Origin of the sequence: Paracoccus aminovorans (genome assembly GCF_001546115.1) — a bacterium.
Taxonomy (GTDB): Bacteria; Pseudomonadota; Alphaproteobacteria; order Rhodobacterales; family Rhodobacteraceae; genus Paracoccus; species Paracoccus aminovorans_B.
Map to the genome: position 1 here is coordinate 214,955 of NZ_KQ955210.1, position 107,863 is coordinate 322,817.

The window sequence follows — 107,863 nt, forward strand, 5'->3', positions numbered from 1 at the left end:
CCAACGTACGTTTTTGGAATAAACGCACGAACGGTCAATGAGACCTTTACATCATCAGCCAAAGCCTGACTACACAGGCCAATACATAACCCAAGCAAGGCAAGGCGCAATGCAGCCACTCGAAACGCTACTCGCCCGTCTCGATTATTGACGTGTTGTCTAGATTGCCCGTAGTTGAAACATCAGCATTGTCAAAATCAATGCTGATCCCGCCCGGAACCGAAGTCACTGTACCAGCGTCAGCCCCAGGCATCGTGAGCGTGCTATCGGGATAAACGAACATTTCAGCATTCTCTGTTCCACTTGGTGCCGGGCAGATGTAGGTCCCATCTGTTGCGGTGTAACAGTCCTGTGCTGAAGCGATGTGCGGGATAGTTACAACGGCAGCCATCAAAAGCGCTCTCATCTTGAACCTTTTCCTGTTGTCTCCTTCGCTACGAAGCGAGTTTAGCACGAATCTGTGATTCGTTTTCAGAGTTCAGATGGTTTTTCTGGTGTATGCCATTCACTGCCTGCCTCCTCCTCAGAGCATTGTGGTGAGAGCTAAATTATTGTTTTCTATTAACAATCGGAGCCATCGATGCAGGGCATGAGCGAGCGCCAGTACGCCGCGCATGTCGGGCTGTCGCGGGGCGCGATCCAGAAGGCGAAGACCGCCGAGCGGCTGGTGCTCTATCCCGACGGCAGCATCAACGCGGCCGCCAGCGATGCCAGGCGGGCGGAAACCACGGACCCCTCGAAGACCCGCAAGCCGCCCGAACCGAAGCTGAAGCCCGTTCCCGAGGCGGCGGTGGCGGCCGTCGGCGACACGCTCCGCGAACAGGGGCTGGCAGTCCCCGCCGTCGGCGGCGGCACGACCTTTCTGCAGGCGAAGACGGCGAACGAGGTGCTGAAGGCGCAGGAACGGCGCATCCGGCTTCAGAAGCTGAAGGGGGAATTGATAGAGCGGGCGCGCGCGCTGTCGCTGGTGTTCCGGCTGGCGCGGGAGGAGCGGGACGCGTGGGTGAACTGGCCTGCGCGCGCGGCGGCGCTGATGGCGGCGGAACTGGGCGTCGAGCCAGCCGTGATGCAGAAGGTCCTTGAGAAACATGTCCGTGCCCACCTCGACGAGCTTGCCGAGGTCCGGCCCGACGTCCGATGATGATAAGGCCCTGACCGACTTCGATGGCGCGGGCGAGATCCTGCGCGCCTGGGGCAACGGGCTCCGGCCAGACCCCGACCTGACCGTCTCGGAATGGGCGGACCGGCACCGGATGCTGTCGGGCCGCGCCTCGGCCGAACCGGGGCGGTACCGGACGGTGCGCACGCCTTACATGCGCGAGATCATGGACCGGCTGTCGCCGGGCGATCCCATGCAGCGGATCGTGTTCATGAAGGCGGCGCAGGTCGGCGCGACCGAGGCCGGGAACAACTGGATCGGGTTCGCCATCCACCAGGCGCCGGGGCCGATGCTGGCGGTCCAGCCGACAGTGGAACTGGCCAAGCGCAACTCGCGCCAGCGGATCGACCCGCTGATCGACGAGAGCCCCGACCTGCGGGAGCGGGTCAAACCGGCCCGGTCCCGCGACGCGGGCAACACGATGCTGTCGAAGGAGTTCGCGGGCGGCATCCTGATCATGACGGGGGCGAACTCGGCGGTCGGGCTGCGCTCGACCCCGGCGCGGTACATCTTCCTCGACGAGGTCGACGCCTATCCCGCCTCGGCCGACGAGGAAGGCGATCCGGTCACGCTGGCGGAAGCGCGGTCGCTGACCTTCGCCCATCGGCGCAAGGTCTTCCTGGTCTCGACCCCGACGATCCGGGGGTTGAGCCGGATCGAGCGGGAGTTCGAGGCGTCCGACCAGCGCCGGTTCTTCGTGCCGTGCCCGCACTGTGGCCATGTGCAGTGGCTGAAGTTCGACCGGCTGCGGTGGCAGAAGGGTCGTCCGGAGACGGCCGAGTATCACTGCGAAGGCTGCGACGCGGCAATCGCGGAGCACCACAAGACGGCGATGCTGGAGGGCGGCGAATGGCGGGCGACCGCCACGGCCGCCGATCCGACCACGGTCGGGTATCACCTCTCGGCGCTCTATTCGCCGATCGGCTGGCTGAGCTGGGAGCGGATCGTGCGGGCATGGGACGCGGCACAGGGGTCGGACGAGGCGATCAAGGCGTTCCGCAACACCATCCTCGGCGAGACATGGGTCGAGACCGGGGAAGCCCCGGACTGGCAGCGGCTCTACGACCGGCGCGAGCGCTGGACGTCCGGCACGGTGCCAGCGGGCGGGTTGTTCCTGACCGCCGGGGCCGATGTGCAGAAGGACAGGATCGAGGTCGATGTCTGGGCCTGGGGCCGCGGGCTCGAAAGCTGGCTGGTCGATCACGTGGTGATCGAAGGCGGGCCGGACCGGCATGACGCTTGGTCGGAACTGACCGCGCTCCTGGACCGGTCCTGGCCGCACAAACGCGGCGCGCATCTTCGCATCGCCCGGCTTGCCATCGACACCGGCTACGAGGCTCCGGCAGTCTATTCTTGGTCGCGGGCGCAAGGGTTTGGGCAGGTGTCGCCGGTGAAAGGCGTCGAGGGGTTCAACCGTTCGAGCCCGGTATCGGGGCCGACATTTGTCGATGCGACCGAGGGCGGCAAACGTCTGCGGCGCGGGGCGCGTCTCTGGACCGTGGCGGTGTCGACCTTCAAGGCCGAGACCTATCGCTTCCTGCGGCTGGAGCGCCCGACCGAGGAAGACATGTCTGAGGGGGCGGCGTTTCCACCGGGATCGGTGCATCTGCCGCATTGGGTCGAGAATGAATGGCTGAAGCAGTTCGTGGCAGAACAGCTGGTGACGGTGCGCACCAAGCGCGGCTTCGCCCGGCTGGAATGGCAGAAGCTGCGCGAACGCAACGAGGCGCTGGATTGCCGGGTCTATGCCCGCGCCGCCGCCTGGATCGCGGGCGCGGATCGCTGGACCGACGAGAAATGGCGCGACCTCGAGGATCAGCTCGGGGCGGCGCCAACGGAAATCGATAGTGCGGGGCGGGTCAATCGGCCGCAAGCCGCACCCCAGGGAAAACGGCAGTCGGACTGGCTTGGCCGACGCGGAGGATGGTTCTGAGATGGCAGACTGGACGGAAACCGAGCTTTCGGCGCTGCGCCGGGCCTATGCCAGCGGCACGACGCGGGTCAGCTATGACGGCAAATCGGTGGACTATGGTTCGGCCGAGGATCTGCTGGGCCGCATCCGGACCATCGAACGCGCCATCGCGGGCACGGCGCGGCCGCTGCCTGTGGCCGGGTTGGCGGGCTTCTCCCGCGGGGATCGCTGATGCCCGCGAACTGGATGGACCATGCCATCGCCTCCGTCGCCCCGCGCATGGCGGCCCGGCGCGTGCTGGCGCGGCAGGCCTTCGAGACCCTGACGCGCGGCTATGAAGGGGCGTCGAAGGGGCGGCGCACGGACGGGTGGCGCGCGCCGGGATCCTCTGCGGACACTGAGATCGGCGTGGCCGGGGCTCTTTTGCGCGACCGGATGCGCGATCTGGTGCGCAACAACCCGCATGCGGCCAAGGCCGTGGCGGTGCTTGTGAACAACATCGTCGGTTCGGGCATCATGCCCCGGGCCGCCAGTGGCGATGACAAGCTGGACCGCAAGGTCGACGCCCTGTTCGAACGCTGGACGGCGGATTGCGATGCCGATGGCCAGCTCGATTTCTACGGGCTGCAGACGCTGATCTGCCGCGAAATGGTCGAGGCAGGCGAGGTGCTGGTCCGTCGCAGGTTGCGCCGGTCGTCGGATGGCCTGCCGGTGCCGCTGCAATTGCAGGTGCTGGAGGCCGACTTCCTCGACGCCACGAAATCCGGCGCCATCGGCGCGGGACGGCTGGTGCAGGGGATCGAGTTCGATCCGCTCGGCAAGCGCCGGGCCTACTGGCTCCATGCCGAACATCCGGGCGACGCCTACGGGGCCTTGAAGAACGGCCTGCAGAGCCGCCCGATCCCGGCGGCCGAGATTGCCCATGTCTACGAGAAGCAGCGCACGCAGGCGCGCGGGGTTCCCTGGGGCGCGCCGGTGATCCGCAGCTTGCGCGATCTCGACGATTACGAGGTCGCGGAACTGGTCCGCAAGAAGACCGAGGCCTGCGTCACCGCCATCGTCTTCGGCGATGACGAGGCGCAGCAGGGCATCGCGCCCTCGGTGGTCGACGCCGATGGCAACCGGGTCGAGCAGTTCGAGCCGGGGCTGATCGCCTATGCCCGCGGCGGCAAGGAAATCCGCTTCAACCAGCCCTCGGCGACGGGCGGCTACGGCGAATACAAGCGCGCGAGCCTGCACACGATCTCGGCAGGCTTCCGCGTGCCCTACGAGCTGCTGACGGGGGACCTGTCCCAAGTGAACTACTCCTCGATCCGGGCGGGTCTCGTGGAGTTCCGCCGCCAGATCGACGCCGTCCAATGGCAGCTGTTCATCCCGATGTTCTGCGCCCCGGTGTGGCGGTGGTTCACGGAAGCCGCATGGGCGGCGGGGCAGATCCCGTCGCCGATCGTGCCTGTGGAATGGTCGCCGCCGAAGTTCGAGGCGGTCGATCCGCAGAAGGACGCGATGGCGAACCTGCTGTCCATCCGCTCGGGCACCATGACGCTGGCCGAGGTGATCGCCCGGCAGGGCCGCAACCCCGACGCCGTGCTGGCCGAGATCGCGGCGACCAACGCCAAGCTCGACGCGCTGGGGTTGGTCCTCGACAGCGACCCTCGCCGCGTCACCAAGACCGGCAGCGCACAATCCAAAGACGGGGCCAGCGATCCGGCGAACGATCCGGCCGCCGACGAACCAGACGCCGACGACCCGACCGCCGACGCGGATACAGACCCGGCGCAGGCCGACCAACAGGACTGACCTTCATGGACACGATGATCGAACTGCCGGCCATGCGCCGGTCGGCGGAGCTTGCGCCGAACACGGCCGATGCCGACAACCGCACCGTCGAGGTGGTCTGGTCGGCCGGGGCTCGCGTCCGCCGTGCCACCTTCTTCGGCGAGCCTTATGACGAGGAACTCAGCCTCGACCCGGCCCATGTCCGGCTCGACCGGCTGAACGCGGGCGCGCCGTTCCTGAAGGTGCACGAGCTCGACACGCTCGACGCGGTGATCGGCTCGGTCGTGCCGGGCTCGGCCCGGATCGAGAACGGTCGCGGCATCGCCTTGGTCCGGATCAGCGAGCGTGCCGATGTCGAGCCGATCTGGCGCGACATCCAGGCGGGGCACATCCGCGCCGTCTCCATCGGCTACCAGGTCCACCGGTTTGATATCTCGAAGCCTGATGGCGCCCGCGAGCTCTGGCGCGCGGTGGACTGGACGCCCTTCGAGGTCTCCGCCGTCGCGGTCGGAGCCGACCCAGCAGCGGGCTTCCGCGCCCAGCACCCCCTTCACGACTGCGTCCTCCACCGCCGGGACGCCCCTTCCACCACGAAAGGACCGATCCCGATGACGGACACGACCCAGACCCCGGCGAGCGACGCCGCAACCCCCGCCAACACCCAGCCGACCGCGCCGGTCGAAACCGAGGACACCCCCATGACCGAGCCGAAACCGGCTGCGCCCGACCCGAAGGTCGCGGCCAGCGAGACGCGCAGCCAGAAGACGCAGGTAACTCCCGCGCCCGATACCGAAGTGGTCGCCACCCGCGCCCGCGAGGCCGAGCGCGACCGCGTCTCCACCATTTACGATCTGGCCGGGCGGCTGAACCTCGAGCGCGGCTTCGCCGAGGATCTGGTCAAGCGCGGCGTCAGCATCGACGAGTCCCGCCGACTGATCCTCGACCAGGTCGCCGCGAAATCCGACGAGACCCGGAACTTCCCCCATGTCTCCGTCCCGCTCGGCGGCCGAGACGAGTGCATCACCCGCCGTGACGCGGTGGCGAACGCACTGCTGCACCGCTACAGCCCAACGCTGTTCCAGCTCGAGGACGCCGCGCGCCAGTATCGCGGCATGACGCTGCTGGAGCTCGCCCGCGAAAGCCTCGGCAATGCCGGGGTCAACACGCGCGGCCTGTCGCGTGACGAGGTGGCGACGCGCGCGCTGCACTCGACCTCGGACTTCCCCGAGATCCTGTCGGCCGTCACCAACAAGACGCTGCGGCAGGCCTACGAGGCCTATCCCCGCACCTTCATGCTGTTCTGTCGCCAGGTGCTGGCGACCGACTTCAAGGCGATGCATCGCGTCCAGCTCGGCGAAGCCCCGCAGCTGCTCGAGGTCGGCGAAAGCGGCGAGTTCAAGCGCGGCACGCTGGGCGAGAGCAAGGAGAGCTACAAGGTCAAGACCTATGGCCGGGTGGTCGCCATCACCCGTCAGACGCTGATCAACGACGATCTCGACGCCTTCACCCGCATCCCGGCGATGTACGGCAACTCCATCGCCCAGCTGGAGTCGGACGTGGTCTGGGGCATCATCACCGCCAACCCGGCGATGGCCGACGGCAATGCGCTCTTCCACACCACCCACAAGAACCTGGCAGGCACCGGCGCGGCGCTCGATGTCAGCAGCGTCGGAGCGGCGCGCGCGGCGATGGCCAAGCAGACCGGCCTCGACAAGAAGACGGTGCTGAACGTCCGGCCTGCCTTCCTGATCGTGCCGGCCTCACTGGAACTGAAAGCCGAACAGCTGGTGGCCCAGAACCTCGTGCCCGCCGCGACGTCCAGCGTGGTGCCGCAGTCGATCAGGACGCTGGCGCCGATCAGCGAGCCCCGGCTCGACGCCGCCAGCGAGACCGCCTGGTATCTGGCGGCCAGCCCGAACCAGATCGACACCATCGAGTACGCCTATCTCGAGGGCCAGCAGGGCGCCTATATCGAGACGCGCAACGGCTTCGACGTCGACGGGGTCGAGATCAAGTGCCGCCTCGACTTCGGAGCCAAGGCCATCGACTGGCGCGGCCTCTACAAGAACCCGGGCGCGTAAGGCGCGCTTCCTGAACCCTGACACACGGGCGGTCCTGACGGGCCGCCCTTCGTCTTTCCACGAGGATCCCCATCATGAAAACCTACGTCCAGCCCGGCAACACCATCACCCTGACCGCGCCCTATGCCGTCGCCTCCGGCGATGGCCTGCTCGTCGGCTCCATCTTCGGCATCGCCGCGGGTGCCGCCGCCATTGGCGAGCCCGTCGAGACCGCGCTCGTCGGCGTGTTCGACATCACCAAGGTCGGCTCCCAGGCGTGGACGGTTGGCGCCAAGGTCTATTGGGACGACACCAACAAGCGCACCACGACCGTCGCGACCGACAACACCCTCATCGGCGCGGCCGTCGAGGCGGTGGCGAGCGGCGCCGGCGACACCATCGGCCGGGTGCGCCTGAACGCGACGTTCTGATGTCGGCCTTCGCCGCCGCCATCGGCGCGCTCTTCGCCGATCCGAACATCGGCCGGGACGCGGTCTACATCGCCGACGGCGGTACACCCGTGCTGGTGCGTGCCGTCGCCCGTCGCGCCGACGCGGTCACCGACTTCGGCGACGCGCGGCTCTGGTCCGAAACCACCCGGATCGACCTGCGCGTGGCCGAGGTGGCGAACCCGCGTCCCGGCGACCGCATCGAGATCGACGGCGACGCCTTCCTCATACAGGGCGAGCCGGTCCGCGACCGCGAGCGGCTGGTCTGGACCGTCGACCTGAGGCCCGCGTGAAACTGAAGCTCGACATCGATCCCGACATCGTCGCGATGATGGCGGCCGAGGTCGCGGCGGGTGAACGGGCCGTCACCGCCGCCATTCGCGAGGCCGGGACTGGGCTGAAGACGGCGTGGCGGTTGCAGATCACCGGCGCGGGGCTTGGTACACGGCTCGCCAACTCGATCCGGAGCCAGAACTTCCCGAGGTCGGGCGAGAGCCTTGAGGCTGCGGCGCTGGTCTGGTCGAAGGCGCCGGTAATCGTCGGTGCGCATGACACCGGGCCGCTGATCCGATCGAAGAACGGGTTCTGGCTGGCGATCCCGCTGCCCGCGGCGGGCAAATCCCTGCGCGGCGGCCGGATCACCCCCGGTGAATGGGAGCGGCGACGCGGCCTCCGCCTGCGTTTCGTCTATCGCCGGACGGGCCCCAGCCTGCTGGTCGCCGAGGGGCGGCTGAACACGAAAGGCCAGGCGGTGGTGTCGCGGTCGAAGACCGGGCGCGGAAAGGTCACTGCGCCGATCTTCCTGCTGGTGCCGCAGGTCAAGCTGCCGAAGCGGCTGGATCTGGCGCGGGATGCAGACCGGGCGTTGGACAGCGTGCCGGGGCTGATCGTGGCGAACTGGGTGGGGGGTAGGTTGTGATCGCATCGATGCGCAATCTTGCTCGGCAGCCACGAAACCGACGGCTCGGGTTACCCCGCGCAGCACGACAGCTTCGCGACATCCTTGTCGAAGGTCTGCGCGGCGAGCTTCAGCCCCTCTACCGTGGTCAGATAGGGGAAGATCGTCTCGCCGAGCGCCTTTGTCGTCATGCCGAACTTGAGCGCCATGGCGAGCGTCTGGACACTGTCGGCTCCCTCCGGCGCCATGATCACGCCGCCCAGGAGGCGGTCGGTCGCCCGGTCCGCGACGAGCTTGATCAGGCCGCGCGTGTCGCGGGCGGCGAGCGCGCGGGGCACGTTGTCGAGCGTCAGCACACTGGTCTTGACGTCATGACCCGCGGCGCGCGCCTGCGCCTCGGTCAGCCCGACGCCGGCGACCTGCGGATCGGTGAACACCACCCACGGCATCGCGGCGTTGTCGTAGCGCTCCGCCCCGCCCAGAACGGCGTTGCGGGACGCGAGCTTGGCGCCATAGGCGGCCATGTAGACGAACTGGTCGCGGTCGGTCACATCGCCCGCCGCGAAGATGCCGGCCTTCGTGGTCTGCATGTCGTCGCCCACCCGGATCGCGCCACGCGCGTCGGTCTCGACGCCCATCTCCGCGAGGCCCAGCCCCTCGGTGTTGGCTGCGCGTCCCGTCGTCAGGACGAGGCGGTCGGCCGTCAGATCGCGGTCTGCGCCGTCCACCGTCACCGTCAGGACCGCACGGGCCCCGTCGCGCCGTGCGGCGTCGTAGGTCGCGCCATCGACAACCGCGACGCCCTCGGCGCGCAGCGTCTCCGTCAGCGCCCGGGACACCTCCGGCTCTGTGCGCGGCAGCAGGCGCGAGCGGCAGACAATGGTGACGCGGGTGCCCATCCGCGCCATCATCTGCGCCAGCTCCACGCCGATGTAGCCGCCGCCGAGGAAGATCAGGCTTTCGGGCAACCGGTCCAGCTCCAGCAGCGACGTGCTGTCGAGCGTTGGTGCGTCCTGGATCCCAGGGATGTCGGGCACGGCGGGTCGGCCACCGGTCGCGACGATCACCTTGGGAGCCGTGATCCTGCGCCCGCCGACCTCGACCCCGCCGAGGACGAGACGCGCCGGACCCTCGTCGAGATAGGTCACACCGCCGTAGCCCGGCAGCAGATCGGCGTACTTCTTCTGGCGCAGTGTCGCGACAAGATCGTCCTTGGCCGCAATCAGCGCCGACCAGTCGGCGACCTGCGCCTCGCTGTTCAGGCCCGGGAACCGATGTGCTGTCTGCGCACCGTGCAGGGCTTCCGCGGCCCGGATCATCGTCTTGGAGGGCACACAGCCCACGTTCACGCAGGTCCCGCCGATGGTGCCATGGCCGATCAGCGCGACGCGCTTGCCTCCCTCGGCGGCGGTGATCGCGGCCGAGAACCCGGCCGATCCGGCGCCGATCACGGCAAGGTCGAAATCGCCCTTGGGCGCGCAGCAATCGTCTTTCATCAAGTCATCCATCCGTTCGAGTGGTCTGGCGCCGCTGCCGTCTCCAGACCGCGTACACGGTCAGCGCGACGAAAAAGGCGAGCGCGGGCAGCAGAACGTAGTCGAGCCAACCCAGCCAGGCCGACAGGCCCACGGCACCCAGAAGCACCACCAGCACCGGAGTGAAGCAGCAGAGCGCCGCGATGACGGTGCCGACGATCCCTGTCGCGATCAGCTTGCGGTCGGACTGCTCGGTCATCTCGTCAGCCCGCGACACGCGCCGGGTAGCCTGCATTGGCCGACGCGGTCGCGATGGCGTCGGCGCTCGTCGCGGCGGTGTCGAAGATCACCGTGGCGGTGCGGGCATCGAAGTCGATCTCGACGGCGCGCACGCCCGCGACGCCCTCCATCGCACGCTTCACGGTGACTGGGCAGAGCGCGCAGGTCATGTTGTCCACCGCGAAGGTGACGGTCTGCTCGGCGGCGACGGTCTGCGCGGCAACAGGGATGGCGGTGATCGGCACAACGGCGGTCAGGCCGAACAAGGCGAGTGCAAGGATCTTCTTCATGTGGATGTCCTTTCGGGGTCAGTAGAGAAGCGGGGCCCACCAGTCGATGGTGAGGGCTGCGAGAACGAGGATCAGGGAGGCCCAGAGAGCCGACTTGGTGATGCGCGCCGATGCTGGCCTTGCGCAGTAGGAACCGGGTTCGCAGACGGTTGGCTTGCGGAAATAGACCTGCCAGAAACCCGCCGCGATGAAGCCGAGCGCGATCACGGCGAAGATCGGCTTGTAAGGCTCCAGAGCCGTCAGGTTGCCGATCCAGGCGCCCGAGATGCCGAGAGTCAGAAGCACCAGCGGCCCGATGCAGCAGGCCGAGGCGAGAAAGGCGCCCACCACACCGCCCGCCGCGAGCCAGCCCTTTCGGGCGGGGCGATCCGCGCCCGTGCTGTCCGTTCTGTCGTCTGTCAGCGCCATGTCGCGCACCTCTCGTCTGTGATTGACGATGGGTGTAGGGTCTGTAGCAACTACAGGCTCAAGAGGAAACTTGCCCATGACCGATCACGAGCGCGAGAGCGGCTTCACACGCGGCGACCTGGCCCGGGCGACCGGCTGCAACATCGAGACGATCCGCTATTACGAGAAGACCGGCCTGCTGCCCGACCCGCCCCGCACGGACGCCGGCTACCGGGTCTATTCCGCCGCACACGCCACACGCCTCCGCTTCATCCTGCGCGCCCGCGAACTCGGGTTCTCGATGGAGGACATCCGCGGGCTGATGGGGCTCGGCGACGGCGCCGCGCCGACCTGCGCCGAGGTCAAGGAACGGACGGAGCGGCACCTTGCCGATGTCCGCGCGAGGATCGCGGATCTTCGGCGTATCGAATCCGTCCTCGCTACAACTGCATCCAGGTGTTCGGGCGCCGAAGTCCCCGATTGTCCGGTGCTCGACGCGATTTCCAACTCGGCCGACCCATGACACCTCGCGAAACCATCCTCGTCGCGCTGCACGCGCGGCTCTCGGCGCTGCCCGCCACCGCTCTGCGCGGGGACGTGCTGCCCGAGCGCATGCCGGTCGAGGGCCTGATGATCCTGCGCGATGGCGAACCAGGTGCGCCCGAAGTCACGCTGTCGCCACTGTGCTATCACTACCAGCACCGCGCCGAGATCGAGGCGGTCGTGCAGGGCACCACCCGTGACGCCGCCTTTGACACCCTCTGCGCCAGCATCGGTGCCGCGCTCGCCGCAGATCGCACGCTGGGCGGCCTCTGCGACTGGATCGAGGCGGAAGCGCCGCGCCCAGTTGATCTTCCGGTCGAGGGTGCCACCAGCCTGAAGGCGGCGGTGATCCCCGTCGTCCTGCACTATTCCACGGCCGATCCGCTGGCCTGACCCCTCACACGACAGGAGAACACGATGGCACGAGCCCATGGGGCGCGGGCGCAGATGGCGCTTGCGTTCGAGACCGTCTATGGCACCGCGCCCGCCTCGGGCTATCGGACGGTGCCCTTCGCCAGCACCACACTCGGCTCCGAACAGCCGCTGATCGCCTCGGAACTGCTGGGCCAGGGGCGCGACCCGTTGGCCCCGATCAAGGACGCGGTCACGGCCGATGGCGACGTGGTTGTGCCGATCGACGTCGAAAACTTCGGCCTCTGGCTGAAGGCGGCCTTCGGGCAGCCCACGACCACCGGCACCACGCCCAAGACCCACACCTTCCAGTCGGGGAACTGGACCCTGCCGAGCATGGCCATCGAGACGGCCATGCCCGAGGTGCCGCGCTATGCGATGTATACCGGCTGCGTCTGCGACCAACTGTCGTGGCAAATGGCGCGGTCCGGTCTGCTGACCGCCACCGCCCGATTGGTGGCACAGGGCGAAAACGTCGCTGCCACCACGGCCGCTGGCACGCCGACCGCTTTGGCGCTGCAGCGCTTCGGGCACTTCAACGGGGCGATCACGCGCAACGGCACACCGCTCGGCAATGTCATCTCGGCCGAGATCACCTATTCCAACGGCCTCGACCGGATCGAGACCATCCGCTCGGACGGGCGCATCGAGGGCGCCGACCCCGGGATGGCCGCCCTGACCGGCCGGGTGGAGGTGCGTTTCGCCGACACTGCGCTGATCACGCAGGCCATCGACGGCACGCCTTGCGAACTTGTCTTCGCCTGGAGCCTCGGTGCCAACGCCAGCTTCACCTTCACCGCACACGCCGTCTACCTGCCGCGACCTCGGATCGAGATCCCGGGCCCGCAGGGCATCCAGGCGACCTTCGACTGGCAGGCGGCCAAGGCCACAAGCCCCGCCCGCATGTGCACCGCCGTCCTCGTCAACACCGTCGCAACCTACTGAGAAGGCCTGCCATGCTGACCCTCGACCTCACGAACGCGCCGCAGTGGTGCGACCTCATCCCCGGCGTGCGTGTGAAGCTCCGCCCGCTGACCACGGCCCTGATGGTCTCGGCGCGGGGAGATCCCCCGATTGCCGACCTGCCCGAGGGGGCCGCGACCGAGGAAGCCGCGCTCGCCATGGCCAAGGCGCTGGCGCGGCGCGCGATCCTCGCATGGGAAGGGATCGGCGACGCCGATGGCAATCCCATCGAGCCAAGCCCCGAGGCCATCGACGCGCTTCTCGACCTCTGGCCCGCCTTCGAGGCGTTCCAGAGCCACTACGTTGCGAAGGCGCTGCTGCTGTACGCGGAAAAAAACGGCTCTGCGCCCTTGCCGACTGGTCCTTCGGTGGGGGCGAAGGCTACTGCACGGCCTGCGCAGGACCCTGTCCCGACTGCCCCGCGCGGCTGAACCGGCCGCTGACGCTGGAGGGCGCGCAGGTCTGGGACCTCGCGCAGCGGCTTGGCGGGCAGATGCGGGTCATCCCCGGCGCGGTGATCGGCTGGGACTTGGGCGCGGCGCTGGCCTTGGGCGCGGCCCTCGGCATCTCCTTGCCCGCCATCGCCGAACTGCTGCCCGCCATTGAGGCGGTGATGGTCCGCCGCGTCAACGAACAGATCGCGGCCAACCGCGGCTGACCCTATCTGGAGCCCAATCCCATGGCCGAGAAACGCGTCTCCGTACGGCTCGCCGCCGTGGGCGGCCGCCAGGTGCGCGCCGAACTGGAGGGTGTCGGCGAGGCCGGGGCGAAGGGCCTCGGCCGTCTCTCGCGCGAGATGGAACTGGCGAATACGCGGCTGGCCGCCTTTGCACGCCGGGCGGGCCTGGCGCTCGGGGCCGCCGCGGCCGCTGCCACAGCCTCGCTCGGCCTGATCGTGAGGTCTACCGCCGAGAGTGCCGCCCAGATCCGGCAGTTCGCGCAGGTCGCCAATGCGACGCCGGAGGCGCTGCAGCGCTGGTCGGCTGGGGCGCGGACAGTGGGCATCGAACAGGAGAAGCTGACTGATATCCTGAAGGACGTGAACGACCGGGTCGGAGATTTCCTGCAGACCGGCGGCGGGCCGATGGCGGACTTCTTCGAGAATGTGGCCCCGCGTGTGGGTGTGACGGCCGACCAGTTCGCCCGCCTTTCTGGCCCCGAGGCGTTGCAGCTTTACGTCGACACGCTGGAACGCGCGGGTCTGAGCCAGCAGGAAATGACCTTCTATCTGGAGGCGATGGCATCGGACGCCACGCGCCTGCTGCCGCTTCTGCGGAACGGCGGGGCGGAGATGGCCCGACTTGGGGATCAGGCATCCGACCTCGGCGCGGTGCTGGATGGCGATGCGCTGGAAGCCCTGCGCCGCACGCAACTGGCACTGGGAACCGTATCCCTCGTGTTCGACGGCCTGCGCAACCGGATCGCCGTGGCTGTCGCTCCGACCATCGAGGCGCTGGCCAATGCCTTCGTGGCGCTCGCCTCCGATGGCGGGATCTTGCGCTCGGCTATCGACGGACTGATCGGCAACCTTGGAAGGCTGGCGTCGTATGCCGCAACCTTCGCCGCTGTCATGAGCGGGCGCTGGGTCGCGGGAATGGCTGCCGCAGCCCTATCCGTGCGCGGTCTTGCGACAGCCTTGGTCTTCCTGCGTGGCGCCCTGATCCGAACCGGCATCGGCGCTCTGATCGTCGGCGCAGGCGAGCTGGTCTTTCAGTTCTCGCAACTCGTCGCCCGGGTCGGCAGCGTGGGCGAAGCCTTCCGGCTGCTCGGCGATCTGGCCCGCGAAGTCTGGTCGCTCATCGGCCTGTCGCTGGACGCGGCGCTGGCGCGCATGGCGGCCGGATGGGAGGGGCTGAAAGCGGCCGGACTGTCGGCCCTCGAGGGCACCATCGCGGGCGTCGTCAGCTTCGGCGACCGGACGGCCGCGATCTTCCAGGGGGCCTATGACGCGGCGGTCGCGATCTGGGGCAGTCTGCCGGGCGCCATCGGAGACTTCGCGTTTCAGGCCGCGAACGGGCTGATCTCGGGCGTCGAGGCGATGCTGAACGGCGTCGTCACGCGCATCAACAGCTTCATCGAGACGCTGAACGCGGCCCTCGCGCTGCTGCCCGAATGGGCGACCGGCGAAGGTGGCGTGCGGATCGGCATCCTCGATCCGGTTGAACTCGGCCGCATCGGCAATCCGTTCGAGGGGGCTGCAACGGCTGCAGGGGCTGCGGCGGCAGATGCCTTCTCGGCCGCGTTGTCGCGGACCTACCTCGAGCCACCCGATCTCAGGCTCGGGGCCATGGCTGAGGATGCCCGCGCCCGGGCCGACGGCTATCGCGAGGCGGCCGGGATGCTGGCTGATGCCGCAGAGCGGCCGCTCGCCAGCTGGCAGGCGCTGAAGGATACCGTCACCGGCACGGGGGCCGAAGCCGAGACCGCGCTCGCCGATGCCGCCGCTTCGGCCGATGCTGTCAAGGCAGGGCTTAACGACACGGCCACCGCGGCCGATGGCGCTGGCGGCGCTGCACGCGACGCGGGGGCGGCTGCAGCCCAAGGCGCGGACACGGCCCTCACCGGCTGGCAGGCCGTCACCGCCGCCCTCTCCGACTATGCCGCCAAGGCGCGAGACATCGGCGGGGATATCGGCAGCGCGCTGGTCGGGGCGTTTCAGAGCGCCGAGAACGCTATCGGCGACTTCGTGAAGACCGGCAAACTCGACTTCCGAGATCTGGTCACCTCGATGATCGCCGACCTCGCCAAACTGGCAGCGCGGCGCTTCATCCTCGGCCCCATCGCAAACGCGCTTTCCGGCGCGCTGGGCGGCGCGGGTGGCATCTTCGCGAACATCCTGCATTCGGGCGGCGTGGTCGGCGCCCCCGGTCCCGGCCGGATGGTCCCGGCACTGGCCTTCGCCAGTGCGCCGCGGATGCACGACGGGGGCTGGGCCGGGCTGCGGCCGGATGAGGTGCCCGCGATCCTGCAGCGCGGGGAGCGGGTGCTCTCTCGGCGCGAGGCGGCTGGCTACGGCCAGGCGGGTGGTTCGACCGTCAACGTCACGATCAACGCCCGCGACGCCGAGAGCTTCCGCCAGTCCCGCACGCAGGTCGCAAGCGACATCGCCCGCGCCGTGTCGCTGGGTCGGCGCGGCATGTGAGGATCAGCCATGGCATTTCACGAGGTCCGGTTTCCGGACAACATCAGCCGCGGAGCACGCGGCGGTCCCGAACGGCGCACCCAGATCGTCGAACTGGCAAGCGGGGCCGAGGAGCGCAACGCCAGCTGGACCAACTCGCGCCGCCGCTACGACGTCGCCTATGGCATCCGCCGCGCCGACGATCTGGCGGCGGTCGTCGCCTTTTTCGAGGCAAGGAATGGCCGCCTCCACGGCTTCCGCTTCAAGGACTGGGGCGATCACAAATCCTGTCTGCCCTCCGGGACACCCGCACCGACCGATCAGGTGATTGCCACCGGCGACGGCGCGACGACGACATTCCAACTGGTGAAGCGCTATACCTCGGGCGCGCAGTCCTGGTCGCGCGCCATCACCAAGCCCGTCGCCGGGACGGTGACAATCGCCCTGAATGGCACGCCGCAAGCCTCTGGATGGTCGGTTTCCACGACTTCCGGTCTCATCACCTTCACCACAGCTCCGGCCGCGGGCGTCGCCATCACTGCGGGCTTCGAGTTCGATGTCCCGGTCCGCTTCGACACCGACGCGCTCGACGTGACGCTCGACCTCGAGCGGCTGGGCTCGATCACCTCCATCCCGCTTCTGGAGATCCGACGATGAATGACGAGACCGGATTTCTGGCGGCGGCGCTGAAGGAACTGCTCGCCTCCACGGCGGTGATCCTCGCCGCCTGGGGCGCGCTCGGCGGCGCGACCAACGCGTTGACCACGAAGATGCGGCTGCGTGACGCGCTGCGCCATATCCTGCTCGGCGGGCTGATCGCGGCCGGGATGGGCACTCTCGATGGCGATCATCACTCGCTGGCTCAGCCTGCCGCCCGAGGCGATCCCGGCCGGGGGCGCGGCCGGATCGGCCGCCTATCTGGTCGGTGTCTTCGGTCCCGCCTTCATCGAGGTGCTGCTCGCCCGTCTGCGCCATGCCGGGAAAGGTGATGGCGATGCATGACCTTCTGCGCCTCGCGCGCTCCCTGCGCTGCTACCCGGCCGATCCCGGCCAGGCTTTCCGCCACCGGCTGGGCGTCGGCATCGCCATCGCCGTTCTGATCCTGATCCTCTCGCTTCTGGGGTAATTTCCATGCAGATGACCGACCGGGGCCTGCTGGCCCTCGTCCGGCACGAAGGCATCGTGCCCGGACCCTACACGGATGTGAAACAGGTCTGGACCTTCGGCATCGGCCACACGGCTGCCGCCGGGGCACCCGATCCCGCCACGATGCCGCGCGGCATGCCTGCCGATCTCGATGCCGGGATCCGCGAGGCGTTCCGGGTCTTCCGGGCCGACCTCGCGCGGTATGAGGCCGCCGTCCTGCGCGCCGTGAAGGTGCCGCTCGAGCCGCACGAGTTCGATGCGCTGGTCTCGTTTCACTACAACACGGGCGGCATCGCCAAGGCGGCGCTGACCCGGCACCTGAACGCGGGCGACCGGGCAGCTGCGGCAACAGCCTTCATGGGTTGGCTCAAACCCGCCGCGATCAGCCCGCGCCGCGAGGCCGAGCGCGATCTCTTCGCAACGGGCCGCTATCCCGTCGGCACCATACCCGTCTGGTCGGTGGATCGCAGCGGACGCGTCGATTTCTCGCGACCGATCCGGCGTCTGACCGAGGACGAGGCGCTGGCGCTGCTGCGCCCCGCAAGCGTGCCGGTGCCGACGCAAACCATTGTCGCTCCGTCTTGGTGGCGGAGGCTGTTGGACCATTTCAAAGGAAAGGCAACATCATGAACTGGACCCTTGCACGTGGCCTCGTCTATCTGGCCTGCCTTGCCGCCTCCGGCCTCGCTCTGGCCGGGCTGGCGGATTTCGACCTCGCAACCGGCACGCTCGATATTCGCCCCTTCAATATCTATGCCCTGACCGGCGCGACCGGTGGTGTCGTGTCTTCGCTGCTGGCGTCCGTGGCCCTCCTGCGCGGTTGGGGGCGGAAGTGAAATCCCTTCCGCCCGCGCTGCAAGCCCATCTCGACGAAGGCGCCACCACTCTGGCCTGGTGCTGGCGCATCACCCGCGCCGATGGCGTGACCTTCGGTTTCACAGACCATGACCGGACCCTGTCGTTCGACGGGACAGAGTTCGAACCGGAAAGCGGACTGACAGCCTCCGAAGTCCGATCCGGCTCGGACCTCTCCGTGGATGCGCAGGACGCCCAAGGCGTGCTGTCCTCCGACCGGATCACCGAGACCGATATCCTCGACGGGCGCTGGGACAACGCGGCTGTCGAGGTCTGGCGCGTGAACTGGTCGGCCCCTTCGCAGCGCGTGCTTCTGCGGCGCGGGGCCATCGGCCAGATCCGGCGTGGGAGGCTCGCCTTCGTGGCGGAGGTCCGGTCACTGGCCCATGTCCTCGGCCAGACCGTAGGGCGAACGTTTCAGGCGAGTTGCGACGCCGCGCTGGGCGATGCGCGCTGCGGCGTGAACACCGATGCCCCGGCCTTCAAGGGCACCGGCGCGGTGATCGACGTGCTGCGGGATCGGGCCTTCACCGCTTCCGGCCTCGGCGCCTTCGCGGCGGGCTGGTTCGCCTTCGGGCTGGTCGAATGGACCAGCGGCGCGAATGCCGGACGGCGGATCGAGGTGCTGTCGCACGACCTGGTCGACGGCGTGGCGATCCTGACCCTGCTGGAGGCACCAGTGCGACCGATCACGGCGACGGATACCTTCGTGGTCCGGGCGGGTTGCGACAAGCGGATCGCGACCTGCGGGACGAAGTTCGCCAATGTCGCCAACTTTCGCGGCTTTCCGCACATCCCGGGCCAAGATGCCGTGCTGCGCTACGCCACCAAGGATGGCGGCCATGAGGGGGCGGTGCTGTGACCCTATCACACCGGACCGCTGATCCCGTTCTTGTCATCGCCGTCGCGCGGTCATGGCTCGGCACACCCTATCACGACCAGGCCAGTTTGCGCGGGGTCGGCTGCGACTGCCTCGGCCTCGCGCGCGGTGTCTGGCGCGAGGTGGTCGGGCCGGAGCCATTTCCGATCCCGCCATATAGCCGCGATTGGGGCGAGACCGGGCCGCGCGAGGTGTTGGCCGATGGGGCGCGGGCGATGATGCCCGAGATCGCACCGGCCGATGCGCCACCCGGCGCACTGGTCCTGTTCCGGATAGTGCCCCGCGCCATCGCCAAGCATGTCGGGATCCTGACTGGCCCCGACACCTTCCTCCACGCCTATGAACGCCTCGGCGTGATCGAGGAAGCGATGACACCGACTTGGCGGCGGCGCATCGCCTTCGCCTTCCTGTTCCCCGCACGCTGAGATTTTCCCATGGCCACGCTCGTCCTCGGCGCCGTCGGTTCCGCCATCGGCGGAGCCTTTGGCGGCGCGATCCTCGGCTTTTCCGGGGCCGCCATCGGTGGCTTCATCGGCTCGACCATCGGTTCGGTGGTCGACAGCTGGATCGTGTCCTCGCTGGCCCCCGCGCAGAAGATCGAGGGCCAGCGCCTCGACAGCCTGCGCATCACCTCGGCCACCGAAGGCGCGATCATCCCGCGCCTGTATGGGCGCATGCGGATCGGCGGCAACATCGTCTGGGCCACCGATTTCCGCGAGGAGACGAAGACCACGACGCAAGGCGGCGGCAAGGGCGGTAGTGGCGGCAAGGTCCGGACCACCGAGTATCTCTACTACGCGTCCTTCGCCGTGGCGCTCTGCGAAGGCCCGATCACCGGCATCGGCCGCATCTGGGCCGACGGCAAGCCGCTCGACATGACCGGCATCACCTGGCGCTGGTATCCAGGCGACGAGGCGCAGGGGCCTGACCCGTTCATCGCCGCCAGGATGGGTGCCGCCAACACCCCCGCCTATCGCGGCACGGCCTATGTGGTCTTCGAGGAACTGCCGCTGGCGACCTACGGCAACCGCCTGCCGCAACTGTCGTTCGAGGTGTTCCGGCCGCTGGCAGATCCCGACACGGCCGAGGGGCTGGTGAAGGCCGTCACCATGATCCCCGCCTCGGGCGAGTTCACCTATGCGACCGAAGCGGTCCGCAAGACCGTGGGCGCCACGACCACAGTCTTAGGCCAGACCACCGGCGGCACCACCTCGGCCGAGAACCTGAACGCGCTGCCGGATGAGGCCGACATCGTCGTGGCCCTCGATCGGCTGCAAGCCATGGCCCCGGCCGTCGAGAGCGTCAGCCTTGTCGTCGCCTGGTTCGGCAACGATCTGCGCGCGGGGAACTGCACGATCAAGCCGGGCGTCGAGGTGACGACCAAGGTCACCAGCCCGAAGGTCTGGACGGTCAACGGCGTGGCGCGGGCGAACGCGCATCTGGTCAGTCGTGACGCCGAGGATCGTCCGGTCTACGGCGGCACCCCTTCGGACTTCGCGGTGGTGCAGGCCATCCAGGAGATGAAGGCGCGCGGGTTGCGGGTCACCTTCTATCCGTTCCTGCTGCTTGACGTGCCGCCCGGCAACACCAAGCCCAATCCTTACAGCGCCAATGCCGCTGCCTTGGGCCAGCCGACATTCCCCTGGCGGGGGCGGATCACCTGTTCCCCGGCTGCGGGTTTTGCAGGGTCGGTGGACAAGACCGCCGCAGCCGCCACGCAGGTATCAGCCCTGTTCGGCACAGCGGCGCCCGCGAACTTCAGCGTGTCAGGCACCCATGTCAGCTGGACCGGGCCGGTCGGGGAATGGTCGCTGCGCCGGATGATCCTGCACTACGCGCATCTCTGCAAAGCGGCCGGGGGCGTCGATGCCTTCCTGATCGGTTCAGAGATGCCCGGCCTCACCACCATCCGCTCCAGCGCCAGCGCCTATCCTGCCGTCACCGCCTTCAAGGCACTGGCGGCGGATGTGAAGGCGGTCCTCGGAGCGGGCACCAAGGTCGGCTATGCCTCCGACTGGTCGGAGTATTTCGGCCACCAGCCGGGCGACGGCAGTGGCGACGTCCATTTCCACCTCGACCCGCTCTGGTCGGACGCCAACATCGATTTCATCGGCATCGACAACTACATGCCGCTGTCGGACTGGCGCGACGGGTTTGATCATGCCGATGCCCTAGAGGGCTGGTCCGCGATCCATGATCGCGGCTATCTGCAGGCCAACATCGCGGGCGGCGAGGGCTTCGACTGGTTCTACGCCAGCGCCGCCGACCGGTCGGCCCAGCTCCGCACCCCGATCACCGATGGCAGCGCGGGCAAACCGTGGGTCTTCCGTTACAAGGACCTGCGCGCCTGGTGGTCGAACCCGCATTTCAACCGGCCGGGCGGCGTCGATTGCGGCACACCGACGGCATGGGTGCCGCAATCGAAGCCCGTCTGGTTCACCGAACTGGGTTGCCCGGCCATCGATCGGGGCACGAACCAGCCGAACGTGTTCTTCGACCCGAAGTCGTCCGAGAGCTTCACGCCGTATTTCTCCCGCGGCTGGCGCGACGATGCGATCCAGCGCGTCTATCTCGAAGCCAGCTATCTCTGGTGGGGCCAAGGGGCGAACAACCCGACGTCGTCCGTCTACGGTGGCCGGATGGTCCATGTTCCGGAATGCGCCGCCTGGACCTGGGATGCGCGACCCTATCCGTTCTTCCCCGAACTGACCGGCGTCTGGACGGACGGGCCGAACTGGCGGCTGGGTCACTGGCTGACCGGACGGCTCGGCGCGGTGTCGCTGGCGGCCCTCGTGCGCCACCTCTGCCTGCGTGCCGGGCTTGCGGAGAACCTCATCGACGTCTCGGGCCTCTGGGGCGCGGTCGAAGGCTATGTCATCGGCGCGCTGGAAAGCCCCCGTGCGTCGATTTCCACGCTGGCCCGGCATTTCGGCTTCGACGCCATCGAGACCGAGGGCGTGATCCGCTTCGTCATGCGCGGCCGCGCCTCGGTCGCCACCCTGGCCATCGACGATCTGGTCGCCAGCCGTGAGGGCGAAGCCTTCGAACTGACCCGTGGTCAGGAGACCGAACTGCCGCAAGCCCTGAAGTGGCAGGTCGCACGCGCCGACGAAGATTACGATGCGGCGCTGGTCGAGGCGCGGCGCATCACGGTCGACACGACCCGCATCGCTTCCGAGTCCTTCCCGATGGCCATCCCGCCCGAGGAAGCCGAACGCCGTTGCCGCCGTGCGCTGATGGAAGCCTGGATCGGCCGGGAAAGTGCCACCTTCCGCCTTCCGCCCTCGCGGCTCGCTCTCGATCCCGCCGACGTGATCCGGCTGGCGCATGACGGCCGGGAGGTCGAGTTCCGCCTCGTCTCCGTCGCCGATGCCGAAGCGCGCGGGATCGAGGCCGTCCGGCAGGACCGCGCCGCCTACGATCTGCCGCCCGGTGATCCGCGACCGGCCTCGCTTTCGAGCCCCGTCGTCTTCGGCACGCCAGAGGTGGTGATGCTGGACCTGCCGCAGATTTCGGAAGATCAGCCCGCGCATCGCCCCTTGATCGCCGCGCATGCCAGCCCCTGGCCGGGCGAGATCGCGGTCTTCCGCAGCGCATCCACCGACGGGTTCGCGTTGCTGACCATCTTCGGCAGTCGCGCGCGGATCGGCAGGCTGGCCTTCGACTTCTTTCCGGGGCCGACCTCGCGCTTTGATCTCGGCAACGCGCTGGTCGTCGATCTGCTGTCCGGGACGCTGGAAAGCGTAACGGACGTTGCCCTGTTCGGCGGGGCCAATGCGCTTGCGGTCGAGAGTGCCGCTGGCCAGTGGGAGATCGTCCAGGCGGGCGCGGTCGAACTGATCGCGCCCGGCCGCTATCGCCTGACCCGCCTCCTGCGCGGCCAGCGCGGGACGGAACATGCGATGGGCAACCCGGCCCCGGCAGGAGCGCGGGTTGTGGTCCTGGACGCCACGCTGGCCTCGCTGCCCGTCGCCGAGGCTGACCTTGGCTTGCCTTGGAACTGGCGGGTCGGCTCGGCCGCGCGTTCTGTCAGTGACGCAAGCTATGCCGCGCTGGGCTTCACCCCCACTGGCCGGGGGCTTGTTCCCTTCGCCCCGGTCCATGTCGAGCAGCCATGGCGGACAGCACGCAACCCGGGCGATCTGACCATCCGTTGGACGCGGCGGTCCCGGGCGCTCGCCGCCGACAGCTGGGCCGGGCTGGAGGTGCCGCTGGCCGAGGAACTCGAAGCCTACGAGTTGGAGATCCTCGACGGCGCATCCGTGAAGCGGGTGCTGAGCACCGCCACAACCAGCGCAGTCTACACGGCCGCCCAGCAGACCGCCGATTGGGGCGGGCCGCTCGGCCCCGGCGACGGCCTCACCGTACGCATCTACCAGCTCTCCGCCCTCGTGGGACGGGGTGCGCCGAAAACCGTCACACTCACGTTCTGAAGGCCATCCCATGTCCGACGCCACGACCCATCTCCTGCTGCCCTACATCCTGGCGGCGCAGGCCCAGAAGCATGTCACCCACAACGAGGCGCTGCGGATCCTCGACGGGCTCGTCCAGCTCTCGGTGCTCGACCGGGATCTGACGGCACCGCCCGGTTCGCCCGCCGATGGCGACCGCTACATCGTCGCCTCGGGCGCGTCTGGCGACTGGGCGGGCTGGGATCTGAACGTCGTGCTCTGGACGGACGGCGCCTGGCTGCGCCTGCCGCCCCGGACCGGTTGGCGGGCGTGGGTCGAGGATGAAGGCTTGCTGCTGGTCTATGACGGCGCGGGCTGGATCGGGACCACGCCCGCGGCGTGGCAGAACATGGCGCTGCTCGGGCTGGGCACGACCGCAGATGCATCGAACCCGTTCTCGGCCAAGCTGAACGCCGCGCTCTGGACGGCGAAGACCGTGGCCGAGGGTGGGACCGGCAATCTGTTCTATACCATGAACAAGGAGGCGGCAGGCGATGATCTCGGCCTTACGCTGCAGACCGGCTTTTCTACCCGCGCGCTGGTAGGCCTCTTCGGCTCCGACCGCTTCCGCCTCGCGGTCTCCGCCGACGGCAGCACCTTCTTCGACGGGCTGAGCGTCGACAACGCCACCGGCATCGTCGATCAGCCCCAGCTGCCCCGCTTCAAGGCCTGGACCAACTATGACAATTACGTCGGCGTCGGGACCTGGACGAAGATCGGCCTGAACAACACCGACTATAACGATCAGGGCGCCTTCGATGCCGCGAACAACCACTTCGTCGCGCCGGTGGATGGCACCTACCTCTTCGGCGCGACGCTCCTCTACAAGATCAACGCCAGCGCCACGGCCCGAATGCGCGGTCGGCTCGTGCTGAACGGCACGACCGAAATTCGCGGCTCCCTCGGCGAAATCTCCGCCACCCATGTCTCGCTCGGCACCGCCATCTGGCTGCAGACCATGGTCCCGCTCAACGCGGGCAATACCGTCGAGCTGCAGGGGTATTTCCGGGTGGCGGACGGCTACTTCGCCGCTGACCACACGTCCTTCTGGGGCTGCAAGGTCGGCTGAGCGGCGGAAGGAGGATCCGATGACACCACCCCGATCCGACGGCTTCGTGCGGATGCCCGACGCCGAGTTCGAGGCGATCCTGACGCGGGCGGCCGAGGAAGGCGCGAAGCGTGCGCTGGCCGATGTCGGCCTCGACGGCGACGAGGCCGCGCTCGACATCCGCGATCTGCGCTCGCTGGTCGACTGCATCCGGCTGGTCCGCCGCACCGCGATGCAGACCGCCGTCCGCATGATCACCACCGGCGTCATGCTGGCGCTGCTCGCGGGTATAGCGATCAAGCTGAAGATCTTCGGCGGCGGCCCGTAGCCGCTCAACACCCCCGTTCACCAGCCCAACCGCACCCGCCCTCGAGGCGGTTTTTTTTCGTTTCGGAGGACCCTCATGACCACGACCTTCCACCGCCATTGGCGTGATGTGCCGGAGAGCGCCTGGCGCTGGCCGAATTTCTCGCCCGCCGAGATTGCATGCCGGGGCACCGGCAAGCTGCTCGTGAACGAAACCGCGCTCGACAAGCTGCAGGCGCTGCGCGACCGGCTGGGCAAGCCGCTGATCGTCCGCTCCGCCTACCGCAGCCCAGAGCACAACCGTGCCGTGGGGGGCGCGGGCCGGTCGAAGCATCTCGACGGCGCCGCCTTCGACATCGCCATGGCGAACCACGATCCGGTGGCCTTCGAGGCTGCGGCGCGCGAGGTCGGATTCCTCGGCTTCGGCTTCTACCCGCGATCGGGGTTCATCCATGTCGATCTCGGGCCCGCGCGGCAGTGGGGCGAGCGGTTCCCGGTCCGGGCGACGGCATTTGCAGCCGAGACGCCGCCCGCGCGCGAGGTGCTGGCTGACAGCCGCACCATGAAGGGCGGCGGGGCAGCCGGTGTGGCGACGCTGGGCGCGGCGGGCGTCGAGGTGGCGCAGCAGGTGCTGGCCGAGACCCAGACCGCGATCTTGCCGCTTGTGCCGTATCTCGACACGTTGCGTTGGGTATTCATCGCCGTGGCGCTTGGCGGCATCGCGGTCACGATCTACGCGCGTCTCGATGACTGGCGCCGAGGGCAGCGGTGATGGCCCCGCTCCTGATCGGGTTCGCCGCCAGCCCATGGATGCGGGCCGCTTTGCGCTACGGCGCCATCATCCTCGCCCTGCTCCTGTTCCTGCTTTCGCTTCGGCGGTCCGGCGAGCGAGCGGGACGCCTCGCTGAACGCCTTCAGACCACGGAGAAAGCCAATGATGTCCAACGCCAGATGCTCGAGGCGACGGCTCGTCGTCCTAGGTCTCGCGACGAGCTTGCTGAGCGGCTGCGCAACGGTCGGTTCTGAGCCCGGCATCGCGACCGTCTGCCCGCCCGTGGTAGAGTACAGCCGCGAGTTCCAGGCGCGCGCAGCCGAGGAGCTCGCGCGGCTGCCGCACGGGTCGGCCATCGCCGAGATGCTGAGCGACTACGCCGTGATCCGGGATCAGGTCCGTATGTGTTCTCGCCCCTGATCAAGAGCCGAATTGGAGCCTCAAGGTCAGGCAGCAGCGTAGCTGGTAAAGACCTCGTTCGATCCGTCGCGCCGGATCAGAAACACGTCGTAGGCCTCGCGCTGGCTTTCCGGTCCCATCCCGGGCGAGCCGTAGGGCATGCCTGGCACTGCGAGGCCGACCGCGTCGGGGCGTTCCAGCAGGAGACGGCGAATGTCGGCAACAGGGACGTGACCCTCGATAATGTAACCATCCACACGACCCGTATGGCAGGAGACCATCTCCTGCGGGATGCCGTTGTCCAGCTTGTAGCGCATCAGAAGCGTCCCGGCGCTCGCCTCGGTCGTGACGGCGAAGCCGTCGTTCTCGAGGATCTCGATCCAGGCCGAGCAGCAGCCGCAGTTGGGGTCCTTCATCACGTGGATCGCCGGACCGGCGCCTTGCGCCAGAGCCCTCAAGGGCGACGCAGCCGCCAGCGCAGCTGTACCGATCAGGAGCTTGCGGCGGGAAAACATGTCTTGGGTCATCTGATGTTCCTTTCGAGGTTGGATGTGTGGGCTGGCAGATCAGAGGTCGACCCGCCTGAGCCGCAGGGCGTTGGTGATCACCGAGACCGACGACAGGCTCATCGCCGCCGCCGCGATCATCGGCGAGAGCAGAAGTCCGGTGACAGGGTAAAGCAGCCCGGCGGCGATGGGGACGCCAAGCGCGTTGTAGGCGAAGGCGAAGAACAGGTTCTGCTTGATGTTCCGCAGGGTGGCGCGGGCGAGCTTGCGCGCCCGCACGATGCCCATCAGGTCGCCGCCCAGCAGGGTGATGCCTGCGCTTTCCATCGCAACATCGGCCCCGGTGCCCATGGCGATGCCGACATCGGCGGCGGCGAGCGCGGGGGCGTCGTTCACCCCGTCGCCCGCCATGGCGATCTTGTGGCCGTCGCGGCGCAACTGGTCGATCAGGTCCTTCTTGGCCTCGGGCAGGATGCCTGCGCGCACCTCGTCGATGCCGAGCTTGCCCGCCACCGCCTGCGCCGTGCGTTCGTTGTCGCCCGTCGCCATGATCACCCTTAGCCCTTGGGCATGAAGTTCCCGAATGGCCTGCGCGGTACTCTCCTTGATCGGGTCGGCGACCGCCACGATGCCGACGAGCGCGCCGTCAAGCGCGACGAACATCGCCGTCTTGCCCTCGGCGCGCAGGGTGTCGGCCTTTGACTCGGCCTGCGCGGTGTCGAGCCCCATCTCCCGCATCATCGCCGCGTTGCCTAGCGCCACCGCGCGCCCACCGACCCGGCCCTGTACGCCCTTGCCAGTGACGGCGTCGAAGTCCGTGGCCTCCTGACGCGGCGCACCCTGCGCCTCGGCTCCCTCGACAATCGCCTCAGCCAGCGGGTGTTCCGAGCCACGCTCCAGCGCTGCGGCCAGCGACAACAGGTCGGTCTCGGTGACGTCCCCGAGCGCAACCGTATCGGTCAGCTTCGGCTTGCCCATGGTCAGCGTGCCGGTCTTGTCGACGATGAGCGTATCGACTCCTGCCATTCGCTCCAGCGCCTCGGCGTCCTTGATCAGCACGCCCGCCTGTGCGCCGCGCCCCGCCGCCGTGGTGATGGAGATCGGTGTCGCCAGCCCCAGCGCGCAGGGGCAGGCGATGATGAGGACCGACACGGCCGAGGCGATTGCGAAGACCAGCGCGGGCTCCGGGCCGAAGATCAGCCAGACCACGAAGGCGACGATGGCGATGACCACCACCGTCGGCACGAATATCGCCGACACCCGGTCGGCCAGCCCCTGGATCGGCGCGCGGGACCGCCGCGCGTTCGACACCATCGCCACGATCTGCGCCAGCACGGTATCGGACCCGACCTTGCCTGCCTCCATGACCAGAGAGCCGTTCTTGTTGATCGTGGCGCCCGTCACCTCATCCCCCGGCCCCTTTTCCACCGGCATTGACTCGCCGGTCAGCATGCTTTCGTCCAGCGACGAGCGGCCCTCGATCACCGTGCCGTCGACCGGAATGGCGTCGCCGGGACGGACCCGCAGCCGGTCGCCCTCCATGATGTTCTCCAGCGGCGCATCGTATTCAGTGCCGTCCGGCAGGATGCGCCGCGCGGTCTTCGGCGCCAGATCCAGAAGCGCGCGGATCGCATCCCCGGTGCGTTCTCGCGCTCGGAGTTCCAGCACCTGGCCCACGAAGACCAACGCGACGATCACCACCGCCGCCTCGAAATAGGTGCCGACGCCGTGGCCCATCCGGTACTGTTCCGGAAACACCCCCGGCAGGAACGTCGCGACGAGCGAGTAAAGGTAGGCCGCCGCCACGCCGATGCTGATCAGCGTCCACATGTTTGGGCTGCGGTTCACAATGGAGTCCCAGCCGCGCCGGAAGAAAGGCAAGGCGGCCCAGAGGATGATCGGCGTTGCCAGCACGAACTCGAGATAACTTGCGGTCTGATGCCCGATCCAGTCGCGCACTGGCAGCGCGACCAGTTCACCCATCGTCAGGATGATGAGCGGCACCGCCGCCGCCGCCGAAATCCACATCCGACGCGTGAAGTCGGTCAGCTCCTCGCTGGGCTCATCCGACGGCACCATCGGTTCCAGCGCCATGCCGCAGATCGGGCAGGACCCCGGCGCATCGCGGACGATCTCGGGATGCATCGGACAGGTGTACTGGACGTTGGCCGGAGCAGCCTTCTTCTGTCCGGCGGCCCGGCCCGAGGCGTAGAACCACGGATCCGCCTTGAACTTCGACTGGCATTTCTCCGAACAGAAATGAAAGGTCTCTCCCTGGAACTCGGCGTGACGCCCGTCCGGCTTGACCGCGACCGTCATCCCGCAGACCGGGTCCTTTGCGGTATTCGCCCCCGCCGGAATGTCGGGCGCCGCGTGATGGTGATCGTGCTCCATAGTCTGCCAGCCTTTCGATCTCTTGTTTCAGCTTGCCGCTTCCAGCCGTTGGAAGCTCAAGCTCTTTTCAATGGTGGTCGTGAGCGCCTTCCAGGGCGGGATTCCGTGCGAGGAAGATTCCGACGAACAGGAACACCAGCGCCATGCCGATCGCACCCAGGACGACGATCAAGGGGTCGGACTGCCATTTCATCGCGGCGAAGGCGGCCAGCACCACGGCATCAAGTGCGATTGCCGTCAGCAACACCCAGCCCCGAGCGCCGATTTCTTCGCGCAGATGCCGGAACACGCCGAAATGGATGATCATGTCCATCACCAGATAGAAGAAGGCCCCGAGCGAGGCGATGCGGCTGAGGTCGAAGAAGACCGTCAGGAAGCCTGCGATCACGACGGTGTAGACGAGTGTGTGGTCCTTGATCGTGCCTGGCATCCCGAAATGGCTGTGCGGGATCATCTTCATGTCCGTCAGCATCGCCAGCATCCGCGAGACGGCAAACACGCTGGCGATCAGGCCCGAGGCAGTTGCCACCAGCGCAAGCGCCACCGTCAGGTAGAAGCCGGTTTGCCCGAGGGCTGGTTGGGCCGCTTCAGCCAGCGCGTAGTCCTTCGCCGCCACGATGCGATCGAGCGGCAGGCTGGAGCCGACCGCGAATGCGACCAGCAGGTAGACGACGACGCAGATGGCGATGGACAGGACTATGGCCCGGCCCACGTTCCGATGCGGATTGGTCACCTCGGCGCCGCTGTTGGTGATGGTCGTGAACCCCTTGAAGGCGAGAATGGACAGCGCGACCGACGCCACGAACCCACCCGCACGAAAATCTCCGCCCGACGCTTCGAACGAAATGCCGCTGGCCCACAGACCGGCCGCCCCGAACAGCGCAATGCCGCCCACCTTGAGAATGGCCATGATAATGGACAGCAGCCCGACCGACCGGTTGCCAGAGACGTTCACGAGATAGGCGAAGACGATCAGCCCCACGCCGAGGACCGGCACGAGAATGCTGTCCGGATCGCCGCCGAAGGCTCGCAGGGTGTAGGTTCCGAAGGTGCGAGCGACGAGGCTTTCGTTGATGACCATCGACAGCGCCATCAGGAGAGCTGCGCCCGCCGCGACCGTCGTCGGTCCGTAGGCTTTCTTCAGGATCATCCCGATGCCGCCCGCAGACGGGTATGCGTTCGACATCTTGATATAGGTGTAGGCGCTGAAGGCGGTCACGATGGCGCCGACCACGAACGAGAGCGGGAAGAGAGGCCCGGCGAGTTCGGCGATCTGGCCGGTCAGCGCGAAGATGCCCGCGCCGATCATCACGCCGGTGCCCATGGCTACCGCACCGGAAAGGGTGATGCTGTTCTTCTGGTACTCGCTTCCGGTCATGGATTTCCCTTTTCAGGCTTTTGCCGCATGGCTACCCAAAGCAGTGGCAGGCCCGTCAAGAGGCCGAGGCCAAGTACTGCCCATGTCGCCCGGCCCAGATCTCCGCTCACCGCCTCGCCGCCGAAATGGGCCAGCAGGAAGCTTGCCGGAATGATCCCCGCCAGTGTTGCCAAGGCGAAACGCCAGGCGTGCAATCGGCTCAGTCCGGCCGCGTAGCTGATCATGTCGAAGGACACGAAGGGCATCAGGCGGCTGGCAAGAACCGTCGCCGTCAACGCGTTCTGCGAGCCGAGCAGCCCGGCATCGACGCGGTCCCCGAACACCCGCCGCAGGACGTCATGCCCCAGAACCCGTGCGAGACCGAAGGCGATCAGCGCCCCGAGCTCGGCGCCGATGACGACCTGCACGGTCCCCCAGAGATGTCCGCAGGCCGCTCCGGCCGCCAGTGCGATGGGTGCACTCGGGATTGGGCTGGCCACGACCGCGATGGTCATAAGCGTGACGATCAGGACCGGCCCCCAGAGACCCGCACGCGCCACCAGCGTTTCCAGACGCTCGGGCTCCAGGAGGCTGCGCGCCTCGGCGAACACCGAAGGCGCGAACTGCCAGACAGCGAGCAGTCCGATGCCGAGGATCGCAAGGCCCGCGAGAATGGTGACGCGCAGGCTCATCTCAGACCGCCGCGACGGCCTTCGCCAGGAGGTCGCGCACCTCGCCCGCCACGGCCGTCAGTTCGGCGTTCTCAATCGCCTGCATCGACGCCACAGGATCGATGGCACTGACTTCCACGCCACCGTCGACCTCGCGCAGGATGACGTTGCATGGCAGCATCGCACCGACGCGCGGTTCGATCCCGATGGCCTGATGCGCCATCTTGGGGTTGCAGGCGCCGAGGATGCGGTAGGCGGGCATCTCGACATCTAGCTTCTTCTTCATCGTCGCCTTGACGTCGATCTCGGTCAGGATGCCGAAGCCGTGGTCGGTGAGGGCCTTCCGCGCGCGAGCGTCGACGTCGTCGATACCGGCGTCGGGGAACATTCGATTGATCGTGTAGGTCATTGCCAACTCCTTTTTTCTATTTCCGAAGATACTTGATCAGCGCTGCTATGGCCAAAACCAGCAGCACGAGGATCAGCAGGCCGAAGAGCCAGCCAAACCCCATTCCGAAACCCATTCCGGGGCCCATGTCGTTCCAGTTCATCATCTCATCCTCCTGATTTTTACCCGCAGGGTGCGTCTTTTGGCCGGCCCTCACGACAACATGGGGCAGGACAGACCAGGATCGGTGCCGGGCGGGGCGCCATGTCCGGACGACCCGCTGGGATCAGACGGACGCCGTGACCGCGAATTCGGTCATCATCCCCGTCGTAAGGTGCGGCATGTGGTGGCAATGCAGCATCCATCGGGCGGCCTCACCGACATCGAGGGCGACATCGACCATCGACATCGGTGGCACGTGAACCGTGTCGCGTAGTGCACCGGCGACCCGACGCCCGTTCAGCCCGACGACCTGGAACACATGGCCGTGCAGATGCATCGGGTGCGCCATCATCGACATGTTGTGGAACGACAGCACGACCCGCTCACCGCTGCGTGCGGTGATCGGCTGGTGCTGGCCCCAGACTGCCCCGTTTATCGTCCAGACGTACGGCTGCATCGAACCGCCCAGCATCAGCATCTGGCTGCGGTCCACGGGTCGATCCGGCAGAGCGTCCAGCGCGATGAGGCGCGCCTCCTGCGCCAGATCGGTGTCGAACGCGGGCGCTTCGGCATCCGCCATTGCATCGAGACGCCGCACTTCGGCACCCTGCGTGGCGAGGATCAGGCCGGTGCGCTCGCGCGCGCCTTCGCGCAGGGCGAGGATCGGCCAGGCGCCGCCTTCGTGCGGCAGGTCGATCTCGATGTCCAGACGCTGGCCCATTGCCAGACCGAACCGCGTGCCGGCGAGAGGTTCGACCGCGTGCCCATCTACCGCGACCAGCCGCGCCTCGGCACCGCCGGTCTCGATCCAGAATACCGTCGCCGCAGCGGCGTTGATGACCCGAAGCCGGATACGGCCACCGCGCTCGACCTGGACCACCTCCGGGTCCGACAGGGTCCGGTCATTGGCGAGATAGGCGTCCCAGTCATAGTCGTTCAGGTCCATGGCCATGCCGCCCATCTGGCCGCCCATACCCATCATCCCGCCCATTCGGGGCATGTTGCCCATCGGCATGCCGCCCGTGGCGCCATGGCCCATGGCCCCGTGATCCATGCCCTGCATCGCCCCCATGCCTCCCATGGGAGCGCCCTGATCGGGCAATGCACCGGCACCATGGCCCGCGCCGTGCCCGCCGCCATGACCTGCGCCGATCTCGGCCAGAACCTCCTCGGGGGCCTTGAAGGAGAAGTCATGAAGGAACATCACGACGTCTTGCCGGTCGGCAGCAACGTCCTCGGCCGAGCGCACGATCAGCGGCGCGGCGAGCAGCTGCATCTCCTGGGTGGGCACATGGCTGTGCATCCAGTGCGTGCCGGGCCGTGCCTCGAAGTCGTAGGATCGGGTTTCACCCGGTGCGAGGAGGGGCATCGGCATGTCCGGCACACCGTCCTGCGCGTTGGGCGGGATCTGTCCGTGCCAGTGGATGATGGTACCGACGTCCAGGTCGTTGGTCAGATCGACCCGGAACCTCTGGCCGGGGTCGAGGATCAGTCCCTGACCGCCGGGGCCGGCAAGCCCGAAGACCGTGGCAGCGCGACCGTCGATGTCGAGCGTGCGCGTCGCAGCGGAGAGGCTGATCGGCGCCACCCCTTGCGCGAAGGCGATGCGGGGCAAGTGTGCAGCGCCAATGGCGGCCGCACTTGCGGCAAGAAAGCCGCGTCGAGAAAGCATGTTCATGGTCGTCTCCTCGGGACTTCCGTCCCGTTCATCAATACCGATGGGGCGCCTCGGGCGTCTGCCCGGGCGCGCTCAGAGGAGACGGAGCTTGGGAGGTCGTTCGTTCAGTCCCGGCGCACGGCTGACGTGGATTGCCGCGGACGGGACGTCATGACTGGCGGCGCCGTAGGCGTGCCCGGCTTCCTCGCCTGCCGACGTCAGGAAGGCAGAGAGGCCTGCGCATACGAACTCGCACATCTCGGCATCGGCCGATCCACAGTGCTCTCCAGCGTCACAGTCGAAGCCCGAAATGACCGGAGAGTGCATCATGTCGGCGACATGCATCGCGTGATCCACACCGGAATTCATGCTCATGCGTGTCGCATGCGCGGAGGTCACCGTCGTCACCACGGTGATCGCGAGTATGGCAAGCATGGTGACGACACGTTCGAGCATGCTGCAAAGATAGGCATTGCTCACGAGAATGTCCATTGTCGCAGGCGCCTCGCCGCTGGCACAACGTGGTCTCGACCAAACGCGAATGTTATTCCGCAGTGATCGGCGATAGACGTCTTGAAAAAAGCTCTCCGAAATACTGTCGTGATCGGTCTGGTCGTCGGAGGTGTGATCCTCGCGGTCTTTGCTGGCTGGCGTTATGCCGGTACCGCATCCACCGCCGTGGCGTCGGCGGACATCATCGCGCAAGGACGCCAGATCTATGCGGATCAGTGCGCCGCCTGCCACGGCGCGGAACTGGAGGGCCAGCCGGGCTGGCGCTCGCCGCTTCCGTCCGGCCGGTTGCCGGCGCCACCCCACGACGCCAGCGGCCACACCTGGCACCATCCTGACGATGTCCTGTTCCGCATCGTTAGGGAAGGCACCGCCGCCGTGGTCGGCGGCGGATACGAGAGCGACATGCCCGGCTTCGCAGACGTGCTGAGCGACGCGGACATCCGCGCCGTTCTCGACTACATCAAGAGCACATGGCCAGAGCGCGAGCGCCGATACCAAGAGAGGGTGTCGGAGGCAAACTGACATTCCCCATGGTCGTCGGCTGCTACTCGCGCCAGGCCAGTTCGCAGACCGAGTTAGAGGAACGTCGCCGACCAGGTCAGCACCATGAAGCCGCCGAGCGACTGCATCATGTTGACCATCCGTATCGGCCCGGTTGCCTCGATCTGCGTGTACCCGAGCGTGGCGAAGTTGACGCCGGAGAAGTAGATCAGGCCGCTCCAGCATGGGTCGTAGCTGCCGTCGAAGCCTCCCACGCCCCAGCCCTGCAGCGCCCTGTAGACTGCGGCGAAAGCCAGGATTTCAATCGTGTGGAGCGCGAGCAGCCCGACGAACGCCACCATGATCGCCGCCTGCGGTCTCTCTTTCGAGTTCGGCTTCACGCCCCGGACGGCCAATAGCCCCGTAGTGGTGCGCGACCAGATGGCGGCCACCAGCGCGAAACCGAGCAGAAGCCCGATTCCAGTTGCAGCATGTTGAGCACTCGCGGCGGAACAGTACCCCGAGGTTTATGTTCTCAGCGCTCGGCCCTGCGGCATGGCAGCGGAACCATCGCCCTGCCGATGATCTGATCTCAGGCCTCACGTTCCGGATCAAACGCAAGAAGCCGCAGCGCGTTCAGTGTGACGAGCACCGTCGCGCCGGTATCTGCAAGGATCGCGATCCACAGCCCGGTAATGCCGAGGATCGTCGTCACCAGAAACACCGCCTTAAGGCCGAGCGCGATCGCCACATTTTGCCTGATGTTCGCCATGGCTGCGCGAGCAAGGCGAATCTTGCCGGCCACATCGGTCACGCGATTGCGCAGGATCGCGGCGTCCGCGGTTTCGAGCGCGACATCCGTTCCCGAGCCCATGGCCACGCCGATGTGGGCGGTGGCGAGTGCAGGGGCATCATTGATGCCGTCGCCCACCATCATGACATGGCCCGTGGCCATCATCTCGCGGACCGCCGCGACCTTGTCTTCAGGCATCAGTTCGGCGCGATGCTCAATGCCCAGCCCAGCGGAAATGGCTGCTGCCGTGCGCCGGTTGTCGCCGGTCAGCATCACAGACGCGATGCCAAGCGCCTTGAGTTGCTGCACCGCGCGGGCGGCATCCTCTCGGGGTTCGTCCCGGAGCGCTACGAGTCCGACCAACTGGCTCCGGCGGAAGACCGCGACGACTGTCTTGCCTTCATCTTCCATGCCGACCACCGCCCGGAGCGCGTGGTCGTCCAACACACCGCGCTCCCCGGCGAACCGTGGAGAGCCCACCCAGGCGGTTTCACCCTCAACGACTGCTTCGGCCCCTTTGCCCGGAAGCGCTTTGGCGGCGGTCGCGGCCAGGAACGGCGCTCCCGCAGCTTCCGCGCGGGACAGGATCGCCTCCGCCAGAGGATGGCTCGACCCCGCTTCGACGGCGGCAGCCAGCGCCAGCACCTCTGTCTCCGATCCCGAGATCGGCACCACGTCCGTGACGCGCGGCCGTCCGTGGGTCAGGGTTCCGGTCTTGTCGAATGCGACATGCGTGGTGGCCGCCGCGGCCTCGATCACGGCGCCTCCTTTCATCAGCAGCCCGCGACGCGCGCCTGAAGAAAGCGCAGAGGCGATGGAAGCCGGTACCGAGATCACCAGCGCGCAGGGGCATCCGATCAGGAGAAGCGCGAGCGCCCGGTAGATCCACGTATCCCAGCCTTGCCCGAACGCGAGGGGCGGGACGATGGCCACCAGCACCGCAACTCCGACGACGGCCGGCATGTAGATGCGGCTGAAACGGTCGATGAAGCGCTCGGTCGGGGCCCGGGCGCTTTCCGCTTCCTCGACCAGCCGGATGATACGGGCAATGGTGTTGTCCTCGGCCGACTTGGTGACCCGAACACGCAGCGCCGCCTCGGAATTGATGGAGCCGGCAAAGACGGAGGCACCGGGTTCCTTCAGCTTCGGCACACTCTCGCCCGTGACGGCGCTCTCATCGACGCCCGAGGTGCCCTCGATAACTTCGCCATCTGCCGGGACCCGGTCTCCCGGGCGCACCAGAACGATCTGGTCCACCTGCAGCTGGTCGGCTGGTATCACCCGAGTCCGGCCGCCGATCTCCAGGATCGCGGTCTTCGGTACCAGACGAGCGAGCGCCCGGATCCCGTCGCGGGCCTTGTTCGCCGCAACACCTTCGAGAACCTCCCCGACGGCGAAGAGGAAGACGACGAGCGCCGCTTCCTCGGCGGCGTCGATGACGAGCGCGCCGCTGGCGGCGATTGTCATCAGCATCTCGATCGTGAACGGCATCCCCGCTCTGGCGGACGCGACGGCGCGGCGTGCGATAGGGGCGACACCAATGAGCGTCGCGAGGATGAATGCCCACGTTGCCACATCCTGGGAGGCGAGCAGTTTCACGGCCCATGCCGCCGCGAGGAGGAGACCGGTGCCGATCACCAGTCTGCCCTTCGCGGTCTGATACCAACGCGAACCGGGCCCGGGACCGCTCTCGGGCCCTGTCGATCCAGCGTTGGGCTCGAGTCCTGCGGCATCTCGCGAGCCGTCCGCACGGGACGCTTGCTCATCGTCCGGCAGCACGAAGCCTTTCCGATCGGGGCTCGATCCTTTCGCCGCGATCCCGTAGCCGAGCCGCTTGACGATTGCTTCGATCTGGTTGCGAGGGGTCTGCCCTTCATCCAGAGTCAGCCGAAGCCGCTCGGTCATTAGCGCCACATCGACGTCGCTCACGCCAGGCAGGCGTTCGACCGCACCCCGGACCTTGCCGGCGCACGACGCACAGTCCATCCCGGAAACCGTCCATTCGTAGGTTGCACTGTCGTTCGCCGTCATCACGCCCTTCCAACCCGCCCAGCGGGCAACATTGTATTTGCTGAGTCGGGAACCTAAGGTCTCTAGTAGCTATAGCTTCAAGAGGAAATCTGATGCTCACCATCGGAAAATTGGGCGAAGCGGCCGGCGTGAAGGTTCCGACGATCCGCTACTACGAGCAGATCGGGCTCCTGCCGGAGCCAGATCGCAGTGCCGGGAACCAGCGGCTCTATGGGCAGTCGGCACTGGATCGGCTAGCCTTCATCCGCCATGCGCGGGAGCTCGGTTTTCCGCTGGACGCTATCCGAGACCTTCTGAGTCTCTCTGACAGACCCGATCAATCCTGCGCAGCCGCCGATGTCATCGCCAGGGCGCAGCTGGCCGAGGTTGAAAGCCGCCTTGCGCGCCTGACTGCGCTGAAAGGCGAACTTGAGCGCATGGTCGTGCAATGTGCAGGCGGTCGGATTGCCGATTGCCGGGTCATTGAAGTTCTGGGCGACCATTCGCTATGCGCAACCGATCACCAGCATCCGGAGAGCGAGGCGGCATCGTGAAAGCACCCGGCACCCTCGCCATCTACATCGGTGCCGCTCTGGCCGAGATTGCGGGCTGCTTTGCGGTCTGGGCATGGATGCGGCAAGGCGCGAGCGCGCTCTGGCTGGTCCCCGGCCTCCTGAGCCTGGCCGTCTTCGCTTGGCTCCTGACCCTTGCCCCCTCCGATTTTGCGGGGCGGGCCTACGCAGCTTATGGCGGGGTCTATATCGCAGCCTCGCTCCTCTGGCTGTGGCTCATCGAGAAGCAGCGCCCGGACACTTGGGACCTGACAGGTGCCGCAATCTGCCTCGCCGGTGCGGCCGTCATCCTGTTGGCGCCGAGGGCGGCTGGTGGATGATCGGGGGTGCTCTCCAAGATCAAGGCAGCCGACTGCCGCTCATCGTTGCCGACATCACGATAGAGCCAACCTTTGCGGACGGACTCCCGCTCTTCCAGCGTAGCAGCTGTGCGCATCAAATAAAATCAATGACTTATACTGGGCTCTGTTGCACAAATCGCGTGAGGGATTCATCTCGCGAATCCAGGGTGGTAGCTGGGATGCATGAGCAGACCCATACCCCCGACCTACAAGACCAGGAACTGGCCAGCCTACAATGAAGCACTCAAGCGCCGGGGCTCGCTGACGATCTGGTTTGACCCCGAGATGAGCTGGGATGCCGCGCCGACAGGCAGGCGTGGCCGCCAGCAGACCTACAGCGATGCCGCTATCCAGACGTGCCTCTCGATGAAAGTGCTGTTCGGCATGGCGCTCCGGCAGACGACCGGGTTCGTCGAGAGCCTGCTACGGCTGGTCGGCCTGAACTGGACGGTGCCCGACTTCAGCACGCTATCTCGCCGCCAGAAGACCTTGGCCGTGAACATCCCCTACCGCGGCTCCAAGGGGCCGTTGCACCTGCTGGTCGACAGCACCGGGATCAAGGTCGAAGGTGAAGGCGAGTGGCACGCACGCAAGCATGGCGGCCCGAAACGGCGCGTCTGGCGCAAGCTCCACCTTGGGATCGATGAAGAAACGTTGGAGATCCGGGCCGTCGAAGTCACCGGGAGCCACATCGGTGATGCGCCCATCCTACCCCACCTTCTCGACCAAATCCCGCAGGACCAGGAAATCGGTAGCGTTACGGCTGATGGCGCCTACGACACGCGCAAATGCCACGATGCGATTGCAGATCGCGGTGCCCATGCCGTCATCCCGCCCCGCAAGAACGCGAAGCCCTGGAAGACGATCACCGCCGGAGCCGTGGCCCGAAATGAGGCCCTGCGCGCGGCGAAATACCTGGGCCGCGCGCTCTGGCGACGATGGTGTGGATACCACCGCCGAAGCCGCGTCGAGACAAAGATGCATTGTATCAAGTTGCTGGGCCAGCGGCTCATGGCACGGGACTTCGACCGACAGGTCGCCGAACTCCAGGTCCGCATCGCCGTCCTGAACGGCTACACCGCGCTCGGAATACCCGTCACGGAAGCTGTGGGATAAGTCCGTCCGGGGAAAGGGGAACCTCGGCCTTAAGCCGATTTGTGCAACAGAGCCGTTCAGCCCGCGTCTTCCCACCCACATTCCTGCACAGGAGGATCCGATGAAGGATCTGCATTCCAGTCTCTCGGTGGCCGCGGCCATCGACGTGGCCACGCTCACCGACGACAGCACCCCCGTGGCCATTGATCTGCGCGGTCATGACGGTGCCGAGATCATTCTCGCCATTGGCGCGGGCGGCATCACCTTCACCTCGACCAACAGGATCGAGTTCATCCTGACCCATTCCGATGACGACAGCAGCTATGAGGCGGTGACCGCAGCCGACCTGCTGGGTGTCCCGACCGTGGGCGAAGGCGGCATCATCAAGGCGCTGGTCGAGGCCCACGCCACCGCCGCCGTTTACCGCTTCGGCTATGTCGGAACCAAACGCTACCTGAAGCTGCTGGCGGCGCTTGAAGGCACCCATGCCACCGGCACGCCGATTGCCGGCCTGGTGATCAAGGGTCACGGCCGGATCAACCCGCAGGCCGATCAGGCCTGAGTTCGATGCTGCAATAACTGCGCGGGCGGTGAAGACCGCCCGTGCCCTGCCTCAGGGGGTTTTTGCCCATGTTCACGCTGACCCGCATCACCGCGCCCGCGGCCACGCCGATCACGCTGGAAGAGGCCAAGGCGCAGCTTCGGGTCGATCACGAGGACGAGGACCTGCTGATCCAGCATTATATCGATGCTGCCACCGCCTGGCTCGACGGGCCGGCCGGCATCCTCGGCCGCTGCCTGGTGACCCAAAACTGGCAGATGGGTCTGGATGCCGTCACCGGACCCATCCTGCTGCCGTTTCCCGACAGCGAGATCGACAGCGCCGTGTTCACCGATGCCGCGGGCGGCGATCTCGATTACTGGATCGACCGGCGGGACCAACGCCTGTTGTTGCGACCCCTCGCGGGCTTTGGCCGTCCTGCGGCGATCACCTTCACCGCGGGCTATGGCGCCCCCGCCGAGATCCCCGTCGCCATCCGCCAGGCCATGCTGCTGCTAATCGCCCATTGGTATGAGAACCGGGCGGCCGTCAGTCCGGGCACCAGCCCATCGGCGCTGCCCGTGGCCGTGGATGCGCTGCTCGCCCCCTATCGCAGGATCAGGCTGTGAGCATGGTTGCCGGGCGCCTGCGGCGCAGGGCCACCTTCCAGGAGGCGGTGATGATCCGCGATCCGGACGGGATGCTGATCCAGGGATGGGAAGATCGCTTCACCCTGTGGTGCCATGTCCATTACCTGCGCGGCTCCGAGGCTGTCATGCAGGCACGGCTGGTCTCGAAGTCGCCGGCTATCCTGACGGTCCGTGCCAGCGCCGAGACCCGCGCCATCACCTCCGAATGGCGCGCCGTCATCGATGCGGTGATCTTCGACCTGAAGGAAGACCCTCGGCCCAGTGAGGGCGGCGCCTATCTCGAGATGCTGGCCGAGGCGTGAGAGGCGTAGGATGCGGGAGGCGCCGATGACACCGCACAGTTCTGATCGGTCGGATGCCGAACTGGAAGCATTGTTGGTCCGGGCCGCCGAGCAAGGTGCGAAACGGGCCCTCGCTGACCTTGGCCTCGATGGCGATGAAGCCGCGCTCGACATCCGCGACCTCCGCTCCCTGGTGGACTGCATCCGACTGGTGCGCCGCACCGCGATGCAGACGGCAGTCCGCATGATCACAACCGGCGTGATGCTGACGCTGCTCGCCGGCATCGTTCTCAAGCTCAGGATCTTTGGCAGCGGGCCGTAATGCGCGTTGCCGTCGATCAATTGTTCAGAACACACGCCCTCGAAGGCGGGTTTTTCCGTTTGGAGGACGCGTATGACCACGACCTTCTACCGTCATTGGCGTGACGTGCCCGACGGTGCCTGGCGCTGGCCGAACTTCAGCCCAGCCGAAATCGCCTGCCGCGGCACTGGCAAGCTGCTCGTCAACGCGCCGCCGCTCGACAGACTGCAGGCGCTGCGTGATCGCCTCGGCAAGCCGCTGATCGTCCGCTCGGCCTATCGCAGCCCCGAGCACAACCGCTCCCTGCAAACGCCCAAGTGCGCGACAGGATGAACGTACAGATAGCTGCAAAGACGGTCGAGATCAGAACGGCAGCTTCGAGACGAAACAAGCCGATGCCCAGCAATAGGAACAGGACGGTTTCATTTGCTAGAAATCCGATTGCCGCCACCACAGCGAACCGTCCGAAGGTCTGGGTCGCGGCCGAGCCATGTCCGGCGAAGGTGAACAGATGGTGACCCAAGAAACTGACCATGAAGGCAATCACGAAAGCAACGGCGTTGCTCATCAGCGGAAGCATGCCAAACTGGACAAGGCCAATCGCGGCGCCCAGATGGACAAGCGTTGCTGCACCCCCGGTCAGGGCGAACCGCACGACCTCGCCTAACATTCGCGTGACGCGGCAATCGTGACATCCTCGGCGATCAGATAGCCGGGGCGGCCTTTCACCTCGCTGAAGACCCGCGCCAGATATTCGCCCAACACACCGATGGACATCAACTGGATACCACTGAAGAAGAAGATCGCCACTGCCAGCGTGGACCAGCCGGGCACAGCATGGCCGAGCAGCAGCGTGCGGCTGGCTAGAAACAGCCCGTAGAGGATCGACAGCATGGCAAGGATCATTCCGATGCCGGTCCACATGCGCAATGGCCAGTCGGTGAAAGCGGTCAGCCCGGTCATGCCCAGTTTCAGCAACCCGCGGAAGCGGAACTTGGAGCTGCCCCCGCCGCGTGGCTGCAACTCGACCGGGATGGCAAGCGAGCGGAAACCGACCCAAGCATAAAGCCCCTTCATGAAGCGATTTCTTTCGGGCAGGGCGCAAAGCGCATCGACCACCTTTCGATCCATCAGCCGGAAATCCCGCGCTCCGGCAGGCATTGACACCTCGCTGCCGATATTCAGGAAGCGGTAAAAAGCGGCGGTGCAGCGGCGCTTCAACCAGCTTTCGTCATCACGATGGGCGCGGACGGCGTAGACGATCTCATAGCCTTCTCGGTAGCGCTCCAGCATCGTATCGACATAGCGCAAAGGCTCTTGCAGGTCGGCGTCGAGAATTACCACGGCTTTGCCCGTCGCATGACGCAGCCCAGCCATGATCGCCTGTTCCTTGCCGAAATTGCGCGACAGACGCAGCAGGCGAACCGGCAGGTCCCATTGGCCGGATGTGACCAGTTCCAGCGTTTCGTCGCTGCTGCCGTCATCGACGACAACGATCTCGGAATGCAGCACCAGCCTGCGCGCCTTGCGCGACACCCGTGTCAGCGTTTCCGCGATTGTTTCTGCCTCGTTATATGCCGGAATGACAAAGGATAGATCGGGCGCCAATGGCCCTGAATCGAGTGCGCGCGGCCTCATGTTTGCCGTTTCGCGACTGATATCCTGCATGCGGCCCATCATTTCACCTCGTTCGTCGGTCGGGTGACGAACAGGACGTGCCGCCCATATTCTCCCAAGTTTTCAAGACCCAATGTCGCCGCCTCCAACGCCATGGTCGGAGGCACCGAAAAAGCCGCCGATGCACCGCTGCCGGCCAGTCGCGCGAAATCTGCGGGATCAATGGCGCGCGCTTTGCCCCGCGAATAGAATTCGGCCGAGTAGCTGCGCCCGCCGAGGGTATAGAGCGGCGCATCGGGCATCGCTGTGCTGGCGGCCGCAACGAGCCGCTTGTCGGATTTCAATCGGATCTTCTGCGGCGCGAAAACCGCGCCCGAGATCAGCGCCAGGAAAAACGCGAAGATTACCGATGTCGCGATGGCAAATCCTGTTCGAGTTGCACGGCTCGGTTGGGCCTCGAACACCTGCGTGAACAGCACCACCAGCAAGACAGCGGCAGCTGGAAGGCCGGGCAGGACATAGGCGGCGAGAATATTGGATGCGGGCGTGAACAGCAGCAAAGGCGACAATGCCCAGAGCAACAGATAAACCAGCCAGCCCGAGCGATCCTGCCGGAACATTGTGACCGTCTTGTCCAGGCGGGTCAGTAGCAAGGTGGCAACCAAGCTCCATGGCAGGGCTGCCATCAGCCAGAACAGCCAGATCATGCCCTTGGCTTCCCGATGGCCAGACCCGTACAGATCGCCCTGCCAGCCGGGGGTTAGGAAACGCTGAACATGCTCTCCGATGAGGAAGTAGCGCAGGAATCCGGGTGTGGCGATTTCGGCGGCGACATACCAAGGCGCGACCAGCGCTATCAGCAATGCCATGCCGCGCGCCCATGGCAGCAAGCGCAGCAGGTGCCAGTTCCATGTCAGGGCCAGCCACAGCATCAGGGGAATGCCGCTCAGCACAACCGCCACCGGCCCCTTGGCCAGCATTCCAATTGCCAGCCCTAGAAAGACGCCATAACCCCAACGCCTGTTGCCATCACCGACCGCCTGCCAGAATCCGACCATGACCAGCGTCGTGCAAAGAACCATCGGCATGTCGGTCATCACGAAACTCGAAGCGCCAAAGAACATCGCCATCGTCGCAAGCACCGTCATCGCAACCAACGCCGTATTGCGCCCGACGGTATCACGCACCCACAGCCAGACGAGAAACAGAACCGCCAGAGCGGTCAGCATGATCGGCAACCGAGCGGCCGCTTCGTTCACGCCGAACAGTTGCATTCCCCCTGCCGATAGCCAGGTATGCAGCGGCGGCTTGCCCCAGAACGGCACGCCATAGTCGAATTGCGGTGTCAGCCAGTTCCCGGTTTCAACCATCTTGCGGGCGATTTCGCCATAGCGGGCCTCGGTCGTGTCGGAGAAAGGTACGGCAAACATTGCCCAGAGCCGCAGAAGCCCGAACGCCGTTAGAACTGCCACCAGAAACCGGCGGGTCGGGCTATCCAACTGCATATCACACAGCGTCGGTCGCACATTTGGGCGGGTTCGGGTCGCCGCCGCGTGCTGGCGCACATGGGCCTCGTCTATTGTTGTCATCTTGTCCTGCTCGATCGGCTGACGGTTCGTGTCAGCAGCTATCTACCAGGAACGATCTGTCCGGGCCGTTGCCGGAACTATACCAATCCGTAATGTCCCGACGTCTTGACCCAACCGCACAGTGGGCTATCCCTGCGGGCAGACAGAATACGGAAAGCAGCAGCCATGCGCGTCCTTGTGGTCGAGGACCATCCCGAAACGGCCGACTACATTGCCTCCAGCCTCCGGGCGCAGGGGCATCTGGTCGATCACTGCGACAATGGCCGCGATGGTTTCCTGTCGGCGCTGGACAACAGTTACGACGTGATGATCTTTGACCGCATGTTGCCAGGTCTGGATGGGCTGACCTTGATCAAATCCGTGCGCGGCGCAGGAGTCGAGACGCCGATCCTGATCCTTTCGGCGATGGACGGGATCAATGACCGGGTCGAGGGGCTTGAGGCGGGATCGGACGACTATCTCGTCAAGCCATTCTCGTTTCAGGAACTGTCAGCGCGGCTGGCAGCGCTGACTCGCAGGCCGCCGCTGAAAGCCGAGGAAACCGTCTTACAGGTGGCCGATCTGGAAATGAACCTGATCCGCCGTACGGTCACGCGGGCGGGCATTTCTCTGGACCTGCAGCCTCGCGAGTTCAAGCTACTGGAATATCTGATGCGCAATGCTGGCCGGGTACTGACCCGCACGATGCTGCTGGAATCAGTCTGGGATTTCCATTTCGATCCCAAAACCAACGTCGTCGAGACCCATATCAGCCGGCTACGTAACAAAGTGGACAGGCCCTTCAAGATCGAGTTGATCCATACCGTCCGCGGGGCCGGGTATAGCCTGCATGGCTAGGAATCTCGGCATGTTTCACTTCCTGCGCTCGACCTCGGCGCGGTTGTCTCTGCGTTTCGCCGCACTTTACGCCATCATCACTGCCCTCGTCTTTGGCCTGACTTACCACTTCGCGGATCGGGAAATCAGCGAGTGGGTGCTAGACCAACTTGCGGACGATGCAGCCGGTTTTGGCAATCTTTACGAAAGCGAAGGTCTGGATGCGGTTCAGGCAAAGCTGGGCGGATTTGACGGGTTCAACTTCGAGGATTATCGGATCTATCTGCTTCAGGACGCGGACGGCAACGTTCTGGTCGGAAATGTCAATGCCATCGACCGGCAAGGCAGCAGCGACTACGTCCCGGTCAATGCAATCCAAGCCGACAAGCCCCGCTATGAAGATGTGACGGGTTATCTGCTTCACTCGGTGCAACTCGGCCCGAACCGGCTGACATTGGGCACAAGCACCTATTTTCTTGAAGAGCTGCGCGAGGTTTTAGGCCGCGGATTCGTTGCAGGTTTTATCCTCTTGCTGCTTACCGGTTTGCTGGCCGGGATCATTGTCGGCCGCAAAACCGAACGGCGGCTGACCCAGATCGCCACGACGCTGAAATCGGTGGCACTGGGGCAGTTGGATCGACGCGTCCCCACCACTGGCAGCGATGGCGATGACCTTGCCCGTATGGCAGATGAAATCAACCGCACCATCACACAGCTTCAGCAGATGGTCGAAAGCCAGAAACAGATTTCAGCCGATATCGCCCATGACCTTCGCACGCCCATGCAGCGCCTCAAACAACGGCTGGATGTGCTTCGGAATACGCCCGACCTGACTTCCGAGATCAGGGAAGATGCGGAACAAGCCGTGGAGATCGCCGACGATCTGATCGAGACATTCCACGCCCTGCTGCGGATCGCGCAGATCGAAGCCGGTCAGCGGTCAGGTCGGTTTACCGCAACCCCTCTTGCCCCGATCCTCGCCCGGATCGAAGACGCCTACGGTCCCGTCGCCGAAGAAAACGGTCAAACGCTGAGGTTTGACATCGAAGATCAGGACGCGATGGTTCAGGGCGATCAGCAACTCCTCACCCAGATGATCGCAAATCTCGTTGAAAACGCCCTGCGTCACTGTCCATCAGACACGCGGATCGAGGTCACGCTGTCGAGGGTGGATGACAGCGCCCTACTTCAGGTTTCCGACAATGGTCCGGGCATCCCAGCTGAGGAACGGGACAAGGTTTTCCGCCGCTTCTTTCGCCTCGAAAAGAGTCGCACGACCCCGGGCAATGGCTTGGGCCTCAGTATGGTCAGGGCGATTGCCGAATTGCATGGCGCGGTGTTGACACTGAACGATAATCATCCGGGCCTGTGCGTTCTGGTCTCGTTTCCGCCTGTTGCTCGCGAAGATTACTAGCTGTTCAGTCCCGGCATCTGGTGGATCGGATCGACGATGAATCTGTCCGGCTCTGAAGTCCAGACTTTGCAGATGTATTCGTAGGGCGTGAGACCGCTGAGCGTCTTCAGCCTGCGAGCGAAGTTGTAGGCAGCCATGAAGTCCATGAGATGTGTGCGGAGTTGGTCGTGGGTGTCGTAGTGGAAGCGTTTGACGGTAGCCTCCTTGATCGTTCGGTTCATCCGCTCGACCTGGCCATTGGTCCAAGGATGGTTGGGCTTGGTAAGCCTGTGCTCGATCCCGTTGGCTTCGCAAATCATGTCGAAGCGCATCGGCCGGGAGTAGGCAGTGTTTCGGTTCCTGGGCTGCTCGGCAAACTGGATGCCGTTGTCCGTCAGGATCGTGTGGATGCGATAGGGCACGGCTTCCAGTAGATGCTCCAGGAACTCCCAAGCGGTCTTCCTGTCAGCCTTTTCGACGAGTTGGGTGACCGCGAACTTGCTCGTTCGGTCGATGGCCACGAAGAGATAGAGCTTGCCCTCGGCCGTCTGCACTTCGGCGATATCCATGTGGAAGAAACCGATGGGATAGCGCTTGAACCGCTGACGCTTCGGCTTGTCGCCGCCGATCTCAGGCAGGCGCGAGATGCCGTGCCGCTGAAGGCACCGATGCAGCGCTGACCGTGTCAGGTGAGGGATCGAAGGCTGTAGAGCATAGAGACAGTCGTCCAGCGGCAAGAGCGTGTGACGCCGAAAGGCAACGACCATTGCTTCCTCAGCCTCGCTGAGCACGGAGGATCGGGGCTCCTTGGGCCCAGTCTTCAAATCCTCGACCGTCTCGCGGTTACGCCATTTCGCCACGGTCTTCGGATTGATCCCAAACTCCTGGCTCAGTGCCGCGATCGAAGCTTGCGATCGCTGTATTGCTGCTCGAATGGCGTGCGTGGTCGTGGCGCAGCCGTGACGAACTTGTCCCATAGTGCTTCCTTCCATTCCGACGAATGGATCGCACCATCAAACCGTGGGATCAAACACCTAGTGCCAGGGAATGTCTGACACACCTGCTGCTTCCGGCATGAGCTGGTCGATTTGGACATCCGCGCACGCAAATCGAATTTTTCCTGTCCGCAAGTTTGATCCGTCCGGGGGCGACCTGCGTAATGACGATGGAGGGTACGGATATTGTCCTCTGCGAAACACTACTTGACACAATGGAGAAACGGAATGCTACGCAAGTTTCTGATGGGGGCTGCGGCAACGACCATGCTGGCAGGTGCCGCCATGGCGCAAGATGCGACCTCGGACATTGTTGATACGGCAGTTGCCGCGGGCGATTTCACGACGCTGGTTGCTGCGGTTCAGGCGGCCGGGCTGGTGGACACGCTGAAAGGTGAAGGTCCCTTCACTGTCTTAGCGCCGACGGACGCGGCCTTTGCGGCCCTTCCCGAAGGGACCGTGGACACGCTGCTGAAGCCGGAAAACAAGGATCAACTGGTCTCGATCCTGACCTATCACGTGGTTCCGGGTGCGGTCATGTCTTCGGATCTGACCGAGGGGATGTCGGCAGCCACGGTTCAGGGCGGCGAGGTGACCTTCACGCTTGATGGCGGCGCGAAAGTCAATGACGCCAACATCACCACGGCCGATATCGCGGCCTCGAACGGAGTGATTCATGTCATCGACGCGGTGATCATGCCTCCTGCCAACTGAGGCGAATGGCACAGTTGATCATATGTAAACCAGATAGACCCCGGCTGTATCAGCCGGGGTAGCGTTTTATAGCGATCAGCCGCGGCTGGATTTGGGGATGAACCGGTCGAACATTGCGAGCATGATGATTCCCGCGCCGCAGATCATGGCGATCAGCCAGTCGCCGGCGCCCGCATTGGCCACAATGACGCCGAACAATGCCCAGATGACACCGGCGCGATAGGACCAGACGTGCGGACGGACGAAGGCGACCGCAACAGCCGCAATCAGGACGCAAATGATCAGCGCAATGGCGGCTGTTCGCGGCGGCAATATGCCATATCCCGTCGCCACCACCGAAAGGGCGACCCCTGATGCAGCCGTCAGCCAGCCGGTGTATAGCCCGATGGGTGCCCATTCGCGCCAGCCGGGCCCGACCCGCAGCATCGCCATGATCGCAGCCGCCGCCATCACCAGGATCATCGCCGTGGCGATCGATGGGGAACGGAGGGCAGCCTCGATCCAGAACACGCCGATGAACAGGCTGATGCCAAGGGGCCAGGCAGCGCGCCCCCAGCCCGGTATGGTTTCAGGGCGCCAAAGAGCCCATACCGAGGCAAGAATCAGCCCCAAATAGATCAGCCCCCAGATTGAAAAGGCCCATCCAACGGGTTGGGCGGGCCAGCGGTCCACCTGCACGGGAAAGCTTTCCGTGTAAAAGCCGCCAAAGCCATTCGACAGGACGGGCGAAACGGCGAAACCCACAGCCAACAGCAGTATGATGATCCTTGCGTTGCGGTCATTCATTTCAGGTCTCCGATATGGTGGCGCGAAACTGTGCCAAGGCCGCCAGCGCGGCATTGCGCCCCTTGGCCAGCATGGATGGGGGACCGGGGAGCCAAGGTCCGCGGTTCCACGCCGGTGGAATGCTTTGCAGCCAGACCTCAGCCTCTGGGTAAGAGGCACCGTCAAATCCAGCAAGCCAGCGCCGGCGATAATCGCCCTGAGGGTCGTATTGTTCCGCCTGCCTCTCGGGGTTGAAGATGCGGAAATAGGGCGCCGCATCGGGGCCGCAGCCCGCCACCCATTGCCAGTTCATCGCATTGGCGGCCGGGTCCCAATCGGTCAGGCAATCGGCGAAATGCGCCAGCCCCGCGCGCCAGTCGATCAGCAGATGCTTGGTCAGCCAGCTTGCAACCACCATGCGCACGCGGTTGTGCATCCGGCCCGTCAACCACATCTGGCGCAATCCGGCATCGACCAGCGCCACCCCGGTTTCCGCCCGCTGCCAGCCGATCAGCTCAGGGGCGTCTTTGCGCCAGGGAAAGCCCTCCCATTCGGGACGGCAGCAGGCAACCGGCATCTGCGGGAACTCGATCAGCAGATGCCAGGAAAAGTCGCGCCAGATCACTTCGGACAGGAACTTGCCGATGCCGGCTGCGTGTTCGGGCGACACCTCGGCCCTCAGCATGGCGCTGGCCCAGACCACGCGTGGACTGATTTCTCCCACCGCAAGATGATCGGAGAGGCCGGAAGTCGCGTCGAGATCGGGGCGATCACGCCCGCCGGGATAGGCAGAGGCTCGGTCGAGAAAGTCGTCCAGCCGGGCAAGCGCTGCGCCTTCGCCCGCAGGCGGGGCAAACTGCTCCAAGGCGGCGCGGCCACGGTGCAGGTCCGGAGCGAGATCCAGTTTCAGTGGATCAAGCCCCTGAAGCGGCTCGGTGCAAGCTGTGATCCGCCGCGGCGCGTCAGCGGCGGGCCGATCGGGGCCGAGCTGCCGCACTGCCCGCGCAAAGGGGGAATAGACCCGATAGGCGCCCCCATTGCCTGTTCGGATCGCCCGGGGGTGCACCAGAAGATGGCCCGGATGCAGGACCAGCTCGGCACCCGCAGGCCGCAGGGCCGCCCGCATGCGGCCTTGCAGCGTCCGCATTTCGGATGTGGGCCAGTCGGACTGGTGCAGCCTGCGCACTCCCAGCCGCTTCATCAACGGTGGCAGGATCTCATCCGCCTCGCCGCGCAGGATCGTGATGCCCTTGCCGCCGGTGCGTTGCCGAAGGGTGGCATCCAGCGATTGCAGCGCGCGCATCAGCCGCCAGCGGCTGGCCGCGCCCTGCGTCATGGTCAGCCGGTCGATGATGAAAACCGGCAGCAGTGGACCATCGGCAATGGCGGCCTGAAGCGCGGGGTTGTCATGCAGACGAAAATCACGGGTCAGCCAGAGGATGCCGGGCGCCGTCATTCAAGCCGCCGCATCCGCGTGGTCAAGCGTCACCTGCACCACATCGCAGCGCCCTGTGGCAAAGGCAGCGGCGCAGCCCTCCAGATAGAACTGCCAGCCGCGCAGGAACGCGTCACCATAGCCAAGCCGCTCGATGCGCGGGCGCTGTTGCATCATCCTCTCGCACCAGATCCGGCAGGTGCGGGCATAATCCGGGCCGAAAGCGTGGCTGTCTTGGACGCGCAGCCCGGCCTTTGCGGCCTCATGGATGATGATCGCAGAACAGGGCAGCATGCCGCCGGGAAAGACATGCTGACGGATGAAATCCGAGCGGCGGCGATATACCGAAAACTCGGCATCAGGCACGGTGATCGCCTGCAAGACCGCCCGCCCACCCGGTGCCAGCCGCGCCTTGAGGGTGGCGAAATAGGTCGGCCAATAGCGTTCTCCCACCGCCTCGATCATCTCGATCGACACGATGTTGTCAAAGCTGCCCGTCACCTGACGGTAATCCTGAAGCCGCACCTCGGCGCGGCCATCCAGCCGGGCATCGGCATAGCCCTTTTGCGAGGGCGACAGCGTGATCGCGGTCACGTCATGGCCGTGATCCGCAGCAGCTTCGGCGAACCCGCCCCAGCCGCAGCCGATTTCCAGCAGGCTTTCGCCCGGTGTCAGTTGCGCCAGGATGCGCGCGTTCTTGCGGGCCTGCGCGCGCGGCAGATCATCGCCTTCACCAAACAGTGCCGAGGAATAGGTCATGCCGGGATCAAGCCACAACTGGTAGAACTCGTTCCCCACATCGTAATGCGCGCGGATATTGCGCCGCGATCCACGCAGACTGTTTGGCCGCATCAGTCGGTCGACCAGCCGCATTCGCATGGCCTGAAGCCGCCCCGGCTCTCCCCAACCGGCCCGAAGGCCAAGGTTGCGCAGGGCCAGCGACAGCGTCGCCTCCAGCGTCTCGCTGTGCCACTCGCCGGCGATCCAGCCTTCGCCCAAGCCCACATCGCCGCGCAGCGCCAGACGCGGAAGCAGCCGCCAGTCGCGGATCTGCAAGTCCGCCTCGGGGCCGGCGCTGCCAAAGCGATGGCGCGTGCCCTCGGGCGTGGTAAGGGTCAGGATTCCATCGCCGATCCCTTCAAGGGCGGAAAGAAAGCGGGACTTGAGGGAGCGTGTCGCAAGGCTCATCGACTGATTTCCTGATCGGGTGGGGTGGGAACGCGGCGATAGGCAGCGCCTTTGAGTTTCAGGCGCAGCGCGTGCCAATAGATCTGGGCAATCACCCGCAGCGCACCGCCCGGCCGGCGAAAACTTGTTGCAAGAACCCCGAGGGTGGTCAGCGGCACCAGGCGCCCTGTCATGGCGGTGTCGATGCCTCCCGCGCCGTCCTGTTGTGCGATGCGGATGGCGATGCGGTCGGGATGCAGGGCAAAGCGGAAATGATACTCCCCCGCCACGTCCTGAAAGGGCGAGACGTGAAACACCTTGCGCGCGGTCAGTTCCGTTTCAGCGGTAATCGGCGCAAGGTCGGGGCGGGCCAGCAGATAACTGTGGCGTTGGCCGAAGGTGTTGTTGACCTCGGCAATCGCGGCGATCAGCGCGTCGCCCTGGATCAGCATCCAGAAGCTGACTGGGTTGAACCAGTAGCCCAAGAAACGTGGCTGCGTCACCAGCACCAGCACCAGCCCCGGACGGCGGGCGATCCCGGCCGCGCCGAACTGCGCCCAGGCCCAGTGGGCGCCGGTGCCCGCGCCACGCGGGCCGCCGTGGTCGGAGTCGTAAAAGGCGATCAGGCCAAACCTGTTATGCCCCATCAGCCGGGGCGGGTGAAAATGTTCAGGCGCCAGCAGCAGATGATCGGCATGGGTACGGAATGTGTAGCGCAGGGCACCGCGCCGGGCATGGGTCACCAGCGCGGGCATCGCCAGCACCTCACCCGCCTCAAGCCGCGCGGCGAGGGTCATGGCAGCACCGCCACAGGCAGCAACCGCCGCGCGATGCGCATGGCGCTGGCAAAGCCGTCTTCGTGAAAGCCGTTGCGCAGCCATGCTCCAGCAAACCAGGTGTTGCGATTGCCCTGCATCGCGGCAATCCGCGCCTGTGCGTCCAACGCCGTAAGATCAAAGACCGGATGACGGAAGGTTACCTGATCGTAGATCAAACGCGGGTCGATCCCGTCACCCGCGTTCAGCGTGACAAACAGCGGATCGTCGTCCGGGATATTCTGCAGCCTGTTCATCCAATAGGTGACGGCCACACCCGCTCGCCCGGTATCGCCCCGGCTGACCCATGAACTCCAACATCTGCGGCGGCGCGGCATCACGGATGGATCTGCGTGAAGGACAGCGTGGTTGGGCTGGAACCGGATTGCCGAAAGGGCGGCCTGTTCGGTCCCGTCAGCATCACTCAGGATCGCGAGCGCCTGATCGGCATGGGTTGCAAGGATGACATGATCGAAACTTTCGGCCTCTGCCCCTTTGGCGCGCAGGGTTACGGTATCGCCGCTGCGCGTGACCGCCTCAACGCAAGTGCCGGGGCGCAGATCGACTCCGGCCTGCACCAGCGCCGCCAACAGGCGCTCGACATAGGAGATCGAGCCGCCGTCCACCGTCCACCACCGGTGATGCTGGCCGCGCGACAATAGCCCGTGGTTGCGCATGAACCGCACCATCGCACGGGCCGGGAAGGCCCCGATGTCGTGATCGGGCGTGGACCAGATCGCCCCGCAGAACGGATAAAGGTAATGGTCGCGAAATCGTGCACCCAGACGCATCCGCGCGATCAGGGCGGCGATGGTCATCTCGGGCGCTGCCGCCACTTCGGCCTCGGCCCCGGCATTGAAGCGCAGGATGTCGCGGATCATCAGGTGAAAGCGCGGGTCCACGATGTTGCGGCGCTGGCCGAACAGCGCATTGCCGGACCGCAGCGCATATTCCACCCCGCCAGCGTCCAGCGAGACGCCAAAGCTCATGTCGCTTTTGACGATTGGCACGTCAAGGTCGCGAAACATCGCCGTCAGATGCGGGTAATTGACATGGTTGAACACGATGAACCCGGTATCGACCGGCTGATCGCCCCGCTTGCCGGCAAGAACCGTGCGCGCATGGCCGCCAAGCCGGATCGCTTCTTCGTATAACGTAACATGATGGTGGCGCGACAGAACCCATGCGCAAGCCAAGCCCGATATGCCCCCGCCGACGATGGCAATTCGCTGCGGCGCGCCGTTGGTGATGTCAAAAGGCATCTGGACTCCACTAACTCTTTGACAAGGTTACGCGTGGAACCTGGCCTTGGATCAATCAAACCGAAAAATTGCCGTAAGAATGATCTGCTACGCCTTGTCACCCGTATTGCATGGCATGAACACTGCATTTGCACCTGTCGAGCCTTGCACTTATAGAACGCTCGGTCCGATGGCACCGCCACTGGTCTATAGCGGTGCCGTGGGTGCCACAGTGGTGAGTCAGCAGCCGATGGGTGATCTTTCCGAGTTAAGTCGAGATTTGATCGCTGTCCGCGACAGCCGTGACCGCGCGGCGTTCGGACGGCTCTTTGACCATTTTGCCCCAAGGATCAAGGCGATGATGCTGCGCGGCGGGCTGCACGACGTTACTGCCGAGGATGTGGTGCAGGATGTGATGCTTGCGGTCTGGCACAAGGCCGGACAGTTTGACCCGCATCGCGCCGACGCGGCCGGTTGGATCTATGGCATTGCCCGGAACCGGCGCATCGACATGGCGCGCCGCCGCCCGCTGGCACAACCCGACGAGATGCCCGAGCTTGAGAGCCTGGAACCCGACGCAGATCAGATCATCGCTCTGCAGCAGGAGGCGCGCCACCTGGCCGAGGCACTTGCGCGACTCGCTCCCGAACAGGTCGAGGCGCTGCGCGCCGCCTATTTCAACGACGTTCCCCATAGCCGTATCAGTGAAATGACCGGGCTGCCGCTTGGCACGATCAAGTCCCGCATCCGGCTTGGCCTTGAACGCCTCAGGCATGAACTGAGGAATATCGCACCATGACCGCCATCCGCCACCACATCCCCGACCACATGCTTGACGCGTATCGCGCCGGAACCTTGCCACATGCCTTCGGCGTGGTCGTGGCTGCGCATCTGTCACTTTGCGACCAATGCCGCGCCCGCCACGAGGCGGTAGACATGATCGGCGGCGCGTTTTTGCTGGGTGCAGAGGGTGCAAAGCTGCGCGCCGATGCACGCGACCGTATGATGGCGGCACTGGACGCACCGGCGCCGAAACCGCCCCCGCGCGCCTCTGGCCCGTTTCCCTCGGCTGTGATGCACGAATTGGGCGGAAGGCCGCCGCACTGGCGCATGTTGGGCGGTGGCATCCGCCAGCAGATCCTGACCACCGATCGTGAAGGCTCGCTGCGGTTGTTGTATATCCCGCCGGGCAAGGCCGTGCCCGAACACGGGCATAGCGGGCAGGAATTGACGCTGGTGCTGCAGGGCAGCTTTTCCGACAGTGCGGGCGCATTTCATCGCGGCGACGTAGAAGTGGCGCATGACGAGATCGACCACCAACCCGTGGCCGGCCCAGGCGAGCCTTGCATCTGCCTGGCGGCAACAGATGCGCCCCTGCGCTTTCGCGCGCTGATCCCGCGGCTGTTGCAGCCGATCTTCCGGATTTGAAGGATGGGCCATGCAGGCCGCCGCATCTGGATCATTGGTGCCAGCGCCGGGATCGGCGCTGCACTTGCCCGGGCGCTGGCCGGGCAAGGTGCGCAGCTGATCCTTTCCGCCCGCGATGGTGACGCGCTGGAGGTGCTGGCCACGGAATGCGGCGGTGCGCAGGCCCTGCCGCTGGATCTGGGACAACCCGAAACGCTGGCAGCGGTGGTGAAGCGGCTTGCGCTTGAGGCGCCGCTCGATGCGATCATCTGCACCGCCGCGCTTTATGATCCCGGTCGCGTCGCCGACATCGACCCCGCCCAAGCCGAGGCGATGGTGCGGGTCAACATCCTGGGCATGATCGAGGTCGCCCGCCAATGCCCCCCGCTGCTGCGCGACGGTGGACAGTTGGTGCTGTTCGGCTCGGTTGCGGGCTATATCGGTCTGCCGGGGGGGCAGCCTTATTCAGCGACCAAGGCTGCGGTGAACAACCTGGCCGAAACGCTTGCGGTCGAACTGGCACCGCGCGTGGACGTGCGGCTGGTCTGTCCTGGCTTCGTCCAGACCAGATTGACAGCAAGAAACGACTTTGCCATGCCCGCAATCATCACTCCCGAGCAGGCGGCAGAGGCGGTGCTGCGCGGGATGCAGCGGCGGGGATTCGAGATCCATTTCCCGCGCCGCTTCACCTGGGTGATGAAGCTGGTGCGGGCCTTGCCTTATGCGCTCTCGCTGCGCCTGTTGCGACGCTTGGGCTGATCGTTCAGTTAAATCGCCCCGAAAGTGCCAGAACGCCAATCCAGGCTGAAAATCCGGTCAGCAGCATGCCCCACAATCCATCGATGATGACCTGCTCCCACGACCAGTCGGCGAGCGTGGCGTAATTAGTCATCTCATAGGTACCATAACACATCAGCCCGATGACCATGCCTCCGATCAACGCCTGCAGGGGATCGTTGCCCTTCAGCGCGGGCCAGGAAACCAGCCACACAAGCCCGGCGATATATCCCAGATAGAACAGCGCTGCCGGACCAAGCCGCAGCGGATCGGCAAGAAGATGGCCGACATTGCGCTCGAACACCGGCCGGATGAGAAACCGGATCCCTATCGCATCCAGAGCGAGAAACACCGCGGCGGTTGCAGTATAGAGAAGCGCGACTTGAAGCATGGGGAGTCCCTCGAAATTCTTGAGCTGCCAGTTGTCGTCCAGCCGCCGCAGATAGGGCGAACCTTCTGCTATTCTGGCCATTTTCTTTGCTTTACGCACATAACCTCGCAGCAGATCAATTTTTGCGTGCAGAACGGCAGACTGATCGTCCCTCATTATAGACGAAAGCGCCGAGCGCATTCGGGCCCCAGGGACGGTGTGGACGTCAACCTCCGCTGACACCTGACGGCATAACAATGCGCCAAACCAATGCTTTCCAAGCACGATCTGAGATCGTGTTCAACAAAATATAATACAATCAATGCGTTACAATTGGAGAAGGTTGTCTTTCAGGCCCTTTCCCTCCGCCACTTGTACATTGCAAACCCGAAAACAGGTCCCTCGCGGGGCCTTTTTCTTTATGTGCCAAAGGGGTTTGCAAGGACCATCCGCCCTTCGGAGACGGGCCGACTGCGCGAGATCGGTCTCCGAACGCCCACCGTCTCTTTCCACCCGCCCCTCGCTCTCGGCGAGACGGATTCACCATCCCCATACATTTCAATGAACTGACCGGATCGCGTTGCGCCCGTGTTTCGCTGGTTCCGGCTCGCCTCAAAGCAGATGGCGACGCGACACGGGCGGCGTGGTCGTTGGTAAGTCTTGGGAGTTTTGCGCGAAGTCTCTGATGACAAACGCAGTTTCCCCATTTACCGTGCCGTCCTGTCGGCTGGCCCTGGCTGTCTGGCCAATGCAGCTTTTGCCGCTTGCTGAGTTTCAACTGATCCGGATTTTGACTATGCGTTTCGCGGCAGAAGACCTGTTGTCCGCCCTTCTAGAAGCCACACCCCTCCCGACCGCCCAGGCGCCGCGCGATGCACGCGGTCTCTACCGCCTCGTCGATCATCATGGCGATCTTCGCTACATCGGCTCGACCAGCTCGTCCGGTCAGACCTTCTATGAACGGATCCACCAGCGCCATCGGACCGGATCGGAGGGCATGAGCCACTACTTCTCGCAGATGTACTACACCGGCCGAATGTGGCGCGACCGCAAGGATGCGCTGACCGAGGCCGATGGTGACATTGCCAAGGTGCGGCAAGCCTGTCCTGATCGGCGAAGTCGTTGCGGCCATAGTGGAGGTCCATGCCGTCGCGGTGGCGTGACAGGGCCACATAGCTGCCGTGGGCATCCATGCCCGGTATTGCCAGAACATGGGTGCGGTCCACCGTCATGCCCTGCGCCTTGTGGATGGTCGCGGCATAGCCGTGGTCGATGCGATTGTAGTCCTTGAGGTCGAAAGCGACGGAACGGCCATCGTCAGTCTGCACGGTCATGCTCTGCGTGCTGACCTGTTCGATGGTGCCGAACGTGCCATTCTTCACACCAAGACCGCGCTCGTTTTGCAGGAACATGATGCGATCCCCTGCGGCGAAGTGTCGTTCGCCGCGCTCCACCGTCACGCGCACGTCCTCGCCAAGATCGCCCGCTTCCCGCATCCGGTCGCGGGCCGCCTCGTTGAGTTCCCGCACCTCCGCATTGGTGTGCACGTCGAAATCCTGCGCCAGCTCGATCAGCGTCTTCTCGCCCTTGATCGCGGCTGCCGCCACTTTCGCCTTGAAGGCCGGACTGTGGTTCCGGCGCGGTCGTCTTCCCATGGTCTTCTCCTCGCTCGCAGCATCATGCTGCCCAATCGCCGGGAAATTGATCCACTGGATCAATTTCTGGCCCGGCTCATACGCGGAAAATCCACTTATCCCGGCTGTTCAGATTTCCGGAGCCACCTCTGTTTTCCGACCCGATGCGGATGACGACATCGCGCAACTCCTGCGTCAGGCGCGGCCTGCCCACCGCCTGGAATGGGCGGCCGGCGCGCATCTGGGCGAGCCAGCGCTTGTAGGTCGCGGGTCTGGCCACTTCCATGAGCCCGTCGATATCGTACCCGCACTCGGCCCCGATGCGCAGCAGTTCGGATTTCTCGGCGGGCGACAGGATGATCCTTTGCGCCGGGATGCGGGCTCGCAGAATATGGATCTGGGCCTTGAGCAGCCGCATCTGCGCGTTGTGCCGCGGCATGAAGAACCGGGCTAGGTCATGTTGACAAATGGCGGAGCCAGAGGCGGATCGACGTGATATCGATGAAGCCAAGGAAGCTTTCGGCGGTCTTGTCGTAGCGGGTGGCGACACGGCGATCGTTCTTGAGCTTGTTGAAGCACCGCTCGACAAGGTTCCGCAGCCGGTAGAGCCTGCGATCGACAGCGACACGGAGCCTGCGAGACTTGCGCATCGGGACCACCGGCAGGATGCTACGCGCCTCCATGGTTTTGCGAACCTTGTCGGAGTCATAGCCGCGATCGGCCAGCAGGATGCAAGGCTCCGGCAGGTTGTCGTCCATGACCAGATCAAAGCCCAGGTAGTCCGATGTCTGGCCCGGCGTGATGTCCGACCTCATTGGCAGCCCGGCAGCATTGACGCGCAGGTGGACCTTGGTCGTGAAACCACCTCTTGAACGGCCAAAACCCTGTCTTGGAGTCCCCCTTTTGCGCCCGCTGCCTGATGATGGGCGCGGATCACGGTGCTGTCGATCATCTGGAGCGCATCCGGCACGATCCGACTTTCGTTCAGCGCTTCGAGGATCTGCTCCCACAACCCCGCCAGGGTCCAGCGCCGGAACTGGCGGTAGACACTGGACCACTTCCCGAACTCTTCTGGGAGGTCGCGCCAAGGAGAGCCGGTCCGCGCGATCCAGAAAATCCCATCAAGAACAAGGCGGTGATTTGCGGGCTTGCGCCCGTTCGGGGCGCGCACGGCCAGAATGAAGCGCTCATGAAACGCCCATTCCTCGTCCGACATCAGGTCTCGTGCCAAGCTGGTCTCCATTGCAGGTACCAGCTTGAATCACGATCAGGCCACCCTGTGAATCCCTTTTGTCAACACCACCTAGGAAGGCCAGAAGGAGGGAAAACGTCGAATTCATCTTGCCGAGCTCCGCCGTGGCACTTAAAAAATGCCGTCATGTCAATGCGATGAGACATATCTACATTCTGGTACCCCGCTGGCGCGCGCTACGCCTCGGGGTCAGAAGCTTCCGGATCACGCCAACCCCAACGCAAAGCGGTCATCGAGATAGGCCCGGGCCGCAGCGATGGCTGCTGCCGTGTCTCCCCGGCCCGTGACGACGCCCAGCACGTCGCCCATCAAGCCTTCCATGGGACTCTCGTCATGACCAAGGGACCTGCAGCGGTCTGACCTCCCGTGTTGCAGAGCAACAGCGGCGGGGGGTCGGAAGGCAGGGCAGGGTCAAAGCAACTGCCAGCCAAAAGCCGCTCGCATGTGGATCAGGATTGGGCTTTCGCCGGCTGCCGTGCTATCCTCGTGAAATCAGTTGATGGGGGAGAAAATGGGTCAGAAATTCGTGCCCGAACTGCACGACCCGAACTACCGCAAAACTGAGGGGCAGAAGGAAGAGCCGCTGACGGACGACGAAGCAGAGCGCCTGTTCGACGCCATGATCGCCAAGCTGGATGCGGAAGAATCATCGCAGCGGCCGAACTAGCCAAACGCCCCGCCCCGGCTGCCCCGGGGCGGGGCTTTTCCATGCCCGCGGTCAGCAGTCCTCGCCCTTGTCCACGATGCCGGGCTTGCTGCGGTCCTCGCACATCGCGGTATTCGGCTTGGCGCCGCGCGGCTGGGCGGGCCACTCCTTCCCGCGTTCGGGATCAGCTTCGAGGAACTCTTCCGGCTGGTGAGGGATGCCTTCGTGCTTTCCCTGGCCGTTCTCCCGCTCGGGGTCGGTCGCGGGGTTGTCCTTCGGGGTCGCTTGTTCTCGGGTCATGATGCACCTCCTGCCTGCCAACCAGAAGAGGGCCGGGATGTTCCAGAGCGCCGGACTTTTGTAACCGCGCCCGTGCGGGCCTGCCGGGCAGCACGGCTTTCCTGCCTTGAAATGTTCCTATTTTGTTCCAGATATGGTTCATGCAGATGGCGTTCAGCTTTTGGGCTACCGAGGATATGGCATGGGTGCGGGACCGGCTGAGGCGCCGCTTCGGCCATGCTGAACCGACCTGTGCCCGGACGCCCATCGGCCAGCTGGTGAAATCGCTGATCAGCGGTCGCACCCGCGACGAAGTCTCGCTCGGGGCCTATCGGCGCCTCATCGAGGCCTATCCCCGCTGGTCCGACATGGGGGCAGCAACCGATCTCGAGCGGCTCATCGGCGATGTCACCTTTCCGGACGTGAAGGCGCGCCATCTCGGCAAGACGCTGGCCGCCATCGCAATTCATCGTCCGGACTTCGACTTGGCGTTTCTGAGCGACTTGGGCGACCCCGGGGCGCTCGCCTGGCTGGAACGCCTGCCGGGTGTCGGGCGAAAGGTCTCGGCCTCCACGCTCAACTTCAGCACATTGCGCATGCCGGCCTTCGTGGTGGACACGCATATCCTGAGGATATTATGCCGCTTCGGCTTTGTCCGAAGCAATGCCGACACGCGGACCGCCTATGACCTGACGATGGCTGCGCTGCCCGGCTGGCGTGCTGCCGATCTTGCGGAACTCCATGTCCTGATGAAACTGCTGGGTCAGACCACCTGCCGCGTTGCTCACCCCGATTGCCGAAGCTGCCCGATCAGCCGGCGCTGCCGGACCGCAGCATATCTTCGGGGCCCGACGACCGTTCCGGCAGAATAGCGGAGACGGAGTTTCGGTCGCGGCCGGTTGTTTCGGCGTGGACCCGGCCGTCCGCTCGCTTTCGTTACGACATTTTCGGCAGTTTTCCGGACCTCATGGCAAACAGACAACACATCTTGCGCCGGCCCGCCACAGCCCGCGGTTACGCCTGTCGATGCACCAGGCGGCGGCATCGGCCGCAGATGGTCCAGGACGAGCGGCGCTTCGGATCGACGATTTCTTAGGGATTACAGTTTTTTCCGCAACTGCCCGTACGATCTGCCAGCCGAACGCGCCACGGGCGGCCATCCCGCGCCTTCGACGCCAAAACTACCGGAAGCTCGGCCGCGAATCGCCGAAGAGCAACCACCTAGCGAATAATACAGTCCGAAAAATCACCTCGGCGGTTTACCGCCGACGGCAAGGTTTGCTACGCTTTGTCCATGGAGAGGCCGCCAGGCGCCCGCAAAGCGCCCCGGCGGCAGGGAAAATCGCATCATGTGCCGGATCCGGCCCGCAGGCGACCATGCGTCGCCCGGGACAGCATGACCGTGTCCGCACGTCGCAAGAGGCAAAGGCAGGTGAAACGTCTGAGCAGCTTCTGGGGTCTGGTGTCGGCGTACTGGTTTTCGGAACGCTGGCGCGAGGCTTGGCTGCTGACCGTCATCGTGCTGGCGATGACCACGCTGCTCAGCAAGGCCAGCGTCTGGGTCGCGCTGGCCAGCGCGGATTTCCTGGCCTCGCTCGCCAGCTTCCATGACACGCCGCCGGGCGTCGACCCCGCGCGCATCGTGCTGCTGGCTGGCGGCGCCTATCTGGGCATCTTCCTGGCCCGCGCCGCCGGCGTGGCGCTGCGGCATTTCGTTTCGGCCACGCTGCACCGCCGGGCGCGCGGCTGGCTGGTCGGGCGCTTCGACCGCGCGATCCTGGCCGATGAGCGCATCGCGCTGGACCTGATGAGCGACCGCTCTGCCGCGGGCGACCGCTCGCGCATGCCCGATGCCATCGACCAGCGCGTCGACGAATGCTCGGGCGGGCTCTATGGCGGCATCATCGGGCTGGCGATGGGGCTCTGGGGGGCGGTGACCTCGATCTATTTCGTCTCGGTCGCGCTGATCCAGCGCAGCCAGCCGGTGCCCTTCCTGGACCGCTGGGGCGCCGACGCCGGGGCGGTGCTGGGCCTCGACCTGGGGCCGGGTCCATACGGCTCGGCGCTGCTGGGGCTGGCGATGGTCGCGGTCTATGTCCCGGCGATGACCTTCGTCGCCTGGCGCATCGGCCGCATCCTGGAACGGCTGAGCGTGCAGCGCCAGCGCCGCGACGGCGCCTGGCGCGGCGAATGGGGTGCGATGCTGAACCGCGTGGGCCAGATGGCCATCGCCCGGGGCGAGCGCGCGCAAAGCCGCATCAACCACCGCCTTTACGCCGACCTGGACCGGACCTGGGGGCGGCAGAACCGGCTTTCGGCCGGGATGATGCTGTTCACCAACACCTATAATTTCCTGTCCAGCCGGCTCTTGGCCTATCTGCCCGCGCTGCCGGCCTATATGGCGGGCGGCATGAGCTTTCGCGATTTCGTCGCCAGCAGCGAGCTGACGGCCGAGTTGATCGGCGACGTCTCGTGGTTCATCAACGTCATGCCGGCCATTGCCACGCTCAAGGCCAATGCCGGCCGGCTGACCGAACTCGCCCGGGCCATCGAGCGGGTGCGCGACCGCCAGGCCTTCTATGCCGAGACCGGCGTCAGCGCATTCCAGCGCCGGCGCAGCGCCAAGGGTCCGGTGCTGGCGCTGGACGGGCTGCGGCTGCACCATCGCGGCCATATGACCGCGGCCTTCCTGACCGTGCCGGCGCTGCGGCTTTATCCGGGCGAGCGGGTCTATCTGGACGGCCAGAACGGCTGCGGCAAGAGCAGCCTGCTGAAGGCGGTGGCCGGGCTTTGGCCCTATGGCGCCGGCCGCATCACCCTGCGCGAGGGCGCGCGGCTGTTCTTTGCCGGGCAGGAACCGGACCTGCCCGACCGGCTGACGCTGAAGGCGCTCTTGACCTATCCCGACCACCCCGAGCAGCAGACCGACATCGCCGCGGCCTCGGTCCTGTCGCTGGTCGGCCTGGGCGAATTCATCGCCTGTCTGGAGGACGAGCTTTACCAGGGCAAGAACTGGCGCAACGTGCTCTCGGGCGGGCAGAAGCAGCGGCTGGTGCTGGCGCGCATCCTGCTGGCCAAGCCCGACGTCCTGCTCTTGGACGAGGCGACGGCGGCGCTGGATGCGGGGGCGGCGATCGACTTTCACCTGACGCTTGCCCTCTATCTGCCCGATGCGGCGGTGCTGTCGGTGCTGCATGGCGATAGCCTGCCCTATGGCCCGGACGGCGCGCCCTTCTATGGCTCGGTGCTGGAGATCCGCAACGGCCAGGGCCGCTTGTCGCCCGTCGATCCGCTGGATTACGATCTGGCCCGACACGCCGCCGAATGACGGCAGGGTAACGGGGGACGCATGGGACAGGGGGCTGCCGTCGACCGGCTGATGGCCGGGATGACGCTGAAGGAAAAGATCGGCCAGCTGAACCTCTTGCCGGCCGGGCAGGGGCTGGTGACCGGGGCGCAGGCCCCGACCACGCTGTCGCAGCGGCTGGACGCGGGGCAGGTCGGCGCGATCTTCGGCACCAAGTCGCTGGCCTCGGCCCGGGCGATGCAGGAGCGCGCGCTGGCGGGCTCGCGCCTGGGCATCCCGCTGTTCTTTGCCGAGGATGTGATCCACGGCCATCGCACGGTCTTTCCGCTGAATATCGCGCTGGCCTGCAGCTGGGACATGGCGCTGATCGAGGCAACCTCGGCCCATGCCGCGGCCGAGGCCACCGCCGAAGGGCTGCACCAGGTCTATGCGCCGATGCTGGACATCAGCCGCGATCCGCGCTGGGGCCGGGTGGCCGAGGGGCCGGGCGAGGATCCGCTGCTGGCCTCGCGCATCGCCGCTGCCGCGACGCAGGGTTTCCAGGGCGCGGGGCTTGGCACGCCGGAGCGGGTCGCCGCCTGCCTGAAGCATTTCGTGGCTTACGGCGCGCCGCAAAGCGGCCGCGATTACGACAATGTGTCGATGGCCTGGGAGGATCTGATCGAGACCTATCTGCCGCCCTTTGCCGCCGGGATCGAGGCGGGCGCGGCCAGCGTCATGGTCGCCTTCAACGCGGTGAACCGCCTGCCGATGCACGCCAACGCGCCGCTGGTCGAGGGCTGGCTGCGCGGGTGCCAGGGCTTCGACGGGCTGGTCGTCTCGGACTATACCGGCGTCAAGGAACTGGTCGCGCATGGGCTTGGTCCGGCGCCGGTCGCGGTGGCGCGCGCGCTGCATGCCGGCATCGACATGGACATGGTGGGCGAGGATTATCTGAACGAATTGCCGGCGCTGGCGACCGAGGGGCTGGCGGCGCGCACGGCCGGGCTGGCGATGTCACCGGCCGCTGTCCGTCGCTTGATCGACCGCGCCTGCCGCCGGGTGCTGACCTTCAAGGCGCGGCTGGGGCTGCTGGACGATCCGTTCCGGGGCATGGCGGGCAAGGCGCCTGCGCGCGCCGAGGGCCGGGCCTTGGCGCGCAAGGCGGCGGCGCAATCGGCGGTGCTGCTCAAGAACGACGGGCTGTTGCCGCTGGCGCCGGGCAGCCGGATGGCGCTGATCGGGCCCTTCGCGGCGGATCGCGCGAACATGCTGGGCACCTGGGCGGTCTCGGGCCGGGCCGAGGACGTGGTGCCGCTGGACCGGGCCATCGCCGCGTTGACCGGACAGGCGCCGACCGTCTGCTGGGGCGCGAATATCGTCGACGAGCCCTGGCTCGAGGCGCGTCTGAACTGCCACGGCACCACCGTGACCCGCGACCCGCGCGAGGAATCCGCGCTGCTGGCCGAGGCGGTCGCGGCGGCGCTGGCCGCCGACGTGGTGGTGGCGGCGGTGGGCGAGGCCAAGGAGCACGCGGGCGAGTCCTCCTCGCGTCTGGCGGTGGACCTGCCCGCACCGCAACGCCGGCTGATCGCGGCGCTGGCCGGGACCGGCAAGCCGCTGCTGGTCGTGGTCTTTGCCGGCCGGCCGCTGGCCCTGGGCGAGGCCGCGACCCAGGCCGATGCGCTGCTCTATGCCTGGCACGGCGGCGTTGCGGGCCCCGAGGGCGTGGCCGACCTGATCTTCGGCGCGGCCGAGCCCTCGGGCCGGTTGGCGGTCACGCTGCCCGCGCATCCGGGCGAGGTGCCGCTGACCTATGCCTGCGACACCACCGGCCGGCCCTGGCCCGGCCGTTTCGGCAAGTTCCTGACCGGCTGGCTCGACATGCCCGACGACGCGCCGCGCTTTCCCTTCGGCTTTGGCCTGGGCTACAGCGCCGTGCGCTATGGCCGCCCGATCCTCTGCCGCCACGCGGCCCATGCCGATGAGACCGTCACCCTGCTTCTGGGGATCGAGAACACCGGCAACCGCCCGGCGCTGGAAACCGTGCAGCTTTACGCCAGCGACCCGGTCGCCCGCGTCACCCGCCCCGGCCGCAAGCTGATCGACTTCCAGCAAGTCGCGCTGGCCCCGGGCGAGGCCCGCGAGGTCCGCTTCGCCGTCACCGCCGACCAGTTCCGCTATCCTATGGCGCCGACGCTCGAGACGGTGGAATGGGTCCGCGACCCCGGCATGGTCGGGCTGCATGTCGGCCCGAACAGCCGCGACACGCAAGAGGTGGCACTGACATGGCTCGACTGACCGGCCTCGACGATGCCGCGCTGCGCGACCGCGTGGCCCAGGCCACGGCGCTGTATTTCCTCGACTGGAGCCATCCGGTCAGCGGCATGGCGCGCGAGCGCAGCGCCGGCGCCTTCGGCTATGACATGGAGCAGACCTGCTGCACCGGCGGCACCGGCTTCGGCCTGCTCGCGCAGATCGTCGCGGCCGAGCGCGGCTGGCGTCCGCGGCGCGAGATCCTCGACCGCGTCGAGCGGCTGGTCGGCTTTCTGGAAGGGGCCGACCGCTTCGACGGCGTCTTCCCGCATTTCCTGCATGGCCGCACCGGCCGCGTGCTGCCCTTCATGGCCGGCGACGACGGCGGCGACCTGGTCGAGACCGCCTTCCTGATGCTGGGCCTGCTGGGCGCCGGGGCCTATTTCCGCGAAGCGCCGGAACTGGCCGCCCGCATCCAGGCGCTCTACGACGCGGTGAACTGGGCGGCGCATCTGCGCGAGGATGGCGCGGTCATGTGGCACCGTCAGCCCGACCGGCCCTGGCCCGCCAGTGCCCTGCCGATCCGCGGCTGGAACGAGGCGATGCCGGTCTTCGTCCTCGGCGCCGGCTCGGCCACGCATCCGATCCCGGCGCGCTCCTATCACGACAGTTGGGCGCAGACGCCGACCTTCCTGAACGGGCGCGATTACGGCGGCGTGACCCTGCCCTTGGGGCCGGACTGGGGCGGGCCGCTGTTCCTGTCGCAATATCCCTTCCTGGGCATCGACCCGCGCGGGTTGCGCGACGCCTATGCCGATTACGGCCAGCAGGCCCGGGCGCATGCGCTGGTCAACCGCGCGCATTGCCTGGCGAACCCGCAGGGCTGGGCGGGCTATGGCGAGAGCCTGTGGGGCCTGACCGCCAGCGACGACCCCTCGGGCTATGTCGCGCATTCGCCGGTCGAGGATACCGGGACGATCACCCCCACCGCCGCGCTGGCCTCGTTTCCCTTTGTCCCGGAGGAGGCGATGCCGGTGCTGCGTCACATGCACGATGACTGGGGCGGCCGGATCTGGGGCGAGGCCGGTTTCGTCGATGCCTTCTGCCCGGCCCGCGACTGGGTGGCCGAGAGCCGGCTGGCGATCGACCAGGCGCCGATCGTGATCGGGCTGGAAAACCACCGCTCGGGGCTGATCTGGCGGCTGGTCTCGGGCCGGGCCGAGGTGCAGCGGGGCCTGCGCGCCTTGGGCTTTTCGGCGCCCTATCTCGCCATGGCCTGAAGCGCGGTCTCGCGCGCGGCAGCGGCTTCCAGGAAGGCCGCTGCCGACCAGGTCAGGTCCAGGCAGCCGGTCGGGGCGCCGGTCCGGCGGTCGAATTGCTCGGGCAGCGGGCCGGGGATGGGCGCGACGGATTGGATCAGCGCGAGCCAGCCTTCGGCCTTGGCGAAGGCCTCGGTGTCGCCGGTCAGCGCTGCGATGCGGTAATGCAGCTCGGCAAAGCCCAGCGTGGTCGGATACCAGGGGTTGCCGTCGAAATAGACATCGCGGGCAAAGCGGCCGATGGCCAGCGGGTTGCGGCCCCGGTTGATCGGATAGAGCTCGGCAAAGACCGCCTCCAGCCCCGCCACGGTCGCGCGGCTGCGCGGCGCGGTCAGGGCAAAGGGGCCGGCGCTGCGCCGGGCGTGCAGGATGGCAAGGCAGGTCGCGGCGTCGAGCCAACCCGGCGCGGCCTCGATGCTGTCGCGCCAGCCGCCCGAGACCGGGTCGGCCGCCTGGTCGATCAGCGCGGCCAGCCGGGCGGCCTCGGCGCTTTGGCCGGCCCGGTCCAGCGCGTCCCATTGCACGATCAGGGTGAATGTGCTGCGGCGGGGCGGCGCCTCCTCCCACGGGCCGATGCAGGGGCGGCCGGCGACGCGCGCGAGATGCGCGAGATCGCGGGCGATCAGGGCGCGGGCGGCGGCGCTGTCGGCCTGGGGCACGGCGTCCAGCACCGCCATCAGGCTGGATGCGCGCAGGGCGGGGCCGTCGTCCTGCGGCCGGCTCCATTGCTCCAGGTCCGGGCTGCCGTCGGGGCCGAAGCGGGGCTCCTCGAGCCAGGCCGTGCCGGACAGCGCCGCCAACTCGGCATCGGGGCGCAGGAATTTCTCCAGCCCCGGCCGGATGGTGGCGCGCAGCGGGTTCATCGGCGGTCCCTGCCGCGTGGGGTCCGACAGCGTCAGCGAGAAGCTGACGAAATCCGCGATGAAACGCAGCCAGAAATCGCGCGCCTGCGGATCGGCCATCATGGCCAGCGGCACGGCACGCAAGACGATGGCGGAATCGCGGATCCAGTGGTGGAAGTAATCCGGCTCGGGATCCCAGCTGGCCATGCGGGGCGAGGCCAGCACCGACCCTGGCGCCGGCCGCACCGCGCCGCCGAAGCCCTCGCGCCGCCGGACCAGATGCGTGGCCGAGCAGGCCCCCCGCATCGCTTGGGCCGAGGCCAGCCGCTGCGCCGCGATCCAGCCCGGATCGGGGGCGGCCATGTCAGGCGCCAAGCGCGGCCAGCGCCGCCGCCAGCATCGATGCGCAGGCCGGCCCGGCCGGGCAATGATGCTGATCCGGCAGCGCCGCGAAGAAGCGCCCGTTCGGCGCGGCGGCGAAATAGGCGCGGGCATCGGCCAGCGGCACCAGCCCGTCGCAGGCGCCCGTCACCACCGCCAGCGGCGCCGTGACCCGGCGCAGCGCCGGCTCGGCATCGGCGGTCTGCATCTCGGTGAAATAGGCGGGCGCCTCGCGCCGCACCTCCTCGATGGCGGCGGGGCCCATCGCCTCGCGCGCGCGCATCAGCACCATCCCGGACATCGGCGGCGAAACCGCGAGGACATGGTGGATATCGGCCCTGTCGGCCGCCAGATGCGCCACGGCATAGCCGCCGATGCTGTGCCCGGCCAGCGCCAGCACCTGGCCCGGGGTCTGCGCGGCCAGCCAGTCGCGCACCCCCGCCGCCGCCCGGACATGGCGGGCAAAGCTGACCTCGGAGGCCGGCCCCGATCCGGGCGAGGCCGAGGAATTCGGCAGCGCCGGCGCCGCGACGCGCCAGCCGCGCGCCAGATAGGCCAGCGCGATCTCGGCGATCTGCGGCTGGGCCGGCGCGCCATTGCGGCCATGCAGCAGCAGGACCGTGCCTCGCGCATTCTCGGGGCCGGCGATCAGCACGGGAAGGACGCCCTCGGCCGTCGGGGCCTGAAGGCAAAGGGCGGTGTCGGTCCAGGCGGGCATCGTGTCCATGCCCCGATTCCTAGCCCAGCGGCCGCGCCGCTCCAACAGCTTTTGCCCCTGCCGCAGGGCGTGAGGCCGTGCTAGCGTGGTGTCATGGCACAGCTACCTTCCCGAACCGAAATTCTCGACTGGGTCAACGCCCATCCCGACGCCACCGCCAAGCGCGACATCGCCAAGGCCTTCGGCATCAAGGGCGCGGCCCGCATCGAGCTGAAGCGCATCCTGAAAGAGCTTGAAGCCGAGGGGCTGCTGGAGCGCCGCCGCCGGCATTACCGCGATGCGGAACGGCTGCCGCCGGTCACGGTGCTGCAACTGCTGCCGCCCGACAAGGACGGCGACATCTTCGCCAAGCCGATGGAATGGCAGGGCGAAGGTCCGGTGCCGCGCATCCTTTATGCCGCGCTGAAATCCGACCCGGCGCTGGCCCCCGGCGACCGCATCCTGGCCCGGCTGATCGAGACCAGGGGCGAGGATCACGACTACCAGGCCCGGCTGATCCGCCGCATCGGCACGGTCAGCCACAAGATCGTCGGCATCTACCGCGCCAGCTCCGGCGGCCCCGAGGCCGGCGGCCGCATCCTGCCGATCGACAAGGGCAATGACAAGGAATGGGTCGTCCCGGCGCGCGAAGTGCATGGCGCCCAAAGCGGCGAGCTGGTCGAGGCCGAGCAGACCGGCCCGCGCGGCCGCCTGGGCCTGCCGATGGCGCGGATCACCGAGCGGCTGGGCGACCCCTCGGCGCCGCGCGCCGTCAGCCTGATCGCCATCCACCAGCACGGCATCCCCGACGATTTTCCCGACGTGGTCATGGCCGAGGCCGATGCCGCGAGGCCCGCGACCATGAAGGGCCGCGAGGATCTGCGCCAACTGCCGCTCATCACCATCGACCCCTCGGACGCCCGCGACCGCGACGATGCCGTGGCGGCCGAGATCCGCGAGGACGGCGGCGCCGACATCTGGGTCGCCATCGCCGACGTGGCGCATTACGTCACCCCGGGCTCGGCCCTGGACCGCGAGGCGCGGAAGCGCGGCAACTCGACCTATTTCCCCGACCGGGTGGTGCCGATGCTGCCCGACATCCTGTCGGGCGATCTCTGTTCGCTGCACGAGGGCGTGGACCGGCCGGTGATCGCCGTCCGCATGCGGCTGGACGCGCAGGGCAACAAGGTTTCGCACAGCTTCCACCGCGCCATGATGCATTCCGCTGCGAGCCTGAGCTACGAGCAGGCCCAGGCGGCCGCCGACGGCAACCCGGACGCGGTCACGGCGCCGCTGCTGGATGCGGCGATCCGGCCCCTGTGGCATGCCTATGGCCTGCTGAAAACCGCCCGCGCCCGGCGCCAGCCGCTGGAACTGGATCTGCCCGAGCGCAAGATCGTGCTGACCCCGGACGGAAGGGTGAAGTCGGTCAATTTCCGCGACCGCTTCGACGCGCACCGGCTGATCGAGGAATTCATGGTGCTGGCCAATGTCGCCGCCGCCGAGGAACTGGAACGCCTGCGCCGCCCGCTGCTCTATCGCGTGCACGAGGAGCCGACGGTGGAAAAGCTCGACGCGCTGCGCGAGGTGGCCGCGGCCTCGGGCTTCACCCTGGCCAAGGGCCAGGTGCTGCAGACCCGGCACCTGAACCGGCTTCTGGAACAGGCCCAGGGCTCGGATTTCGACGAGCTGATCAACATGACCGCGCTGCGCTCGATGCAGCAGGCCTATTACCACCCGGAGAACCTGGGCCATTTCGGGCTGGCGCTGCGCAGCTACGCGCATTTCACCTCGCCGATCCGGCGCTATTCCGACCTGATCGTGCATCGCGCGCTGATCCTTGGACACAAATGGGGCAAGGACGGTCTGTCGGAGGGGGACATCGAGAACCTGTCCGAGACCGCGCAGCAGATCTCGGAAACCGAGCGCCGCTCGATGGCGGCCGAGCGCGACACCACCGACCGCTATCTTGCCGCCTATCTCGCCGACCGGGTCGGGGCCGAGTTCTCGGGCCGCATCTCGGGCGTGCAGAAATTCGGCGCCTTCGTGCGGCTGGACGAGACCGGGGCCGACGGGCTGATCCCGATCCGCGAGATCGGCCGCGAATATTTCCACTACGACCCGGATGCGCAGATCCTGATGGGCGCCGAAACCGGGCTGGAAATCGGCATCGGCCAGCGCGTCACCGTCCGCCTGTCCGAGGCGGTGCCGCTGACCGGCGGGCTGCTGCTGGAGCTGCTCGAGGTCGAGGGCCGGCCGCTGCCGCCGGGCTCGGGCCAGCGCGGCAAGGGCAAGGGCCCGATGCGCAAGCGTGCCACCCAGGCCCGGCTGGCCGAGGTCAAGCGCGCCCAGAAGCGCCGCCGCATCCGGAAATAGCCCATGCCCGACAACCGGTTGCAGCGGCTGCTGCCCTATGTCCTGACGGCGCTGATCCTGGCGCTTGCCGCCGCATGGCTGCTGTGGATCGGCCGCGAGCCGATCTGCACCTGCGGCCATGTCAAGCTCTGGCACGGCAAGACCGTCAGCTCGGAAAACTCGCAGCACATTTCCGACTGGTATACGCCCTCGCACCTGATCCACGGCGTCCTGTTCTATGCCGCGCTGTGGCTTGTCGCCCGGCGCATGTCCTTCGGCTGGCGCCTGGCCATCGCCACGCTGGTCGAGTCGCTGTGGGAAATCGTCGAAAACTCCGATGCCATCATCGAGCGTTACCGCGCCGTGACCATCTCGCTCGATTATTACGGCGACAGCGTGCTGAACTCGGTCAGCGACATCCTGGCGATGATTGTGGGCTTCGTCCTGGCCAGCCGCCTGCCGGTCTGGGCCTCGGTCGCCCTTGCCCTGGGGTTCGAGATCCTGACCACCTGGCTGATCCGCGACGGGCTTACGCTGAACGTGCTGATGCTGATCTGGCCGCTGCAAGCCGTGCGCGACTGGCAAGCCGCGCTATGAAACACGGGCGGCCTCGCGACCGCCCGTGTTTCTTTGTTCCAGAAATACCCCGGGGGAGCCCCGCAGGGGCGGGGGCAGCGCCCCCATGCCTCAGCCGATGGCGGCGGCGCGCACGTCCTCGTCGATCTTGTCGGCATATTGCGCGAAATTGTCGCTGAACATGCCGACCAGCTTCTGGGCCTGGGCGTCATAGGCGGCCGGATCGGCCCAGGTCTGGCGCGGGTCCAGCAGCTTGTCCTCGACGCCGGGGACCGAGACCGGAACCTCGAAGCCGAAGTTCGGATCCTTGCGGAACTGCACGCCGTTCAGCGAACCGTCCAGCGCCGCGGTCAGCAGGGCGCGGGTCGCCTTGATCGGCATGCGCTTTCCGGTGCCGAAGGCGCCGCCGGTCCAGCCGGTATTGACCAGCCAGCAATGCGCGCCGGTGGCGGCGATCTTTTCCTGCAGGAGCTTGCCATAGACTTCCGGCCGGCGCGGCATGAAGGGCGCACCGAAGCAGGTCGAGAAGGTCGGCGTCGGCTCGGTCACGCCCACTTCGGTGCCCGGCGTCTTCGAGGTGAAGCCCGACAGGAAGTGATACATCGCCTGCGCCGGGGTCAGCCGCGCGATCGGCGGCAGCACGCCATAGGCGTCGCAGGTCAGCATGATGACGTTCTTCGGCATGCCGCCCAGCGAGGAGGGCGAGGCGTTCGAGATCTGCTCCAGCGGATAGGCACAGCGCATGTTGTCGGTGATCGAGTTGTCCTCGAAATCCAGCTCCAGCGTGTCGGGATCGAAGACCATGTTCTCGATCACGGTGCCGAACTTGTAGCAGGTGGCGTGGATCTCGGGCTCGGCCTCGGCCGACAGGTTGATGGTCTTGGCGTAGCAGCCGCCCTCGAAGTTGAAGATGCCGTTGTCCGACCAGCCGTGCTCGTCATCGCCGATCAGCGTGCGCGAGGGATCGGCCGAAAGCGTGGTCTTGCCGGTGCCCGACAGGCCGAAGAAGATCGCGGCGTCGTCCGGATTGCCGATGGCGTGGTTGGCCGAGCAATGCATCGGCATCACGCCTTTTTCCGGCAGGATGTAGTTCAGCAGCGTGAAGACCGACTTCTTGTTCTCGCCGGCATAGGCGGTGTTGCCGATCAGGATCAGCTTCTTCTCGAAGTTCAGCGCGATCACCGTCTCGGTCCGGCAGCCGTGGCGTTCCGGGTCGGCCTTGAAGCTCGGGCAGTTGATGATGGTGAACTCGGGCACGAAGCTGGCCAGCTCGGCCGCCTCGGGACGGCGCAGCAGGTTGCGGATGAAAAGCCCGTGCCAGGCCAGTTCCGTCACCACGCGCACGTCCAGCCGCAGCGCCGGGTCCGCACCGCCGTAGAGATCCTGGACGAAATAGTCGCGGCCCTTCATGTGGGCCAGCATGTCGGCGTGCAGGCGGTCGAAAGCCTCGGGCGCCATCGGCCGGTTGTTTTCCCACCAGATGGCGTTTTCCACGCCGGGCGTGCGCACGACATGCTTGTCCTTGGGCGAGCGGCCGGTATGGACGCCGGTGGTGGTCAGGAAAGTCCCGCCCAGGCCCAGCTTGCCTTCGCCGCGCTGGATGGCGGCCTCGATCAGCGCCGGTTCAAGCAGGTTGTAGTGAACTTGGCCGAGCCCGGTGATTCCCTGGTCTTCCAGACGGCAGTTCGGATTGACGCGCGGTTCGCTCATGACAGCTTGGCTCCTGCAAGATTCCGGGCCGACAACCGGCCGTTGCGCGTCCTATAACACGCCCTTTTCCCGGGGAAAGCGCACATATCGTCAGGTTTAGCGCTACCAGGATGGTTTATCGCTATCAGTCGCCCGGACATGGCTTTGCCGTCGGGATTTCGTCACAAAGAGCGGCAGCCTCAACCTTTGGGTGGAGCGATTCGAGGCCGTATCAAGGGGAGGTGACCATGATCCTGCATGCATCCTGCGTCGCGCATCGGGGCCGGGGACTGCTGATCCTCGGTGCCTCCGGCGCAGGCAAATCCGGCTTGGCGCTTGAAATGATGGCGCTCGGCGCGGCGCTGGTCGCGGATGACCGCACGGCGCTGCGGTATGAGGCCGGCGCGATCATCGCCGATGCGCCTGATTCGCTGCGCGGGCTGATCGAGGCGCGCGGCGTCGGCATCCTGCGCGCCCGCGCGCATGGGCCGGTGAAGTTGGCGCTGGCGGTCGATCTGGACCAGGCCGAACCCGAGCGGCTGCCGCCCGACCGCCGCTTTGGCCTTTTCGACAGCGACCTGCCCCTTGTCCTTGGCGCCGGCCGCGTTCATCTTGCGTCAATGCTCTTGCAATATCTTGATTCCGGTAGGGCGGACACGGAGTTGCGCGACAGCTGAATCAAGGGCCGGAGGCGATGGACGATCTCGACAGCCAGGAAAAGGATGGCCGCGACGAAGGCGCGCAGCGGCTGGTCCTGATCACCGGGCCGTCCGGGGCGGGACGCTCGACCGCGATCAACGTGCTCGAGGACCTGGGCTATGAGGCCATCGACAACCTGCCCTTGTCGCTGATCCCGCGGCTTCTGGACGGGCCGCCGCGCCCGGTGCCGCTGGCGCTGGGGCTGGACGTGCGCAACCGCGATTTCTCGGTCGCGAACCTGATCGAGCTGATCGACAAGCTGACCCGGCTGCCGGCATATGCGCCCGAGGTGCTGTTCCTGGACTGCACCACCGAGCAGCTTTTGCGACGGTTCAATGAAACCCGCCGCCGCCATCCTTTGCGGGGCGAAGCCTCGCCCCTGGACGCCATCCGGGCCGAGCGCGACATGCTGGCGCCGATCCGCGCCCGGGCCGATGTGCTGGTCGATACCTCGGAACTCTCGCCGCATGATCTGAAGGCGGAACTGTCGCGTTGGTTCGATGCCGAACAGGGGCGGCGGCTGGCGGTCTCGGTGCAGTCGTTTTCCTATAAGCGCGGGGTGCCGCGCGGGGTGGACGTGATGTTCGACTGCCGCTTCCTCGCCAATCCGCATTGGGAGCCGGCGCTGCGCCCATTGGACGGCCGCGACAGTGCCGTGCAGGGTTACGTTGCGTCGGATCCGCGATTCGCGCCCTTCTTCGAACGGGTGCTGGATCTTGTGCTTTTTACCCTTCCGGCCCATCTAGAAGAGGGTAAGGCCCATCTGGCCATCGGCTTCGGTTGTACCGGAGGGCAACACCGTTCCGTCACAATGGCGGAAAAAATGGCTGATGCGCTTGCGAAAGCAGGTTGGCAAGTGTCAATTAGACATCGGGAACTTGAACGCCGCGAGAAGGCGCCGGCACCTGGTGATGATGGCCTGATTGGCCTCTCGCACAGCACGGGCGCGGGTTTTGGCGGCTGATGCGTGGTGGAGCGAATTGATCGGGATTGTCATCGTGGCGCATGGCGGCCTTGCGCGGGAATATCTCTCGGCGGTCGAGCATGTGGTGGGACCGCAGACCGGCATCCGGGCCGTAACGATCGAGGAGAACCACGATCGTGGCCAGAAGCAGGCCGAAATCTGCGCGGCCGCCGATTCGGTGGATGCCGGCGACGGCGTGGTGGTGGTGACGGACCTGTTCGGCGGCTCGCCCTCGAACCTGTCGCTGATGGCCTGCGCGGCGCGCAACCGCTCGATCCTGTACGGCGCGAACCTGCCGATGCTGGTCAAGCTGGCCAAGTCGCGCAAATTGTCGGTGGCGGATGCGGTAACGCTGGCCAAGGACGCCGGGCGCAAGTACATCAACAGCTATGATGTCCTGCCTGCCGATGTGATCCCTGTGCCGAGCCGCGCCGCCTCATGAATGACCTGACCAACGGGGCCGTCACCCGCGAGCTGGCGATCATCAACGAAAAGGGCCTGCATGCGCGGGCCAGCGCCAAGTTTGTCGAGACGGTCGAGCGTTTCGATGCCCAAGCCACCGTGGAAAAGGACGGGCTGAGCGTGTCGGGCGATTCGATCATGGGCCTGCTGATGCTGACCGCGCCGCGCGGCAGCACCATCCGCGTCACCACCAAGGGGGCGGAGGCGGCCGAACTGGCCGATGCGCTGAGTGCGCTGGTCGGGGACTATTTCGGCGAAGGCATGTAAGGGCCGGTCATGGCCCGTTCCTCCTATCACCACGGCAATCTGCGCCAGGCGCTGGTCGAGGCCACGGTCAAGCTGATCGAGGACAGCGGCCCGCAGGGCTTTACCCTGGCCGAGGCCGCCCGCCTGGCCGGCGTCAGCGCCGCCGCGCCCTATCGCCATTTCGCCGGGCGCGACGAATTGCTGGAAGAGGTCGCCCGCCAGGGTTTCGAGGAATTCGCCGACCGGCTGGAAGCCGCCTTCGACGATGGCCGGCCGCGGCCGCTGACCGCCTTCCTGCGCATGGGCCAGGCCTATCTGGCCTTCGCGGCCGAGCGGCGCGGCTTCTACATCGCCATGTTCGAATCCGGCATCTCGATCGCCGGCAATTCCGCCTTGCAGCAGGCCTCCGAGCGGGCGCGCGGCGTGCTGGTGCGCGGCGCCGAGTCGCTTTTCGTCGCCCGGCCCGGCCCGCGCCCGCCCGCCGGCATGATCGCCGACCACATCTGGGCGCTGAGCCATGGCGTCGTCGAGCTCTTCGGCCGCGGCAAGCCCGGCGCGCGCTCGCCCATCGCCCCCGCCGACATGCTGGAAAGTGGCGCGCTGATCTATCTGCGCGGCCTGGGCATCATCCCGGACTGACTTTTTCCCGATGCGGACTTGAACCCCGCTTGCGGCGCTCCATCTATGTAAATGTGATTAACATTCACATCGGAAAGGGACCGCAATGAACACTGAAATCGCCCCGTGCCCCTCCGTCGTGGACCGGATCGGCGCTGCGCTGGCAGGCATCCGGGACTGGCTGGACGAACGCGGAAAGGTGGCCTGGATCGCCGCCATGATCCTGGGCTTCATCGCCTGCTGGCCCGTGGGCCTCGCCATCCTCGGCTACATGATCTGGAGCAAACGCATGTTTTCCTGCCGCCACCGCCATCATCACCACCACCACCGTCGCGGCTTCGGGCGCGATTTCGCGCAGCCGACCGGCAACTATGCCTTCGACGCCTATCGCGAGGAAACGCTGAAGCGGCTCGAGGACGAGCACCGGGAGTTCCTGGACTTCCTGCAGAAGCTGCGCGAGGCCAAGGACAAGGCCGAGTTCGACCAGTTCATGGCCGGCCGCAACCAGCCGCCCGCCACCCAGAACTGACATCGGAAAAAGGGCCGGGGATTACTCCGGCCCTTTGCTTTCAATAGGAATATTCGGCGTAGATCCGCGACAGGTCGCCCTGCCATTCGCCGTGATATTTCTCCAGCATCTCGTCGGCCGGCACCTTGCCGGTCTCGACGCTTTCCTTGAGTGCGTTCAGGAAATGCGTCTCGTCCGGAACCAGCCCGCCCGCCCCGGGACGCGCCCGCGCCTTCAGCCCGGCTTCGGAAATCGCCAGCACCTCGCGCGCCAGATCGCGCATCCGGGTGCCGCCGACCGCGCCGTCCAGCGCCTTGAGCCCGGCCTCGCGCCGCCAGCTTTCGCGTGTCTCGGCGTCCCAGCCCTTGACCAGATCCCAGGCCGCGTCCAGCGCCGCGTCGTCATAGACCAGCCCGACCCAGAAGGCGGGCAGGGCGCAGAGCCGCCGCCAGGGGCCGCCGTCGGCGCCGCGCATCTCGATGAATTTCTTGACCCGCGCCTCGGGGAAGACCGTGGTCAGGTGGTCGGCCCAGTCGGACAGCGTCGGCACCTCGCCCGGCAGCGCCGGCAGCTTGCCCTTGAGGAAATCGCGGAAGCTCTGACCCAGCGCGTCGATGTATTTGCCGTCGCGATAGACGAAATACATCGGCACATCGAGCACGTAGTCGACCCAACGCTCATAGCCCATGCCATCCTCGAAGGCGAAGGGCAGCATGCCGGTCCGCGCCGCGTCGAGGTTCTGCCAGATATGCGCGCGCCAGCTTTTCCAGCCGTTCGGCTTGCCGTCGAGGAAGGGCGAATTCGCGAACAGCGCATTGGCGACCGGCTGCAAGGCCAGCGCCACGCGCAGCTTCTTCACCATGTCGGCTTCGCTGGCGAAGTCGAGATTCACCTGCACCGTGCAGGTGCGATACATCATCTGCGTGCCCAGCGTGCCGACGCGGCCCATGTAATCGGTCATCAGCCGATAGCGGCCTTTTGGCATCATCGGCATCTGGTCCTGGGTCCAGATCGGCGCCGCGCCCAGGCCGATGAAGCCAGCGCCCAGCTTGTCGGCGATCTCGCGCACCTCGGAAAGGTGGCTGTTCACCTCGTCGCAGGTCTGGTGGATGGTCTCCAGCGGCGCGCCCGAGAGTTCAAGCTGTCCGCCCGGCTCCAGGCTGACATTGGCGCCGTCGCGCTCCAGCCCGATGATATGGCCGGCCTCCAGCACCGGGGTCCAGCCGAAGCGGTCGCGCAGGCCCTCCAGCATGGCCTTGACCGAGGGCTGGCCCGCGGGCGCCTCATAGGGCAGGGGCATCAGGTCGGCATGGCGATAGCCGAATTTCTCGTGCTCGGTGCCGATGCGCCAGGCGTCGCGCGGCTTCTCGCCCGAGGCGAGATATTCGGCCAGCTGTTCGGGACGCTCGATCGGGCCGCCGCCCTGTTGGGGAATGGACATCGGTGGCCTTTCTTCTGCCTTGCCCGCCACAGGTGGCAAGGCCCGGGGCTCAAGTCAAGGCGGCGCGCGCGGGCCTGGTCCAAACGGTCTGAATCGTCGGCGCCCCGGGCGCCAGGGCGGCGGCCACGCGGCCCATGTCGATGCCGGGCAGGGTGGCGAAGGCGCCGGCCAGGAATTCCGCGCCGCGCGCATCGACGGGAACCAGCAGCGCCTCGCCCGCGACGCTTTTCAGCCGCCAGTGGCTGCGACCGTTGAGGCGCATGAGCCGGATCTCGGTCAGTTCGCGCAGGCCGATCTCGCCGCCCAGCAGCCGGTTCGGCGACAGGTAGCGAATCGCGCCCTCGTCCAGTTCGACCATGCCGGGGCCCAGCCCGTCATGGCGAAAGCGCATGCGCCGGCGCGCATCCAGCGCCCAGGCGGCCGCGGCGGCGGCGATCAGCCCGCCCAGCGGCCAGAACAGCCAGCCGCCCAGCGAGAACACCCAAAGCCCGAAGCCGGTGGCGGCCAGCGCCGCGCCGGTCTCGGCCCAGGGGCGCAGCTTTTCGGCCAGCTCCGGGCGGATCATCAAAGCTCCAGCGCCATGTCGCGATGCGGGATGCCGGCATCGTCATATTCCGGCCCATAGGCGGCGAAGCCCAGCTTTTCGTAGAATCCGATGGCATGGGTCTGGGCGCCCAGCTTGGCGCGACTGATGCCCGGCATGGCGCGCAGCCGCGCGAGCGCCGCGCGGATCAGCGCCGCGCCCGCCCCGGTGCCGCGCGCCGATGCCAGCACGGCGACGCGGCCGATCTTGCCGGTCTGCCCTTCGGTCAGGATGCGGGCGGTGCCGATGGCCGCGCCGGTTGCGTCGCGGGCCAGCAGGTGGATCGCCTCGCCATCGCGGCCGTCCCATTCCTCGGCCTCGGGCACGGCCTGCTCGACGACGAAGACCGCGCGGCGGATGGCGCGGCAGGTGTCCAGGTCGGTGGTTTCCTCGATCATGCGAAATACTGCTCCAGGATGCGGCGATAGATGCGCGACAGCTGGCGCACCTGCTCGGCCGGGACGCGCTCGTCCACCTGATGCATGAAATGGCCGACCAGGCCGAATTCAAGCACCGGGCAGTGATCCTTGACGAAACGCGCATCCGAGGTGCCGCCCGAGGTCGAGAGCACCGGGTCGAGCCCGGTTTCCGCGCGCACCACGCCCGCGACCAGCTCGACGAAGGGGCCGGGCGCGGTCAGGAAGCTTTCGCCCGAGACATCGGTCGCGATGTTGAAGCCGACGCCGGTCGCCTGGGCGATTGCCTCGGCCTTGCTGCGGATCATCGCATCGAGGCTGGCCGCGCTATGCGCATCGTTGAAGCGGATGTTGACCGTCGCCCGCGCCTTTTCCGGGATCACGTTCGAGGCCGGGTTGCCGACGTCGATGGTCGTGACCTGCAGGCCCGAGGGGTCGAAATGCGCCGTGCCCTGGTCCAGCGGCTGGCTGGTAAGATCGTGCAGCAGCCCGAGCAGGGCGTGGACCGGGTTCTTCGCGCGATGCGGATAGGCGGCATGGCCCTGCACGCCCCTGGCCTCGATCTGCAAGGTCATCGAGCCGCGCCGGCCGATCTTGATCATCTCGCCCATGCGGTCGGGGTTCGAGGGCTCGCCGACGATGCAGACGTCCATGCGCTCGCCGTTGGCGGCCATCCAGTCCAGAAGCGCCAGCGTGCCGTCGCGGCCGGGACCTTCCTCGTCGCCGGTGATGGCCAGGATCACGGCGCCCTCCGGCGGGGTCTCGGTCACGAAGCCGATGGCGGCGGCGGCAAAGGCCGCGACGCCGGATTTCATGTCGGTGGCGCCGCGGCCCCAGATCCAGCCGTCGATCTCGGCCCCCGAAAACGGCGGATGCGTCCAGCTGGCCGGGTCGCCCGGCGGCACCACGTCGGTATGGCCGTTGAAGCCGAAGGTCCGGACGCCCCTGGCCCCCCAGCGCGCGAACAGGTTCGGCACGCCGTTGCGGTCGGTGCGGTGGCATTCGAAACCGGCTTCGGCCAGCACGCGCGCCAGCAGCTCCAGCGCGCCACCCTCCTCGGGCGTGACCGAGGGGCAGCGGATCAGTTCGGCGGTCAGTCGGGCGGGGTCTGGCATCGGCACTCTCCTGTCTTGGCGGCAGGGTTACACCGGCGGCCCCAGCAGTTCCAGCGCCCGGCGGATCAGGTTCAGCCCGGTCAGCACCAGCAGGACCAGCGTCCAGCGCCGGAACTGCACCACGTCCAGCCGGTCATGCGCCAGATAGCCCAGCCCCATGCCGATGATCGCCGGAACCACCAGCGCGGCGGAAAAGGGCAGCGTCTGCGCGTTCAGCAGCCCCGATTGCAGATGCGCCGCCGTCAGCACCACGGCGCCGATGAAGAACACCACGCCCTGCACCCGCATCTGTTCGGCCTTGGGCGCATGCAGCGACAGCAGGAGCACGATCAGCGGCGGCCCCCAGATGCCCGAGATGCCGCCGATCAGCCCGCCGATGATGCCGGTCGCGATCTCGGCCCGGCGGCGGTGGTGGATCGGCAGCGCCAGGCTGCGGCCGGCCAGCTGCCAGCCCGCGTAAAGCGTGATCGGCACGCCGATCAGCGCATACATCAGCCATTGCGGCACCCGGGTCGCGAAAAAGGCGCTGACCGGGATGAACAGCACCACCATGCCGATGTGCCAGCGATAGGCCCAGGTCGCCTGCGCGGCCGGCCGCCAGCCTTGGCGCAGCGCCTGGCGGATGTTGGTCAGCAGCACCGGCAGGATCACCGCCGCCACCGCCTGCTGCGCGGTCAGGAACGACCCCAGCGCGGAAAGCATGATCATCGGCATGGCAAAGCCGATCGCGCCCTTCACGAAGCCGGAAAACAGCGTGATGGCGATGGCGAGTGCCAGGTGAAAGGGGTCCAGTCCGAACATGAGGCAGCCATAATGCAGGGGGCGGCGGATGCAAGCGGGACGGGGGCTCTGCCCCCACGCCTGCGGCGTTCCCCCGGGGTATTTGGGGAGCAAAGAAGGTCCGAGGCAGGCGGGTCATTTTCGTTCGTTGTGGCGCTGCGGTGCGCATGATAGTTGCGCTGCGGCCGCGAAACGGCTAGTCATGCTGCGACGCCGCAAAAGGATTCCGCCATGAAGGACATGCCCGCGATGCCCGCCGACACGCCCGCCGCCCTGCTGGAGCTTGCCGCCAAGACCGTGCCCGAGCTTCAGGCCCTGCAATCCCGCGCGACCGAGGCCCTGCGCGCGCTGGTCGCCCCCGCCGGCAAGCCGCAGGCCGACCTGCTGGAGGAACACCAGCACGCCGCGCATGCCCTGTCTTGGCTGACCACCTATGTCGAATCGATCCGCCAGCTGTCCGCCTGGGCCGGCCGCCTGTCCGAGGCCGGCACCCTGGGCCGGGCCGAGGCGCTGATCCTGCAGATCGGCCTGGGCGAATATCTGACCCAGATCGCCGGCGGCATCCCGATGAGCCAGACCGAGTTCGCGCGGCTTTCGGACCTCGGCCTCGACTGGACGCCGGGGGACGCGGCGCGGGCGCTGATGCGCGGCAATACCCCCGCCGCCCGGGCCGAGCTGGTGCGGCTGATGCAGGACAACCACGGCCGCGCCACTTTCGGCGCCTCGGGCCTGGACGAGGATCTGGAGATGATCCGCGACCAGTTCCGCCGCTATGCCGAGGAGCGCGTCATCCCCAATGCCCATGAATGGCACCTGAAGGACCAGCTGATCCCGATGGAGATCATCGAGGAACTGGCGGAACTCGGCGTCTTCGGCCTGACCATTCCCGAGGAATTCGGCGGGCTCGGCCTGTCCAAGGCCTCGATGGTGGTGGTGACCGAAGAGCTGTCGCGCGGCTATATCGGCGTCGGCTCGCTGGGCACCCGCAGCGAGATCGCGGCCGAGCTGATTCTCTGCGGCGGCACCGATGCGCAGAAGGCGAAATGGCTGCCGGCGCTGGCTTCGGGAGAAATTCTGTCGACGGCGGTCTTCACCGAGCCGAACACCGGCAGCGACCTCGGGTCGCTGCGCACCCGCGCGGTGAAGGACGGCGAGGACTGGGTCGTCACCGGCAACAAGACCTGGATCACCCATGCGCAGCGCACCCATGTGATGACGCTGCTGGCCCGCACCGACCCGAACAGCACCGACTGGCGCGGTCTGTCGATGTTCCTGGCCGAAAAGACCCCGGGCACCGACGACGACCCCTTCCCGACCCCCGGCATGACCGGCGGCGAGATCGAGGTGCTGGGCTATCGCGGCATGAAGGAATACGAGCTGGGCTTCGACGGCTTCCGCATCAAAGGCGAGAACCTCTTGGGCGGCGAGCCGGGACGCGGCTTCAAGCAGCTGATGGAAACCTTTGAATCGGCTCGGATTCAGACCGCGGCCCGCGCCGTCGGCGTGGCGCAATGCGCGGCCGAGATCGGCATGCGCTATGCCATCGACCGCAAGCAGTTCGGCAAGTCGCTGATCGAGTTCCCCCGCGTGGCCGACAAGCTCGCCATGATGGCGGTCGAGATCATGATCGCCCGCCAGCTGACCTATTTCAGCGCCTGGGAAAAGGACCACGGCCGGCGCTGCGACCTCGAGGCCGGCATGGCCAAGCTCTTGGGCGCCCGCGTCGCCTGGGCCTCGGCCGACAACGCGCTGCAGATCCACGGCGGCAACGGCTTCGCGCTGGAATACACCATCAGCCGCGTGCTTTGCGATGCCCGCATCCTCAACATCTTCGAGGGCGCGGCCGAGATCCAGGCCCAGGTTATTGCACGCAGGTTACTGGACTAGGATGAAATTCCGGCCCCTGCTGGACAGCGGGGGCCGTTCAGGCATTATGGCGGCAACAACAGAACCGGAGCTGCCAATGACCCGCATCCCCCTGATTTCCGCGGCGATTGCCGCCACGCTGGGCCTTGCCGCCTGCGAGCCGACCGCGCCTTCGACCCCCGGCTCGAACGTGCCGACCGGCCCCTATGTGCTGGTCGGCATCGGCTCGGACACGGTGCCGCAGCGCAATGTCGGCATGACCATCGAGGCCGACGGCTCGATCTCGGGCCAGGCGCCCTGCAACCACTATTCCGCGCCGCAGACCGCAGAGCCGCCGGGTTTTGCCCTGGGCGCGCTGACCAGGACGGAAGCGGCCTGCTCGGGCAAGGCCGGTCAGCTGGAATCGCGCTATTTCCAGGCGCTCTCGGGCGCCAACGGCATCTCCTATGAAGGCGGCGTGCTGACCATCAAGGGGCCGACCTACCTGACCTACGAGCCGGGCTATCGCAAGGAGAAGTGACCGGGCGGCGCGCCCCCTCGCAAAAAGGAACGGACCATGCGGACAATCCTGCTTGCCCTGCCGCTGGCCCTGGCGGCCTGCGTGACGGAAGCCGAAACCGATGCGGCCATCCCCGGCGATTACGCGCTGATCGCGGTCGAGGGGGTCGCGGTCTCGGGCGTGCCGACGCTGCGCATCGCCGAGGATGGCGCGGTTTCGGGGCAGGGTCCCTGCAACAGCTTCACCGGCCGCAACCGGGCCAGGCTGCCGGCACTGGACCTGGGCACGCTGGCGACCACCCGCCGCGCCTGCCTGCAAGAGGGCGGCGAGCACGCTTTCTTCCAGGCGCTGGCCGCGGTGCGCGAGGCGCGGCGCGACGGTGACGCGCTGGTCATGACCGGACCCGATGTCACCATTCGCTGGAAGGTCGTGACCCCGTAAGCCGCGCCACCAGCCGGGCGCGGGCGGCGGGCAGCGGCCTGCCGGCATGGACCTCGGCCAGCCGGGCATGCAGGAAATGCCCGGTCAGCGCCAGGGCATCCGCCAGCCCGCCATTGCCGCGCCCGCCCAGCATCGCCGGCAGCGGCAACAGCCGCGGCGCCCAGTCGCCCGCCGCCTGTGCCGACACCGCCCGGCCCGAGCGCGGGCTGACATAGGCCAGCCCCTCGCGCGCGCCGGTGACGGCGCAGCGGCTCAGGTCCAGGCCGAAACCCAGCTCATCGAGCAGCCGCATTTCCCAGCGCAGATAGTCCTCGGACCAATCGGCGCCGGCATCCATCAGGTCCAGCAGCAGCTCGGTCGCATCCGTCAGCCGGGGATGCGGGTCGCGCTCGGGCAGGGCCCAGGCCAGCAGCGCCGTCACCGCATTGACCCCGGCCAGCGCATCCGCCCCGGCGATCAGACCCGGCCGCGCCCGGCCCGGCTCGACGGCAAAGGTGCCCAGCTGGTCCTCGAGCCGCGCCCGCCAGCGCAGGCTGACCCGGTTGCCCGGTTGCAGCATGGCCGCGCGCCTGGCGCTGGCGCCGCCCGGCACCAGCCCGCGCATCAGTCCCGCCTCGCGCGTCAGCACGGTCAGGATCACGGCGTTCTCGCCATGCCTCGCGCCGGTCATCACGCTGGCCTCGCCGCTCCATTCCATCACGCCGCCTTTCCTTCCGCGCCACCCTGCCGCAATCTGGGGGCCAGGAACAAGGAGACAGCGATGCTGAAGCAATGGACCGAATCCCAGCCCCGCCTGGTCGAGGTGGCGGCCGGCCGCGCCCCGGCCGATCTGGTGATCCGCGGCGGGCAATGGGTGAACGTCCACACGCGCGAGGTGATCCCCGGCATCGACGTGGCGGTGGCGGACGGTCGCGTCGCCTATGTCGGCCCCGACGCCGGCCCCGCGATCGGCCCCGACACGCAGGTGGTTGAGGCGGCGGGCCGCTTCATGGTCCCGGGCCTGATCGACGCGCATATGCATGTCGAGTCGGGGATGCTGACGCCGGCGGGCTTTGCGGCGGCGGTGATCCCGCATGGCACCACGACGATCTTCCACGACCCGCACGAGATCGCCAATGTGCTGGGCCTTGAAGGCGTGCGGCTGATGCGCGACGAATCGCTGATCCAGCCGATCAGCATGTTCACCCAGATGCCCAGCTGCGCGCCCTCGGCCCCCGGCCTGGAAACCACAGGCCAGCCCATCACCGAGGGCGAGGTGGCGCAGGCCATGGGATGGGAGGGCATCGTGGCCTTGGGCGAGATGATGAACTTCCCCGGCGTCGCTGCGGGCGACCGTCAGATGCTGGCCGAGATCGCCGCGACCCGCGCGGCGGGCAAGACCGTCGGCGGCCATTACGCCAGCCCCGACCTCGGCCGCCCCTTCCACGCCTATGTCGCCGGCGGCGCCAACGACGACCACGAGACCACCTCGGAAGAGCAGGGCATCGCCCGCGTCCGCCAGGGCATGGGCTGCATGATGCGGCTGGGCTCGGCCTGGTACGATGTAGCAAGCCAGATCACCGCGATCACCGAAAAGGGGCTCGACCCACGCTTCTTCATCCTCTGCACCGACGACAGCCATTCCGGCACGCTGGTCCATGACGGTCACATGAACCGGGTGGTGCGCCATGCCGTCGATTGCGGTTGCGACCCGCTGGTGGCGATCCAGATGGCGACGATCAATACCGCGAGCCACTTCGGCCTTGAACGCGAACTCGGCAGCATCACCCCCGGCCGCCGGGCCGACCTGATCCTGACCAGCGACCTCACGACCTTGCCCATCGAGACGGTGATCGCCCAGGGCGCGGTCGTGGCCGAGAACGGCCGCCTGCTGGCCGACTGCCCCCGCATCGACTGGCCAAAGACGGCCCGCAACTCGGTGCATCTCGGCAAGACCCTGACCGCCGGCGACTTTGAAATCCGCGCGAGCGGCGACAGCGCCCGCGTCCGCGTCATCGGCGTGGTCGAGAACCAGGCCCCGACCCGGGCGCTGGAGGCCAGCTTGCCGATCCGCGACGGCGTGATCGAGGGCCAGGGCGAGACCTGCCAGATCGCGCTGGTCGAACGCCACCGCGGTACCGGCGGCGTGGTCAACGGCTTCGTCACGGGCTTCGGCTACCGGGGCCGGGTCGCGGTCGCCTCGACCGTCGCGCATGACAGCCATCACATGATCGTCGTCGGCACCGACCGCCAGGCCATGGCCGCGGCTGCGAACCACCTCGGTGCGCTCGGCGGCGGCGTCACCGTCTTCCGGGACGGGGAAGAGCTCGCCAGCGTCGCCCTGCCCATTGCCGGGCTGATGTCCGACCGCCCGGCCGAGGAGGTCGCCCAGGCCGCCCAGGCCATCGTCCAGGCGATGCAGGATTGCGGCTGCACGCTCAACAACGCCTATATGCAGCACTCGCTGCTGGCGCTGGTGGTGATCCCGGAACTGCGCATCTCGGACCTGGGCCTGGTCAACGTCACCCGCTTCGAGCTGGTGGACCTGATGCTCGACCCCTGAGTTTCACCGTTTCCCAAAGACCCGAATCGACGCGCAACCGGCTTCTTTGCTCTTCAAATACCCATGGCGAGGCTCGAGGTCTCGCCCTGCCGCTCGACCGCCAGGAACTGCGCCCGGCCCCGCAGCGCCGCGAACAGCTCGGGCCCGGTGCCGGTCAGCAGGCTCTGCGCGCCCAGGCCGCAGATCTCGTCGTAAAGCGCGGCGCGGCGGTCGGCGTCCAGATGCGCCGCCACCTCATCGAGCAGCAGCACCACGCTTTCCCCGACCAGCGCCCGTGCATTGGCAAGGATCAGCGACAGCAGCAGGGCCTTCTGCTCGCCGGTCGAGGACAGCGCCGCGGGCATGGCCTGCGGCCCCCAATGCGCGCCCAGGTCGGCGCGATGCGGGCCGGTCAGGGTGCGTCCGGCGGCCATGTCGCGGGGGCGGCCCTCGGCCAGCCGGGCGGCGATGCGCGCGGGGTCGGGATCATCCGCGAAACCCTCGCCCGGCAGCAGCGCCAGGCTGGCCGAGGGGAAGGCGGTGCCGGCCCCGTCCTGCGCCGCTGTGATGCGGGCGATGGCATCCAGCCGGTTGCGGGTGACGGCCGCGCCCGACTCGGCCATCTGCGCCTCCAGCGCGCGAAACCAACCGGCATCGCGGATCTCGTCCTTGAGCAGCCGGTTACGCTCGCGCATGGCTTTCTCATACCCCAGCGCATCCTCGGCATGGCCGGGGGCAAAGCTCAGCGTCACCCGGTCCAGGAAACGCCGCCGCGCCTCGGGGGCGTCGGTCCACAGCCGGTCCATGGCCGGGGTCAGCCAGATCACCCGCATCAGCCGGCCAAGCGCGATCTGGGTCGAGGGCTTGTCGTCGATCGCCACCTCGCGCGGCTGGCCGGGCAGGGCGCGGGTCGCGACCTCATGCTCGCCGATCCGGGCGCGGATCTGCCAGCCGACCTCCGGCCCCTTGCGGGCCTGGTCGCCGGGCGCCGCGCCGCGCATGCCGCGGCCGGGCGACAGCATCGAGATCGCTTCCAGGATATTGGTCTTGCCCGCGCCATTCGGTCCGTGGATGGCGACGGGCCGGTGGTCCAGGTCGATGTCGAGCCGGGCCCAGCTGCGGAACTGGGCCAGGTGCAGCCGGGAAAGCGTCACACGCGCATCGGCATCACGACATAGACCGCGCTGGTGTCGCCGCCCTCGCGGATCAGCGCCGCGTCGCCCGAGCCGTTGAACAGGAAGACCGCATTCTCGCGCTCGATCTGGCTGGCGATCTCGTGCAGGTATTTGGCGTTGAAGCCGATCTCCAGCGGCTCGTCGGCATAGGCGACGGGCAGTTCCTCGTCGGCCGCGCCGGCATCGGGGGCGTTCACCGACAGCACCAGCCGGTCCTCGTCCAAGGACAGCTTGACGGCGCGCGAGCGCTCGCTGCTGACCGTCGCCACCCGGTCCACCGCCTTGGCGAAATCGCCGGCATCGACTTCCAGCTTGCGGGCATTGCCCGAGGGGATCACGCGGCTGTAATCCGGGAAGGTGCCGTCGATCACCTTCGAGGTCAGCGTGATGGTCGGCGTCGCGAACCGCACCTTGGTCTCGCTGACCGAAACCGCGATCTCGGTCTCGTCGTTGTCCAGAAGTTTCTTCAGCTCGCCCACGGTCTTGCGCGGCACGATCACGCCGGGCATGGCCTCGGCCCCCTGGGGCAGGGGTGCGTCGATGCGGGCCAGCCGGTGGCCGTCGGTCGCGACGCAGCGCAGGCTGGGGCCGTCCTCGCCTTCGGCCACATGCATGTAGACGCCGTTCAGGTAATAGCGGGTTTCCTCGTTCGAGATGGCGAATTTCGACTTGTCGAACAGCCGGCGCAGCACCGCCGCCGGAGCCGAGAAATTCGCCGAATATTCCGACGAGGACATGACCGGGAAATCCTCGCGCGGCAGGGTCGCGAGGCTGAAGTTCGACCGCCCCGCCTGCACCGAGAGCCGCTGCGAGGCCGCGTCCAGGCTAAGCTGCACCAACGCGCCATCCGGCAGCTTGCGGGCGATGTCGTTCAGCATCGAGGCCGAGACCGTGGTCGCACCCGGCCGTTCGACCTGGGCCGCGGCCCGGTCCACGATCTCGGTATCAAGATCGGTGGCGCGCAGGCTGACGCCTTCGGGCGTGGCCTCGATCAGCACATTGGCCAGGATCGGGATGGTGTTGCGACGCTCGACGACGGACTGGGCCTGAGAGACCGCCTTCACCAGATCGGCACGTTCAATCGAAAATTTCATGGTCGGTCCTCAAGTCGATCTTGCGCGGCGGCGCGGGGCGCCAATTTGGCACAATTCCGCACAAGGTCAAGCGGATGGATCAGGCTTCCAGCAGCCGGCGCAACAGGTCGATATCCTCGGCCAGGCTGCGGTCCGCGCCGCGCAATTCCTCGATCTTGCGCACGCCATGCATGATGGTGGTGTGATCCCGGCCGCCGAAGCGGCGCCCGATCTCGGGCAGGCTGCGCGAGGTCATCTGCTTGGACAGATACATGGCGATCTGCCGCGGCCGGGCGACAGTGCGCACCCGCTTCGGCCCGATCATGTCGGCGAGGCGGATGTTGTAATGCTCGGCCACCTTGCGCTGGATCTCCTCGATGGACACCTTGCGATCATTGGCGCGCAGGATATCGGCCAGGCATTCCTGCGTCATGTCCAGCGTGATCTCGCGGCCCATCAGGCTGGCGAAGGCAAACAGCCGCTGCAGCGCCCCCTCCAGCACCCGGACATTCGAGGTGATGCGATGCGCGAGAAACTCCAGCACGCCCGGCGCGATCAGCAGGCCGGGATATTGCGCGCGGAAGCTGTCGGTCTTGCTTTGCAGGATGCCCAGCCGCAGCTCGTAATCGGTCGGGTGCAGGTCCACGACAAGGCCGCATTGCAGGCGCGACTTGATGCGCTCTTCCATGTCCTTGATCTCGCCCGGCGCGCGGTCGGCCGAGATGACGATCTGCTTGCCCTGGTCGACCAGGGTGTTGAAGGTGTGGAAGAATTCCTCCTGCGTGCTGTCCTTGCCGGCGATGAACTGCACGTCATCGACCATCAGCACCGAGACGGTGCGGAACAGCTCCTTGAAATCCATCACGGTGCGGTCGCGCAGCGCCTGGACGAAGCGATACATGAACTGCTCGGCCGAGAGGTAGAGCACCCTGGCCTCGGGTTGGCGGATCTGGATCTCGCGCGCGATGGCATGCATCAGGTGGGTCTTGCCCAGGCCGACGCCGCCATAAAGGAATAGCGGGTTGAAGGTCACCGGCCCGCCCTCGGCCACGCGGCGCGCGGCGGCATGGGCCAGCTCGTTGGGCTTGCCGACGACGAAATTCTCGAAGGTGAAGCGGCTGTCCAGCGGCGCGGCCAGATCCTCGTCCACCGCGGCGCGGGGCGTCGGGCGCTTCACCGCGGGGGCGGCGGCCGGCGGGCGGGCCGAGGCGCTGCGGGTCTCGAAGCTCAGCCGCTGCACCGGGCCGCCGACGCGGTCCAGCACCTTCAGGATGTCGTCGCTGTAATGGCGCGAGACCCAGTCGGACAGGAAGCGGGTCGGGCAGGCGATGGTGGCGGTGCCCTCGGCGACGCCGGTCAGGCGCAGGGGTTCGATCCAGGTCGAGAAACTGTCGGCTCCGACGATCTTCTGAAGTTCCGCACGCGCCTGTCCCCAAACTGTGTCCATTGTCTCGCCCAAGTCCGTCTCTTGTCCCCGATCTCTGCCGGATTCCCGGCATGAGGCGCCTTGCACCGGCCCGACGGACAAATTTCGGCAACAGGACATCCGCCGCCGAAGCGTCGCGCAGAGCCGTCCTGCGGCCGAAACGTTCAGACACGAAACGCAGGCCGGTGGCAGCCGGCTTGCGCGTCATCGGTAGCGGATCCTTAATTGATCCTGCTGCCGCTCCAGCGGGTGGCGGTCGTGCTGACCGCTGAAGCATGTCCCCCAGGCGCGATGGTGAATCGCAGGGACGAAGCTAGCAAGAACCGCCGCCGCCCAGCAACCGATCTTCGCGCTTGACAGTCACTTTGCCGCATCGAATCTGGCCGGCGCCGCGGGCGCGGCAAGCGATCCTGCAAGCCACTGATTTTCCGGAGGAAAACCAGCGGCTCTTCATGCGAAAGGGCGCGCTCCAGAGGAGTGCGCCCCTAAATCTTGCACCCGACAGTTGCGCAAATGCCGCATCCGTCGCGGTGGTCCGGCGGCCGATCAGGCCGTGGCCAGCGCCTTCACCCGGGCCGCGAGGCGCGAGATCTTGCGCGAGGCGGTGTTCTTGTGGACGACGCCCTTGGTGACGCCGCGCATCAGTTCCGGCTGGGCGCTTTTCAGGGCTTCGGCGGCCGCGGCGGCATCGCCCGAGGCCAGCGCCTCTTCGACCTTGCGCAGATAGGTGCGGATGCGCGAGCGGCGCGCCTTGTTGACGGCGGTGACCCGCTCGATCTGGCGGGCGCGTTTCTTGGATTGGGGCGTGTTGGCCATGGGTTCTGTCTTTCTCTCGTAATCTCTGTCACGCAAAAGCCCCACGGCACCGTCCCCGAAAGGACGGTCATGATTCTTGCCTTAAGCGGGCCCACGCGCATGTAAGCCCGGGCCTATACAGCGCCCCGGGCCGAAAGCCAAGCCCAATCAGCGATCGCGGAACTGCGGCTCGCGCTTTTCCAGAAAGGCGGCCATGCCCTCCTTCTGGTCCTCGGTCGAAAACAGCGCCTGGAAGGTGCGGCGCTCGAACAGCACGCCCTCGCGCAGCGTGGTCTCATAGCTGCGGTTCACGGCCTCCTTGGCGGCGACGGTGGCGATCTGCGACTTCTCGGCGATCTTCTTGGCCACCGCCATCACCTCGGGCAACAGCTTCGCGGCCGGCACCACGCGGCTGACCAGGCCCGAGCGTTCCGCCTCGGCCGCATCCATGAAGCGGCCGGTCAGGTGCATGTCCATCGACTTCGACTTGCCGACAAAGCGGGTCAGGCGCTGGGTGCCGCCGATGCCGGCGATGACGCCCAGGTTGATCTCGGGCTGGCCGAATTTCGCATTGTCGGCGCAGATGATGAAGTCGCAGGCCATGGCCAGTTCGCAGCCGCCGCCCAGCGCATAGCCCGACACCGCGGCGATGATCGGCTTGCGGGCCGCGGTGATGCGGTCGATCTCGTCGCCGAAGATATTGCCGGTATAGACGTCGACGAAGCTCTTACCGGACATCTCCTTGATGTCGGCGCCGGCGGCGAAGGCCTTCTCGCTGCCGGTCAGCACGATGCAGCGCACCTTTTCGTTGCGGTCGGCCTCCGCCACGGCATCCGCCAGCTCGCCCATCAGCTGCGAGTTCAGCGCGTTCAGCGCCTCGGGCCGGTTCAGCCGGATCAGGGCCACATAGTCGTCGATCTCGACGGTCAGGGTCTGGTAAGCCATCATCTCATCGCCTTTCGAACCAAATTGACCGCGACTCGTAACAAAAGCGCGACCGCAAGGCCAGCGCGCTTCTTTCCGGTCCGCGGCGGCGCCGGCGCGCCCTTTTGCCAGCCCCGATCCCGGCTTCAACGATGGCGTGGACCGCCCTATGCTCCGCCCCTCGAATCGAGGAGGAGCGCATGAAATTCTTCGCCTATGCCGTCAAAGGCATGCAGGGCCTGGCGGTCGAGACCGAAGCCGGCCTCCGGGGCCTGCTTGCGAGCGAGGCCGGCTATCCCGGCGACCTTCCGAGCCTGATCCGGCAGGGCGGCGAGGCGCTGGCCCATGCGGCCCGGGCGTTGCAGCACGGCCAGCCGGTCGACCCCGAGGCGGTGTCTTTCCTGCCGCCGATCGCCCATCCCGGCAAGATCGTCTGCGTCGGGCTGAACTATGCCGACCATGCCGCCGAAAGCGGGCTCGCGCAGCCGGGCTATCCGGCGCTGTTCGCACGCTTCAGCTCCAGCCTGATCGGCCATGGCGCGCCGATCCTGCGCCCCGAGGTCTCGGAGCAGCTCGACTACGAGGGCGAGCTGGTCGCCGTGATCGGCAAGCGCGCCCGCGACGTCGAGGAAGCCGAAGCCCTGGATCACGTCGCCGGCTATTCGATCTTCAATGACGCCTCGGTGCGCGACTATCAGTTCAAGTCGCCGCAATGGACGGCGGGCAAGAACTTCGACGACACCGGCGCCTTCGGTCCCTGTTTCGTCAGCGCCGACGCGCTTCCGCCCGGCTGCAAGGGCCTGCGGCTGACCACGCGGCTGAACGGCGAGACGGTGCAGAGCGCGATGATCGACGACATGGTGTTCCCGGTCGCGCGGCTGGTGTCGATCTGTTCGCGGTTCATGACGCTGGAGCCGGGCGACGTGCTTGTGACCGGCACGCCCTCGGGCGTCGGCATGGCCCGCAAGCCGCCGCTTTTCATGAAGCACGGCGATATTTGCGAGGTCGAGATCGACCGGATCGGCATCCTGTCGAACCCGGTCCGGGACCGGGCCGCGCGCAGGGGCTGACGGCTTTCCCGGCCATCATCCGGGCGCGGGCCGGGCTCAGCTTTGGCAATGCGGGCAGAAATAGCTCGACCGGCCCGATTGCACGATGCGTTCGACGGTGGCGCCGCAGCCATGGGGGCAGGGCGCGCCCTCGCGGCCATAGACGCGGAAGGAATGCTGGAAATAGCCCAGCTCGCCCGTTGCCTGCCGGTGGTCGCGCAAGGACGAGCCGCCGGCCGCGATGGCTTCCTCGAGCACGGCGCGGATATGGCCGACCAGCGCCGCGATTTCCGCGGCCGTGACCTGCCCGGCCAGCCGGCGCGGGTCGATGCCGGCGCGAAACAGCGCCTCGGAGACATAGATATTGCCCAGGCCCGCGACGATGCGCTGGTCCAGCAGCGCCGCCTTGACCGGCGTGCGCCGCCCGGCGAAGGCCGCCGCCAGGACCGCCGGGGTGAATTCCGGCGACAGCGGCTCGGGGCCCAGCTGCGCCAGCAGCGGATGCGCGGCTCCGGGCGCGACCAGGTCCACCATGCCGAATCGGCGCGCGTCGTTGAAGGTGATGCGGGTGCCCTGGTCGGTCCAGAACACCACATGGTCGTGGCGCGGCAGGATGGCCGGGTCGCGGTGGAAATCGCCCTGCGACTCGCCCTCGATCAGCATCCTGCCCGACATGCCCAGATGCAGCAGCAGGCTGCCGCGATCCTGAAGGTCGGCGAGGATATACTTCGACCGCCGCCGCAGCCCCGTCACCCGTGCACCGGTCAGCACCTGCACCAGGTCCGGCGGCAGCGGCCAGCGCAGGTCGGGACGGCGCGCCTCGGCCCGGGCGATGACATGGCCCTCGAGATGCGGCGCAAGGCCACGGCGGACGGTTTCGACCTCGGGCAGTTCTGGCATTTCTTTTCCATTCGTCGCATGGTGCGCCGCGCGCTTTCGGACTATCTGGGCGCGAAACGACGGATGGACAAGCGCGATGACCGACGACCCCAGCAAGCAAACCCATTTCGGCTTTCGCACCGTGGCCGAAAAGGACAAGGCCGGGCTGGTCCATGGCGTCTTCTCGCGCGTGGCCTCGCGCTATGACGTGATGAACGACCTGATGAGCATGGGCATCCACCGGGTCTGGAAAACCGCGATGATGGACTGGCTGGCGCCGCGCGACGGCCAGCACCTGCTGGACGTGGCCGGCGGCACCGGCGACATCGCCTTCCGCTTCCTGGAACGCGCCCGGGACGCCCGCGTCACCGTCTGCGACATGACCGAGTCGATGCTGGTCGAGGGCAGGAAGCGCGCCGAGGCCGGCAAGCTGGCGGACCGCCTGGCCTGGGTCACCGGCGACGCGATGGCGCTGCCCTTCGCCGACGACAGCTTCGACCGCTACACGATCAGCTTCGGCATCCGCAACGTCACCCGCATCCCCGACGCGCTGGCCGAGGCGCGCCGGGTGCTGAAGCCCGGCGGCCGGCTGATGGTGCTGGAGTTCAGCCAGATCCCGGTGCCGATGCTGCAATGGGCCTATGACCGCTATTCCTTCAACGTCATCCCGGTGATGGGCCAGGTCGTCGCGAACGACCGCGACAGCTATCAATACCTGGTCGAATCGATCCGCAAGTTCCCCGACCAGGAAACCTTTGCCGAGATGATCCGCGCCGCCGGCTTCGGCCGGGTGCAATGGCGCAACCTGTCCATGGGCATCGCCGCGCTGCATTCCGGCTGGAAGCTGTAACGATGCGCGGCCCGCACAATATCTGGCGGCTGGTCCGCACCGGCGCCACGTTCGAGCGCACCGGCGCGATGAAGGTGGCGCTGGACGCGGCCGAGGCTCCGGCCCGCGTCCGCGTCGCCGCCCGCATCCTGGGCTGGCCCTTCGCCTGGCTGGGCTACAAGGGCGATCCGTCCCTGCCGCCCGTCACCCGTGCCATCACCGCGCTGGGGCCGGCCTATATCAAGTTCGGCCAGATCCTTTCCACCCGCCCGGACGTGGTCGGGCCGGAACTGGCCGACCAGCTCGCCATGCTGCAGGACCGGCTGCCGCCCTTTCCCCAGGACCAGGCCCGGCGCATGGTCGAGGCCGATCTCGGCCGCCCGATCGAGGCGCTGTTCAGCGAATTCGCCGAGCCGGTGGCGGCGGCCTCGATCGCCCAGGTCCATCGCGGCCGCCGCGCCGACACCGGGCGCGAGGTCGCGGTCAAGGTGCTGCGCCCGGGCATCGAGGGCGCTTTCCGCCGCGACATCGACGCCTTCCACTTCGCCGCCGGCATGATCGAGCGGCTGTCGCCCGCGACCCGCCGCCTGCGCCCGCGCGACGTGGTGGCGCATTTCGAATCCGTGGTCATGGGCGAGCTGGACCTGCGGCTCGAGGCCGCCTCGGCCTCGGAATTCGCCGAGAATACCGAGGGCGACACCGGCATGCAGGTGCCGAAGCCGCATTGGCACCTGTCGGCGCGGCGCGTGCTGACCAGCGACTGGGCCGAGGGCCTGCCGATGGGCGACGTCGAGGGGCTGCGCGCCGCCGGCCACGACCTGCCGACCATCGCCGCCCGGGTGCTGCAACTGTTCCTGCAGCACGCGCTGCGCGACGGCTATTTCCATGCCGACATGCACCAGGGCAACCTGAAGGTCGCGGTGAACGGCGATGTCATCATCTATGACTTCGGCATCATGGGCGAGATCGACGAATACACCCGCCGGGTCTATGCCGAGATCCTGATGGGCTTCATCCGCCGCGATTACGAGCGCGTGGCGCGGGTGCATTTCGAGGCGGGCTATGTCCCGCGCGACCGCGACATCAAGGAGTTCTCCCGCGCGCTGCGGGCGGTGGGCGAGCCGATCTTCGGCGCCGATGCCAGCCAGATCTCGATGGCCAATCTGCTGGCCTATCTCTTCGAGGTCACGGAACGCTTCGGCATGGCGACGCGGACCGAACTGATTCTTCTGCAACGCACCATGGTGGTGGTCGAGGGCGTGGCGCGCAGCCTCGACCCGCAGATCAACATCTGGCAGGTCGCGCGGCCGGTGGTCGAAAGCTATATCCGCGACAACCTCGGCCCCAAGGCCGCGGCGCGCGACCTGGGCCGCGCCGTCCAGGTGCTGGGCCGCTTCGCGCCGCTCTTGCCCGAATTCCTGGAACGCCGCATGCCCGAACTGCTGCGCGAGCCGCAGATCGTCGCGGTGCCGGTCCGCCGGGGCAGGGGGATGGCCCTTGGCGTGGTCCTGGGGGCTGCGCTGGCGCTTTCGGGCGTGGCGCTGGGGCTGTGGCTGGGCTGAAGCGGCGAACCGGGGTTGAGCGTCCCGGGGCTTTGGCCTAACGCTGTGGCATGCGAATCCTCTATCTAGGCGATGTGATGGGGCGCGCCGGTCGGCGCGCCATTTCGGAAGGGCTCGAACCGCTGAAGCAGCGGCTGGGGGTCGATTTCACCATCGTGAACGGCGAGAACGCCAGCGGCGGCATGGGCCTGACGGGGGGGCACGCCAAGCTCATACTCGATTCGGGTGCCGATTGCGTGACACTGGGCGACCATGCCTTCGACCAGAAGGAAATGCTGTCCTTCATCGAGACCGAGCCGCGCATCATCCGGCCGCTGAACTATTCCAAGGTCGCGCCCGGCCGCGGCGCCCGGGTGTTCGAGGCGACGCGCGGCCGCAAGGTGCTGGTGGCGCAGGCGCTTGGCCAGGTCTTCATGAAGCGGCCCTTCGACGACCCGTTCTCGGCCCTCGATACGGTGCTGAAGGCGCATCCCCTGGGCGGGCTGGTGCAGGCCACGGTGGTCGACATCCATGCCGAGGCCACCAGCGAGAAGATGGCCGTCGGGCATTTCTGCGACGGCCGCGCCAGCCTGGTCGTCGGCACCCATACCCACGTGCCGACCGCCGACACGATGATCCTGAACCGCGGCACCGCCTATCAGTCCGATGCCGGCATGTGCGGCGACTATGACAGCGTCATCGGCATGGAAAAGACCGAGCCGCTGCGCCGCTTCCTGACCGGCATGGCCAGCGAGCGCTTCACCCCGGCCGAGGGCGAGGCGACGCTCTGCGGCGTGCTGGTGACCACCGACGACCGCACCGGCAAGGCCAGCGCGGTGCAGGCGTTGCGCAGGGGCGGCAGGCTGGATCCCGCGCCCGCCGGCGCCTGAGCGGAAAAGCCCATGCTGTTTCGCTTGCGGCGGTGGAGAAAATAATTCTAATACCCCACCGAAAGGGCCGTGATTAACAGCGCCTCTGGACAGGATCTTCATGCTGGGTTTCGAACTGACCGGGACGAATGCGGCCATCGCCATGCTGGCCATCATCGTCGTGATGTTCATCGAATTCGTCCGCGAGCGGAACCCGCCCGAGGTGGTGGCGATCGGCACCGCGGCGGTGCTGATGCTGCTGGGCCTGCTGCCGTTCAAGGACGCGGCCTCGGTGCTGTCGAACGCGGCGCCCTGGACCATCGCCTTCATGTTCCTGATCATGGGCGGCCTCTTGCGCACCGGTGCGCTGGAAATGATGTCGCAGCTTGTCACCGCCCATGCGAGCGACCATCCCCGGTTGACGCTGGCGGGGCTGTTCGGCTTCGTCATCCTGGCCTCGGCGATCATGAACAACACGCCTGTGGTGGCGGTGATGATCCCGATCTTCATCCAGCTGGCGCTGCGGCTGGGCACCTCGCCGTCGAAATTCCTGATGCCGCTCAGCTATTTCACCATCCTGGGCGGCATGATGACGCTGATCGGCACCTCGACCAACCTGCTGGTCGACGGCGTGGCGCGCGAGGCCGGCATGGTGCCGTTTTCCATCTTCGAGATCGCGCCGGTCGGCATCGCCATCACCCTGGCCGGCATCGCCTATTTCGCGCTGATCGGCTGGAGGCTTCTGCCCGAGCGCACCTCGCTGGCCGGTTTCCTCGGCACCCGGCGCGGCATGAAATATTTCACCGAGGTCGCCGTGCCCGCCGATTCCAGCCTGGTCGGCATGAACGTGAACGAGGTGCCGCTGTTCAAGCGCGACGCCGTGCGGGTGATCGACGTGCTGCGCGGCGACCTGTCGCTGCGCCGCAACCTGGCCGAGGTGGTGCTCGAGCCGGGCGACCGCGTGGTGCTGCGCTCGGAAATGGCGGAACTGCTCGAGATGCAGGCCAACAAGAACTTCCAGATGGTCGACAAGCTGAGCTCGGTCGCGACCGAGACGGTCGAGGTGCTGATCTCGCCCGGCGCGCGTCTGGTCGGCCGGCGGCTGGGCGACATGCGCTTGCGCCGCCGCTACGGCGTCTATGTCCTGGCCGCGCATCGCCGCAGCCAGAACATCGGCCGCCAGCTCGACGACCTGGTGGTGCAGGTCGGCGATACGCTGCTGCTGGAAGGCGCGCCCGAGGACATCGGCCGCCTTGCCGCCGACATGGAACTGGTCGATGTCTCGCGGCCCTCGGCGCGGCCCTATCGCCGCTCGAAGGCGCCGATCGCGGTGCTTTGCCTCTTGGCGGTGGTGTCGCTGGCGGCGCTGGACGTGGCGCCGATCATGGCGCTGTCCTTCGTCGCGGCGGCGATCATCCTGATCACGCGCTGCGTCGATGCCGAGGAGGCCTTCGAATTCGTCGATGCCCGGCTGATGGCGATGATCTTTGCCATGCTGGCGGTGGGCGAGGCGCTGGAACATACCGGCACCGTGACCCTGGTGGTGGATTTCGTCGCGCCCTGGCTGCGCGGCCTGCCGCCCTTCGCCACGCTGATCGCGGTCTATTTCCTGGGCCTGGTGATGACCGAGATCCTGTCGAACAACGCCGTGGCGGTGCTGCTGACGCCGGTCGCCATCGCGCTGGCCCAGTCGCTGGGCCACGATCCGCGCGCCTATGTCGTGGCGGTGATGTTCTCGGCCACCGTCGCCTTCGCGACGCCCATCGGCTACCAGACGCATCTGATGGTCTATGGTCCCGGCGGCTACAAGTTCAGCGATTTCGTCAAGGTCGGCGTGCCCCTGGACATCATCTGCGGCATCGTCGCCTGCCTGACCATCCCGCTGTTCTGGCCGCTCTAGGCGGCAACGCGGTCGTGGCGCCGCTGCTGGGGTATTTGCACAACAAAGAAGGCGATCCTCTGGCTTCCCTCGGGATGCGCGCTTCCTTGTGGCCTTCTTTGTTGTGCAAATACCCAGGCAGCGGCGCCACCGGCGCGGCGCGTCAATCCTGGCCGAAACCTTGCCGCACCGCCGCTTCGGCCTTGGCGGAAAGCGTCTTGCGGGTCTCTTCCGCGACCGGGATCGGCGGCAGCAGCCGCACCGTGACCGCGCCCTGGCGCGGCTCGGCCAGGACCGCCAGCAGATGCGGACCCAGCGCCATGCTGCCCCACCAGCCATAGAAGCGCGGGTCGCGGCCCGGCGGGGCGTGGTAATGCGCGCTCATCGGCTGGATGGCCAGGCCCCGGGGCAGGGCGGGATCGAGGAAGCCCTGGAACAGGGTCGGCTTGAAGGGCAGCACGCGGCGCCCGTCGCTGCTGGTGCCTTCGGGAAAGAACAGCAGCCGGTGGCCGGCGCGGGTGCGGGTGGCGAATTCCTCGGCCTGCCGGCGCGCGAGGCGCGGGTCGCGGGTGACGAAATGCGTGTCGGTGACGCGGGTCAGGATATTGATGCCGGGCCAGCCGGCCACCTCGGCTTTCGACACGAAGAACACCGGCATGGCCGCGTTCAGAACGAAGATGTCGAGCCAGCTCGAATGGTTCGCGACCACGGCGCCCGGGCCGCGCAGCGGCCTGCCCTCGCAGCACCAGCGCAGGCCCAGGATCCACAGGCAGAGCCGGCAGACCAGCTGCACATGCGGCCCGCTGACCGGACGGCGCGGCCCGGCGAAAAGCCGCTCGACCCAACGCATCGGCAGGATCAGGATCACGCCGATCAGCAGCACCGAGACGACGCCCAAGCCCCGCGTCGCCACCAGCAGCCAGCCCAGAGCCGAGGGGCGGGGGATGGCGGGCGGCGTGGCCTCGCCGTGCCAGGTGCCCGGGGAGGTCTCGCTCATTGGCCCTGCCGGGTCTCGTAGAACTTGCGATGCTTTTCCGACATGGCCCTGGTGTCGACCATCAGGAAGACGTCGGTGGTGTTGAAGGGTCGGTCCAGATAGGCGCCTTCGCCGACCAGCCCGCCCAGCCGCAGATAGGCCTTGATCAGCGCCGGCATGCCGGTCATGGCCGCGCGGCGATCGAGCTCAGCCTCCGGGATCAGGTCCATCGCCTGGAAGCCCTCGGGCCGGGCGCGGGGCCGCAGCGTCGCGGGGGCCAGGTGGTGGTGGTGCAGCCAGCTCAGCGGCTGCGCCAGGGCCTGCGCGTCGGTGCCGTGGAACGAGGCGACGCCGAACAGGATCTCGATCTCGCGGCCCAGCACGTATTCCGCCAGCGCGTTCCACATCAGGAACATGCCCGAGCCGCCGCGAAACGCCGGATCGACGCAGGACCGGCCCAGTTCCAGCAGCGAGCGGCCGGCAGCGCGCAACGCCGTCAGGTCATATTCGCTGTCGCAATAGAAACGGCCGAAGCGCTCGGCCCGGTCGCCCGGCAGCAGCCGGTAGACGCCCACGACATGATCCAGCGCCTGGCGCGAGCGGCGGTTGTCCACCAGCACCAGGTGATCGACCACCGGGTCGAATTCGTCGCGCTCCAGCCGGTCGGCGTGATCGACCATGGTGCCGTCGCCGCCCAGCTCCTCGACGAAGACGCGATAGCGCAGGCGCTGCGCCGCCAGAAGGTCGGTCTCATCCGTGGCGAGACGGGTTTCGAAGAAGGAGGTTTCGGGCGTCATCGTCCGGGCATGGCCTGCCTGTTGGGGATCCGGTCCCGTGTCTAGGCGCGGCTGGACGACATTGCAACCGCGTCCGAACGGGCGGCGCCAAGACCGATTGACTCGCGCAAAAGTTGAATTACTCTGCCCGATGCGTCAGAAAGGATCGCCCGTGACCAGTTCAAGACTGACATGTCTGCCATCGACCACCTGCTTTCCGGCATGGGTGAAGTTGACGGTGATGCGATCCCCGATGCGCGACTGGACCTGGCCGGTGCCCCATTCCGGCGCGCCCGGGTGGCGCACGATCATGCCCGGCTCCAGGATCTCATTCATCTCACGCCCTTTCCTTCGGCGCTTTGCAGGCTAATTCCTCATGGACGATCTGACAATCCATCGCGACCCCCGGCTGCCCTTCGGAACCGAGCCAGAGCGGCTGGCGGCGCTGGTCAGTTCGCGGCTGTGCCACGACATCGTCTCGCCGCTTGGCGCCATCGGCAACGGGCTGGAGCTGCTGGAACTGTCGGGCGAGTTTCCCGGCATCGCCCGCAGCGCCGAGATGCAGCTGATCGCCGAGAGCGTCGAGGCGGCGCGGGCGCGGATCCGCTGGTTCCGCGTCGCCTTCGGCCATGCCTCGCCCGACCAGCGGCTGAGCCTGTCCGAACTGTCGGCGCTGCTGGCCGATGTCGAGAAGGGCGGCCGCCTCAAGCTGCGGCTCGAGGCCGAGGGCGACCTGCCGCGGGCCGAGGCGCGGATGATCCTCTTGGCGCTGATGTGTCTGGAAACCGCCTTGCCCTGGGGCGGGCGGGTGCTGGTGTGCCGCGGCGCCTCGGGCTGGCGGCTGGTGGCGGAATCGAGCCGCACCAAGCCCGATCCGGCGCTGTGGTCCTGGCTCGACCCGGACGCGACCCGGGCCCGGCCCGAGCCGGCCTCCTCCGAGGTGCATTTCCTGCTGCTCGCCGGCTTCGCCCGCGCCGCCGGGCGGCCGCTGAGCTGGGAACTGGACGAAAGCGGCGGCGAGATCGCGTTCTAGGCGCCGTCGAGCGCGCGCGTGAGCCGGCGCAGCAGGCGGGGCGGCAGATCGGGCTCTTCGGCCAGCCGCGCGGCAAGCAGGGTCTCGGCGCGCGGATCGCCCCGTTCCAGCAGCAAAAGCGCTGCCTCGATGGCCGGCCCGGGCGGGGCTTCGGCGGCCAGGGTATGCAACTCTGGCGCCGCGCGCTGCGGGTGACGGGGCAGGGCAGCCTCGGCCAGGCGCAGGCGATAGGCGGGATTGCCGCGCCGCGCGGCGCGGTGCAACTCGCGGATGGCCTGCGGGTCGATGCGGTCCCGAACCAGCATCTCGGCCACTCGGCCAGTGCCGCCGGCGATCACCCCGGTCGCCGGATGGCCGCCATGCGGCAGCGCCACGGCGGTCAGCCCGGGAAAACCCGCCCGCACCCGCGCCGCATGGGCGCGGTCGGCGGCGATGGAGGGATCATAAAGCAGCAGCCCGCCGATGCCGGTGTCGCCATGCGCTTCCGGCCGCGGCATGGGCTGGCCGATGCGGGCGAATTTCCCGTGCCGTCCGGGATCGAAGGGCGCGACCGCCGGGTCGATCGAATATTGCGGCGAAACCGCCATCACCCGCCGCGCCCGGCAGGCGGCGGAATAAAGCAGCGCCGCATAGCCGCCCATCGAAAAGCCGGTGGCGGTGACCTCGGCATAGGCTGCGGTGGCAAGGGACAGCGCCTCGGCCAGCGCGGCGCTTTGCGGCGACAGGAACCAGTCGCGCCGCGCGGTCTGCACCACCAGCGCGTCGATGCCCAGCCGCCGGGCAAAGCGCGGGCAGGACGGCGGGGTGAAGCCCCGCATCGCCACGTCGCGGCCGTGTTCGAAGGTGACGACGGCCTGCCGCCCCCCGCCCGCGCCGCGAAACAGCGTGATGCGGTGACGGTCGTCCTGATGCAGCCGTCCGGCATCCATCAGGGGCGGATGGTCCCGTCTCCGGTGACCAGGTATTTGAAGCTGGTCAGCTGCTCGGCGCCGACCGGGCCGCGGGCATGCATCTTGCCGGTGGCGATGCCGATCTCGCCGCCCATGCCGAATTCGCCGCCATCGGCGAACTGGGTCGAGGCGTTGCGCATCAGGATGGCGCTGTCGAGGCCCTTGAAGAAGCGCTCGGCGGTGGCGTCATTCTCGGTCAGGATCGATTCCGTGTGGCCCGAGCCGTAGCGGCGGATATGCGCGATCGCCTCCTCGACGCCATCGACCAGCCTGACGGCGATGATCTTGTCCAGGAACTCCTGCCCGAAATCCGAGGGCTCGGCCGGCACCGTGCCGGAGATCTTGGCCAATTCGCCCTCGGCCCGCACCTCGACGCCGGCGTCGAGCAGATCCTGCACCAGCACGGCGCCGTGCCTGGTATAGAACTGCCAGTCGATCAGCAGGCATTCGGCAGCGCCGCAGATGCCGGTGCGCCGGGTCTTGGCGTTCAGCACCACGCGGCGGGCCTTCTCCAGGTCGGCGTCGCGGTCGGCATAGACGTGGCAGATGCCTTCCAGATGGGCAAAGACCGGCACCCGGGCTTCCTTCTGCACCAGCCCGACCAGGCCCTTGCCGCCGCGCGGCACGATCACGTCGATGAACTCCTGTGCCCGCAGCATGGCGGCCACCGCCTCGCGGTCTCGGGTCGGGACCATCTGGATCGCCGCCTCGGGCAGGCCGGCCTGCTTGAGCCCCGCGACCAGCGCCTCGTGGATGGCGGTCGAGCTTTCCAGGCTTTCCGAGCCGCCGCGCAGGATCACCGCATTGCCGGCCTTCAGCGCCAGCGCCGCAGCATCGGCGGTGACGTTGGGCCGGCTTTCGTAGATCACGCCGATGACGCCCAGCGGCGTGGCCACGCGCCGGATATGCAGCCCGTTCGGCCGGTCCCATTCGGCCAGAACCTTGCCCACCGGGTCCGCCTGGGCCGCGACCGAGCGCAGCCCCTCGGCCATGGCGCGGATGCGCGCCGGGTCCAGCTTCAACCGGTCGAGCATGGCCGGGCTCAGGCCCTTTTCCTCGGCGTGGTGCATGTCGAGGACATTGGCGTCGAGGATCGCATCCTCGGCCTTGCGGATCGCCTCGGCCGCGCCGATCAGCGCGGCATGCTTGCGCTCGGCCGTGGTCTCGGCCAGCACGGCGGCGGTCTCGCGCGCCTTGCGGCCCATCTCGGCGATCAGCGCATCGGCCTCGGAAGTGGTCAGGTCTTTCATGGCGGCATTCCCTTGCATCGGCCCGAGATAGGACGCTGCGCCACGGATTTCCAGAAGAAAGGGAAGGTGCAGGATTCTGTTGCCAGGCTCCTGCGGGCCCCGCCTTACGCTGCTAGGCGGAAGGACTTGAGTTTCGGTTACCCGAGCTGCTTACGCAGCCAGAGCGACCGGAGCACGGTTGTCGTTGGCAACTGTACATTTTGCACCGATGACGGTGGTAGCTCACCGAGACAAAGCAAACAGCTTTAGACGTTCGTCGATCCTGTTTCGACCCCATGTGCCCCCAACGAGAGACTCTGGTGGAGTCGCCGGGTACCGCCCCCGGGTCCGATCCGCTTATTACCTGCGCGTTTATGTCCATAGCCCGGGCGAACCCGGACAAGCCGAATATAGGCGCGGTACCTGTGCCACGCAAGGGAGGGGAACGCTGTTCGCCTTGCGGGATGTTCGCCGGCATTCGCCAAGGTTCTGCTGCGCGAGAACATGGATTAAAGACAATGGCTTAAGCGGCTGCATTGTTCGCGGGCGTCCATGGGCGTTCGTGGGCATCCGAAGCAATTACATGGTATCAAATGGACGCGATACGCACGAGTCAGGGGATGACATGCCGCTAACCGATGCCAAGCTGTGCAACCTGAAGCCGCGCGAGAAGCCTTTCAAGGCGAACGACGGGCATGGGCTCTATGTCCTGGTCAGCACGACTGGCGCGCCTATGGCGATTTAACTACAAGATGGAAGGCCGGCAGAAGACGTTGGCTCTTGGGCAGTATCCGCAGATGACGCTTCTGCAAGCCCGCATGGCGCGCGACCATGCCAAGGCGCAACTGGCGAAGGGCATTGATCCGACCGCAGCCAAGCGCGGGCCTGTTGCAGCCGAGGGCAACACATTCGAGGCGCTGGCGGAACGCTGGTTTCTGAAGCATCGCGCCAAGGTCGACCCTGCAACTTTCCGCGGGATTATGCCAAGGTGAAGCGGGACGTGTTCCCGACGCTGGGCGACAGGGTTGCCAGCACGATCGCGCCCAAGGACGTGGTGGCCGTGGTTCGCAAGATCGAGGGGCGCGGCTCTGTTGCAGCGGCACGACGAATCCGCGGGAAAGTCAGCCAGATTTTTCGCTTCGGGGTGGCCGAAGGCATTTTGACCCACGACCCGGCGCGCGACATAGACGAGGCGCTTGCGCCGCGCAGTCGGCAGAAGCGGCTTTCATGGTTGTCGGCCGAGGAACTGCCGGCGCTGCTTGTCCGCGTCAGGGCCGAGGCGCCCCCAGAGGTGGGGCTGGCGATCCTGCTGGCTGCCGATACGATCCACAGGACACGACCGGTCCTGCGCGCCGAATGGGCCGAGATCGAGGAACTGGACGGGCTGGAATCGATGTGGCGCACCCCGGCAGACAAGATGAAGGTCAAGGCGTGGGCGAAGGGGATGCGCTGTCACACGTCTTTGTTGGCAGCCATTGACTCCGAACTAGAGGTCAGCCGCCCCGATGGGGGCAGAGTGGTATCCCTTCGGGTAGGCAAGCAGCGTGACGCCCGTTCAGACTATGATCTTGCCAACGCCGAGCTTGTGAGGGTGCGCATTGGCACGGATGAGGAAGGCGACGCTATCGAGTCGGCTGTTATGGCATGGGGCATCGGAAAACCTGCCGAGCCGGTGAAGCTGACCAGGCCGCAAGAAATCGCGATGCAGGTATTCAATACCCTTGGCAACGGCGAGCCGGTGAACCGTGAAAAGCTCATTTCCGCTTGTGTAGCGGCCGGCGTTTCTGGGGCAAAGGACGAGAAGTCGCGGCGCAGAGGCGTTAAAGGCGCCTTGAACGAACTAACCGACAAGGAAGTTCTGACCTGCGAAAATGGAATGTATCGCACATTTCATCCTGACGACCGCTTGGGCTTTGAAGATCTGGGCGAATTGTCCGACGGGGAAAACGGGGGAAAATCCCCTATTTTCCCCACCCCGGCAGACATCGGTGAAGGGGGAAAACGGGGAAAGCGCCCTATAGGGCTTTCCCCTTTCCCCCACGATGCCCCCTCGATTTTCGCTATGAGGTGATGCAGATGCCCGTGGATCAAAAGCCCCAAACCCGCCTTGCGTTCGCTGACGTTCGCCCGCGTTCACCTGTTCGCCGGCGTTCGCTGGGGTCCTTCCCGGGCGGGTGGCGTCTGCGAGGGCCCTGACCGCGTGTGGTCACTACTTGCAAACAATTCTCAACTATGGAATCCCGCACATGAACGCCTTCTTTGACCTTCTCGGCGAACTGCCCGAAAATCTGCCCGTAGAGGGGTTGACGCAATCTGTCGTTCGCAGCATCATGCTGCCCAATCGCCGGGAAATTGATCCACTGGATCAATTTCTGGCCCGGCTCATACGCGGAAAACCCACTTATCCCGGCTGTTCAGATTTCCGGAGCCACCTCTAGCTGCGGCTTCCATGAAGTCGAATGGCATAACATAACCTGGCCCGAGGGCGAGACCGACAAAGCGGCTTGGACCTGTCCCGGCTGCGGTTGCGTGATCGAGGAACGCCACAAGCCCGCGATGATCGCGCAAGGCCGCTGGCGCGCGACGGCGCCCGAGGTGAAAGGCCACGCCGGTTTCCGGATCAATTGCCTGGTGAGCCCGCACCACAATGCCCGCTGGGGCAAACTGGCTGCCGATTTCATGCAGGCCAAGCGCAGCCCCGAGACTTTGCAACCGTTCGTCAACACGATCCTTGGCCAGCCCTGGAAAACGGAAGGCGAGGACCTGGACGAGCACGAGCTGTTCGGCCGCCGCGAGCCCTTCACCCTCGACCAGATGCCGCCCGAGGTGCTTTGGCTGACTGCGGGAGTCGACTGTCAGGATGACCGGATTGAAATCGTGATCATGGGGCACGGTGAAACAGATTGGTTCGTTCTGGCGCATCGCGTGATTTACGGCCCTATTGACGGCGAAGCGGTTTGGCAGGATCTGGACTCGCTGTTGCGCGAGACGTGGCAGCACCCCAACGGCGGCACGATGCGCATTGATGCTTGCGCCGTGGACTCGGGCGATGGCGGGCATTTGGAGCATGTCATGGGCTTTTGCCGGCCGCGCTTCGGGCGCCGCGTGGTGCCGATCAAGGGCGTTCCTGGTTTTAGCCGGCCGCTGCTGCAGAAGTCCGGCAACCAGCACCTTTGGCTTGCCGGCGTTGATGCTGCGAAATCTCAGGTGTTCGCGCGCGTCAGTCGCAAGCAGGGGATTCGGTTCGGCGAAGCATTGGCGCCGATCTTCTTTGAACAATTCGCGAGCGAGCGCAGAATCGTGCGCTATGTCCGCGGCAAGCCGGAAGCGAGATTCGAGCGCATCAAGGGCAAGCGAGCCGAAACCCTTGATGCGACGGTTTACGCGCTTGCCGCACGGCAGCTTATCGGGCAGCGCTTGGACCTGCGGCAAGCAGAGCTTGCAAGCAAAGCAGCGCGTAAACCGTCGCCTGCTATTATTCGTTCGGCATGGTTGAATCGTTGAGTCCGGACATGACGTGTTCATAGCCTGTCGCAGCCCAGAAGGCAAAGCGTGCCAAGCATTTCTGATCGTTGCGCTTCACCGCATCTTTCAACGCCCTGCTGATCGGCTCAATCTCGATCGAATGCGGATCCAGGCTGAGCGCGATTCTGATTGCGCGGTCTGCGGCTTTTTCACCCGTGGCTTTCATCAGTCAACCTTTCTTTGAATTGACCCATGACTGCCATGATGCTTTGCGATTCGCAAGTATTTGTTTTTACTAAGCTAAATGTGGATTGCAGCCACCTATTCAACCGTTGCCAGCGTTCCAGGTTGAATTGATCGGCGGGGCCTAAATGCCGCTCTGCAACTGCCCTGCCTTCGCGATGCTTTCCAGAGGCTTCGGCGCAGGCGAGCCAGAACGCTGGCTTTCGGAGATCTGCTGAAAGTCGCGCCACAAGCTGCGCCATGATCTGATGAATTGCCGCTGGTTTGGCGCGCAGGCGGGGCAGGGTGGTGTTTCTGGGATTTTCGGCATGTGAGTCCTCGAATGAAAAAGCCCAGCGTGACCATGAGCGGGCGCACGCTGGGCTTTGCGCCCGAGGGGAGGATGAATCCCCGAGCCCGCCGATAACCCACGACGGCCGGGATGGGCGCCAGCCGGGACTATCCAACCTCGAAGCAGGATTGTTCCCCCCGACTGATAAGACGCCTGCAAGGCCGGTGTTCCCTGCAGGCGTCCATCGAAGCTCTGGGATTCGCGTCGATATAAAGCCAAACAAGGAGAAATCGCATGCACACCCTGGCCCAAATTGCCGAGACCTTCGCCCGCTTGGACGCTATCGCCCCCGAGGATCGCGCCGCCTACGAAAAAGGGCTTCGGAACCTTGCCCAACGCAATCACCTTCCGCCCGCCGATGTTTCTGGCCGCGTGTTTCTTTACGACGATGCAGGAGCCGCTTCGATCCGTATGGTTCAGATTGCCCATGGCTTCGGCATCGGGCGCATGGCGGTTGAGGTGCTGACGCAATTTCTTGCGGGGCACCGGCAGGAAATCATGGGCCGCGCGCAGGGAGGCGAGAGCTTCACCGTTGCTGTCTGCATGGGCACCGATGGCCGTTTCCGTGCGCTGTCCGATTGGTCCCGGCCTGCTGCGGATGATGCCGGGCGAGAACGCCGCCAGCGGGCCGCGCAAATGGCCGGTCGAGCGCAT

At 66.8% G+C, this 107,863-nt stretch carries 119 protein-coding genes, 1 other RNA gene and 2 pseudogenes (1 of these 122 only partly in view); 70 read left to right on the forward strand and 52 right to left on the reverse strand.

Annotation, left to right across the window (positions count from 1 at the left end):
• Positions 1-127: 127 nt before the first annotated feature.
• A complete protein-coding gene (locus ASV56_RS23780) occupies positions 128-406 on the reverse strand; it encodes a hypothetical protein (RefSeq protein WP_156429247.1) in 279 nt (92 codons plus the stop codon).
• A 174-nt stretch (positions 407-580) separates the two neighbouring features.
• Here ASV56_RS23780 and ASV56_RS18845 point away from each other — a divergent pair, with 174 nt between their 5' ends.
• The 8 genes from ASV56_RS18845 (at position 581) to ASV56_RS18880 (ending at position 8,278) form a co-directional block, all read left to right on the forward strand.
• Complete coding sequence (locus tag ASV56_RS18845) at positions 581-1,141, forward strand: hypothetical protein (protein WP_062563538.1); 561 nt, start codon at positions 581-583, stop codon at positions 1,139-1,141.
• Entirely contained in the window at positions 1,089-3,092 is a 2,004-nt protein-coding gene (locus tag ASV56_RS18850; protein WP_062563539.1) for a phage terminase large subunit family protein, read from the forward strand. Before ASV56_RS18845 ends, ASV56_RS18850 begins: the two co-directional genes overlap by 53 nt.
• A gap of 1 nt (position 3,093) precedes the next feature.
• On the forward strand, positions 3,094-3,303 hold the full coding sequence (locus tag ASV56_RS18855) for a phage head-tail joining protein (protein WP_062563540.1): 210 nt from the start codon (positions 3,094-3,096) through the stop codon (positions 3,301-3,303).
• On the forward strand, positions 3,303-4,871 hold the full coding sequence (locus ASV56_RS18860; RefSeq protein WP_062563541.1) for a phage portal protein: 1,569 nt from the start codon (positions 3,303-3,305) through the stop codon (positions 4,869-4,871). Before ASV56_RS18855 ends, ASV56_RS18860 begins: the two co-directional genes overlap by 1 nt.
• Positions 4,872-4,876: 5 nt before the next feature.
• Positions 4,877-6,931: a prohead protease/major capsid protein fusion protein gene (locus ASV56_RS18865; RefSeq protein ID WP_062563542.1), complete on the forward strand. Its 2,055-nt coding sequence runs from the start codon at positions 4,877-4,879 to the stop codon at positions 6,929-6,931.
• A gap of 74 nt (positions 6,932-7,005) precedes the next feature.
• Positions 7,006-7,341: a DUF2190 family protein gene (locus ASV56_RS18870; protein ID WP_062563543.1), complete on the forward strand. Its 336-nt coding sequence runs from the start codon at positions 7,006-7,008 to the stop codon at positions 7,339-7,341.
• Complete coding sequence (locus tag ASV56_RS18875) at positions 7,341-7,652, forward strand: head-tail joining protein (protein WP_062563544.1); 312 nt, start codon at positions 7,341-7,343, stop codon at positions 7,650-7,652. The genes ASV56_RS18870 and ASV56_RS18875 overlap by 1 nt, the downstream gene beginning before the upstream one ends.
• Positions 7,649-8,278, forward strand: coding sequence for a DUF6441 family protein (locus ASV56_RS18880; protein WP_062563545.1), 630 nt, complete (start codon positions 7,649-7,651; stop codon positions 8,276-8,278). Before ASV56_RS18875 ends, ASV56_RS18880 begins: the two co-directional genes overlap by 4 nt.
• 50 nt (positions 8,279-8,328) lie before the next feature.
• On the opposite strand, the gene merA is transcribed toward ASV56_RS18880, so the two are convergent.
• The 4 genes from merA to ASV56_RS18900 are packed head-to-tail and all read right to left on the reverse strand — an operon-like array spanning position 8,329 to position 10,709.
• Positions 8,329-9,753 (reverse strand): mercury(II) reductase, encoded by a 1,425-nt coding sequence (gene merA, locus ASV56_RS18885; RefSeq protein WP_228189482.1) that lies wholly within the window; start codon positions 9,751-9,753, stop codon positions 8,329-8,331.
• A gap of 4 nt (positions 9,754-9,757) precedes the next feature.
• Positions 9,758-9,991 carry a mercury resistance system transport protein MerF gene (gene merF / locus ASV56_RS18890; protein ID WP_123644184.1) on the reverse strand — a complete coding sequence of 78 codons (234 nt, stop codon included), beginning with the start codon at positions 9,989-9,991 and terminating at the stop codon, positions 9,758-9,760.
• 4 nt (positions 9,992-9,995) lie between these two features.
• Complete coding sequence (locus tag ASV56_RS18895; protein ID WP_062563548.1) at positions 9,996-10,301, reverse strand: heavy-metal-associated domain-containing protein; 306 nt, start codon at positions 10,299-10,301, stop codon at positions 9,996-9,998.
• Between the two features lie 18 nt (positions 10,302-10,319).
• On the reverse strand, positions 10,320-10,709 hold the full coding sequence (locus ASV56_RS18900) for a mercuric transporter MerT family protein (protein WP_062563549.1): 390 nt from the start codon (positions 10,707-10,709) through the stop codon (positions 10,320-10,322).
• A gap of 76 nt (positions 10,710-10,785) precedes the next feature.
• Between ASV56_RS18900 and ASV56_RS18905 the strand changes: the two genes are divergently transcribed.
• From ASV56_RS18905 to ASV56_RS18980, 18 genes are all read left to right on the forward strand, one after another.
• Complete coding sequence (locus ASV56_RS18905; protein WP_062563550.1) at positions 10,786-11,211, forward strand: MerR family transcriptional regulator; 426 nt, start codon at positions 10,786-10,788, stop codon at positions 11,209-11,211.
• Entirely contained in the window at positions 11,208-11,624 is a 417-nt protein-coding gene (locus ASV56_RS18910) for a hypothetical protein (RefSeq protein WP_062563551.1), read from the forward strand. The genes ASV56_RS18905 and ASV56_RS18910 overlap by 4 nt, the downstream gene beginning before the upstream one ends.
• 24 nt (positions 11,625-11,648) lie before the next feature.
• Positions 11,649-12,587 (forward strand): phage tail tube protein, encoded by a 939-nt coding sequence (locus ASV56_RS18915; RefSeq protein WP_062563552.1) that lies wholly within the window; start codon positions 11,649-11,651, stop codon positions 12,585-12,587.
• Positions 12,588-12,598: 11 nt separating this feature from the next.
• On the forward strand, positions 12,599-13,036 hold the full coding sequence (locus tag ASV56_RS18920; protein WP_062563553.1) for a hypothetical protein: 438 nt from the start codon (positions 12,599-12,601) through the stop codon (positions 13,034-13,036).
• A 62-nt stretch (positions 13,037-13,098) separates the two neighbouring features.
• Positions 13,099-13,263: a DUF7697 family protein gene (locus tag ASV56_RS24055; protein ID WP_172823797.1), complete on the forward strand. Its 165-nt coding sequence runs from the start codon at positions 13,099-13,101 to the stop codon at positions 13,261-13,263.
• Between the two features lie 21 nt (positions 13,264-13,284).
• Positions 13,285-15,747 carry a phage tail tape measure C-terminal domain-containing protein gene (locus ASV56_RS18925; protein ID WP_062563554.1) on the forward strand — a complete coding sequence of 821 codons (2,463 nt, stop codon included), beginning with the start codon at positions 13,285-13,287 and terminating at the stop codon, positions 15,745-15,747.
• Between the two features lie 9 nt (positions 15,748-15,756).
• A complete protein-coding gene (locus ASV56_RS18930) occupies positions 15,757-16,383 on the forward strand; it encodes a DUF2460 domain-containing protein (RefSeq protein WP_062563555.1) in 627 nt (208 codons plus the stop codon).
• A gap of 183 nt (positions 16,384-16,566) precedes the next feature.
• Positions 16,567-16,728, forward strand: coding sequence for a hypothetical protein (locus ASV56_RS24655; protein WP_253880167.1), 162 nt, complete (start codon positions 16,567-16,569; stop codon positions 16,726-16,728).
• Positions 16,721-16,852, forward strand: coding sequence for a hypothetical protein (locus tag ASV56_RS24845; RefSeq protein WP_301336104.1), 132 nt, complete (start codon positions 16,721-16,723; stop codon positions 16,850-16,852). Before ASV56_RS24655 ends, ASV56_RS24845 begins: the two co-directional genes overlap by 8 nt.
• Before the next feature lie 5 nt (positions 16,853-16,857).
• Positions 16,858-17,502, forward strand: coding sequence for a lysozyme (locus ASV56_RS18940; protein ID WP_062563556.1), 645 nt, complete (start codon positions 16,858-16,860; stop codon positions 17,500-17,502).
• Positions 17,499-17,708: a hypothetical protein gene (locus ASV56_RS18945; protein ID WP_062563557.1), complete on the forward strand. Its 210-nt coding sequence runs from the start codon at positions 17,499-17,501 to the stop codon at positions 17,706-17,708. Before ASV56_RS18940 ends, ASV56_RS18945 begins: the two co-directional genes overlap by 4 nt.
• Entirely contained in the window at positions 17,705-18,589 is an 885-nt protein-coding gene (locus tag ASV56_RS18950; RefSeq protein WP_062563558.1) for a DUF2163 domain-containing protein, read from the forward strand. Before ASV56_RS18945 ends, ASV56_RS18950 begins: the two co-directional genes overlap by 4 nt.
• Entirely contained in the window at positions 18,586-19,032 is a 447-nt protein-coding gene (locus ASV56_RS18955) for an NlpC/P60 family protein (protein WP_062563559.1), read from the forward strand. The genes ASV56_RS18950 and ASV56_RS18955 overlap by 4 nt, the downstream gene beginning before the upstream one ends.
• Before the next feature lie 9 nt (positions 19,033-19,041).
• The gene (locus tag ASV56_RS18960; protein ID WP_062563560.1) at positions 19,042-23,040 is read left to right on the forward strand and encodes a baseplate multidomain protein megatron; all 3,999 of its coding nucleotides are present in this window, start codon (positions 19,042-19,044) and stop codon (positions 23,038-23,040) included.
• Positions 23,041-23,050: 10 nt separating this feature from the next.
• The gene (locus tag ASV56_RS18965) at positions 23,051-24,127 is read left to right on the forward strand and encodes a DUF2793 domain-containing protein (protein WP_062563561.1); all 1,077 of its coding nucleotides are present in this window, start codon (positions 23,051-23,053) and stop codon (positions 24,125-24,127) included.
• Between the two features lie 19 nt (positions 24,128-24,146).
• Positions 24,147-24,434, forward strand: a complete 288-nt coding sequence (locus tag ASV56_RS18970) for a DUF6127 family protein (protein ID WP_062563562.1) — start codon at positions 24,147-24,149, stop codon at positions 24,432-24,434.
• 75 nt (positions 24,435-24,509) lie between these two features.
• Positions 24,510-25,184, forward strand: coding sequence for a YcbK family protein (locus ASV56_RS18975; RefSeq protein WP_062563563.1), 675 nt, complete (start codon positions 24,510-24,512; stop codon positions 25,182-25,184).
• The gene (locus ASV56_RS18980) at positions 25,184-25,438 is read left to right on the forward strand and encodes a hypothetical protein (RefSeq protein ID WP_203561091.1); all 255 of its coding nucleotides are present in this window, start codon (positions 25,184-25,186) and stop codon (positions 25,436-25,438) included. Before ASV56_RS18975 ends, ASV56_RS18980 begins: the two co-directional genes overlap by 1 nt.
• A 192-nt stretch (positions 25,439-25,630) precedes the next feature.
• On the opposite strand, the gene ASV56_RS18990 is transcribed toward ASV56_RS18980, so the two are convergent.
• The 8 genes from ASV56_RS18990 to ASV56_RS19020 all read right to left on the reverse strand — a co-directional run bounded on the left by ASV56_RS18990 (position 25,631) and on the right by ASV56_RS19020 (position 33,198).
• Complete coding sequence (locus ASV56_RS18990; RefSeq protein WP_045685040.1) at positions 25,631-26,110, reverse strand: DUF411 domain-containing protein; 480 nt, start codon at positions 26,108-26,110, stop codon at positions 25,631-25,633.
• 39 nt (positions 26,111-26,149) lie between these two features.
• On the reverse strand, positions 26,150-28,483 hold the full coding sequence (locus ASV56_RS18995; protein ID WP_062563565.1) for a heavy metal translocating P-type ATPase: 2,334 nt from the start codon (positions 28,481-28,483) through the stop codon (positions 26,150-26,152).
• 67 nt (positions 28,484-28,550) lie between these two features.
• Positions 28,551-29,861, reverse strand: coding sequence for an APC family permease (locus ASV56_RS19000; RefSeq protein ID WP_045681289.1), 1,311 nt, complete (start codon positions 29,859-29,861; stop codon positions 28,551-28,553).
• Positions 29,858-30,532, reverse strand: coding sequence for a TVP38/TMEM64 family protein (locus ASV56_RS19005; protein WP_062563566.1), 675 nt, complete (start codon positions 30,530-30,532; stop codon positions 29,858-29,860). The genes ASV56_RS19000 and ASV56_RS19005 overlap by 4 nt, the downstream gene beginning before the upstream one ends.
• 1 nt (position 30,533) lies before the next feature.
• The gene (locus tag ASV56_RS19010; RefSeq protein ID WP_045681285.1) at positions 30,534-30,920 is read right to left on the reverse strand and encodes a DUF302 domain-containing protein; all 387 of its coding nucleotides are present in this window, start codon (positions 30,918-30,920) and stop codon (positions 30,534-30,536) included.
• Positions 30,921-30,936: 16 nt separating this feature from the next.
• Positions 30,937-31,065: a hypothetical protein gene (locus tag ASV56_RS24850; RefSeq protein WP_264224588.1), complete on the reverse strand. Its 129-nt coding sequence runs from the start codon at positions 31,063-31,065 to the stop codon at positions 30,937-30,939.
• A gap of 120 nt (positions 31,066-31,185) precedes the next feature.
• Entirely contained in the window at positions 31,186-32,739 is a 1,554-nt protein-coding gene (locus ASV56_RS19015) for a multicopper oxidase family protein (RefSeq protein WP_062563567.1), read from the reverse strand.
• A gap of 72 nt (positions 32,740-32,811) precedes the next feature.
• On the reverse strand, positions 32,812-33,198 hold the full coding sequence (locus ASV56_RS19020; protein ID WP_240611009.1) for a hypothetical protein: 387 nt from the start codon (positions 33,196-33,198) through the stop codon (positions 32,812-32,814).
• 120 nt (positions 33,199-33,318) lie between these two features.
• Between ASV56_RS19020 and ASV56_RS19025 the strand changes: the two genes are divergently transcribed.
• A complete protein-coding gene (locus tag ASV56_RS19025) occupies positions 33,319-33,753 on the forward strand; it encodes a c-type cytochrome (protein ID WP_123193412.1) in 435 nt (144 codons plus the stop codon).
• 53 nt (positions 33,754-33,806) lie between these two features.
• On the opposite strand, the gene ASV56_RS19030 is transcribed toward ASV56_RS19025, so the two are convergent.
• Both ASV56_RS19030 and ASV56_RS19035 read right to left on the reverse strand, forming a co-directional pair.
• Entirely contained in the window at positions 33,807-34,163 is a 357-nt protein-coding gene (locus tag ASV56_RS19030) for an ion channel (RefSeq protein ID WP_208990406.1), read from the reverse strand.
• Positions 34,164-34,303: 140 nt separating this feature from the next.
• Complete coding sequence (locus tag ASV56_RS19035; RefSeq protein ID WP_062563568.1) at positions 34,304-36,535, reverse strand: heavy metal translocating P-type ATPase; 2,232 nt, start codon at positions 36,533-36,535, stop codon at positions 34,304-34,306.
• A gap of 92 nt (positions 36,536-36,627) precedes the next feature.
• Here ASV56_RS19035 and ASV56_RS19040 point away from each other — a divergent pair, with 92 nt between their 5' ends.
• The 8 genes from ASV56_RS19040 to ASV56_RS19075 all read left to right on the forward strand — a co-directional run bounded on the left by ASV56_RS19040 (position 36,628) and on the right by ASV56_RS19075 (position 40,628).
• On the forward strand, positions 36,628-37,068 hold the full coding sequence (locus ASV56_RS19040) for a MerR family transcriptional regulator (protein WP_045681275.1): 441 nt from the start codon (positions 36,628-36,630) through the stop codon (positions 37,066-37,068).
• Positions 37,065-37,406: a YnfA family protein gene (locus ASV56_RS19045; protein WP_244304760.1), complete on the forward strand. Its 342-nt coding sequence runs from the start codon at positions 37,065-37,067 to the stop codon at positions 37,404-37,406. Before ASV56_RS19040 ends, ASV56_RS19045 begins: the two co-directional genes overlap by 4 nt.
• A 204-nt stretch (positions 37,407-37,610) precedes the next feature.
• Entirely contained in the window at positions 37,611-38,543 is a 933-nt protein-coding gene (locus ASV56_RS19050) for an IS5 family transposase (protein ID WP_062560474.1), read from the forward strand.
• A gap of 100 nt (positions 38,544-38,643) precedes the next feature.
• On the forward strand, positions 38,644-39,084 hold the full coding sequence (locus ASV56_RS19055; RefSeq protein ID WP_018000068.1) for a hypothetical protein: 441 nt from the start codon (positions 38,644-38,646) through the stop codon (positions 39,082-39,084).
• A gap of 68 nt (positions 39,085-39,152) precedes the next feature.
• Positions 39,153-39,692 carry a head-tail connector protein gene (locus ASV56_RS19060; protein ID WP_062563570.1) on the forward strand — a complete coding sequence of 180 codons (540 nt, stop codon included), beginning with the start codon at positions 39,153-39,155 and terminating at the stop codon, positions 39,690-39,692.
• Between the two features lie 2 nt (positions 39,693-39,694).
• Positions 39,695-40,015: a phage head closure protein gene (locus ASV56_RS19065; protein ID WP_036744610.1), complete on the forward strand. Its 321-nt coding sequence runs from the start codon at positions 39,695-39,697 to the stop codon at positions 40,013-40,015.
• 25 nt (positions 40,016-40,040) lie between these two features.
• Positions 40,041-40,316, forward strand: coding sequence for a DUF6127 family protein (locus tag ASV56_RS19070; RefSeq protein WP_026155384.1), 276 nt, complete (start codon positions 40,041-40,043; stop codon positions 40,314-40,316).
• Between the two features lie 72 nt (positions 40,317-40,388).
• A complete protein-coding gene (locus ASV56_RS19075; protein ID WP_018000064.1) occupies positions 40,389-40,628 on the forward strand; it encodes a D-Ala-D-Ala carboxypeptidase family metallohydrolase in 240 nt (79 codons plus the stop codon).
• A 34-nt stretch (positions 40,629-40,662) separates the two neighbouring features.
• On the opposite strand, the pseudogene ASV56_RS24975 reads toward ASV56_RS19075, so the two are convergent.
• From ASV56_RS24975 to ASV56_RS19085, 3 genes and pseudogenes are all read right to left on the reverse strand, one after another.
• Positions 40,663-40,965, reverse strand: a pseudogene (locus ASV56_RS24975) (GtrA family protein); the annotation flags it as partial.
• Positions 40,959-41,963 (reverse strand): glycosyltransferase family 2 protein, encoded by a 1,005-nt coding sequence (locus tag ASV56_RS19080; RefSeq protein ID WP_081614999.1) that lies wholly within the window; start codon positions 41,961-41,963, stop codon positions 40,959-40,961. The gene ASV56_RS19080 and the pseudogene ASV56_RS24975, both read right to left, overlap by 7 nt.
• A gap of 8 nt (positions 41,964-41,971) precedes the next feature.
• Positions 41,972-43,501 carry an ArnT family glycosyltransferase gene (locus ASV56_RS19085; protein ID WP_253880168.1) on the reverse strand — a complete coding sequence of 510 codons (1,530 nt, stop codon included), beginning with the start codon at positions 43,499-43,501 and terminating at the stop codon, positions 41,972-41,974.
• Between the two features lie 165 nt (positions 43,502-43,666).
• On the opposite strand from ASV56_RS19085, the gene ASV56_RS19090 reads away from it, so the two are divergent.
• Entirely contained in the window at positions 43,667-44,338 is a 672-nt protein-coding gene (locus tag ASV56_RS19090; RefSeq protein WP_018000060.1) for a winged helix-turn-helix domain-containing protein, read from the forward strand.
• Between the two features lie 10 nt (positions 44,339-44,348).
• Positions 44,349-45,731, forward strand: coding sequence for a sensor histidine kinase (locus ASV56_RS19095; protein ID WP_062563571.1), 1,383 nt, complete (start codon positions 44,349-44,351; stop codon positions 45,729-45,731).
• Here ASV56_RS19095 and ASV56_RS19100 read toward each other — a convergent pair.
• Complete coding sequence (locus tag ASV56_RS19100) at positions 45,728-46,687, reverse strand: IS481 family transposase (RefSeq protein WP_062563572.1); 960 nt, start codon at positions 46,685-46,687, stop codon at positions 45,728-45,730. The two genes, ASV56_RS19095 and ASV56_RS19100, sit on opposite strands and share 4 nt — an antisense overlap.
• Before the next feature lie 246 nt (positions 46,688-46,933).
• Here ASV56_RS19100 and ASV56_RS19105 point away from each other — a divergent pair, with 246 nt between their 5' ends.
• Positions 46,934-47,419: a fasciclin domain-containing protein gene (locus tag ASV56_RS19105; protein ID WP_062563573.1), complete on the forward strand. Its 486-nt coding sequence runs from the start codon at positions 46,934-46,936 to the stop codon at positions 47,417-47,419.
• A gap of 75 nt (positions 47,420-47,494) precedes the next feature.
• Here the strand turns inward: ASV56_RS19105 and ASV56_RS19110 are convergent, their stop codons facing one another.
• Genes ASV56_RS19110 through ASV56_RS19130 form a run of 5 tightly spaced genes read right to left on the reverse strand, consistent with a single transcriptional unit; the run spans position 47,495 to position 52,863 of the window.
• On the reverse strand, positions 47,495-48,205 hold the full coding sequence (locus ASV56_RS19110) for a hypothetical protein (protein ID WP_062563574.1): 711 nt from the start codon (positions 48,203-48,205) through the stop codon (positions 47,495-47,497).
• A 1-nt stretch (position 48,206) separates the two neighbouring features.
• A complete protein-coding gene (locus ASV56_RS19115) occupies positions 48,207-49,640 on the reverse strand; it encodes a cryptochrome/photolyase family protein (RefSeq protein WP_062563575.1) in 1,434 nt (477 codons plus the stop codon).
• Entirely contained in the window at positions 49,641-50,807 is a 1,167-nt protein-coding gene (locus tag ASV56_RS19120; RefSeq protein ID WP_062563576.1) for an SAM-dependent methyltransferase, read from the reverse strand. It abuts the gene before it with no gap.
• Complete coding sequence (locus tag ASV56_RS19125; protein ID WP_062563577.1) at positions 50,804-51,583, reverse strand: DUF1365 domain-containing protein; 780 nt, start codon at positions 51,581-51,583, stop codon at positions 50,804-50,806. Before ASV56_RS19125 ends, ASV56_RS19120 begins: the two co-directional genes overlap by 4 nt.
• Positions 51,580-52,863, reverse strand: coding sequence for an NAD(P)/FAD-dependent oxidoreductase (locus ASV56_RS19130; RefSeq protein WP_062563578.1), 1,284 nt, complete (start codon positions 52,861-52,863; stop codon positions 51,580-51,582). Before ASV56_RS19130 ends, ASV56_RS19125 begins: the two co-directional genes overlap by 4 nt.
• 169 nt (positions 52,864-53,032) lie before the next feature.
• Between ASV56_RS19130 and ASV56_RS19135 the strand changes: the two genes are divergently transcribed.
• The 3 genes from ASV56_RS19135 to ASV56_RS19145 are packed head-to-tail and all read left to right on the forward strand — an operon-like array spanning position 53,033 to position 55,008.
• On the forward strand, positions 53,033-53,641 hold the full coding sequence (locus tag ASV56_RS19135) for a sigma-70 family RNA polymerase sigma factor (RefSeq protein ID WP_253880169.1): 609 nt from the start codon (positions 53,033-53,035) through the stop codon (positions 53,639-53,641).
• Positions 53,638-54,270, forward strand: a complete 633-nt coding sequence (locus ASV56_RS19140) for a ChrR family anti-sigma-E factor (RefSeq protein WP_062563580.1) — start codon at positions 53,638-53,640, stop codon at positions 54,268-54,270. The genes ASV56_RS19135 and ASV56_RS19140 overlap by 4 nt, the downstream gene beginning before the upstream one ends.
• Before the next feature lie 3 nt (positions 54,271-54,273).
• Positions 54,274-55,008, forward strand: a complete 735-nt coding sequence (locus tag ASV56_RS19145; protein WP_062563581.1) for an SDR family NAD(P)-dependent oxidoreductase — start codon at positions 54,274-54,276, stop codon at positions 55,006-55,008.
• Positions 55,009-55,012: 4 nt separating this feature from the next.
• On the opposite strand, the gene ASV56_RS19150 is transcribed toward ASV56_RS19145, so the two are convergent.
• From ASV56_RS19150 to ASV56_RS23135, 4 genes and pseudogenes are all read right to left on the reverse strand, one after another.
• Complete coding sequence (locus tag ASV56_RS19150; protein WP_322789440.1) at positions 55,013-55,597, reverse strand: DUF2177 family protein; 585 nt, start codon at positions 55,595-55,597, stop codon at positions 55,013-55,015.
• Positions 55,598-56,931: 1,334 nt separating this feature from the next.
• Positions 56,932-57,051 (reverse strand): annotated as a pseudogene (locus tag ASV56_RS24210) (IS3 family transposase); the annotation flags it as partial.
• 76 nt (positions 57,052-57,127) lie between these two features.
• A complete protein-coding gene (locus ASV56_RS24660) occupies positions 57,128-57,469 on the reverse strand; it encodes a hypothetical protein (RefSeq protein WP_062563582.1) in 342 nt (113 codons plus the stop codon).
• 16 nt (positions 57,470-57,485) lie between these two features.
• Positions 57,486-58,273, reverse strand: a protein-coding gene (locus ASV56_RS23135; protein ID WP_156429095.1) for an IS5 family transposase whose coding sequence is annotated in 2 segments (ribosomal slippage) — positions 57,486-57,937 and positions 57,937-58,273 — 789 coding nt in all. Because the reading frame shifts where the segments join, the coding sequence is not laid out codon by codon here.
• A 520-nt stretch (positions 58,274-58,793) separates the two neighbouring features.
• Here ASV56_RS23135 and ASV56_RS24065 point away from each other — a divergent pair.
• On the forward strand, positions 58,794-58,949 hold the full coding sequence (locus ASV56_RS24065; RefSeq protein WP_172823798.1) for a hypothetical protein: 156 nt from the start codon (positions 58,794-58,796) through the stop codon (positions 58,947-58,949).
• A 51-nt stretch (positions 58,950-59,000) separates the two neighbouring features.
• On the opposite strand, the gene ASV56_RS19170 is transcribed toward ASV56_RS24065, so the two are convergent.
• Positions 59,001-59,228: a hypothetical protein gene (locus ASV56_RS19170; protein WP_062563583.1), complete on the reverse strand. Its 228-nt coding sequence runs from the start codon at positions 59,226-59,228 to the stop codon at positions 59,001-59,003.
• A 140-nt stretch (positions 59,229-59,368) separates the two neighbouring features.
• Between ASV56_RS19170 and ASV56_RS19175 the strand changes: the two genes are divergently transcribed.
• The 4 genes from ASV56_RS19175 (at position 59,369) to ASV56_RS19190 (ending at position 66,029) form a co-directional block, all read left to right on the forward strand.
• A complete protein-coding gene (locus ASV56_RS19175; RefSeq protein WP_062563584.1) occupies positions 59,369-60,079 on the forward strand; it encodes an endonuclease III domain-containing protein in 711 nt (236 codons plus the stop codon).
• A gap of 560 nt (positions 60,080-60,639) precedes the next feature.
• Complete coding sequence (locus ASV56_RS19180; RefSeq protein ID WP_062563585.1) at positions 60,640-62,535, forward strand: ATP-binding cassette domain-containing protein; 1,896 nt, start codon at positions 60,640-60,642, stop codon at positions 62,533-62,535.
• Positions 62,536-62,556: 21 nt separating this feature from the next.
• Positions 62,557-64,794 (forward strand): glycoside hydrolase family 3 N-terminal domain-containing protein, encoded by a 2,238-nt coding sequence (locus ASV56_RS19185; RefSeq protein ID WP_062563586.1) that lies wholly within the window; start codon positions 62,557-62,559, stop codon positions 64,792-64,794.
• Positions 64,782-66,029 (forward strand): glucoamylase family protein, encoded by a 1,248-nt coding sequence (locus tag ASV56_RS19190; RefSeq protein WP_062563587.1) that lies wholly within the window; start codon positions 64,782-64,784, stop codon positions 66,027-66,029. The genes ASV56_RS19185 and ASV56_RS19190 overlap by 13 nt, the downstream gene beginning before the upstream one ends.
• Here ASV56_RS19190 and ASV56_RS19195 read toward each other — a convergent pair.
• Together ASV56_RS19195 and ASV56_RS19200 are read right to left on the reverse strand one after the other, a co-directional pair.
• On the reverse strand, positions 66,011-67,273 hold the full coding sequence (locus tag ASV56_RS19195; RefSeq protein WP_062563588.1) for a glycoside hydrolase family 15 protein: 1,263 nt from the start codon (positions 67,271-67,273) through the stop codon (positions 66,011-66,013). The two genes, ASV56_RS19190 and ASV56_RS19195, sit on opposite strands and share 19 nt — an antisense overlap.
• A 1-nt stretch (position 67,274) precedes the next feature.
• Entirely contained in the window at positions 67,275-68,018 is a 744-nt protein-coding gene (locus tag ASV56_RS19200) for an alpha/beta fold hydrolase (protein ID WP_062563589.1), read from the reverse strand.
• Positions 68,019-68,102: 84 nt separating this feature from the next.
• Between ASV56_RS19200 and rnr the strand changes: the two genes are divergently transcribed.
• Positions 68,103-70,364 carry a ribonuclease R gene (gene rnr / locus ASV56_RS19205; protein WP_062563590.1) on the forward strand — a complete coding sequence of 754 codons (2,262 nt, stop codon included), beginning with the start codon at positions 68,103-68,105 and terminating at the stop codon, positions 70,362-70,364.
• A gap of 3 nt (positions 70,365-70,367) precedes the next feature.
• Positions 70,368-70,940: a DUF2585 domain-containing protein gene (locus ASV56_RS19210; protein WP_062563591.1), complete on the forward strand. Its 573-nt coding sequence runs from the start codon at positions 70,368-70,370 to the stop codon at positions 70,938-70,940.
• A 90-nt stretch (positions 70,941-71,030) separates the two neighbouring features.
• Here the strand turns inward: ASV56_RS19210 and ASV56_RS19215 are convergent, their stop codons facing one another.
• Positions 71,031-72,629, reverse strand: a complete 1,599-nt coding sequence (locus ASV56_RS19215; RefSeq protein ID WP_062563592.1) for a phosphoenolpyruvate carboxykinase — start codon at positions 72,627-72,629, stop codon at positions 71,031-71,033.
• A gap of 227 nt (positions 72,630-72,856) precedes the next feature.
• On the opposite strand from ASV56_RS19215, the gene ASV56_RS19220 reads away from it, so the two are divergent.
• The 6 genes from ASV56_RS19220 (at position 72,857) to ASV56_RS19245 (ending at position 76,126) form a co-directional block, all read left to right on the forward strand.
• The gene (locus tag ASV56_RS19220) at positions 72,857-73,285 is read left to right on the forward strand and encodes an HPr kinase/phosphorylase (protein ID WP_062563593.1); all 429 of its coding nucleotides are present in this window, start codon (positions 72,857-72,859) and stop codon (positions 73,283-73,285) included.
• 17 nt (positions 73,286-73,302) lie between these two features.
• Positions 73,303-74,271, forward strand: a complete 969-nt coding sequence (gene rapZ / locus ASV56_RS19225; RefSeq protein ID WP_062563594.1) for an RNase adapter RapZ — start codon at positions 73,303-73,305, stop codon at positions 74,269-74,271.
• A gap of 16 nt (positions 74,272-74,287) precedes the next feature.
• Entirely contained in the window at positions 74,288-74,713 is a 426-nt protein-coding gene (locus ASV56_RS19230; protein WP_062563595.1) for a PTS sugar transporter subunit IIA, read from the forward strand.
• The gene (locus ASV56_RS19235; protein ID WP_062563596.1) at positions 74,710-75,000 is read left to right on the forward strand and encodes an HPr family phosphocarrier protein; all 291 of its coding nucleotides are present in this window, start codon (positions 74,710-74,712) and stop codon (positions 74,998-75,000) included. Before ASV56_RS19230 ends, ASV56_RS19235 begins: the two co-directional genes overlap by 4 nt.
• A 9-nt stretch (positions 75,001-75,009) precedes the next feature.
• Positions 75,010-75,618: a TetR/AcrR family transcriptional regulator gene (locus tag ASV56_RS19240; RefSeq protein WP_062563597.1), complete on the forward strand. Its 609-nt coding sequence runs from the start codon at positions 75,010-75,012 to the stop codon at positions 75,616-75,618.
• Positions 75,619-75,703: 85 nt separating this feature from the next.
• Complete coding sequence (locus tag ASV56_RS19245) at positions 75,704-76,126, forward strand: DUF2852 domain-containing protein (RefSeq protein WP_062563598.1); 423 nt, start codon at positions 75,704-75,706, stop codon at positions 76,124-76,126.
• 40 nt (positions 76,127-76,166) lie between these two features.
• Here the strand turns inward: ASV56_RS19245 and ASV56_RS19250 are convergent, their stop codons facing one another.
• The 5 genes from ASV56_RS19250 to ASV56_RS19270 are packed head-to-tail and all read right to left on the reverse strand — an operon-like array spanning position 76,167 to position 80,461.
• Positions 76,167-77,546, reverse strand: a complete 1,380-nt coding sequence (locus ASV56_RS19250; RefSeq protein ID WP_062563599.1) for a glutamate--cysteine ligase — start codon at positions 77,544-77,546, stop codon at positions 76,167-76,169.
• A 49-nt stretch (positions 77,547-77,595) separates the two neighbouring features.
• The gene (locus ASV56_RS19255; protein ID WP_062563600.1) at positions 77,596-78,111 is read right to left on the reverse strand and encodes a hypothetical protein; all 516 of its coding nucleotides are present in this window, start codon (positions 78,109-78,111) and stop codon (positions 77,596-77,598) included.
• On the reverse strand, positions 78,111-78,527 hold the full coding sequence (locus tag ASV56_RS19260) for a GNAT family N-acetyltransferase (protein ID WP_062563601.1): 417 nt from the start codon (positions 78,525-78,527) through the stop codon (positions 78,111-78,113). The genes ASV56_RS19255 and ASV56_RS19260 overlap by 1 nt, the downstream gene beginning before the upstream one ends.
• A complete protein-coding gene (dapE, locus tag ASV56_RS19265) occupies positions 78,524-79,660 on the reverse strand; it encodes a succinyl-diaminopimelate desuccinylase (RefSeq protein WP_062563602.1) in 1,137 nt (378 codons plus the stop codon). The genes ASV56_RS19260 and dapE overlap by 4 nt, the downstream gene beginning before the upstream one ends.
• 27 nt (positions 79,661-79,687) lie before the next feature.
• The gene (locus ASV56_RS19270; RefSeq protein WP_062563603.1) at positions 79,688-80,461 is read right to left on the reverse strand and encodes a sulfite exporter TauE/SafE family protein; all 774 of its coding nucleotides are present in this window, start codon (positions 80,459-80,461) and stop codon (positions 79,688-79,690) included.
• A gap of 210 nt (positions 80,462-80,671) precedes the next feature.
• On the opposite strand from ASV56_RS19270, the gene ASV56_RS19275 reads away from it, so the two are divergent.
• From ASV56_RS19275 to ASV56_RS19285, 3 genes are all read left to right on the forward strand, one after another.
• Positions 80,672-82,327 (forward strand): acyl-CoA dehydrogenase family protein, encoded by a 1,656-nt coding sequence (locus ASV56_RS19275; protein ID WP_062563604.1) that lies wholly within the window; start codon positions 80,672-80,674, stop codon positions 82,325-82,327.
• 76 nt (positions 82,328-82,403) lie between these two features.
• Positions 82,404-82,826, forward strand: coding sequence for an META domain-containing protein (locus ASV56_RS19280; protein ID WP_062563605.1), 423 nt, complete (start codon positions 82,404-82,406; stop codon positions 82,824-82,826).
• A gap of 36 nt (positions 82,827-82,862) precedes the next feature.
• A complete protein-coding gene (locus tag ASV56_RS19285; RefSeq protein WP_062563606.1) occupies positions 82,863-83,246 on the forward strand; it encodes an META domain-containing protein in 384 nt (127 codons plus the stop codon).
• On the opposite strand, the gene recO is transcribed toward ASV56_RS19285, so the two are convergent.
• Positions 83,215-83,943, reverse strand: coding sequence for a DNA repair protein RecO (gene recO, locus ASV56_RS19290; RefSeq protein WP_062563607.1), 729 nt, complete (start codon positions 83,941-83,943; stop codon positions 83,215-83,217). The genes ASV56_RS19285 and recO overlap by 32 nt on opposite strands.
• A 63-nt stretch (positions 83,944-84,006) precedes the next feature.
• On the opposite strand from recO, the gene ade reads away from it, so the two are divergent.
• Positions 84,007-85,788 (forward strand): adenine deaminase, encoded by a 1,782-nt coding sequence (gene ade, locus ASV56_RS19295; RefSeq protein ID WP_062563608.1) that lies wholly within the window; start codon positions 84,007-84,009, stop codon positions 85,786-85,788.
• Positions 85,789-85,841: 53 nt separating this feature from the next.
• Here the strand turns inward: ade and recF are convergent, their stop codons facing one another.
• From recF to ASV56_RS19320, 5 genes are all read right to left on the reverse strand, one after another.
• Positions 85,842-86,921: a DNA replication/repair protein RecF gene (recF, locus tag ASV56_RS19300; protein ID WP_062563609.1), complete on the reverse strand. Its 1,080-nt coding sequence runs from the start codon at positions 86,919-86,921 to the stop codon at positions 85,842-85,844.
• On the reverse strand, positions 86,918-88,036 hold the full coding sequence (dnaN, locus tag ASV56_RS19305; protein ID WP_062563610.1) for a DNA polymerase III subunit beta: 1,119 nt from the start codon (positions 88,034-88,036) through the stop codon (positions 86,918-86,920). The genes recF and dnaN overlap by 4 nt, the downstream gene beginning before the upstream one ends.
• Before the next feature lie 79 nt (positions 88,037-88,115).
• A complete protein-coding gene (dnaA, locus tag ASV56_RS19310) occupies positions 88,116-89,462 on the reverse strand; it encodes a chromosomal replication initiator protein DnaA (RefSeq protein ID WP_062563611.1) in 1,347 nt (448 codons plus the stop codon).
• A gap of 525 nt (positions 89,463-89,987) precedes the next feature.
• Complete coding sequence (rpsT, locus tag ASV56_RS19315) at positions 89,988-90,257, reverse strand: 30S ribosomal protein S20 (RefSeq protein ID WP_017998304.1); 270 nt, start codon at positions 90,255-90,257, stop codon at positions 89,988-89,990.
• Between the two features lie 147 nt (positions 90,258-90,404).
• Positions 90,405-91,181: an enoyl-CoA hydratase gene (locus ASV56_RS19320; RefSeq protein WP_062563785.1), complete on the reverse strand. Its 777-nt coding sequence runs from the start codon at positions 91,179-91,181 to the stop codon at positions 90,405-90,407.
• Between the two features lie 179 nt (positions 91,182-91,360).
• On the opposite strand from ASV56_RS19320, the gene ASV56_RS19325 reads away from it, so the two are divergent.
• Positions 91,361-92,230, forward strand: coding sequence for a fumarylacetoacetate hydrolase family protein (locus tag ASV56_RS19325; RefSeq protein ID WP_062563612.1), 870 nt, complete (start codon positions 91,361-91,363; stop codon positions 92,228-92,230).
• A gap of 36 nt (positions 92,231-92,266) precedes the next feature.
• On the opposite strand, the gene mutM is transcribed toward ASV56_RS19325, so the two are convergent.
• Positions 92,267-93,109 carry a bifunctional DNA-formamidopyrimidine glycosylase/DNA-(apurinic or apyrimidinic site) lyase gene (gene mutM, locus ASV56_RS19330; protein ID WP_062563613.1) on the reverse strand — a complete coding sequence of 281 codons (843 nt, stop codon included), beginning with the start codon at positions 93,107-93,109 and terminating at the stop codon, positions 92,267-92,269.
• A gap of 76 nt (positions 93,110-93,185) precedes the next feature.
• Between mutM and ubiE the strand changes: the two genes are divergently transcribed.
• From ubiE to ASV56_RS19350, 4 genes are all read left to right on the forward strand, one after another.
• Positions 93,186-93,938, forward strand: a complete 753-nt coding sequence (gene ubiE, locus ASV56_RS19335) for a bifunctional demethylmenaquinone methyltransferase/2-methoxy-6-polyprenyl-1,4-benzoquinol methylase UbiE (protein WP_062563614.1) — start codon at positions 93,186-93,188, stop codon at positions 93,936-93,938.
• A gap of 2 nt (positions 93,939-93,940) precedes the next feature.
• Positions 93,941-95,479, forward strand: coding sequence for a 2-polyprenylphenol 6-hydroxylase (ubiB, locus tag ASV56_RS19340; protein WP_062563615.1), 1,539 nt, complete (start codon positions 93,941-93,943; stop codon positions 95,477-95,479).
• A 50-nt stretch (positions 95,480-95,529) separates the two neighbouring features.
• On the forward strand, positions 95,530-96,348 hold the full coding sequence (locus ASV56_RS19345; RefSeq protein ID WP_062563616.1) for a TIGR00282 family metallophosphoesterase: 819 nt from the start codon (positions 95,530-95,532) through the stop codon (positions 96,346-96,348).
• Between the two features lie 100 nt (positions 96,349-96,448).
• The gene (locus ASV56_RS19350) at positions 96,449-98,227 is read left to right on the forward strand and encodes an SLC13 family permease (RefSeq protein WP_062563617.1); all 1,779 of its coding nucleotides are present in this window, start codon (positions 96,449-96,451) and stop codon (positions 98,225-98,227) included.
• A 142-nt stretch (positions 98,228-98,369) separates the two neighbouring features.
• On the opposite strand, the gene ASV56_RS19355 is transcribed toward ASV56_RS19350, so the two are convergent.
• From ASV56_RS19355 to ASV56_RS19365, 3 genes are all read right to left on the reverse strand, one after another.
• A complete protein-coding gene (locus ASV56_RS19355; protein ID WP_062563618.1) occupies positions 98,370-99,203 on the reverse strand; it encodes a lyso-ornithine lipid O-acyltransferase in 834 nt (277 codons plus the stop codon).
• Entirely contained in the window at positions 99,200-99,979 is a 780-nt protein-coding gene (locus tag ASV56_RS19360; RefSeq protein WP_062563619.1) for an L-ornithine N(alpha)-acyltransferase, read from the reverse strand. Before ASV56_RS19360 ends, ASV56_RS19355 begins: the two co-directional genes overlap by 4 nt.
• A gap of 135 nt (positions 99,980-100,114) precedes the next feature.
• Positions 100,115-100,294, reverse strand: a complete 180-nt coding sequence (locus tag ASV56_RS19365) for a DUF3553 domain-containing protein (RefSeq protein WP_017998295.1) — start codon at positions 100,292-100,294, stop codon at positions 100,115-100,117.
• Between the two features lie 40 nt (positions 100,295-100,334).
• Here ASV56_RS19365 and ASV56_RS19370 point away from each other — a divergent pair, with 40 nt between their 5' ends.
• Positions 100,335-100,991 carry a histidine phosphotransferase family protein gene (locus ASV56_RS19370; RefSeq protein ID WP_062563620.1) on the forward strand — a complete coding sequence of 219 codons (657 nt, stop codon included), beginning with the start codon at positions 100,335-100,337 and terminating at the stop codon, positions 100,989-100,991.
• Here the strand turns inward: ASV56_RS19370 and ASV56_RS19375 are convergent.
• The 3 genes from ASV56_RS19375 to ssrA form a co-directional block, all read right to left on the reverse strand.
• Complete coding sequence (locus ASV56_RS19375; RefSeq protein ID WP_062563621.1) at positions 100,988-101,920, reverse strand: hypothetical protein; 933 nt, start codon at positions 101,918-101,920, stop codon at positions 100,988-100,990. The genes ASV56_RS19370 and ASV56_RS19375 overlap by 4 nt on opposite strands.
• Complete coding sequence (locus ASV56_RS19380; protein WP_062563622.1) at positions 101,920-103,191, reverse strand: glutamate-5-semialdehyde dehydrogenase; 1,272 nt, start codon at positions 103,189-103,191, stop codon at positions 101,920-101,922. The genes ASV56_RS19375 and ASV56_RS19380 overlap by 1 nt, the downstream gene beginning before the upstream one ends.
• Positions 103,192-103,256: 65 nt before the next feature.
• Positions 103,257-103,610, reverse strand: a transfer-messenger RNA (tmRNA) gene (ssrA, locus tag ASV56_RS19385).
• A 185-nt stretch (positions 103,611-103,795) separates the two neighbouring features.
• On the opposite strand from ssrA, the gene ASV56_RS24070 reads away from it, so the two are divergent.
• The 5 genes from ASV56_RS24070 (at position 103,796) to ASV56_RS19400 (ending at position 106,674) form a co-directional block, all read left to right on the forward strand.
• Positions 103,796-103,915, forward strand: coding sequence for an Arm DNA-binding domain-containing protein (locus tag ASV56_RS24070; RefSeq protein ID WP_172823799.1), 120 nt, complete (start codon positions 103,796-103,798; stop codon positions 103,913-103,915).
• Positions 103,916-103,922: 7 nt separating this feature from the next.
• The gene (locus ASV56_RS19390; RefSeq protein ID WP_172823800.1) at positions 103,923-104,162 is read left to right on the forward strand and encodes an integrase arm-type DNA-binding domain-containing protein; all 240 of its coding nucleotides are present in this window, start codon (positions 103,923-103,925) and stop codon (positions 104,160-104,162) included.
• A gap of 8 nt (positions 104,163-104,170) precedes the next feature.
• Positions 104,171-105,241, forward strand: coding sequence for a tyrosine-type recombinase/integrase (locus ASV56_RS19395; protein ID WP_156429248.1), 1,071 nt, complete (start codon positions 104,171-104,173; stop codon positions 105,239-105,241).
• Positions 105,242-105,416: 175 nt separating this feature from the next.
• Complete coding sequence (locus ASV56_RS24075) at positions 105,417-105,608, forward strand: hypothetical protein (protein WP_172823796.1); 192 nt, start codon at positions 105,417-105,419, stop codon at positions 105,606-105,608.
• Positions 105,523-106,674: a terminase gpA endonuclease subunit gene (locus ASV56_RS19400; RefSeq protein ID WP_172823801.1), complete on the forward strand. Its 1,152-nt coding sequence runs from the start codon at positions 105,523-105,525 to the stop codon at positions 106,672-106,674. Before ASV56_RS24075 ends, ASV56_RS19400 begins: the two co-directional genes overlap by 86 nt.
• Here the strand turns inward: ASV56_RS19400 and ASV56_RS23785 are convergent.
• Both ASV56_RS23785 and ASV56_RS23790 read right to left on the reverse strand, forming a co-directional pair.
• The gene (locus ASV56_RS23785; protein WP_156429249.1) at positions 106,646-106,861 is read right to left on the reverse strand and encodes a hypothetical protein; all 216 of its coding nucleotides are present in this window, start codon (positions 106,859-106,861) and stop codon (positions 106,646-106,648) included. The genes ASV56_RS19400 and ASV56_RS23785 overlap by 29 nt on opposite strands.
• Positions 106,845-107,120, reverse strand: coding sequence for a hypothetical protein (locus ASV56_RS23790; RefSeq protein WP_156429250.1), 276 nt, complete (start codon positions 107,118-107,120; stop codon positions 106,845-106,847). Before ASV56_RS23790 ends, ASV56_RS23785 begins: the two co-directional genes overlap by 17 nt.
• Positions 107,121-107,443: 323 nt before the next feature.
• Here ASV56_RS23790 and ASV56_RS19405 point away from each other — a divergent pair, with 323 nt between their 5' ends.
• Positions 107,444-107,863, forward strand: partial view of a hypothetical protein gene (locus tag ASV56_RS19405; RefSeq protein WP_062563626.1) — the 5' portion only. It continues 75 nt past the right edge of the window; the window shows 420 of its 495 coding nt (coding positions 1-420); it begins with the start codon at positions 107,444-107,446; the stop codon falls past the right edge of the window.

What these genes read in the sequence shown, in the direction of transcription:
- ASV56_RS19190 (WP_062563587.1), top strand. Translation starts at nt 64,782, where the DNA reads ATGGCTCGACTGACCGGCCTCGACGATGCCGCGCTGCGCGACCGCGTG.
- ASV56_RS19240 (WP_062563597.1), top strand. Translation starts at nt 75,010, where the DNA reads ATGGCCCGTTCCTCCTATCACCACGGCAATCTGCGCCAGGCGCTGGTC.
- ASV56_RS18875 (WP_062563544.1), top strand. Translation starts at nt 7,341, where the DNA reads ATGTCGGCCTTCGCCGCCGCCATCGGCGCGCTCTTCGCCGATCCGAAC.
- ASV56_RS19035 (WP_062563568.1), bottom strand. Translation starts at nt 36,535, where the DNA reads ATGACGGCGAACGACAGTGCAACCTACGAATGGACGGTTTCCGGGATG.
- ASV56_RS18895 (WP_062563548.1), bottom strand. Translation starts at nt 10,301, where the DNA reads ATGAAGAAGATCCTTGCACTCGCCTTGTTCGGCCTGACCGCCGTTGTG.
- ASV56_RS18980 (WP_203561091.1), top strand. Translation starts at nt 25,184, where the DNA reads ATGGCCCCGCTCCTGATCGGGTTCGCCGCCAGCCCATGGATGCGGGCC.
- ASV56_RS24845 (WP_301336104.1), top strand. Translation starts at nt 16,721, where the DNA reads ATGCATGACCTTCTGCGCCTCGCGCGCTCCCTGCGCTGCTACCCGGCC.
- ASV56_RS19215 (WP_062563592.1), bottom strand. Translation starts at nt 72,629, where the DNA reads ATGAGCGAACCGCGCGTCAATCCGAACTGCCGTCTGGAAGACCAGGGA.
- ASV56_RS18860 (WP_062563541.1), top strand. Translation starts at nt 3,303, where the DNA reads ATGCCCGCGAACTGGATGGACCATGCCATCGCCTCCGTCGCCCCGCGC.
- ASV56_RS19375 (WP_062563621.1), bottom strand. Translation starts at nt 101,920, where the DNA reads ATGGATGCCGGACGGCTGCATCAGGACGACCGTCACCGCATCACGCTG.
- ASV56_RS18925 (WP_062563554.1), top strand. Translation starts at nt 13,285, where the DNA reads ATGGCCGAGAAACGCGTCTCCGTACGGCTCGCCGCCGTGGGCGGCCGC.
- ASV56_RS19095 (WP_062563571.1), top strand. Translation starts at nt 44,349, where the DNA reads ATGTTTCACTTCCTGCGCTCGACCTCGGCGCGGTTGTCTCTGCGTTTC.
- ASV56_RS24065 (WP_172823798.1), top strand. Translation starts at nt 58,794, where the DNA reads ATGGGTCAGAAATTCGTGCCCGAACTGCACGACCCGAACTACCGCAAA.
- ASV56_RS19390 (WP_172823800.1), top strand. Translation starts at nt 103,923, where the DNA reads ATGGAAGGCCGGCAGAAGACGTTGGCTCTTGGGCAGTATCCGCAGATG.
- ASV56_RS19345 (WP_062563616.1), top strand. Translation starts at nt 95,530, where the DNA reads ATGCGAATCCTCTATCTAGGCGATGTGATGGGGCGCGCCGGTCGGCGC.
- ASV56_RS19170 (WP_062563583.1), bottom strand. Translation starts at nt 59,228, where the DNA reads ATGACCCGAGAACAAGCGACCCCGAAGGACAACCCCGCGACCGACCCC.
- ASV56_RS19090 (WP_018000060.1), top strand. Translation starts at nt 43,667, where the DNA reads ATGCGCGTCCTTGTGGTCGAGGACCATCCCGAAACGGCCGACTACATT.
- ASV56_RS18930 (WP_062563555.1), top strand. Translation starts at nt 15,757, where the DNA reads ATGGCATTTCACGAGGTCCGGTTTCCGGACAACATCAGCCGCGGAGCA.
- ASV56_RS19250 (WP_062563599.1), bottom strand. Translation starts at nt 77,546, where the DNA reads ATGTCCATTCCCCAACAGGGCGGCGGCCCGATCGAGCGTCCCGAACAG.
- ASV56_RS18970 (WP_062563562.1), top strand. Translation starts at nt 24,147, where the DNA reads ATGACACCACCCCGATCCGACGGCTTCGTGCGGATGCCCGACGCCGAG.
- ASV56_RS19015 (WP_062563567.1), bottom strand. Translation starts at nt 32,739, where the DNA reads ATGAACATGCTTTCTCGACGCGGCTTTCTTGCCGCAAGTGCGGCCGCC.
- ASV56_RS18845 (WP_062563538.1), top strand. Translation starts at nt 581, where the DNA reads ATGCAGGGCATGAGCGAGCGCCAGTACGCCGCGCATGTCGGGCTGTCG.
- ASV56_RS19080 (WP_081614999.1), bottom strand. Translation starts at nt 41,963, where the DNA reads ATGCAGGATATCAGTCGCGAAACGGCAAACATGAGGCCGCGCGCACTC.
- ASV56_RS19115 (WP_062563575.1), bottom strand. Translation starts at nt 49,640, where the DNA reads ATGACGGCGCCCGGCATCCTCTGGCTGACCCGTGATTTTCGTCTGCAT.
- mutM (WP_062563613.1), bottom strand. Translation starts at nt 93,109, where the DNA reads ATGCCAGAACTGCCCGAGGTCGAAACCGTCCGCCGTGGCCTTGCGCCG.
- ASV56_RS18975 (WP_062563563.1), top strand. Translation starts at nt 24,510, where the DNA reads ATGACCACGACCTTCCACCGCCATTGGCGTGATGTGCCGGAGAGCGCC.
- ASV56_RS19245 (WP_062563598.1), top strand. Translation starts at nt 75,704, where the DNA reads ATGAACACTGAAATCGCCCCGTGCCCCTCCGTCGTGGACCGGATCGGC.
- ASV56_RS19060 (WP_062563570.1), top strand. Translation starts at nt 39,153, where the DNA reads ATGTTCACGCTGACCCGCATCACCGCGCCCGCGGCCACGCCGATCACG.
- ASV56_RS19195 (WP_062563588.1), bottom strand. Translation starts at nt 67,273, where the DNA reads ATGGCCGCCCCCGATCCGGGCTGGATCGCGGCGCAGCGGCTGGCCTCG.
- ASV56_RS19175 (WP_062563584.1), top strand. Translation starts at nt 59,369, where the DNA reads ATGCAGATGGCGTTCAGCTTTTGGGCTACCGAGGATATGGCATGGGTG.
- ASV56_RS18915 (WP_062563552.1), top strand. Translation starts at nt 11,649, where the DNA reads ATGGCACGAGCCCATGGGGCGCGGGCGCAGATGGCGCTTGCGTTCGAG.
- ASV56_RS19040 (WP_045681275.1), top strand. Translation starts at nt 36,628, where the DNA reads ATGCTCACCATCGGAAAATTGGGCGAAGCGGCCGGCGTGAAGGTTCCG.
- ASV56_RS18965 (WP_062563561.1), top strand. Translation starts at nt 23,051, where the DNA reads ATGTCCGACGCCACGACCCATCTCCTGCTGCCCTACATCCTGGCGGCG.
- ubiB (WP_062563615.1), top strand. Translation starts at nt 93,941, where the DNA reads ATGCGCGGCCCGCACAATATCTGGCGGCTGGTCCGCACCGGCGCCACG.
- ASV56_RS19150 (WP_322789440.1), bottom strand. Translation starts at nt 55,597, where the DNA reads ATGCGCTCGGCGCTTTCGTCTATAATGAGGGACGATCAGTCTGCCGTT.
- ASV56_RS18870 (WP_062563543.1), top strand. Translation starts at nt 7,006, where the DNA reads ATGAAAACCTACGTCCAGCCCGGCAACACCATCACCCTGACCGCGCCC.
- ASV56_RS24070 (WP_172823799.1), top strand. Translation starts at nt 103,796, where the DNA reads ATGCCGCTAACCGATGCCAAGCTGTGCAACCTGAAGCCGCGCGAGAAG.
- ASV56_RS19075 (WP_018000064.1), top strand. Translation starts at nt 40,389, where the DNA reads ATGACCACGACCTTCTACCGTCATTGGCGTGACGTGCCCGACGGTGCC.
- ASV56_RS23785 (WP_156429249.1), bottom strand. Translation starts at nt 106,861, where the DNA reads ATGAAAGCCACGGGTGAAAAAGCCGCAGACCGCGCAATCAGAATCGCG.
- ASV56_RS19085 (WP_253880168.1), bottom strand. Translation starts at nt 43,501, where the DNA reads ATGACAACAATAGACGAGGCCCATGTGCGCCAGCACGCGGCGGCGACC.
- ASV56_RS19070 (WP_026155384.1), top strand. Translation starts at nt 40,041, where the DNA reads ATGACACCGCACAGTTCTGATCGGTCGGATGCCGAACTGGAAGCATTG.
- ASV56_RS19355 (WP_062563618.1), bottom strand. Translation starts at nt 99,203, where the DNA reads ATGAGCGAGACCTCCCCGGGCACCTGGCACGGCGAGGCCACGCCGCCC.
- ASV56_RS24660 (WP_062563582.1), bottom strand. Translation starts at nt 57,469, where the DNA reads ATGCCGCGGCACAACGCGCAGATGCGGCTGCTCAAGGCCCAGATCCAT.
- ASV56_RS19135 (WP_253880169.1), top strand. Translation starts at nt 53,033, where the DNA reads ATGGCACCGCCACTGGTCTATAGCGGTGCCGTGGGTGCCACAGTGGTG.
- ASV56_RS19370 (WP_062563620.1), top strand. Translation starts at nt 100,335, where the DNA reads ATGGACGATCTGACAATCCATCGCGACCCCCGGCTGCCCTTCGGAACC.
- dapE (WP_062563602.1), bottom strand. Translation starts at nt 79,660, where the DNA reads ATGCCAGACCCCGCCCGACTGACCGCCGAACTGATCCGCTGCCCCTCG.
- ASV56_RS19380 (WP_062563622.1), bottom strand. Translation starts at nt 103,191, where the DNA reads ATGAAAGACCTGACCACTTCCGAGGCCGATGCGCTGATCGCCGAGATG.
- dnaN (WP_062563610.1), bottom strand. Translation starts at nt 88,036, where the DNA reads ATGAAATTTTCGATTGAACGTGCCGATCTGGTGAAGGCGGTCTCTCAG.
- ASV56_RS19125 (WP_062563577.1), bottom strand. Translation starts at nt 51,583, where the DNA reads ATGACCCTCGCCGCGCGGCTTGAGGCGGGTGAGGTGCTGGCGATGCCC.
- ASV56_RS24850 (WP_264224588.1), bottom strand. Translation starts at nt 31,065, where the DNA reads ATGATGAACTGGAACGACATGGGCCCCGGAATGGGTTTCGGAATGGGG.
- ASV56_RS19280 (WP_062563605.1), top strand. Translation starts at nt 82,404, where the DNA reads ATGACCCGCATCCCCCTGATTTCCGCGGCGATTGCCGCCACGCTGGGC.
- ASV56_RS19270 (WP_062563603.1), bottom strand. Translation starts at nt 80,461, where the DNA reads ATGTTCGGACTGGACCCCTTTCACCTGGCACTCGCCATCGCCATCACG.
- recO (WP_062563607.1), bottom strand. Translation starts at nt 83,943, where the DNA reads ATGGAATGGAGCGGCGAGGCCAGCGTGATGACCGGCGCGAGGCATGGC.
- ASV56_RS18850 (WP_062563539.1), top strand. Translation starts at nt 1,089, where the DNA reads ATGTCCGTGCCCACCTCGACGAGCTTGCCGAGGTCCGGCCCGACGTCC.
- ASV56_RS18910 (WP_062563551.1), top strand. Translation starts at nt 11,208, where the DNA reads ATGACACCTCGCGAAACCATCCTCGTCGCGCTGCACGCGCGGCTCTCG.
- ASV56_RS18945 (WP_062563557.1), top strand. Translation starts at nt 17,499, where the DNA reads ATGAACTGGACCCTTGCACGTGGCCTCGTCTATCTGGCCTGCCTTGCC.
- ASV56_RS19350 (WP_062563617.1), top strand. Translation starts at nt 96,449, where the DNA reads ATGCTGGGTTTCGAACTGACCGGGACGAATGCGGCCATCGCCATGCTG.
- ASV56_RS24075 (WP_172823796.1), top strand. Translation starts at nt 105,417, where the DNA reads ATGAACGCCTTCTTTGACCTTCTCGGCGAACTGCCCGAAAATCTGCCC.
- ASV56_RS19120 (WP_062563576.1), bottom strand. Translation starts at nt 50,807, where the DNA reads ATGAGCCTTGCGACACGCTCCCTCAAGTCCCGCTTTCTTTCCGCCCTT.
- ASV56_RS19100 (WP_062563572.1), bottom strand. Translation starts at nt 46,687, where the DNA reads ATGGGACAAGTTCGTCACGGCTGCGCCACGACCACGCACGCCATTCGA.
- ASV56_RS18995 (WP_062563565.1), bottom strand. Translation starts at nt 28,483, where the DNA reads ATGGAGCACGATCACCATCACGCGGCGCCCGACATTCCGGCGGGGGCG.
- ASV56_RS19065 (WP_036744610.1), top strand. Translation starts at nt 39,695, where the DNA reads ATGGTTGCCGGGCGCCTGCGGCGCAGGGCCACCTTCCAGGAGGCGGTG.
- ASV56_RS19210 (WP_062563591.1), top strand. Translation starts at nt 70,368, where the DNA reads ATGCCCGACAACCGGTTGCAGCGGCTGCTGCCCTATGTCCTGACGGCG.
- ASV56_RS19235 (WP_062563596.1), top strand. Translation starts at nt 74,710, where the DNA reads ATGAATGACCTGACCAACGGGGCCGTCACCCGCGAGCTGGCGATCATC.
- ASV56_RS19145 (WP_062563581.1), top strand. Translation starts at nt 54,274, where the DNA reads ATGGGCCATGCAGGCCGCCGCATCTGGATCATTGGTGCCAGCGCCGGG.
- ASV56_RS19275 (WP_062563604.1), top strand. Translation starts at nt 80,672, where the DNA reads ATGAAGGACATGCCCGCGATGCCCGCCGACACGCCCGCCGCCCTGCTG.
- ASV56_RS18960 (WP_062563560.1), top strand. Translation starts at nt 19,042, where the DNA reads ATGGCCACGCTCGTCCTCGGCGCCGTCGGTTCCGCCATCGGCGGAGCC.
- ASV56_RS19220 (WP_062563593.1), top strand. Translation starts at nt 72,857, where the DNA reads ATGATCCTGCATGCATCCTGCGTCGCGCATCGGGGCCGGGGACTGCTG.
- ASV56_RS19105 (WP_062563573.1), top strand. Translation starts at nt 46,934, where the DNA reads ATGCTACGCAAGTTTCTGATGGGGGCTGCGGCAACGACCATGCTGGCA.
- ASV56_RS19055 (WP_018000068.1), top strand. Translation starts at nt 38,644, where the DNA reads ATGAAGGATCTGCATTCCAGTCTCTCGGTGGCCGCGGCCATCGACGTG.
- ASV56_RS19255 (WP_062563600.1), bottom strand. Translation starts at nt 78,111, where the DNA reads ATGATCCGCCCGGAGCTGGCCGAAAAGCTGCGCCCCTGGGCCGAGACC.
- ASV56_RS23790 (WP_156429250.1), bottom strand. Translation starts at nt 107,120, where the DNA reads ATGGCGCAGCTTGTGGCGCGACTTTCAGCAGATCTCCGAAAGCCAGCG.
- rpsT (WP_017998304.1), bottom strand. Translation starts at nt 90,257, where the DNA reads ATGGCCAACACGCCCCAATCCAAGAAACGCGCCCGCCAGATCGAGCGG.
- merF (WP_123644184.1), bottom strand. Translation starts at nt 9,991, where the DNA reads ATGACCGAGCAGTCCGACCGCAAGCTGATCGCGACAGGGATCGTCGGC.
- ASV56_RS19130 (WP_062563578.1), bottom strand. Translation starts at nt 52,863, where the DNA reads ATGCCTTTTGACATCACCAACGGCGCGCCGCAGCGAATTGCCATCGTC.
- ASV56_RS18865 (WP_062563542.1), top strand. Translation starts at nt 4,877, where the DNA reads ATGGACACGATGATCGAACTGCCGGCCATGCGCCGGTCGGCGGAGCTT.
- ASV56_RS23780 (WP_156429247.1), bottom strand. Translation starts at nt 406, where the DNA reads ATGAGAGCGCTTTTGATGGCTGCCGTTGTAACTATCCCGCACATCGCT.
- ASV56_RS19325 (WP_062563612.1), top strand. Translation starts at nt 91,361, where the DNA reads ATGAAATTCTTCGCCTATGCCGTCAAAGGCATGCAGGGCCTGGCGGTC.
- ASV56_RS18855 (WP_062563540.1), top strand. Translation starts at nt 3,094, where the DNA reads ATGGCAGACTGGACGGAAACCGAGCTTTCGGCGCTGCGCCGGGCCTAT.
- ubiE (WP_062563614.1), top strand. Translation starts at nt 93,186, where the DNA reads ATGACCGACGACCCCAGCAAGCAAACCCATTTCGGCTTTCGCACCGTG.
- ASV56_RS19360 (WP_062563619.1), bottom strand. Translation starts at nt 99,979, where the DNA reads ATGACGCCCGAAACCTCCTTCTTCGAAACCCGTCTCGCCACGGATGAG.
- ASV56_RS19140 (WP_062563580.1), top strand. Translation starts at nt 53,638, where the DNA reads ATGACCGCCATCCGCCACCACATCCCCGACCACATGCTTGACGCGTAT.
- ASV56_RS18920 (WP_062563553.1), top strand. Translation starts at nt 12,599, where the DNA reads ATGCTGACCCTCGACCTCACGAACGCGCCGCAGTGGTGCGACCTCATC.
- ASV56_RS19000 (WP_045681289.1), bottom strand. Translation starts at nt 29,861, where the DNA reads ATGACCGGAAGCGAGTACCAGAAGAACAGCATCACCCTTTCCGGTGCG.
- ASV56_RS18900 (WP_062563549.1), bottom strand. Translation starts at nt 10,709, where the DNA reads ATGGCGCTGACAGACGACAGAACGGACAGCACGGGCGCGGATCGCCCC.
- ASV56_RS18905 (WP_062563550.1), top strand. Translation starts at nt 10,786, where the DNA reads ATGACCGATCACGAGCGCGAGAGCGGCTTCACACGCGGCGACCTGGCC.
- ASV56_RS24055 (WP_172823797.1), top strand. Translation starts at nt 13,099, where the DNA reads ATGCGGGTCATCCCCGGCGCGGTGATCGGCTGGGACTTGGGCGCGGCG.
- ASV56_RS24655 (WP_253880167.1), top strand. Translation starts at nt 16,567, where the DNA reads ATGGCGATCATCACTCGCTGGCTCAGCCTGCCGCCCGAGGCGATCCCG.
- ASV56_RS19110 (WP_062563574.1), bottom strand. Translation starts at nt 48,205, where the DNA reads ATGAATGACCGCAACGCAAGGATCATCATACTGCTGTTGGCTGTGGGT.
- ASV56_RS19320 (WP_062563785.1), bottom strand. Translation starts at nt 91,181, where the DNA reads ATGGCTTACCAGACCCTGACCGTCGAGATCGACGACTATGTGGCCCTG.
- ASV56_RS19005 (WP_062563566.1), bottom strand. Translation starts at nt 30,532, where the DNA reads ATGAGCCTGCGCGTCACCATTCTCGCGGGCCTTGCGATCCTCGGCATC.
- ASV56_RS19185 (WP_062563586.1), top strand. Translation starts at nt 62,557, where the DNA reads ATGGGACAGGGGGCTGCCGTCGACCGGCTGATGGCCGGGATGACGCTG.
- ASV56_RS19285 (WP_062563606.1), top strand. Translation starts at nt 82,863, where the DNA reads ATGCGGACAATCCTGCTTGCCCTGCCGCTGGCCCTGGCGGCCTGCGTG.
- ASV56_RS19260 (WP_062563601.1), bottom strand. Translation starts at nt 78,527, where the DNA reads ATGATCGAGGAAACCACCGACCTGGACACCTGCCGCGCCATCCGCCGC.
- ASV56_RS19010 (WP_045681285.1), bottom strand. Translation starts at nt 30,920, where the DNA reads ATGACCTACACGATCAATCGAATGTTCCCCGACGCCGGTATCGACGAC.
- ASV56_RS19050 (WP_062560474.1), top strand. Translation starts at nt 37,611, where the DNA reads ATGAGCAGACCCATACCCCCGACCTACAAGACCAGGAACTGGCCAGCC.
- rnr (WP_062563590.1), top strand. Translation starts at nt 68,103, where the DNA reads ATGGCACAGCTACCTTCCCGAACCGAAATTCTCGACTGGGTCAACGCC.
- ASV56_RS18940 (WP_062563556.1), top strand. Translation starts at nt 16,858, where the DNA reads ATGCAGATGACCGACCGGGGCCTGCTGGCCCTCGTCCGGCACGAAGGC.
- merA (WP_228189482.1), bottom strand. Translation starts at nt 9,753, where the DNA reads ATGAAAGACGATTGCTGCGCGCCCAAGGGCGATTTCGACCTTGCCGTG.
- ASV56_RS19365 (WP_017998295.1), bottom strand. Translation starts at nt 100,294, where the DNA reads ATGAATGAGATCCTGGAGCCGGGCATGATCGTGCGCCACCCGGGCGCG.
- ade (WP_062563608.1), top strand. Translation starts at nt 84,007, where the DNA reads ATGCTGAAGCAATGGACCGAATCCCAGCCCCGCCTGGTCGAGGTGGCG.
- ASV56_RS18990 (WP_045685040.1), bottom strand. Translation starts at nt 26,110, where the DNA reads ATGACCCAAGACATGTTTTCCCGCCGCAAGCTCCTGATCGGTACAGCT.
- dnaA (WP_062563611.1), bottom strand. Translation starts at nt 89,462, where the DNA reads ATGGACACAGTTTGGGGACAGGCGCGTGCGGAACTTCAGAAGATCGTC.
- rapZ (WP_062563594.1), top strand. Translation starts at nt 73,303, where the DNA reads ATGGACGATCTCGACAGCCAGGAAAAGGATGGCCGCGACGAAGGCGCG.
- ASV56_RS19200 (WP_062563589.1), bottom strand. Translation starts at nt 68,018, where the DNA reads ATGGACACGATGCCCGCCTGGACCGACACCGCCCTTTGCCTTCAGGCC.